We start from the raw sequence: 87,382 nt of genomic DNA, 5'->3' as shown, positions 1-87,382 counted from the left end.
TGCGAGCCAGGGGCGACGCCGTTACTCCTATGAATGACGAGGTCTGCCTGCCTCAAGGTGCGGTTCCTCTATTGCCCCCGGCCAGCGCGACGGTTCTCAATCTGTTTTGGAAGTCCAACTGTAGTAAATGGCTCCGGCACATGTATTGTCACGGCCATGAGTTGCAACAGCCCGCCGAGCCAGTGCCACCAGTCCACCGGCACATGCAGCAATGGAACGTGTAGCCACTCCCTCAAACCCGCGGGCAGTTCCTGCAATGACGGGAACGCCTGCACTACCAACGACGTGTGTAGCAGCTCCGGCACCTGCAACGGCACATCCTGTAGCACCCCGCCGGGCCAGTGCCACCAGTCCACCGGCACATGCAGCAATGGCAGCTGCAGCTACTCCCTCAAATCTGCAGGCAGCACCTGCGATGATGGCGACGCCTGCACCATTGGGGATGCGTGCAGCAGTTCCGGCACCTGCGGCGGCACCACGGTGACTTGTCCAAATAGGAACTTGGAATGCCTGAGCAGCAGAGGCTGTTCTCCGACGACAGGCTGCACCTATTTGAACAGGTGCTCCGAGGACCAAGTCTGCTATAAAGGAGAATGCTTTTACGCGTTCCTGGGTGGTCAGACCAAGGGTGGTCAGACCAAGTGAAAGAAAGCGCCCTGGTTTCGGGTGCTTACAAATTTCTCATGGCATCCGTACGCGCGCAAGAGAGTGAATCAGTCAATCATGCCTCCGTCATGTCCGTTGTATTGTTTGCAAGCCAGTGCGTCAGGCGGGCGTAGCACCCGGATTTGGCTTGGGTTTGTACAGAGTCGGTCCGAAGCAGAAGCGCCCACCCGCCTGACTCGGCCAGGACACGACCAGCACGCGGTGGACGCACGGGGGCCGTACGGGATGTCTGACACCTTGACTGGTAGCCTTTGACGCAAGAGGCGCACGGTCTCGGAAGACGCGCGTCCGTGCGCCTCAGTCTTGATTCTTGGTCACGCAATAGGAGAAGGCTTCGCTACGCATCGGCAAGTACCAGCTCGTCAACAAGCTCGCCACCGGAGGCATGCCCGAGGTGTACCTCGCCAAGTCAGCCAGCCCCAGGGGGTTCGAGAAGCCCCTCGTGCTCAAGCGGATTCTTCCCCATCTGGCCGAGGACCCCCAATTCGTGGAGATGTTCCTGGGCGAGGCGACGCTGGCCGCGCAGCTCGAGCACCCCAACATCGTGCAGATCTTCGATTTCGGTGAGTCCGACGGGCCCTACTATCTGACCATGGAGTACATCGACGGACCCAACCTGCGCACGCTCTCCAAGCGCGCGCGGGTCGCGGGGGGGGGCGCTGCCGCCCGCCTGCTGTGCCAGAATCATCGCCTCGGCCTGCGAAGGGCTGGCCTACGCCCATGACTTCGCGGACTCGAAGACCTGCGAGCCGCTGGGCCTCATCCACCGCGACATCAGCCCGGACAACATCCTGCTGTCGCGCCAGGGCGCGGTGAAGGTGGTGGACTTCGGCATCGCCAAGGCCGTCAACCAGAGCCACAGGACTCAGACCGGCCTCGTCAAGGGAAAGATTGCCTACATGGCCCCGGAGCAGCTCAAGGCCCGGCCGCTCGACCGGCGCGTGGACGTGTACGCGCTCGGCATCGTCCTCTACGAGTCTACGAGCTGCTCACCGGCCAGAAGCCCTTCGATGCCACCACCGACGTGAGCATGATGCAGGCCATTATGTCCGAGCCGCTCGTGCCCGCGGTATCGCGCCGGCCGGACCTGCCTCGTGCTCTGGGGGACATCCTCGACAAGGCGCTCTCCAGGATGCGCGAGCAGCGCTACCCGGATTGCCGCACCTTCCAGGCGGAGTTGGAGCACTTCATCCTCTCCAGCGGCGAGCCGGTGGGCGCCTACCAACTGTCGTGGCTCGTGGTCCAGGTCTGCGGGGAGAACGGCGGGCAGGTGCTCATTCCTCGTACCAGCAGCGGCACGCCCTACCCCAGCGACGTGACGCGCCTTGCCAGGGCGCGCTGCTCGGCCTGGGCGGCTCCTTCTGACTGGAAGCGCCCCCCGCCTTTCACGAGTCGTCTGGCACCTTTCCTGACGGAGAATGATTTACTTGCAAGAATAGCGAGGTATTCCGGCAAATGGCATCCACCTCCGCCTTACCTCTTCCAGCTTCGTTTACACGATAGCCTTTGATCGGTTAGCCTGCTCATCCTCCCAGTGCGTTCATTTTTCACTGGGAAGCGAGGAGGGGGAAAAGCATGGGTCGTACGTGGCGGAAGCTAGGTGCCCTGTGGTTGGGCGTGGTGGTGGCTGGGTGTGAGCCGCAGCAGGAGGACGTGGAGGAGATGTCGCTGGAGGCGACCGCGGAAGTGGGGCCCACCAGTGTGGAGTTGGAGTCCAACACCTTGCAGGTGAACTACCGCTTCACCAACCCCGCGGGCTCGCCGGTACTGGCCCTCATGGATGGCTTCTCGCAGCGCTATGGATTGGTGACGGCCACCAGCACCCGGCCGGCGGGCTACTCGGGCAGGGCCCTCACGGCGGTGGCCCAAGGCGCGAGCCCGCTGAGCACCGAGCTCTCGGTGGAAGCGGGGGCGGGAGGGACGGCGGGGGTCACCTATACCGTGAACGGATTGTGGAGCTATCATTCGATGCGGCTCGGTGGCTACCACGCCGTCTACAACTTCCAGTCCGTGACAGGCGTGCAGGTACGCCCCCGAAGCCAGCAATCCGAGCCCACACAGGTGGAGGTGAGCGAGTGCGCGGGCGCGGTGCGGTTCGTCTTCGGGACGGACGAGACGTGCGCGGCGCCCGTGACGGTGTCTTCCGTCAACTTTGGTGGCCGGCAGCTGCCCATCCAGTCGAACGGAATCCATGCCTTCTTTCGAGGAGGCTCGGGAGGGACATCACGCCTGCAATACATCGTGGGGGCGTCTTTGCACGAGCGCGACGTGAGCTGGAGTGTGGGTTGCGATGAGCTCGTCACGGTGTGCACGGCGGTGCCAACGCCCCAGGTAGGGACTGTCACGGGCCCCTGGGACGTGGTGGGCGAGGAGCCCGTCAGGGAGCGTTACATCCCCGTCTATACCGGCTCTCTGTCGAACGGCCAGGGCCACTCCAGTGGCAGGGCCCCGATATCCGAGCCGGAGAAGTGGTGGAAGGTGACGAACCTGCTGCCTGGCGACTACCAGTCGTTCGGGCGCGGCCACATCCGGCGCGGTCGCGAGCTCACCTGGTTCCGGACGGAATTGCTGCGCCCGGTGACGGTGACGGCGGGGCAGACGACGGCGGTGTCCCGGCTGGTGGAGGGACAGGTGCGCTACCCCTATGTCATGAGACCCGCCTTCCTGGAAGGCTCGGTGCGCCTGGCGGACCCGTACGTGCCGGCGAATCCGGGTGCCAGCAGCTCGCTGCAGGGGCTCTTCTTCGAGGCGGACGCTGACGCCAACCGGGATGGCATCGCGGACTACCCCTTCTTCAACGAAGGGATGGGTCTGGCGACCCCCAGGCTGAGCACGTCCCTGCTTGCGTCCTCGGGGGTTGCATACGCCTATACATCCTTCCCGGGAGCCTTCAACGCCGCCACGGGCGAGCTCTCCTCCGGCTACGAGCAGCCGCTCCTCAACAAGTATGATGAGCCCCTGGCCTGGTGGCAGGACTACCTGCAACTGGGCTTCTGGTCCTTCGGCCCTCGAACGGTGTTGCGGCCGACCGACGCGGAGCATGATCCACTGAAGCTCCGGTATGGGTGGTTGAGGCTGCGACCGCAACATGCCCGCCAGCCCATTCCGTCTGGCCAGAGGAGGCGGTTGGACCACGAGTACTGCTTCAATGAGGTGCAGTTGCAGTACACCAGCCCGGAGACAGGCTTCTACAACCCGTTCGTGAACGTGAGCGGCGGCTTCCAGGGGACGGACTGGCGTGGAATGGCGGTGGACTACACCGCCACGGGCACGTCCTATGGGGTGCCGGCGGTCTGGGGCGTGCCGGAGGCTGAGGCGCGAGGGTACGCGCAGAAGAGCGGCTCCATCCGCTTCGCCCTGCCACAGGGCAGCTACACGCTGACGCCGGGGGCCCGCATGGTCAATGTGGATGGCAGCACCAACGAGGCCACCTTCCAGCGCATCCCCCTGACAGTGGGCTGTGGGCAGCGAGTGAAGCTGGTGCCCCCGCTGACGGTGGTGTTGAACCCGCAGTCGGAGTGCGCAACGGGCCCGCAGGCCCAGGTGACGGGGAGGGTGCGGAGCAGCCCGGCGGAAGTGGATCGGGTGTGGTACCGGGTGGACGAGGGACCGGAGGTGGAGGTGTGCCGCAACTGCGGGGTGGACCCGAGCTTCTCCATGACGGTGCCGCTGAAGGCATGTGGGAACACGGTGAAGGTATATGCCTATACGGCGGGCATGCCGGAGGCGGCGACGGGGCAGCAGCAACTGGTCTGGGATGATCCGGCGGACGGGCCGAGCTGCCCGGGCACCACGTGCGTGAACAAGCCTCCGGTGGCGAGGTGCGGCAACGTGGCGGCGCCGGCGGACAACGCATGCCGGGGACAGGCGAGTGTGAATGTGGGCTCGTACGATCCCGAGGGAGAGGCGCTGGAGTGCGAGCAGACGCCGGGTGGGCCGTATGCGCTGGGCCGCCAGCGGGTGACGCTGACGTGCCGGGACCCCGAGGGGCTGGAGGCCTCGTGCGAGGCGACGGTGACGGTGGTGGATGACCGGGCGCCGGAGCTGGTGTGCCCGGCCCAGGAGGAGGTGGAGTGCCGGGAGGGCAGTGGGGTGGCCAGCTATGCGCCCGTGGCGAGCGACGCGTGCGGTGGGACGAGGGTGAGCTGCACGCCGGCTTCGGGGACGAGCTTCCCGTTGGGGACGACGGGCGTGGTGTGCGCGGCGGTGGATGCCGCGGGCAATCAGGCGACGTGCGGTTTCCCGGTGAGGGTGGCGGATACGCAGGCGCCGAGCATGGCCTGCCCCGAGCCGGTGAGGGCGGAGTGTACTGGAGAGGGGGGAGCGAAGGTGGTGCTGGGCGAGGCAACGGCCAGCGACACGTGCACGGAGGCGACGGTGAGCGGGCCGAGTGGAGACACGTACCCGGTGGGAGAGACGCTGGTGGGGTACACGGCGAGGGACACCAGCGGCAATGAGGCGCAGTGCACCACGACGGTGACGGTGGTGGACACGGCGCCGCCGGAGGTGACGGTGAAGGGGCTGGGAGGCAGCTGGCCGCCCAATCACCAGTACCGCACGGTGCGGCTGGAAGAGTGCGGCATCGAGGTGAGGGACGTGTGCGGCGGGACGCGGGGCGAGGTGGAGAGTGCCTCCATCACCTGCGTGACGTCGGACGAGGTGGAGGACGGCAGGGGGGATGGGCACACGGGAGCGGACGTGGTGCTGGTGGATGAACGGACTGTGAAGTTGAGGGCGGAGCGAAGTGGCAAGGGGGATGGGCGGGTGTACCGCATCCATTTCCTGGCGAGGGACGGAGCGGGGAACGAGACGGCCGGAGTGTGCGTGGCGGCAGTGCCGCATGACGGCAGAGGGGGAGCCCTCGGTGTGGACAGCGGCGAGGCCTGGCGCGTGTGCCGGCCGTGAGGTGCGCTGCCGTGCTCCCGGCCGGGTGATGCCTCCGGCCTCGAACCGAGCCCTGTTCTAATCCCCCTCGGGTAATTCAGTTAAGGGTGAGCCCTACGTGGCGGAAGAAGCCGCGCAGGGCCACCTTGTCACGCGCCAGACGTCGAAAGCTGGCGCGGACTGCGCGGCGCATCCCTTCCACCGAATCGGCTTCGAGGTTCTTCAGCGACTCCTTGGCGGCGCTATTGCAGCCCTCTTCGGGGTTCAGGTCGGGCGATAGGGCGGCAACAGGTGCAGTTGGAAGTCTCGGGGGTGGGCATCTACGAAGCGTTTCACTTCGGCGGAACGGTGGGCCTGCAACCTGTCCCACACCACCAGGAGCGGCCGTCCGATGCGGCGGCGGAAAGAGCGCAAGGACTGCACTACCTGGCGGGCGTGGATGGAACCGACGAAGTGGCGCGCATAGAGCCGTGGACCGCGGCGCCCCACAGGAGCCACCAGCGCCACGCACGAGGACACCTCTCTCTTCATTCGGCCCACCCGTCTCACGGTGGCCGGGTGTCCCACGGGAGCCCAGCTGCGGGCCGCCCTCGCCCAGAAGGAATGCCCCGTCTCGTCAATAAAGACGGCCGCCCGCCCGCTGCGCGCAGCCCTTTTTTAAGCGCCGGCCAGTCTCGCAGCAGAAAGGCACGTACCAGCTCCTCCGCGCCAGCTGCCTCCACTGGGACGGCTCCAGGTACGGTGGCCGCCCTGGCCGAAGCCGTCGGCGCAGCGCGCGCACGCTGCCTCCCTCCCGCAGTTGCCGCGCCCAGTGGCTCACCGCCGCCTCGCTGACGCCCAGGCGGCGCGCTACCTCCGCCTGACTGTGGTGACCGCCGCGCAGCAGTCGGACTGCCTCCCTCCGGCGCTCCTCCAGTTGCTCGGCCGTCAACCGCCTCGGCAGCCATCCCATCGCGTTGCCCTCCATTCAGGACAACGCCGCTCCTCTTAACTCAATTACCCGAGGGGAATTAGATTCCGCCCCACCATGACCGTCGAAGACTGCCTGCCCGCGAACCTCCGAGGGCCCACCACCACTGTCACCCGGATCGCCGCGGGCATGTCCGGCGCTGGCGTCTACCGCGTCGAGGCCGCTGGCCAGTCGTTCGTGCTCAAGATCGCCGGCGAGGCCGAGAACGGCACCGACTGGCGCCACGCGCTCCACGTCCAGCGGCTCGCCGCCGACGCGGGCCTCGCGCCACGCATCCTCCACGTCGACGAGGCGCGGCGCGCGGTGCTGACCGCCTTCGTCGCCGACCGCTCGTTCATGGCCTTCTCGAGGAACCCGAGCACCCGCGACGCCGCGCTCACCCAGCTCGGCCGCACCGTGCGCCGCATCCACGCGCTCCCCTTCCCCGCCGACACGCGCATGCGCGATCCCCGCGAGATGCTCGCCCAGGTGTGGAATGGCTCCCTGGCAGGCTTCGCCCTCCCAGGCTTCGCCAGCGACGCGGTCCAGCGCGTGCTCGCCGAGGAGCCACCCGCCAGGGACCGCGCCCTGGTGCTCGGCCACAACGACCTCAACCCCACCAACCTCATCTACGACGGCGAGTCGCTCCTCCTCCTCGACTGGGCCACCGCCGCGCCGATCGACGCCTTCTATGACCTCGCGGTGCTCTCCGTCTTCCTGCGCATGGACGAGGGCACCAGCCTGCGCCTGCTCTCGGCCTACGAGGACAGGCCGTGCACCGGGCTTCCTCGCGGCTTCCTCTACCACCGCCGGCTGGCGGCGGCGCTCGCCGGCGCGTTCCAGCTGTCCCTCGCCCGCCAGATGAAGCACGCGGGGGCCACCGGCGCGGAGACGCTCGAGACCACGCCCTCGCTCGGCGAGTTCTATCAACGGATGATGAGTGGCGCGCTCAAGCTCGGCACGGCGGAGGGCCAATGGGCGTTCGGTCTCGCCCTGCTCGAGGAGAGCCTCTCACTGTGAGCGGGGGTCCGCCCGCCGGGAAGCTCGGAGAGGAGCCAGGAGCGAGGCGCGAAACGCGCGGCGGCGCCAGGGAGTGCCCCGTATACTCGCGACCGTTCGGAAGGTCGGGTTTCGTCTCATGAATAGCCGTCGCGTCCTCTCTCCAGTCCTCCTCGTCGGCGCCGGAACCGGCGAGGCCACCTGTGGAATCCTCTACCTCGCGGGCTACCTGCGGCGCGCGGGGATCGAGGCCTTCGTCCGGCTCTACGATGGGGATCAGACCGAGGATGAGGTGGCCCGCTCGCTCGAAGCCCTGGTGGCCCGGGTGCGTCCCCGGCTCGTGGGCATCAGCCTCAAGTGGTTCCACCATGTCCACCGCGCGCTGCTCCTGGCCCGGACGCTGCGGGAGATCGACCCTGAAATCAGGATCATCGTGGGCGGCAACACGGCGTCCTACTGGTGGCGGGAGCTGAAGGAGCTCGACTGCATCGATCACATCGTCCTGGGCGACGGCGAGCGGCCGCTGCTGGCGCTCTGCCAGGGCGACCCCTCCCCGCCCAACTGCGTCACCCGGGCTCCGGATGGCACCCCGCGGCGCTTGCCCCTGGAGTACGTGCAAGGCGCCACGAACAGCGACGATGTCTATTACTCGCACTTCGACGACATCTTCCTGAGCCAACAGGATCGCCATGCCTTCTCGGGGTGGGTCGCGCCGGGCAAGGGGTGCGGCGAGAACTGTCTCTATTGCGGAGGGGCCCGCGGCAACCAGAAGGCGGCCTTCGGACGCGCGAAGCCGTTCCTGCGTGCCGAGGAGAGCGTGCGCCGGGACCACCAGGAGATCGCCCCCCGGACGTGGCAGCTCCGCTACGACTTCTCGGGAAGCTCGGCGGCGTTCCTGCAGGGCACCTGGGCGGGGGTCGATCTCTCCCGCCACTCCTGCATGTATTTCCTGTGGGGCGTGGCCCGGATGGAGCTCATCGACGCGCTGGCCGGCACCTTCGAGCACGTGCACATGGTGCTCGACATCGGCTGCTTCTCGGAACAGCAGCGGCAGGAGCAGATGCGCCGGGGCCTGCTCAAGCCCTGTGCCTCGGACCCGCAGTTGCTCGAGATCATCGACCACTGCCGCCGCCACGAGAACCTGGACGTCGAGGTCTCGGGCATCGCGGGCCTGCCCTTCGCCAGTGCCGACACGCTGAAGGAGGAGGTCCGCCTGGTGGAGCGCATCATCGGCCTCGACTGCCTGGTGGGCTATCAGCGGCTGGAGGCACAGCCGGGGGCGCTCGCCACCGAGCACCCCGCGCGGTTCGACATGGTGAGCGAGGCGCGGACGTTCACGGAGTTCCTCGAGTACTTCGAGCAGCGTGAGCCCGGCGACGTGTCGGTGCCGATGCTGCGCTTCCGGGACGCGGCGCTCGAGCGGGCGGTGCAGCGCACGTCGGAGCACGTGGATGCGCTCGCGAGGAAGCACGAGGAGAAGAAGCGGCGGGTGGCCATCCACGGAGGCACGCGGCTGAAGAACACCGCGCCCGCGACGCTCCGGTTCAAGCTGGGGGACTGGTTGGGAGCGCACCAGGTTCCCGCGAAGGTGGCGCAGGAGCAGGTGACGGTGGTGCGCTCGGTGGAGGGAACGCAACTGGCCTGTGCGCCGTCGGTCAGCCCCCGAAAGTTCTCCGACCCGACGTTGGATCTAGGCGAGGACGGCCGGATCCTCCTGGCCGCCCTGGCCACCTTCGAGCGTCCGACGACGGTCGCCAGCGCGGTGACACAGCTGGGAGCGAAGGCGAGGCTCGATCCGCACTCGGCGCGCGAAGTCATCGAGCATCTGGTGAACGGCCGCTTCCTGCAGCCGGCGTGAGCCGGGACTCCCGCCACCAACGGACGAATGCCCCGTTCTTCCGGGTAGGTGGCTTTCCCAGGTTCTCAGGGAGAGCTTCGGGTGGGGGGCTCCGTCATGCTCGTTCCACTGTTGGCATTCGTCCTGGCCCAGGCGCCGGGACCCTGTCTGGTGCGCTACCAGACCCTTCACCCCGAATGTGCTGGGGGCGCGAGCTGTCCTTCCACCGAGCAGGAAGCCTGTTCCCTCCTGGTCAGTACCCTTCCGGTGGAGGAATCGCGCCTCGGGCAGCGCGTCCGGGAGGATGAGGCCGTCGAGGTCATCCAACGCGACGCGGTCCAGCCCATGCTGGGGGTGGGAGTGGGCGGCACGCCCGGGCAGATCGATGCCACGGTGTCCGTCCAGCCGGTGGGGCTCGTGGGGGCCTCCCTGGGCATCGTGTCCAGCGAGTACGGCCGCGCCAGTCTCCTCACGTTCTCCGCCAACCCGCTCGCCATCTCGGGCAGGAGCCCGGGAGCCCGTGCGTGGCTGTCGCGTCTGCTCGATGTCAGCCTCGTGCTGCCCGCGCCCCTCCTGGGTACGCCCCCGGTCGAAGCCTTCGGCGTGAGGAGCAACATCGACTTCGTCGGTGCCGCGGTGGCCCGCCGCGAGCTCGACCTCCTGTCCGCCGCGTTCCTTGATGCCCAACGCCAGGAGCTCACCACGGGGAGCGGGTTGCGCGAGGAGCTGAGGCACGCGCTCGACACGCTGCCCCCCGCGCAGAGGACCCGGTGTCTCGACACCCTCTTCAATCCAGCCAGCCCGCTCGAGGACATCGCCGCCGCGTGCTCCCACGGACTTCCCGAGCGGCTCCGGGCCGCGGCGCTCGCGAGCTCCCGGTTCCAACAGGCCCTCGACGACTTCGAGGATGCGGTCGACACCGCGCATGGAGGGCTCCAGGTGCAGGTGGACGTTCCGGCGACCCGGTTGAGTCCCGCGCCCTTCCACGCGGCGCTGCTGGGCGCTGGGACGTACAGCCTCACCCGGGACATCCGCGCTCCGTGGCGGGTCGATCTCTCGGCCTCGCTCGGACCGGACTACCTGCTCCGGTCCGGAGAGGGGGCGCTGGGCGGGACCCTGGCCGTCGCGCTGGGCGTGAAGGCACGGCTGCTCCATGGCATGCCCAGGCTGCATTCGAGCCTCGGACTGAGGGGTCACCTCGGTCAGCCCACGGAGTCGCGGCCCCTCAGCGTCCCGAGCTGGCCCGGGAACTACCTGCAGGTCCAGCTGGGCCTCGGCCTTCCCATCGGGCGCACGGGAGTGGCCGTGACCGGCGGCATGAACTGGTCCGTGGTGGGCGAGCACTCCGGGCACACCGCCTACTCCGCGAATCTCACCTACTCGCTGCCGGGCCGGGCGCGATGACCCCCCGGGGAGCGGGCAGGCCCCGGGCGTTCAGGTGGACGCACGGCCATGGGCGAGCTCGCAGCCGGCGTACCGTCCGCGAGCCCGCGCCCGGCTCTCGTAGAGATAGGTCTCGCGCAGGTCCGGCGTCAGGCAGTCCTTGTTGTCCTCCCGCAGGTGCCGCTGGAGCTCGGGGATGGAGAGCAGGTGCCAGTTCCTCGCCGTCCCGTCATTGCCGGCGGTGACGAGGTGCTGGCCGTCCGGGCTGAAGGCCGCGGATTGGACCGGCCCGGTGTGTCCCTGCAATACGAGGGGCTCGCCCGTTCCATCGGCTCGCCACACCCAGGCGGTTCCGTCATCTCCCGAGGTGACGAGGCGCTGGCCGTCCGGGCTGAAGGCCGCGGACCGGATGGGCCCGGTGTGTCCCCGCAGCACGAGGGGCGCGCCCGTCCCATCCGCCCGCCACACGCGTGCCGTCCCATCCGTACCCGCGGTGACGAGGCGCTGGCCGTCCGGGCTGAAGGCGGCGGACGTCACCACGCCCGCGTGCCCCCGCAGCACGAGGGGCTCGCCCGTTCCATCCGCCCGCCACACGCGCGCCGTCCCATCCCACGAGGCGGTGACGACGCGCCGCCCATCCGGGCTGAAGGCGGCGGACTGCACCTGCGCCGTGTGTCCCCGGAGCACCACGGGCTCACCCGTTCCATCCGCCCGCCACACGCGCGCCGTCCCGTCGGTGCTGGCGGTGACGATGGATTGGCCAGCCGGGCTGTAGGCGGCGGACGTCACCACGCCCGCGTGCCCCCGCAGCACGAGGGGCTCGCCCGTTCCATCCGCCCGCCACACGCGCGCCGTGCCGTCCCACGAGGCAGTGACGATGCGCCGCCCATCCGGGCTGAAGGCCGCGGACTGCACCTGCGCCGTGTGTCCACGGAGCACCACGGGCTCGTCCGTTCCATCCGCTCGCCATACACGCGCCGTCCCATCCCACGAGGCGGTGACGAGGTGCTCGCCGTCCGGGCTGAAGGCCGCGGACGTGACGGGTCCCGCGTGTCCCCGGAACACCACGGGCTCCGCCGGGCCCTCCGCCCGCCACACGCGCGCCGTCCCATCCCACGAGGCGGTGACGATGCGCCGCCCATCCGGGCTGAAGGTGGCGGACATGAGCAACCCCTTGTGACCTTCCAGCTCCAGGGGCTGGCCCGCTCCATCGGCCCGCCAGACGCGCGCCGTGCCGTCCCAGGAGGCGGTGACGACATACCGCCCATCCGGGCTGAAGGCCGCGGACTGCACCTGCGCCTTGTGCCCCTTCAGCACCCGGGGCTCGCCCGTTCCATCCGCCCGCCACACGCGCGCCGTCCCATCCCACGAGGCGGTGACGACGGACTGGCCATCCGGGCTGAAGGCCACGGACACGATCGCGGCCGTGTGCCCCTTCAGCACCCGGGGCTCTCCCCCGCCATCGGCTCGCCACACGCGGGCCGTGCCATCCTCGCTGGCGGTGACGACGGACTGGCCATCCGGGCTGAAGGCGGCGGACATGACCGCTCCCGCGTGTCCCTTCAGCACCCGGGGCTCGCCCGTTCCATCCGCCCGCCACACGCGCGCCGTCCCATCCGAGCTGGCGGTGACGACGTACCGGCCATCCGGGCTGAAGGCCGCGGTCTGCACCTGGCCCGCGTGCCCCCGGAGCACCACGGGCTCGCCCGTTCCATCCGCCCGCCACACGCGCGCCGTCCCATCATGGGAGGCGGTGACGACGAACCGTCCATCCGGGCTGAAGCTGGCGGACACGACCGGCCCCGTGTGCCCCTCCAACTTCACGGGCTCGCCCGAGCCATCGGCTCGCCACACGCGGGCCGTCCCGTCCCAGGAGGCGGTAACAACGTGCTGGCCATCCGGGCTGAAGGCCGCGGAGGTGAGCAGCCCCTCGTGTCCCTTCAACGCCACCGGGGAGCCCGTCCCGCCCGTCCGCCACACCTGGGCCGTTCCATCCTCGCTGGCGGTGACGACGTGCTGGCCATCCGGGCTGAAGCGGGCGGCGTAGACCGCGCCCGGAGTGCGAAACGTCACCTCCGGAGCACTGCGTGCGAGGGCGCCGTACGCGAGTGTCGTCCACCCGCGAATCCGCTCCGGCCGGTGGATTTCGAGCAACAGCTTCATCGCCATCGCGGACTGGCCGCGCTCCAGCAACTCCCGAGCCCCCGACATCAAGGACTGGCTCCGGGCCCGCTCCGTCTGTGTCAGTGCCCACAAGAACAGTCCCCCCATCGCCACCGCCACCATCAGGGCCACCCCGAGGAGGAGCCGCAACCTGCGCCAGCGGGCGCGCTCCCGCTCCAGCCGCCGCTGTGCCTCGTCCTGCCGCAACCGCTCCTGCCGCAGCTCGAAGACCTTCCTCGCCAGCCAGTCGTGACCCAGCTCGAAGTAACGGCTGCCGTGGTGCTCTCCCGCCAGCAGCACCGAGGATCTCTCCAGGGTGGTCAACACCCGGTCCGCCTGTCCCGGCGGGAGCGCGGCGAGTGCCTGACGCTCCGTCAGCAGCGTCCGGCTGCCATCGCTGGCCACCAGGTACTCCTCCAGCAACCGCCGGGCATCCGCCGCCAGGGGCCCCAGTTCCTCCAGGGTGACATCCAGGTAGCGGTGCAGGATGGGCTCGGCCTCCACCCGCTCGTCCACCGCCCTCCCGGCGGCGCGCTCGTCCCAGAGCGCACGGCAGACGATCTGCGCGAAGGCGGCCTGGACCTCCGCGTCGCCCGTGGCGTCCTGGCCCGGCGTGCGGACCTGCAGCATCAGCTCCCACAGCTCGTGCTCGGACCAGTCCTGGGAGGGCTCGCCGGAGGCCGCCAGCCTGCGCGCCACCTCCTCCATCTCCCGCACCGTCAGCGGGCCGAGCCGGAAGCCATGCTCCAGCAGCTCCCTCGCGCCGTACAACCGCGCCCGGAAGCGCCCCAGGTAGTCCTCTCGCAGCAGCAATACGAGCTGGAGTCCCCGGAAGGAGCCGCGCACCAGCCGCGTCAGGCCCTCGAGCAGCGCGTCCGTTTGCGCGGGGTCACGCCCTGGCAGCAGGAGCTGCTCCATCTGATCCAGATAGAAGCAGCACCGGCCTGTCCGAACGCCGCTTCGCCTGCCGCACCGCTTCGTCGAGCGCCTCGTGTGCGCTCACGCCCCGGGGGACCGGGCCGAGCGCCAGGTCCTCGTACATCGCGTGCACGAGCCACTCGAGGGGTGCGTCGCCCGACAACCAGGCCCCGACGCGGACCAGGCGGAAGCCGTGCTTCTCCTCCAACAGGGGCATCACCCCGGCCTGCATGAGCGAGGACTTGCCGGCTCCCGAGGGGCCGAAGAGCAGGAGACAGGGCCAGGCGAGGATGCCTTGCACCACCTTGCGCGTGGAGTCCTCCCGGCCGAAGAACCGGCTCCGATCGCTCGCGCGGTAGGGCTGGGGCCCCAGGAAGGGGTTGGCGGGGCCGCTCATTGATTCCCTCCTTCCCGCCTCCCGGCCGCCAGCGCCTCGAGCCATGCCCTCAGCTCCTCGTCCGCCGCTTCGAACGCCCTCACCCCGGTATGTCCCGGCAGCCCCCTGCCTTCCTCCCACACCTCCCGCTCGTGGGCCCTGGGCTCGAGGACGGCCACGCTGTCGCGCATCAACGCGCGCCCGCCAAAGAGCTGGTAGAGCAGCATCCGGTGGCACCAGTTCAACTGGGACAACCCGATGCACAGGAGCGGGCGCAGGCTCAGGACGCTCTGGATGGGGTCGGCGAGCACGGAGGGCAGCAGGCTCGCCAGGCCGCGAATGCCCAGCAGGTAATCATCCTCGGTGAGCAGCGGCCGGCTGAAGTGGTGGGGGGGCAGGTAGCCGGAGCAGAGCCGGAGCACCACCACCTCCCTCCCGGTGTCCAGTGAGGCCGGGGGCTCGCGCAAACGCTCCCAGCGGCTTCCGCCCGCCCGGCGTTGCATCATCAACGCATGCCCGTCCACGCGCCCGGAGGGTTGGATGACGTGGACCGTGAGCTCCGGATGCAGCGCGGCGATGGCCTGCTCCAGCAGGGGCAACCGCAGGAGCGTGATGTGGACGCCGGCCCCGAGCCAGCGCGCCAACGGGTGCACCAGCGGCGGCACGAAGTCCGTCTGGCCGAACACGTCCTGGAACTCGTAGTCCAGTGCCTCCTCGCCGATCCGCAGCGCGAAGTGCTCCGCCAGGGTGATGAGGGAGAGCGTGGGTGGCACGGCGCCCATCTTCTGGGTGAGCTCGGAATGCAGCCGTTCATGGAGGTGGCGGAGGGTGGGCTCCTCCTCCTCCCAGCGGTCTCCCAGCAACAGCGTGAAGGGCCGCGCCAGGAGGTTGACCAGGGCCGGAGGCGGAGACGAGGTCCCCGGACGCGTGGCCGGGGGCGCCGGGGGGAGGATCCTCCGCGCCTTGAAGTCGAAGAGGACCGGGTCGCGGCCGCGCAGGTACAACACGGGCGAGAACGCCTCGGCACTGCCCTCCAGCTCCGCCAGCACGCTGCGCCGGGCCTCGTTGAGGCTGAGCGCCACGTTCCCCTCCTGCTGGGACGCACGGGTGAGCGCGCGGTAGAAGGCACGCGAGCACCGCATGGCCACATCCGTCCGCACCGGCCAGAGGTAGGCGACGACGGCATCCGCCGCGGTGCGAGCCAGCACCTCGGCCGCGCTCACCAGGGTGCCCGGGCTCGCGCCCTCACAGGCATCGAGGACGATGAGCCGCAGGGGCCCCTTGCTCCAGGCCCGGTGGAGCTGCTGCGCCAGCAACTCCACGGGGAGCCAGCTCTCCTCGCCCTCCTCGTCCGCCAGCCGGAGGACGGGCCACCCCTCGTGCAGGCCCGCATGGCTGATGAGGTGGAGGATGTGGGGCTCGGGCTGGCGCCTCAGGCGCTCGAAGAGGGGGGCTCTCCGGGCGTGGGGTCCGGTGAGGGGCTCGAGCCATTCGATCTCCCCCGCGGCGAGGCTCTCGTGGAGCGAGCCCTGCAACTGCGAGAGGGCATGCGGGTGCAGCGGAGCGACGGCGAGCAGCCGCACCGCGCCTGACACCTCGCGCGTCTGCCAGGGCTCGGGCGAGCGCACGCCGCGGACCGGCAGGACGCTCGCCGAGTTGCCGAGGAACTCGAAGTCCTTGCCAGGCTCGCAGAGGGCCTCCCAGGGGAAGCCCTGGAGGCCGGTCTCCTGGAGCATGAGCCGGAGCAGGACGGGTCCGCCGGCGGAGGCCTCGCGCAGCCGCGCGAGCACGCCCTGGATGTCTCCCTGGAAGAGGGCGCCATGGAGGGCCTGGACCTGCCGTGCCAGCTGGGGGTCCAGGCGCCTGCCGCTCTCGGCCGCTGCCTTCACACGGCCGCCCAGGGTCTGTAGGGAGTCCGCCGTGAGCTCGGGCCCCAGGGGGTGCACGCCGGGCTGCTCCTGGCGGCTGCCCAGGGCACGCGCTCGCAGCTCCGCACCACTCCGCTCGACGTCGATCTCCAGCCAGCCCCCGGCAGACATGGCGGCCTCCTTGGTGGGCTCTCTGGGAGAACACACGGGGCCTGCCGGTTTCGCGGAGGCCCCTGGAAGCAGCGCGGTGTCGAAGGGCTCGCCCGGATGTCAGAGCAGCTTCGACATGATCTCCTGCTCGCGCTGGTCGAGCTTGATCGAGTCGAGCGCCCAGTTGATGAGCTCGTCGGCGATGGCCGCGTCGAACCCGAAGGCCTTGGCGGCCTCCTTCACCGAGGCGCGCTCCTCGTTGGCGATCTCGCCGTCGGCGCACGACACCTCGACGATCATGCGCAGGAGGGCGGCGCGCATCTCGCGGCTCTGGATCTTGCCGACGATGTCGGTGAGGCGGCCGGGCTTCTGGAATTCCCGCTCGATGAGCGCGGAGACCTCGGGGTCACGGGGCGACAGCCCGACGCCGGCCACCACGTTGTCGAGGTGCTGACGCTCGTCCTCGGTGACGCGGCCGTCACTCGCCACGACGTTGGCCATGGCCTGAACGAACGCCATCAACTGTTCCTGGGGGTACTCGCGCGTCATGTCGTCTCCTGGGCGAGCGGCAGGCGAGTGGCTCGCGGGCAGATGGGGAGGCTGCTCGGCGCGGGAGGATAGTCGGCGTCTACGAGGACCGGAAACGGTTTTCGCCCGGGCGCGAGAGGCCACGCCTCCCATGGCGAGCGTCTCGCGACAGAAGGCAGCCCTCCGCACTTCGCCATCCAGGAGGCGCTGTTGCAGGCCGTGCTCCATCAACATGCGGGAGGAGTCCGCCGCGAACGACGCGTCCCCCCGCCCCGCCAGCCGATGACCACGGCCAGCGCCTGCCGCGGCACCGGCTCGAACGCGCTCCGGCCTCGCGGCTTCAACGCAATCAACCCCTTGCCCGGAAAACCTGGGCCAGTTACGACCCTGCTCATGAAACCGTCTGCCTGGCCGTCCGTCGACAAAGTGATGCGTGTCTTGTGTGGCGCTGTCCTCCTCGGGGCGCTCGGGGGCTGCGACCGCACCGGCGGCACAGTCCGCGATGACGCTGGGGCGACCGAGGGTGTCTCCAGCTCGGCGGTGCCTTCGGTCCGCCGCAACGCGACCTACCCCGTCCTCTCCTCGACCCACGTTTACGGCAAGGGTCTGCAACACAGCACGTGGGGCGGCGGGACGACCACCCCTGTCGATCTGCTGCTGGATCTCTTCGAGCCGCAGGGCGCGCCGGCGGGCCGGCCGGCGCTCGTCATCATCCACGGGGGTGGCTTCAGCAGCGGCTCGCGTACGCAAGCCGAACTGCGCTCCTTCGCGAAATACTTCGCCTCGCGCGGCTGGGTGAGCATCTCGATCGACTACAGGCTCGCCGGACACCGCGGCACCCTCCCTTCCCAGTGGGTGCAATACATACAGAACGAGGTCCCGGCAGCGCGCCAGGGGCAGACGGCCGCGCTCTACCCCGCCGCGCGCGACGCCAAGGCCGCCGTGCGCTGGCTCTATGCGAACGCCGCGACCTACCAGATCAACACCGACTATGTGACGGCGATGGGCGGCTCCGCGGGCGCCTACCTCGCGATCGTGCTCGGAGTGACCGACCCGCGGGACTTCCGTGACGAGGTGCCGGCGAGCGCCGATCCGACCCTCGCCACCACCCACCTGGACCAACCCTCCCGCGTCCGGACCGTCATCGACCACTGGGGCGGCCTCGAGCACCTACGGATCCTGGAAGCCCTGGATGGCCGGTCCCGCTTCGACTCGAGCGATCCACCGGTGAGCATCGTGCACGGCACCGCTGACGCCACGGTTCCCTTCTCCGAGGCCGAGGCGCTTCGGGATGCATACGTCTCGACCGGCGTCGCCTTTGACTTTCATCCCCTGGAGGGCGTCGGCCATGGCCCCTGGACGGCCACGGTCGGGGGGCTGACGCTGGAGGAGCTGGCGATGGCCTTCGTCATCGAACAGCAAGCGTTGACCGTGTCGGAGTAGGGTGAACCGGGTCGAGCTGGGCGCGCCGCTTCTCCGCGTCCTCGGCAGGAGTACCTCTGGAGTGGCTGGCTCGCTCCTATTCCCGCCGCCGCCACCCCCTACCGGCGCGGGGACCGGCGCAGCACGAGGCTGCGCAGCGAGCCCATGAACACGCCCACCACCACCGCGAGCAGGAAGATGATGACGATGGTGGTGACGCCGAACACGAGCCGCACCACGGACTCGCGGATCTGCCCGGCGAAATAGGCCTCGCGCAGCGGCCGCATCAACCCCACCAGCTCCAGCGCCCTGGCCGGCAGCGAGTCGAGCGACAAGGAGAGCCGCTGCAGGAAGATGGACGGCCACAGGCGCCGCGCACCCTCCACGCCGATGCCCACCAGCAGGTAGAGCACGGACAGCAGGAAGGCATTGCCTCCCATGATGCGCATCAGCGGCAGCGGGGGCGGCGGATGGGACTGTTGCACGCTATCTGCCTCCCAACTTCTTCTGGAGGGGCTTGAGCATCTTCCTCACACGCGCCGCCTCGGGCGAGCCGCCCGCGAGCTTCAGGAACGTCCCATAGGCCTGCACGGCCTTCTCCGTCTCGGCGGGGTTGCGCACCAGCGCGTCCGCCAGCGCCAGCCACGCCAGTCCGTCCACCGGCTCCAGCTCCACCGCGCGGTTCAGTTCCTTCATGGCCGTGGCCTCGTCGCGCTGCTTCAGCGCCACCTGCCCCAGCACCAGGTGGTTGCGTCCGGCGAAGGGCTCCAGCCGCACCGCCTCGTCCGCGGCCGTGCGCGCGTCCTTCACCGCTCCGGCGGCCAGCAGCACCCGGGCCATGGCCGCCTGGGCGAACGCCTTGTCCCACGTGGTGGCCGCCTTGTCGGCAACCGTCTGCAGCGCCTTCGCCGCGGCCTTGCCGCCCGAGTCCTCCACCCAGTGCTCGCCCGCGAGGCCGCACGGCGTGTCCGGCCCCTCGCGCCGCGCCGCCTCGTAGGCCTTGCCCGCGTTGGCCACCAGGCCCTGCCGCATGAACGCCCGGGCGATGCCGCAGAAGGTCTCCGCCGACTTGCTGTCCAGCTTGTTGGCGCTCTCCAGGGCGCTGAAGCCGCCCTTGGTGTCGCCCAGCGCGAAGAGGATCTCCGCGCGCACCCGGTGCGCCTCGGGATCGTTCGCCACCAGCTTCACCGCGCGCCCCGAGGCCGCCTCGGCGTCCTTCGTCTTGCCCGTCTGGTAGAGCGCCATCGCGAAGCCCTTGTGGGCCCCCGCGGCGCCCGGGTTGTCCAGCTGCCACTCCTCGAACTGCTTGAGCGCCTCGGGGGTGCGGCCCAGCGCCAGCAGCGCCCGGCCGAGCGCCTCGCGCGCCTCGCCGTGCGAGCCATTGCGCTCCACCGCCTGCGTCAGCGGCTTCATCGCCAGGTCCGGTAGCCCTCGGGCGATGAGCAGCCGGCCCAGGGCGCACGAGGCCTCGTAGTCCCGCGCGCCCTCCGCCACGGCCGCCTCCAGCAGGGTGCTCGCCTTGTCCAGCGCCTTGTCCTGCCAGTGCAGCTGCCCCAGCGCCGTGCGCACCTGCGTCTTGGCCGTCTTCGTCGCCGCGAGCGTCTTCTCCAGCGCCTCCCGCGCCCGGTCGCGCTCGCCCTCGGCGGCGTCGGCCTGGGCCAGGTAGATGATGGCCTCGGCGGGGTAGCGGTCCTCCACGCGCGTGCGGGCCAGCTCCACCCGGGCGCGCTTATGGTCTCCCAGCTTCGTGTACGCTGCGGCCCGCACCAGCGCCACCTCGCGGCCCTCCCCTTCCACCCGGGAGAGCACCTCGGACGCGCGATCGCGGTCCAGCAGCGCCCGGCCCAGGCCCGCCGCGGCCTCCTCGCTGCTGGGCCGCAACGTCAGGGCCTGCTCGAAGGCCCGCTGGGCGGCGGCCATGTCCCCGGCCGCGCGGTTCGCCTCGCCGAGCGCCAGGAGGGTCTCATAGGCCAGCGCGCCCTTCGTGCCCTCGGCCAGCAGCGTCCGCGCCTCGCCGGCCTTGCCCAGGGCCGTCATCAACCGGCCCTGCACCAGCCGCTGACGATCGCGCAGGGACACGGGCAGCACATCCCCCGTCAGCGCCTGCACGTCCGAGAGGGCCTGCTCCAGCTCCTGGCCGAGCTCCAGCCGGCTCTCCGCGACACCGAGGCGCGCCACCGGGTGCTCGGGGGCCAGCTTCGTGGCGGCCGAGTACATCTTCAGGGCATTCACCGGATCGCCCGCGTCCCGGTACCAGGCACCGAGCGACACCAGGGCGCGCACGTTGCGCGGCGACAACTTCAGCGCGCGCTCGAGGCGCTCCAGGCCCTCCTTGGCACTGCCCTGCTCCAGCAGGACGCTCCCGGCCATCGCCAGGGCCTCGGTGCTCTCCAGCTTCGCGTTCAGCAGGGCGCGGCGGGCGGCGTCACGGCCCTGGGCATCGGCCACCAGCACGTCCACGAGCACGGCGCTGGTGGGGTGCTCCGTGCGCACGTTGGGGCGGCCGAGCGCGTCGAGCGCCTGGGCCCGCTCCTCGGCGGAGCCCGTGTCGGCGTACCGCAGGGCGTGGGCGTAGGCCGAGAGGGCCCAGGCCCGGGTGTTCTCGTCCTGCAACCGCACCACGTGGGAGAGCAGCGCGAGCGACTCCTGCCGGGAGGACTCCGTGTCGTGCTCCAGCTGCCGGGAGACGCGATCCAACGCCGCGGCGAGCGCCTGGCCGCCCTGCTTCGCCCGAACGACGAGGAACACGCCGCACAGCAACACCAGCACGGCCGCCGCCACCACGGCCTTCAGCGCACGGGGCGAGAGGAAGGAGGCCGCGTCCTTGGGAATCAGCTTCTCGCGCAGCTCGCGCTCGTAGGCCGCCGTGAGGGCCGCCACGTCCTGCACGGCGGGCTTCGCCACGGGAGCGGCGGCGGCGGGCGCGGGGACCACCGGGGAGGGCGCGGTCGCCTCGGGCAGCTCCGCGAGCAACCCGCGCCGCGAGCCCGTTCCACCGGAAGACGCGGTGGGGACGGAGTGCAGGGCCGGGGCCTCCGGCTCCTCGGGAGCGGCGGGCTCGGACTCCAGCGGCGGCAGGTCCGCGAGCAGCCCGCCCTCGTCCTCGGCGGCGGCCTCGACCGGAGCCGTCTCCAGCGCCTCCTCGCCGACGGCGGCTTCCGCCGTCACCGCCGGTGGCTCCTCGTCGACGGTGAGCGACGCTTCGGGGCCCTCTTCGGAGCCCTCGGCCGGGGCGGCTTCGGACGGCGCGCCTCCATGCTCGATGTCACTGGCCTCCAGCGACAGCTCGACGGGGGCCTCGGGCGGGGCGGCCTCCACGCCTTCCAGCACCGGCTCCGAGGAAGCCTCCGGGGGCACCTCCGTCTCGACGGTCACCGGTTCGGCGCCTGGCTCCGGGGCGGCCGCAGCCGCGAGGGCCTCGGCGGGAGCGGACGCCTCCGCCTGCGCGGCGGGCTGCTCCTCCGCGGCCGTGGGCTCGAGGGCGTTCAGGTCTCCGAAGGCCGGAGCCGGCCCACCCGCGAGCGCCGCCTGCGCCTGCTCCATCCAGCCGCGCACGCGGGCATCATTCGGCTGCAGCGTCAGCGCCTTGCGCAGGATGGGCAGGGCCGAGCGGTACAGGCCCCGCTGTAGCAGCACCTCGGAGATGAGGTTGTAGGCGTGCGGGTTTTCCTTGTCGATCGACACCGCCTGATCGAACTGCGCCATCGCCTCGGCGGGGCGCCCCATGAGGATGAGGGCCTTGCCCCACAACACCCGCCCCGTCACCGAGTTGGGATGGTGGGAAATGCCCTGCTCGCACACGGCGATGGCGCGGGCATGCTCGCCCTTGGCGACCAGCGCCTTGGCCAGCTCGACGAACACCGATGATGCAGGATCCTGGGCGAGGAGCTGCTCGTAGCGCTCCACCAACGATTTGGCCATGCGGCCCGCGACCATAGCACCGGGGCACCTTCCGTTTCGCCCCCTCCGCAATGGGTGCTAGCGTCCTCCGGGTGATTCGCCTGCTTGCTGTCCTGCTCGTTTTCGCCCTCGGTACGGGCTGCGCCCACACCAAGAAGAAGACCGACCTGGAGACCCTTCGCCCCGTGGTGGAAAGTTTCCACCAGCGCGTGCGCTGGAAGGACTACCGCATCGCCGCCCGCTTCATCGTCCCCGAGCGCCGTCAGGATTTCGAGAGGGCCCGCCGGGAGAAGCAGGACGAGCGGGACCTGTCCATCACCGACTACGAGATCGAGGACGTCGAGATCGTCGAGGAGGGCCAGCGGGCCATCGTCACCAGCCGCATCAAGTGGATGCGCCTGCCCTCGGTCTCCGAGCAGAGCGACACCGTCACCTCGGAGTTCGTCTACCGGGACGGCAAGTGGATGCTGGAGAAGCAGTCCGGGGGACCGTTCGACGGAGAGCTCCCCTGAAAAAAACCGCCCACCACCCCGGGGCCGGCCGAGATGGTGGGCGTCGGAGGCTCCCCCATGGAACCTCCCTGAACAGGTCACGGGGTGGGGAGCATCGAGGGCCCATCCCCACCGCGTTTCATGTCCTGTCCCTAGAGCAATGCGGGTGCCAGTCCCCCGGCCGCCCGCCCCCCACCTGAAATCAAGGGGTTGCGGACCCGCCCCGGGGAAAAGCCCGTACTGGAAAAACCAGGGGGCCTGACAGCGGTGTCACACTCCCCTCGGGGCCTCGTTTTTCGAGACCCTGACAACACGGCCAGGGGAACCCCTGACGGGGCCGCCTACTCGCCGATGACGGAGCGGATGGTGTCGCGCATGGAGAAGCGCGGCTTCCAGTCCACGTCCTTCTGCCAGCGCGAGCCGTCCACGTTGCAGAGGAACTGGATGTGGTCGAGCTCGGGCGGGGGGAAGTTGGCGAGCCGGTACTTGAAGAGGAGGCCGAGCAGGGGCCGGGCCACGGGGTGGGGCACGGGGACGGCGCTGTGGCCCAGCTCGCGGTGGATGGAGGAGAGGGGCACCTCGCCGGGGCCCACCACGTTGTAGACGCCCTTGGGCTCGGGGCGCAGGGCGGCGTCCACCATGGCGCGCGCCACGTCCTCCACGTGGATGAGCTGCACCATCGGATCGAACCCCGCCAGCACCCAGGGGCGGCGCAGGCGCAGGTAGTTGCTGGGAGCGTTCTTGATGGTGGGCCCCACGATGTGGACGGGCCGGAGGATGACCGTCTGGATGTGGGGGTGCTTCCAGAAGAAGCTGTGCGCGAGCATGTCCACTTCGATGAGATCGCGCACGCCCGAGAAGCGGCTGGCCGCCATGAGCGGCGCGTCCTCGGTGAGGAAGTTGGAGTTGTCCGGGCTGGGGCCGTAGACGTTGGCGGAGGAGAGGACCACCACCTTGGGCACCTTGTAGCGGGCGCAGTACTCGAGCAGGCGCGTGGTGCCCACCACGTTGAAGGAGTGGTGCTCCTCCTCGCTCATGCGCGGATCATGCATGATGCCCATGTGGATGACGGCGCGGATGTCGTTCTTGCGGAAGACGTCCTCGGCCTTCTTCTTGCGCAGATCCAACTGGTGCATCTCGATGTCCTTCGGCCGGCCCACGAAGGGACGCCGATCGATACCGATGATGCGCTCGTGCTTGTGCAGCACCTTGGCGAGGGCCCGGCCCAGGTTGCCACTGATGCCGGTGATGACGACGGCCGGTCTCTTGGAAGGATCCTGATTCATGGCGAGGGTGCCGGGCGCGTCACCAGAAGACGCCCTGACGCTCCTTGAGTCCCTGGTTGAGCATGCCCTGGATGGCGGTCTTCACGGTGCGGACCTTCTTGTCCAGCTCGCTGTCCTCGTCGTCGGCGCGGCCGGTGAAGCGCAGCGGCTCTCCGAAGTAGATGCGGTACTTGGTGGGCAGGGGCAGGGGCATCCCCGTGACGGTGAGCGGGAAGGAGGGGAAGCCGAGCAGCCGGGCCAGGGGCTTGATGTCCACCAGCGCGGGGGACTGCTCCTCGGCGCCCACCACGGCGATGGGGACGATGGGGGTGTCCGTCTCCAGGGCCAGGCGCATGAAGCCCAGGCCGAAGTCCTGCAGCTGGTAGCGCTGGGGCCAGAGCTTGCCCAGGCCGCGCACGCCCTCGGGGAAGACGAGGATGGCCTCGTCGGCCTCCAGCAGGCGGCGGCAGTTCTCCGGGGTGCCGACGATCTGCCCCACCCGGGCCATGAAGGTGGAGACGTAGGGCAGCGAGGGCACCCACTTCTCCACCATGCTGCGGATGGCGCGCGGAGGATCCGCCTCCAGCAGCAGGGCCACACCAATCATCGCCCCGTCCATGGGCAGCTGGCCGGAGTGGTTGGAGATGAGGAGGACACGGCCCTGGGGGACCTTCTCGATGCCGAAGGTCTCCACCCGGTGGTAGTGGCGGTAGAGCCAGAAGAAGGGGGCGAGCGCCGACAGGCTGTAGTCGAGGTTGAAGCCGAACGGGTCCACCCCGTACTCGTTACCGGTGCGGGCGAGCGCCTGCAGGCGCTCCTTGCGCTCCGGCCCCACCATGCGCTCCGTCCAATCCCGGAGCTCCTGCTTCACCTTGTCGGAGAGCTGCTCGAGCATGGGGGCGTGTCTACACCATCGTCCCCCGCGCTGGGAGGGAAACGGGGACGGGGTGCCTCCGGGGACCGTCCATCCGTGCACGCCCGTGCAAGTCCCGGACGCTGGCCAGGTCCAAGGCCCTGTCGCTGGCCCTCGTGAAGTACGACAAGCAGGTGGAGCGGTTCTACGAGAAGCGCGACGAGCTGGCGGGCCTGAGCGGCCGCGAGTTCGACAAGGCCTTCCTCGAGCAGGTGTCGGACGACCAGGACCGGGGCAAGGAGCTCATCGAGGAGGGTCTGGACGAGTACCGCGACGACACGACGCTGGCCGTGTTCCTCGGGAGGACGGCCCCGGTGCTCAGCGGCCACCTGCGGCGGGTGAAAAGCCCGGCCCTACCTCCAAGGACCCACACACGGCCGCTACTCCCCCTCCCCGGGTTCAAGATATGACTGTCCCATTGGTGACAGTTACTCCCGGGGAGGAGCGCACATGAGCGAGAACGGGCCACGGGACAAAGGGGACTCGGGCACCGGCATCCCGGGAGAGGACGCCACGGTGGTGCGCTCCCTGTCCTCACCGCCGGCCCGGACGCTGCTGTACGCGGACTCGCTGGGAGAGGCCGCCACCCAGGTGCGCAGCCTCGCCACGCCGCTGTTCCCTCCGGACGCGTCCACCCCCGGGTCGCCGCGGAGTGGGCCCGTCTCCACCGCGCCGGGACAGACGCTGGCCGGCCGCTACACGGTGCTCAACCGGCTCGGCCAGGGCGGCATGGGCGAGGTGGTGGCCGTCTATGACTCGCGGCTCGACCGGCGCGTGGCCCTCAAGCTGCTGCGCCGGGATTGGGACCCCGGCCTGTCCCAGCACGACCTGGAGACGCGCATGCTGCGCGAGGCCCAGGCCATGGCGCGCCTCTCGCACCCCAACGTGGTGGCCATCTACGACGTGGGAACCCTCGAGGACGGCGCCATCTTCATCGCCATGGAGATGGTGGAGGGGCAGACGCTGCGGCGCTGGAGCGACCAGGCCCCGCGCACCTGGCGGGAGACGCTGGACGTGTACCTGGAGGCGGGACGCGGGCTGGCGGCCGCGCACGAGGCTGGCCTCGTCCACCGCGACTTCAAGCCCGAGAACGTCCTGGTGGGCAAGGACGGGCGGGTGCGGGTGACGGACTTCGGCCTGGCGCGTGCCGGTGCCGCCTCACCGGTGGTGCCCTCGGACACGCCCCTGCCCCTGCCGCCGGGGGCCCTGGACAGTCCCCTCACCCTGCAGGGCACGCTGCTGGGCACGCCCCGCTACATGGCGCCCGAGCTGCTGCGGGCCGGCCCGGCCGATGCGCGCAGCGACCTGTTCGCCTTCTGCGTGGCCCTCTACGAGGCCCTCTACCGGCAGCACCCCTTCTCCGGCGCCAACCAGGCCGAGTCCACCCAGGCCCAGCTCGAGGGCCGGGTGAAGCCACCTCCCGCCAACACGGACGTGCCCGCGTGGGTGGAGCGCACGCTGGTGCAGGGCCTGCGGGCGGACCCGGCGCAGCGCCCCGCGTCCATGCAGAAGCTGGTGGCGGCGCTGGAGGTGGACCTCGACGCGCGGCGGCGGTCCCGGCGGCGCAAGCTCGGCCTGGTGGCCCTGGTGGCGGGCATGGCGGGCCTGACGCTCTGGAGCGCGCTGCTGCACCCGGACACGGAGGCGGGGTGCACGGGCCTGGAGCGCAGGCTCACCGGCACCTGGGACGCCACGGTGAAGGCGAGGATGAAGCGGGCCTTCCTGGGCACCCGGCTGCCGTATGCCCAGGACACCTTCAAGCGCACGGCCTCGCTGCTCGACGGGTACACGGGGACATGGGTGCGCATGCGGACCGAGGCGTGCGAGGCCATGCGGCAGCCCTCGCCCGGGAAGCTCGACGTGCTGAAGGTGGACTGCCTGGAGCGGCGGCGCGCCCAGCTGCGGGAGCTGACGGAGCTGTTCTCCCGCGCGCCCGACCGGGACAACCTCTCCAAGGCCGTGCAGGTGGTGCAGTCGCTGCCGCCGCTGAGCGCCTGCGCGGACGCCAAGGCCCTGACGGCCACGGTGCCCCTCCCGGAGGAGCCCTCGCTGCGCGCCCCGGTGGAGGAGCTGCGGGCACAGGTGGACCGGCTGGAGACGCTGCGGCTGGCGGGCCGGTACCGCGAAGCGCTGGCCCCCGGAGAGGAGCTGCTGCCGCGGGTGGAGCAGGTGGGCTACGGGCCCCTCGTGGCCCAGACCCTGTACGAGGTCGCCTCGCTGAAGGACCTGAACGGGGATTACGCCGGCGCCGAGGCCCTGGCGCGGCGAGCCATCTCCGTGGCCGCCCGGAGCAAGGCCGTGGTGATGGTGGCCAAGGCCTGGACGCTGCTCTTCCGGGAGGTGGGGTGGAGGCAGGCGCGCTACCCGGAGGCGCAGGGGCTGACGCTGGCCACGGAGTCGGCCGTGGAGATCGCGGATGACGACGAGACGCGCTCGGACTCGCTCAACGACCAGGCCATCGTGTTCCAGGAGATGGGCCGCTACGAGGAGGCCCGGGCCGCGTACGAGCGGGTGTTGGAGATCCGCAACAAGGTGCTGGGGGCCGACCATCCGAAGACGATCGCCGCGCACAACAACCTGGGCGTCGCGCTCGGGGCGCTGGGGAAGTACGAGGAGGCGCGGGCCGAGTACGAACAGGCGCTGGACCTCCGGAAGAAGACACTGGGGCCGGACAACCCGCTCGTCGCCAACTCCTACAGCAACCTGGGCACGGCGTTCGGACAGCTGGGCAAGCACGAAAAGGCCCGGGACCTGTACGAGCACGCGCTGGCCATCCGCAAGAACGCCCTGGGGCTCGAGCACCCCGACGTGGCCACCTCCCTCAACAACCTGGCCGTCGCGTACGACGCCCTGGGCCGCTACGAGGAGGCGCGGAGGCTGCTCGAGGACGCGCTGGTCCTGAGGGAGAAGCTCCTGAAGCCAGGCCATCCCGACATCGCCAACACCCTCAACAACCTGGGCAACGCGCTGCGGGGACTGGGCCGGTACGAGGAGGCGCGGCGGCGGCTCGAGCGTGCGCTGGCCCTGCGCGAGAAGGTGTTGGGAGCGGACCATCCCGACGTGGCCACCACGCTCAACGACCTGGGCGAGGTGTTGCGGCTCATGAAGAAGCCCGCGGAAGCGCGGGCGCGCCACCAACGCGCGCTCGCCATCCAGGAGAAGTCGCTGGAGCCCGGGCACCCGGACCTCGCCCTGTCACTCATCGGACTGGGCAACGTGGCGCGGGACCTGGGGAAGCACGACGAGGCGCGGGTGAAGTATGAGCGGGCACTGGCCCTGCGCGAGAAGGCGCTGGGACCCGAGCACCCCCTGGTGGCGGAGTCGCGCGACACCCTGGCCCGGACCCTGGAGCGGACACGCACGGGTGGCACTGGGAAGCGGAACGAGAAGACGATCCTGGCGGTCCCCATCCCCTGACAGGGTTTCACTTCGCCACGTCCAGACGTCCGCCAACACGGGCAGCCAAACACCACTCGTAGTCGACTACGAGCGATGTATGTCTTTCACCCACCCCACTCGTAGTCGACTACGAGTGAAGCGCGGCGTCTACACGGTGAGGGCGAGGTGGGAGGCCGCGTCGCGCAGCGTCACCACGTCGTAGTCGGACTTCAGCCAGCCGAAGAGGGTCCTCAACCGCTCCAGCTTGTGCGTGACGGGCACCCGCAGGTCCCTCTGCTGGCGCACCAGCTCGGACGGGATGCCGTCCTGGGCGTCCAGCACGTCCGCCGCGTGCAGCTCGAGATTGAAGAACGCGTCGCCCTGGAGCGAGCGGTACGCGGCCCGGATGATCGGCAGGGGCAGCGTGAGGGCGAAGGTGCCGATGAACGGGAAGCGCACGCCGGGCGTCACCGCCATGGGCAGCTCCAGCACGGCCCCCGAGCCCCGCTGGTAGGGCCGGGCCGGATCCGGCCGGTACGGCATCCGGGGCGCGAGCAGCACCCGGGGCGAGTCCAGCACCGCCCGCGAGGGACGTCCCAGCAGGGCCAGCGAGCCCATCACCGCCGCCTTGGCGGTGTAGTACGGCACGGCGGGAAAGGAGGAGGAGCCGTAGCGATAACCGCGCTCCACCGTCGCCGCGTACAGGGCGGCGTTGAGCGTATAGCCCGGCGCGCGGAAGCCCACGGGACGCACGCCCGTGGCCGCCTCGAGCACCTCGTCCGCGCGCCGCAGGTCCTCGCGGATGCTCTCGGGCGGGCGCCGCGTCAGTGCGTAGTCGTGCGAGAAGCTGTGGCTCGCCACCTCCACGCCCGCCTCGTGCGCCGAGCGCAAGGCCGCCGCGGCCCCCGCGTCCGCCGCCACGTCCTCGCCGATGGCGAAGAACGTCCCCGGCACGCCCACCTCCGCCAGCAGTTGCCTCAACCGGGGCACCGCCGCGGTGTAGACGAGCCCCCGGGCCCGAGCGTCCAGCAGGGACTCGGGCAGCCCGTGGATGCGGCAGTAGTGCGGCAGCGAGTCCAGGTCGACGGAGATGGATGCGAGCCGCCGCGCCACCCGCGCCTCCTCAGGTCCCGCGGATGCGGATGACGTAGACCAGCTTGCCCACGTTCCTCAGCACGTTGGGCACGCGCTTGAAGAGGTGGATGGAGGGCTGGCGCTTCTCGTGGAGCTGGATGGGGATTTCGACCACCCGCAGGCCCTCGCGCCAGGCGCGGATGACGAACTCGCTGGCGAACACGTCCATGTCCACCACGCATTTGGCCACCACGGGCATCAGGGCCTCGCGCCGGAAGGCCTTCAGCCCATGCGTGTCCGTGCCCTGGAAGTCCAGCGCCACGCGCAGCAGCTTGTTGTGCACCCGCGTGGCCAGGCGCCGCACGAGCGGCCGCTGATCACTCGCGCCCTTGGCCGCCTTCGAGCCCACCACCATGTCCACCCCACCCTTCTCCAGCAGGGGCAGCGCGGTGTCGTAGAAGCTCAGGTCGCACAGGTCGATCTCATCGCAGAAGACGTAGGTGCCCCGGGCCTTCTCGATGCCCGCCTTCAGCGCCACCCCGTAGTTGGGCCGCTCCGAGTGGAACCAGCGCAGGCGCGGGTTCTTCGCGCACATGTCCTCGAGGATTCGCGGAGTGGCGTCGCGCGAGCCGTTCTCCGCGAAGAGGATCTCGTAGTCCCAGCCGCGCGCATCCAGGCCCTGGGAGAGCTCCGCCGCGGCGGAGGCGACGATGGACGCCTCGTTGTAGACCGGGATGACGATGGAGAGGTACGGGGGGGCCATGGACGGACGTGCGACCTAGCACGCCCCCGCGGGCCCCGTCGATGCACAACTACCGCCCGTCCCCGCTCATCGTCAGCCGTTCAACCGGCGCGCGCAGGCCCGCCCACCCAGGATGGCGTCCTCCATGGACGAGTACTCCCACTGCCCGTATCGCCCCGCGGTGAGGATGCCCGCGTGCTCCAGGAAGCGGAGGATCTCCGCCTTCGCCGGCCCATAGGCGTTGTCGTAGAGGACATACGCATGGGGAATCTCGCGCGCCCGGGCGAAGAAGATGTCCTCCGCGGCGTTCACCATCCGCGAGCGCACCAGGTCCTCCACCGCGTACGACTCGGCCTGGGCCATGGAGAGCTCACCGTGGTGGCTGTACTCCACGTAGAAGGTGGAGGTGTCCGGAGGCGCCAGGGGCGCGTACACCGCCGAGGGCGAGCCGATGCGGTACGTCTTGAACTCGGGCTCGGGCAGGTAGATCCAATGCCACGGCTGCGGATTCTTCCCGCGGGCGGCCACGCACACGTACGTCACCGTGGTGGCGCGCAGACGTCCGGCGGCGGCGAGCACCTCGTCGGGCACACCCGAGGCCCCCTTGGCCACCAGCCGCACCAGCCCCGGTAGAGACATGGTGGAGAGCAGCTCCGAGTAGCCGAGCGTGCGCCCGTCCGACAGCGTCACCTTCCGGGTCTTCCAGTCGATGGCGGTGGGCTCGGTGTTGACGCTCAGCTCCCCGCCCTTCAGGTGGGCGAGGATGCCCCGGGCGAGGCTCTCGATGCCGCCCTCGCGCGGATAGACGAACGAGGCGTTGTAGCCCAGCGCATCGCTGCCCACGCCCAGCGCCCCGTCCACCACCTCCTTCAAGGTGGGACGAGGCACGAAACGGCCCACCCAGGCGGCGGACAGCTCGGACGGGTCCACCGTCCACAGCTTCTTGTTGTAGGGGAACATGAAGTTCTTCGCGAACCCCTCCCCCATGTAGCGCAGGATGAACTCGGCGAAGTCGCGCGGCTCGCGCTCGCGCAGCTCCCGGCCCTTCTCCCCGTAGACGGCCTCCACGTAGCCGATGAGGTTCTCCGCCACCACCTCGGCGGGCAGCCCGTGTGTATTCACCTGATACGGAAAGCGCGTGAAGACGCCCCGCGAGTAGATGGCCGCCTTGCGTTGAATGGTGACCAGCTGCCCCGGCAGCCAGCGGGTGTTCACCAGTTCCTTGATCTCCGGGTCTCTCAGGTGCAACCAGTGGCCGGTGGGATCGAAGGCACACCCCTCGATGACCTCGGTCTTGATGAGGCCGCCGACCCGCTCGGACTTCTCGATGAGGCGCCAGGGGCGCTGCAGGAAATGAGCGGCGGACAGCCCCGCGAGGCCCGCGCCGAGGATGACGATGGGATCCATGGAAAAACCGGGTCTACCATCTTCGAAGCCACCCCGGGCAACAGCAGCGTCACCGGGAGTACCCGGGAGGGGGTCCCCTGCCCGCCTGCCCTGCCGCCGGGGCGATGCGCCCGAGGAGGCGTCTCGTTCTTTGCCGCCTGGAAAATGCCTCTGATAACCTTCGCCCGCCGCGGGAGCGCGGCCGCTCGCGACCGTCCAGCCCCCGCTGAAGGAAACCCATGAAAGTCTCCTGCCCGTCTTGCCAGACGAATTACAACATCGATGACAAGCGGATCCCGCCGGGCGGCGCGAAGCTCAAGTGCGCCCGGTGCCAGAACACCTTCCCCATCAAGGCCGAGGAGCCGGTCAGCGCGCCTCCTCCCGCCCCCGCCGCCATCCCGCTGCCCGGCCCCGCCGCGCCCCAAGCGGATCCCTACGCGGGCTACGATGACTTCCAGCGGCCCGTCGAGTCCGAGACCACGCGCGTCGTCTCGATGCCCGTGCCGAGCGCGGCCTACCGCGACACCACCGCGCCGCAGGCCATCCCGCTGCCCGGTGCCTCCATGCCCTCCGCGGACTATGGCAACGCCCCGTCCCAACCGTCGCTCGCCTATGACGTGAGCGCGTCCTCGGGTGGCGCCATCCCGCTGCCCGGCGCGAGCGATCCGTACGCGAACCCGTACGGGAATGATCCATACGCGGGCGGCGCGCAGCAGGGCGACGCCGTGCCCCTGCCCGGTGCCTCCGATGGCTACGCGGACAACTCGGGTGGCTTCGACTACGCCGAGGATCCGTACGCCGCCGCGCCTCCGCAGGGCGACGCCATCGCGCTGCCGCCTCCTCCCGCCGGCAACCCGTACGGCGATCCATATGCCGAGGATCCGTACGCCGCCGCGCCGCAGGCGGACGCCATCGCGCTGCCGCCTCCGCCCTCCGCCGAGGAGCCCTACCCGTACGCCGCCACGCCCGCGGGCGCCATCGCGCTGCCGCCTCCCCCGGCTGACAATCCGTACGCCACCGCCGACGACTCGTTCATGGCGACGCACCCGCCGAACACGTCCGAGGTGGACACGTTCGCGCTGCCGCCTCCGCCCGCCGCCGACCCGTACGCCGCCGGTGGCGCCGACGATCCCTTCGGCCTGCCTCCCGCCGAGGTCATGCCCGAGGAGGCCGATCCGTTCGGCCTGCCGCCCGCTCCCGCCGCGGATCCGTTCACCGCGGACTCCGGTGCGGATGATCCCTTCGGCCTGCCGCCCGCGCCCGCCGCGCCCGAGGCCGATCCCTTCGCCCTGCCACCCGCGCCGGCTCCGTCGGCGGATCCCTTCGCCGACGAGGACCCGTTCGCCCTGCCGCCCGCGCCGGCCGCGCAGGCGTCGGACCTGGACTTCTCGGAGCCCGCGCCCTCCACGGTGGACGTGGGCATGGACTTCTCGGAGCCTCCGCCCGCGGCGCCCATGGCGTCCGCCGACGCCTCCATCCCCGACGCGCTCGAGTTCGATCCCTCCGCGCCCATGGCCGCGGGAGATGACCTCGAGGCCGATCTCTCCGCGCCGCTGCCGCCGCCCACCCACCCGGGCACGGCGGACGGCCTGGAGATGCTGAGCTTCATCGACGACGCGGCCAAGGACAGCGGGGCCAACAAGGCGAAGTCCAACGTGCGCCGCTTCCACGTGCGCCGCCGCTCCGGCAAGGTGTTCGGCCCGTTCGAGGAGGGCGTCGTCGTCAAGATGCTCGAGGACGGCCAGCTCCTGGGCAACGAGGACGTCTCCAACGACGGAGACTCCTGGACGCCCATCGGCACGGTGCCCACCTTCGCCGCGGCCATCCAGAAGCTGATGGAGGGGCCGGGGACTCCCGCCGTCGCCGCCGTCCCGCCGCCCACGGCCTCCGCCGAGCCCGGCTCCAAGGCCAACCTCAACTCCGCCGCCAACATGGAGAAGCTGCAGCAGATGTACGGCGGCCGCATGGCGCCGGTGGCGGTGACGGACAGCACCACCAAGCTGGAGATCTTCCTCGGCAAGGTGAAGCAGCGCCTCAAGCTGGTCGTCTCCGTCGCGGCGGTGCTGCTGGTGCTCATCGTGGGCTTCAGCTTCAGCGCCACGCGCTACGGCGCCTTCGGGTTGAAGAAGTTCCTCCCCGCCAAGGTGAAGCCGGGCACCTCGCAGCACGCGGACGTCGAGGCCGCGCGCAAGGCGATGCTCAAGGACGCCTTCGAGGGTTACAAGCAGGCCCAGACGCTGACGGCGAAGGTGCTGGCCGGGGACGAGTACCCGGAGGTGCGCGCCATCTGGTGCCAGGCCGTCTTCCACCTCCAACGCCGCTACTCGGCCGCCAGCGGCGGCGATCTGTCCCGCTGCCGCTCCGAGGACGAGGCCGCGAGCCTGGAGCTGCTGGGGGAGAAGAACGTCGAGTACACCAAGTACCTGGTGGGCAAGGCGCTCGTCGCGGGTGAGGCCGGCACGGCCCTGCAGCTGGCCAAGGACGCCTGGAGCCGCGACGGCAACCAGGGCGATGCCGAGCTGGGCCTGCTGCTCGCCGAGGCCCAGACGGCCAGGAAGAAGGACAGCCCCGAGGCCATCGACACCCTCAACAAGGTGCTCAAGGCGCAGCCGGACCTGACCCGGGCCCACCACGCGCTCGGCAACGTGTACCAGGCCGCCGGCAAGGCGGACGAGGCCGCCAAGGCCTACGAGGCCGCGCTCAAGGCGGATGAGACCCACCTCGGCTCCGCGGTGGAGCTGGCCTCGGTGGAGCTGATGCTGCGCAAGGACGCGCAGAAGGGCCTCGAGGCCGCCGAGCGCGCGCTCGACGAGAAGGGCCAGGAGAAGGCGAAGATGAGCCCGGCGGAGCTGTCGCGCGCCCGCACCTTCAAGGGCATCGCCCTCTACCAGCTCGGCAAGCTCGAGGACGCCGAGAAGGAGATGCGCGCGGCCCTGGAGAAGGACTCCAAGTCCCTGCTCCTCAAGAGCTACCTGGCGCGCGTGCTGCAAACCCAGCGCAAGTACCAGGACGCCCTGCCCTTCTTCCAGGAGGTGGCCAAGGCCGAGCCGCAGAACCTCGAGGCCACGGATGGCTACCTCTCCACCCTGGTGGCGCTCGGCAAGGCGCAGGACGCGCAGAAGCAGGTGGAAGACGCCCTCAAGCGCTTCAAGAACAACGCCCGCCTCGAGTACCTCAGCGGCCGCGTCGACGAGGCGCGTGACAGCAACACCACCGCCGAGGAGCACTACAACCGCGCCATCAAGGCGGACGAGAAGCTCGTCGAGGCCCATGTGGCCCTGGGCCGCTTCCACCTGCGCCTGCGCCACAACGACCAGGCCAGGGCCCGCTTCGAGGCGGCCGCCGCCCTGGCGCCCGACAACGCCTGGGTGCAGCTGGGCCTGGGTGAGCTGGCGCTCGCCGAGGACGACACCGCCCGCGCCCAGGAGTCCCTCGAGCGTGCCGTCTCGCTGGATGCCAACCTCGCGGATGCGCACCTCGGGCTGTCGCGCCTGGCGCTGCGCGCCGGGGACCTGGACAAGGCCCAGAAGGAGGCCGACACCGCGCTGGAGCTGGATCCCCACACGCTCCGGGGTGGCCGCCTGCACCGCGGCATCGTGCTGTGGCGTCAGGGCAAGCTGGACGAGGCCCTCACCGAGTTGGATCAGGCCAAGAAGGCGGAGCCGCGCGCGGTGGGCACGCTCATCACCCTGGCCGCCGTGCAGCTCGACAAGGGCAAGGCCGCCCCCGAGGGCCAGGAGACGGAGGCCAGCAACAGCTTCAAGGAGGCCGAGGTCAACCTGACGATGGCCCTCAAGAGCGAGCCGTCCAACCCCGAGGCCAACTTCTACATGGCCCAGGTGAAGGTGGCCCAGTTGAAGAACACGGTCCGCGCCAAGGCCCTCAAGGACAAGGTGGATCCGGCGGCGGTGCCGGCCGGCGACTACACCCCGGCCATCGAGAGCATGAGGGCCGCGGTGGAGCGCGCGCCCAAGCGGGCCGACTACCACTACGCCTTCGGTGTCCTCTACCGGGACGCCAAGCAGGTGCCCGATGCCATCAAGGAATGGCAGGAGGCCGTGACGCTCGAGCCGAAGATGGCCGATGCCCACGAGGCCCTCGGTCTGGCCCACCTGGAGCGCAACGAGTTCGACGAGGCCCTCGACGCCTTCCAGGCCACGCTCAAGGCGGACCCCAAGCGCACCCGCGTGCTCGCCTCCATCGGCAACACGCACTTCGCCGCCACGCGCTGGCGCGAGGCCATCCGCTCCTACGAGCTGGCCCTCAAGGCCGACCCCGGCCTGACCGAGGTCTTCTACAGGATGGGCCGCGCCTGGAGTGAGCAGAACCAGTACGCCAAGGCCATCGACTGGTACGTGAAGGCCACCAAGACCGAGAAGGTCGAGCCCGAGACCTGGTACCACCTGGGCTTCGCCTACAAGGAGAAGGGCAAGAAGAAGGACGCCGTCAAGGCCTTCCAGGAGTACCTGGGACGCAAGCCGGACGCGGTGGACCGCAAGGAAGTCGAGGACGAGATCAGCTTCCTCGAGTAGTCCGCCGGACTCCCCGGGCGTCCGTTTCCGGGCGCCCGGGTACTTCCTGCCTTGCCCGGCCCGCGCGGGGTGACTACAACCCGCCCCGCCATGTTGGATCTCAAGTACGTCGCGCAGAACTTCGATGCGGTGGTCGCCCGGCTGCAGTCCCGGGGCGGCAGCCTGGACCTCGGCCCCTTCAAGAGCCTCGTGTCGGAACGGCGCGACCTCTACGTGGCCATGGAGTCACTCTCCGCGCGCCGCAACACGGCCAACGAGGAGATGAAGCGCAAGGCCAAGGAGGATCCGGCCGCGCTCGAGGCGTTGCGCGGGGAGATGCGCACCGTCTCGCAGACCATCAAGGAGAAGGAGGCCCGCCTCAAGGAAGTGGAGGAGGAGCTCAGCCGCATCCTGCTGGTCATCCCCAACATCCCCCACGAGTCCGTGCCCGTGGGCGGCGGCGCCGAGGACAACGTCCAGACGCGCATCTGGGGCGAGAAGCCCAACCTCCCCTTCACGCCCAAGCAGCACTTCGAGCTGGGTGAGAAGCTCGGCATGCTGGACTTCGAGCGCGCCGCCAAGGTGTCCGGCTCGCGCTTCGCCTTCTACAAGGGAGCGCTCGCCCGGATGGAGCGCGCCCTGGTGAGCTTCATGATCGACGTGCACACCTCCAAGGGGTACGTCGAGATGCTGCCGCCCTACCTGGTGCTGCGCGAGACGATGATGGGCACCGGCCAGTTGCCCAAGTTCGAGGAGGACGCATTCAAGACGGTGGGCGAGCCCGAGCGCTTCCTCATCCCAACCTCCGAGGTGCCCGTCACCAACTACCACGCGGATGAAATCCTCGATGGGGACCAGCTGCCCCTGAAGTACTGCGCCTTCAGCCCATGCTTCCGCGCCGAGGCGGGCTCGGCGGGCAAGGACACCCGCGGCCTCATCCGCCAGCACCAGTTCCACAAGGTGGAGCTGGTGAAGTTCGCCACGCCGGAGACCAGCCTCGACGAGCTGGAGAAGATGACGGACGACGCGTGCGACATCCTCCGGCGTCTGGGGCTGCACCACCGGGTGATGCTGCTGTGCACCGGGGACATGGGTTTCGGTGCCCGGAAGACCTACGACATCGAGGTCTGGCTGCCCGGCCAGGGGACGTACCGGGAGATTTCCTCCTGCTCGGACTGCGGTGACTTCCAGGCGCGCCGGGCCAAAATCCGCTACCGGGCCCAGAAGGGGGACAAGCCCCACCTCCTCCACACGCTCAATGGCAGTGGCCTGGCCGTGGGGCGGACGACCATCGCCATCCTCGAGAACTACCAGCGCGAGGACGGAAGCATCGCCATCCCCGAGGCGTTGGTGCCCTACATGGGAGGGCTCAAGGAACTCCGGCCGCTGTAAGACTCAGCGTGCTGTCAGCATCCGGGGCCCGATAACGTTGTTGCAATGGGCCCCGGATGATGTAGAAGGGCGGCCCACGCAGTTCGGTGGTCCGCGCGGCTCCAAGAAGTGGAGGAGTGGCCGAGCGGCTGAAGGCAGCGGTCTTGAAAACCGCAGGTGGCGCAAGCTTCCCGTAGGTTCGAATCCTACCTCCTCCGTTTTTGTTGTTGCTGTGTGCGGTTCTTTGACAGTAAAGGCAGTGGAGAGATGGCCGAGAGGCTGAAGGCACAGGTTTGCTAAACCTGCATACTCGAAAGGGTATCGAGGGTTCGAATCCCTCTCTCTCCGCCACTCATCTTGGTTGTGGTAGCGCGAAAGTGGTTGTGGTACAGAGGTCGCGGTTGTGGTAGATGCGGTGAAGGAAACGGCAAGCTCCCTTAGCTCAGCTGGATAGAGCGTCGGACTACGAATCCGAAGGCCGGAGGTTCGAATCCTCCAGGGAGCGCCACCTTTCTCCTCATCTCATTCCCTCATGAGTCTGGACGAAGCTTTCATGCAGCAGGCGCTCGCGCTCGCGCGGGAAGCCGCTGGACTCGGGGAAGTCCCTGTCGGTGCGGTAGCCGTACACGATGGCAAGGTCATCGGCGTCGGCTTCAATCGCAGGGAAATCGACCGGAATCCCCTGGCCCACGCGGAGATCTTCGCGCTGGACGCAGCAGCCAAGGCGCTAGGAGCATGGCGGCTCACGGGTGTCACCCTGTATGTGACGCTGGAGCCGTGTGCGATGTGCGCCGGAGCGCTGGTCCAGTCGAGGGTCACGCGGCTGGTTTTCGGAACGATGGACCCGAAAGCCGGAGCCGTTGGTTCGCTCTACAACCTCGCCGAGGAGCCCCGGCACAACCACCGGCTCCAGGTGATGAGTGGAATATTGGCGGACGAGAGCCGCCAGATGCTGAAGGATTTCTTCGAGCGACTGCGCGAGAAGAAACGCGACAAGTGAATATTGGAGAGCTGGCCGAGTGGTCGAAGGCACCTGACTCGAAATCAGGCATACCGGGAACGGTATCGTAGGTTCGAATCCTACGCTCTCCGCAGAGTGTCTCATGGAGAGGTGGCCGAGCGGTTGAAGGCGCACGCCTGGAACGCGTGTATATCTGAAAGGGTATCGTGGGTTCGAATCCCACCCTCTCCGTAGTTTGTTTTTCAGTAGCAAGAGCTTGTGGTCGGGACAACGTGGGGACGTGAACCCCGCCAGGTCCGGAAGGAAGCAACGGTAGCGCACCTCCGCGTGTGTCCCGGCCGTTCTTGTGAAGGGGCTGAATCTTCGAAAGAGGATTCGGCCCCTTCTTTTTTTGCCCTTCAGTCCCGCGCGAGCACCGTCTCGCGGCCCACCTGGCCCACCACGTGGAAGCCGGCCGACTGGAGCTCCGCCAGGGCCCGGCCCTCGAAGGTGACGGCGCGGTTGAAGCGCCTGTCCCGCATGGCCGCCTGGAAGTTGGCGTCGTGGGGCCAGTCACAGGTGGACCAGGGGATGTTCTTGCCGATGTAGAAGAAGCCCCCCGCTCCCCACAGGCCCTCGTTGACGATGAGCAGTCCGCTCGCGCCCTCCCCTCGCGTGGCCTTCACGATGGCGCGGAACTGGTCTCCCCGCAGGTCCACCGGTGGGAAGAAGTGCCCGGCCAGCAGCGTGGTGGCCAGGGCCACCGCTCCCAGTCCCCACCTCGAGCGGGCACTCTCACGGCCCAGGACGAGAGCGGCCAGGGCCGGAGCCGCGGCCAGCGTCAGGAGCACCAGCGCCGGGTAGAGGAAGCGCTCCTCCTTGTGGGCCGTGGTGGTGATGGCGAGGAGGTAGGCCACCGCGCAGAAGAGCGGGAGGGGAATGGCGAGCCGCTGGCGCAGCGAGGAGAGCCCCCGGGGCAGCACGGCCCAGAGCCAGAGGGGCAGCCCGGAGAGGAAGGGCCACAGGTAGAAGCCCGGCGGTGAAGCGCCGAACTGCCTCGCGGCCTGCCCGGAGAGGACGTTGAAGTCCACGTAGGCGAAGAAGGAGTGGAAGGGCTTGCCCCACGTCGCCCAATCGAGGGCGCCCAGGCCCAGGGCGACGGCCAGTCCCCCGAGACACGCGAAGGCGAGCACCCGCCAGCGCCAGGCCGCCGCCAGCCAGACGAGCGCCGCCAGCACCACCACCGCCGAGCCATACCGCGCCACCACCGCCAGTCCCAGCGCCAGTCCACCCACCAGGCCCGCGCGCACCGGACGCCCGGTCCGGTCCAGTGCCTCCAAGGCCACCACGAGGAAGGCGGTGGAGAGGGACTCGCCCAGTGTGCGGCCCGCGAAGATGAGCACCGGCCCATAGAGGCCCACGGCGAGCAGGGCGAAGAGGCCCCCCGAGCGTCCCGCACGGCGCTCGGCGTAACGGTACGTGGCCCACAACATCCACCCGTGCAGCGCCACCTGCGGCACGGCGATCAACGTCCGGTACGCCACCGGGTGTGTGAGTCCCAGCACGTCCGCCAGCCGCAACAGCCACGCGGCCAGTCCGGGCATCGCCCAGTTGCGCAGGCCCGTACGCCATTCCCAGGCCAGCACCCCATAGCCGTGGGCACGGAACCAGGCCGGCTCGAGCAGCTGGTACACCTCGTCCGGGTGGATGCGCCCGAGCTGCACCACCGCGATGAGCGCGGGCAACAGCCCGACCCCGGCCAGTAGCACCCCGAGCGGCCACCGCGGACGCGACCCGGAGCGTGGCACCTCGGAGGCCGGGAGGGCGGAGGGCGGAGGAGCGGAGACGGGCGCGGAAGCGGTCATGAGAAGGGCCTCGCGACTCTCCCCGCCCTCTCGGGGAAGCGCAAGCCGGGAGGCGAGAAGGCCCCTGGACGCGGAGTGAACAGCATCCGACCTCATGCGTCCTATTCGTGGACTTCCGGGCAGGACTGGAAAAGTAGAGCGGCCGGTGCATGGAAGTCGTGCGCTGGAGTGTTCTCCGTGTTTAGATTCGCCGCCCCCATGAGCTACCTCGTCCTCGCCCGTAAATGGCGCCCGCAGACCTTCGACGACATGACCGGCCAGGAGCACGTGGTCCGGACGGTCGCCAACGCCATCAAGATGAACCGGGTGGCGCACGCCTACCTGTTCTGCGGCCCACGAGGCGTGGGCAAGACGACCGCCGCCCGCCTGCTCGCCAAGGCCCTCAACTGTGAGAAGGGCCCCACCCCCGAGCCCTGTGGCAAGTGCCAGGCGTGCACGGAGATCGCCGCGGGCACGTCCGTGGACGTGGCGGAGATCGACGGTGCCTCCAACAACGGCGTGGAGAACGTCCGGGAGATCCGCGAGAACGCCAAGTACCTGCCGCAGCGCGACCGGCACAAGATCTACATCATCGACGAGGTCCACATGCTCTCGGGAGCCGCGTTCAACGCGCTCCTGAAGACGCTCGAGGAGCCGCCCGGGCACGTGAAGTTCATCTTCGCGACCACCGAGGCCCACAAGCTCCCGGACACCATCCTCTCGCGCTGCCAGCGCCACAACTTCCGCCGCATCTCCGCGGCCGTGATGCTCCAGCGGCTCAAGTACATCTGCGAGCAGGAGAAGGTCGCCATCTCCGAGCGGGCGCTCTCCATGGTGGTGCGCCAGTCCGAGGGCGGCATGCGCGACGCGCTCAGCCTCCTGGATCAGATCTTCTCCGCCTGCGGCCCCGAGCCCAAGGACGAGGACATCGCCGACGCGCTGGGTACCATCGATCGCACGGTGGTGCAGGACTTCGCCGAGGCGCTGGTGCGCAAGGACGCCAGGCGCGTGCTCGAGCGCGTGGAGGAGGTCTTCAACCGCGGCACGGACCTCAAGCGCCTCACCGAGGAGCTCGCGCTGCAGCTGCGCCACCTCTTCGTCGCCAAGACGCTGGGCGAGGCCCCCGCGGAGCTCGCCGAGTCCGAGCGCAACGCGCTCACCGCCCTGGCCAAGGACGCGGACCCGGCGCAGATCTCCCGCCTCTTCGACGTGGTGCACGGGTGCGTGTGGGAGGTGTCTCGCGCGGCCCATCCCCGGCTCGCGCTGGAGATGGCGCTGCTCAAGGCCATCCAGCTCTCGCCGGTCGGCTCCATCCCGGAGCTGCTCGCCCGCGTGGATCGTCTCGCTTCCGGCCTCGGTCCCACCGAGGACGCGCGCAAGGTAGCTGCTGGGGCGCCCGGAGGTCGCTCCAGTCCCGCCAACTTTCGCTCCCACTGAGCGTCCCCCGGAGCCCGCCCGGGCCCCTGCCCCACCGCCTCGCGCGCCCGAGCCCGCCGCACCTCCCGCGGCGGCCATGGCCCCGTCGCGTCCGATGGAGGCCCCCCGGGGTCCGGCTCCGGCCTCGTCGCCCTTCGGCATGTCTCGCGGCGGCCCCGTGCCCGTCGCACGCGCGCCCGAGGCCCCCGCGCCCACGCAGCCCGTGGTGCGCGTGACGAACGTGCGTCTGCCTCCGCAGCCGCCGCAGCCCCCTCCTCCCGTCGACGACGAGCGCTATTTCCCCGAGGAGGCCTCCCCCGAGGGCTGTGCCTCCGGTGAGTGCCTGCCGGACGCGCCGCCCGTACCTCCCGCCGAGCCTGAACCGGAGGCCGAGTCCGTCCGGCCCTTCGACGTCCACCACGCGGGGCGCGCCGCGGTCCCCATGGCCGCCTCGGGCCGCGACAACCCCCGGAAGCCACTCCAGGACCGGTGGCGCGCCGCGGTGGACACCGTGCGCGATGCCTCCGGCCGGCACGCCAAGTCGCTCGCCTGTGGCCGCCTGCTGTGGATCCGCGAGGGCGAGGTGGCCATCGGCTACGTCCCCAAGGACGGCTTCCACAAGACGACCGTGGCCGGAGCCGCCGGGCGCACCATCGTGGAGAAGGCCCTCTCCGAGCACTTCGGCCGCCCCACGAAGCTCGTGGTGCAGGACGCCTCCGAGAACGACGCCCCGGGTCCTGGCGCGGGCCTCATCAGCATCGCCCAGGAGGACGCCCAGGAGCGCGCCGCCTACGAGAAGAGCACCGAGGGCCGTGTGCGCACCCACCCCGCCATCCGCGCCACCCTGAAGTTCCTCGGGGGCGAAATCGAACACATCCAGGTGTACGACCAGCCCGCGCGCCCGGTGGCCGCCCCGACGAACGACCTCCCCGACGAGAGCCCCTGACAATCGGCTCGCCCGACGCTAGGGTGCGCGTTTCGCACGACACCGAGCGGTCTTCCGATGCCCGCTCGCACGCCCTACGAGGAAGCTCATGCCCGGCATCGACTTGAACTACTTCATCCGTCAGGCCAACAAGCTCACGGAGAAGATCGAACAGCGCAAGAAGGAGCTGGCCGAAGAGACCGTCGAGGCCAAGGCCGGCGACGGCCGCGTCACCGTGGTCGCCAACTGCGTGCAGGAGATCAGGAGCATCAAGATCGACAAGTCCCTCGTGGACCCCAACGACCTGGGCATGCTCGAGGACCTGGTCACCGCCGGCGTCAACGCCGCCCTGGCGAGCAGCCGTGAGAAGATGCAGCGCGAGCTCGGAAAGATCTCGGGCGGCGTGAAGATCCCCGGCATTACTTGATAGCGAATGACTCCTGATCCGCTCAACCGGCTGGTCGCCCAGCTCGCGAAGCTTCCCGGTATCGGGGAGAAGACCGCGCAGCGGCTGGCGTTCCACATCCTCCGCGCCCCGGGCGAGTACGCCCAGGAGCTGTCCCAGGCCATCCGCGAGGTGAAGGAGAAGGTGCACCTGTGCGCCCGCTGCTTCTCCCTCACGGACTCGGAGCTGTGCGGCTTCTGCCGGGACAACCGGCGCGACGAGCGCACCCTGTGCGTCGTGGAGACGTTCGCGGACCTGATGGCCCTGGAGCGCACCCGCGAGTTCAAGGGGCGCTACCACGTGCTGCACGGCGTGCTCTCGCCGCTGGACGGCGTGGGCCCCGAGCAGCTGCGCATCAAGGAGCTGCTCACGCGTCTGGGGGACGGGCATGTCGAGGAGATCATCCTCGCCACCAACCCGGACGTGGAGGGCGAGGCCACCGCGCTCTACCTCACGCGGCTGCTCAAGCCGATGGGCATCCGGGTGAGCCGCATCGCCCAGGGCCTGCCCATGGGCGGCGACCTCGAGTACGCCGACCAGGCCACGCTGGCCAAGGCGCTCAGCGCCCGGCGCGAGCTGTGAGCCATCCCGGCTAACGCGTCACGCGGTAGCCGAAGGGCAGCACCACCGTCACTTCCTTGTCCCGGTGCGCCGGGAAGCGCAGGCGCTCCACCTGCTTCTCCAGGCACTTGCCCACGGGCCGCGCCGCCAGCGGTCCCTGCGTGGCCGCGTCCGCCTTGCCCGAGGAGTAGATGGTGAAGCGCACCTGCACGTTGCCCTCGTCCGAGGGCAGGTCGCGCTTGAACTGCTCGAAGCACGACATGATGCGCGCCCGGTTGCGCGACACCACCCGCTGGATGTCCGCGGCCTCCAGCGTCACGCGCTTCTGCGTACGCACCGTGCTCTTCGTCGCGGGGGGCTCGGCCTGCTCGGCGGGCGGAGCCTCGGTGGACTCCGGCGCCGCGGCCAGCGCCGCCTGCGCGGGCGGAACCTGAGCCGAAGGCGCGGCCTCGGCGACAGCGGTTCCAGCGCTCCCCGGTGAAGCGGCTGCCGGTGCCACAGGAGCGGTCTCCGTGGGGGCCGGCGGAGGCTCCGAGAGCGGAGCGGCCTGGACCACGGGCCGCGGCGCCGGCTGAGTCACCGGCTCCGCGGGAGCCGTTCCGAAGTGGCGTCCCACCACGAACGCCCCACCCGCCAGCAGCAGGCAGCCCGCCACGACCCCCAGGACGATTCCACGCCAGCGCGAGGAGCCGGCCCTCGCGCCGTTCGTGGCGGGCTGGGGGGAAGCGGCGCCCGTCCGCGTCTCGGAGGCGATGCCAGGCATGGAGCCCGACAGCCGCATCGAGGACCCGGTGACCGTCTCCGGCACGGAGTGCCCGGACTGCTTCAGCGTCGTGAGGGTCGGGATGCGCGTCTTCTCCCCGTAGCGCTCCTCGCCGAAGCTGCCGCGCAGGTACGCGGCCAGTTGGGAGCCCGTCGTCCGCTGGGGCTCCTTCGACAGGAGGTGCTCCAGGTCATCCGCGAACTCCGCGGCGGTGGGGTAGCGCTCCTCGGGGTCGTAGGCCATCGCCCGGAGCACCACCATCTCCAGCTCCGGCGACAGGTCGGGCCGCAGCTCGCGAGGCGGCCGGAAGTCTCCCTCCAGCAGCGCGCTGAGCACCGCCAGGTCGTTGTCCCGGGCGAAGGGCCGCACATGGGTGAGCGCCTCGTAGAGGCTCACGCCCAGCGCGAAGACGTCCGCGCGCCGGTCCACCTGGCCCCCCCGCGCCTGCTCCGGCGCCATGTAGATGTACTTGCCCTTCACCACGCCGGTGCGCGTGTGGGCCTGGCGCGACTCGTACTTGGAGATGCCGAAGTCCAGCACCTTCACCTGGCCCTCGTACGTCACGTACAGGTTCGAGGGCGAGATGTCCCGGTGGACGATGTTCAGCCGCCGGCCCGTCTCGTCGGCGAACTCGTGGGCGTAGTGCAGGCCCCGCGCCGCCTCCACGAGCACGCGCATCACCAGCGGCACCGGGACGTACTCGCCCCGGAAGCTCGCCGTGCGCACCGTGGTGGAGAAGTCCTCCCCCGGCAGGTACTCCATGCAGATGTAGTAGCAGCCGTCCGTGAAGCCCAGGTCCTGGATCTGCACGATGTTCGGATGCGACAGCTTCGCCGCCAGCCGGGCCTCGTCGCGGAACATCTCCACGAACTCGGGCATGCCCGAGAGATGGGCCAGCATCCGCTTGATGACGACGTTGCGCTCGAAGCCGTCCGCGCCCACCCGCTTGGCGAGGAAGATCTCCGCCATGCCACCCTCGGCCAGCTTGCGCACCAGCACGTACTGGCCATAGGCCCGGAGCTGAGCGTCGGGGCTGCCTCCAGCGGCATTTCCGGTGTCGGGCGTCGTCATGCGGGCCTCACTTCAGGGTGCGCACCGTATACACATCCGGTGCACCGGGGCGTGACAGCTTGAATACAACGAGGGGTGGCCGTCCCTCCGGCACCACCCAGGTATTGAACCGGTGCTTCGAGTCGAGGTTCACCGGCCGCCCGTTCACGAAGAGCTTCGAGTCCACCGGAGCCACGCCCGTCACGCGCACGCGAGGGCCGGCGCGCACGCCTTCCCGGGGTGCGTTGATGACGAGCGTGGGCACCGAGTTGTCGAAGACGAGCTCCAGCTTGTTCATCCGCCCGCCGCGAATCGGCTGGCCACTCGAGGCCACCGGGGTGACGGACCAGAGGAAGCTGCCCTCGTTCAGCACACCGGCCTCGAGCGGCACCGCGGGCGCGGAGGCGGACCGCTCCGCCACGGGCTTGCGAAGCTCGCCGGTCCGGTACACCGCCACCTTGTAGGACGCCGCGCCCTGCACCGCCTCACAGGTGAAGGTGACGGCCGGGGGCTTGTCCTGGAAGAAGATGGTCGTCTTCTCCGGCCCTTCCGGTACCCGGTTGCGCAGCCGGTCCAGCTCGCCCTTCGTGGAGCGCTCCGGCCCGAAGGACGCATGGCCCCGCGCCACCGCCGAGCCGTCCGGCCGCCGCACCCGCCAATACAGCGAGCCCCGCGCCGGAGGCGTCACGTTGACGAAGCCATTCCGCGCCGCGCCCGCCAGCACCGGCTTCTTGAAGTCCGCATCCGAGGCCACCTCCACCCGCACCTCGCCCGCCTCCTCCCACGTGAGGGCCACTTCCGACAGGCGCCGCTGGAACACCTGCTGGCCCTCGGCCGAGGGCAGTGCGAGCTGCGCCCGCTCCAGGGCCTCCACCTTCGCGGAGTCCTCGCCCGCCACGGTGGCCCGCTCGCCCGCGTGCAGCGGCTCGCGCGCCCCACCGCGCACCAGCGTCACGTCACCCGCGCGCGTGTCCACGGTGAAGCCATCCCCCGTGCGCCGCACGTCGAGCCGGGCCTCCCCGCTGCTCTCCAGCGAGAGCCCCGGCAGCACCACCCGGCTGGCCCTCCCGGGAGCCAGCATCAGCCCCAGCTCGCCCTTGCGCAGGTCCAACCGCGCCTCGTCCGTCGAGCCCGCCCGGGACACGTCCTCCACCACCAGCTCGCCCCCCGTGCCCAGCGAGAGCGTGGACTCCGAGCCCTCCAGCTTCAGCAGCGCCGTGCCCTGACGCACGCGCACGCTGTCACCGGCCTTGAGCGCCTCGCCATTCCGGTCCACCCCGCGCCACCGCGCACTGCCCTTCTGGCGCCACTCGGCGCGGCCCGTCCCGGCATGCACCGTCACCTCGACGGGCGCCAGCTCCAGCACGCGCGCCGTCACCCCCTCCGCCTTCACGGAAGCCACCTGGCCCTGCTCGGCCTTCAGCGTCTGCCCGTTCTTCGCCACCACCTCCACGGTGCCCAGCAGCACCTCCACGCGGCCCTCCTCCGGGCCCACGTCCACCTTCACCGCGCTGCCATCCGCCCCCACGCGCGTGAGGCCGAACGGGGTGAGCAGGGTGAGCTGCACTCTCGGGCCAGAGGGCGGGCCCGCGGACCCCTTCGGCGGGTCCGCCGGCACCCGCGACAGCACGAAGCCGCGCGACACCGCCATCACCACGCCGCTCGAGTCCTCCTCCAGCACGAAACGCGCGTCCGGCCCCACCTCCACCGTGCGCCCGTCGGCGAAGCGCACCGTGACGCCTCCGTCCGCGCCCGTCTCCACCGCGTCACCGCGCGACAGCGGGCCCCGCACCGCCGGAGACTGCTTGCCCCCGCGCTCCAGCCGCGCCTCGCCCGTCACGCTCACCAGCCGCGCGAGCTCCACGGCCTTCTTCTCAGGCACCGCCACCGGATTCTTCTGCTCCACGGCGGCGGGAGGAGGCGGCGCGGGCGCGGGCTCTTCGTCCCCGCAGGCGGCGGCCAGCAGCAGACACAGCGCGGACACGAGACGAGGACGGAGGGAGCTCACCGGGATTTGGGGAAGAGATCGACGTTGAAGATGGCTTGTTCGCCGTCGCGGACGGTGACGACCTTGGTCTGGGGCAGATGCCCGGGAGCCGAGAAGACGAGACGATACCTACCTTGCTTGAGTTGGACCTGGAAAGTCCCCCGGGCGTCCGTGCGGCGGCGGATCCTCGCCTCGGGGATGACCAGCAGGGCTTGCAGGGGCTTGCCCCTCCGCACGCTGCGCACCTGCCCGGACAGGGTGGCGAGCGCTCCCTGCCGCCCGAACACCAACGAGACGGGCAGCTCCGTCTCCGTCCCCGCCGCGATCGCCACCGCCTCCTGCGCCGTCCGGAAGCCCTCGGCCGACACTTTCACCTCCAAGGGGCCAGGCCCCAGCCCCTCCACGCGAACCTGACCCGTCGCGTCGGTGAGAAGCTCGCGGGTGCCTACCGCCACGGCCGCGCCCGGCAGCGGCTTGCCACTGCGCGCATCCACCACTGACACCCGCAGTGCGCCCACGCGCGGCTCCGGACGCGCCCGCACCACCCACTCCGCGCGCTCGCCCGCCGTCACGGTGACGCGCTCCTCCGCGGGCAGATACCCCCCCGCGCTCACCCGCGCGAGCACCTCGCCCGGCGGCAGCGGCACGTCCGTCAACCGCCCGTCCGCGCCGGCCACCCGCGGCGCCTGCTCCACGCCGCCCGCCGTCAGCACCACCCGGGCCTCGGGCAGCGGCTGGCCGGTGTCCGCGTCCACCACCGTCAGCACGAGCTCGCCCGTCTCCGGCCTCGCGCCGTCCGCGCCTCCCAGGGAGAGCTCGAAGGCCACGCCCGCGCGGCTGATGGACTGGCGCGACACCCCACCGTCCGCCGTCGTCAGCGCGTCGCGCACGTACTGGTAATCCAGCACCAGCGCCCCACCCCACTCGCCCCGCCGCAGCACCGGGACGAGCAGCGCCCCTCCGGCCGCGAAGCCATTCGACGCGGAGCCGATGGCCACCGGCAGCTCTCCGCGCACCTCCGCGCGCAGGCGCCAGGGCAGCGGCACCAGCACCCGGGCTCCCACCAGCGCGGCATGTCGCGCCGTGGGCACGAGTTGCACCTGTCCCGTGCTGGAGGAGAAGACCGGCAGCTGCGCGAAGCCGTAACCGGCACTCAGCTCTGCGCGCACCGGCCCCAGGAAGACGCGCGCCGCCGGCCCCACCGAGGCCCTCACCAGTGCGCCCCCCGTCACGGCATCCGGGCCCAACGAGAGGCTGAAGCCCTCGCGCTGCACGCTGACCCACGCGCCCAGCCAGCCCTCGCCGAAGGCCGAGAGCCCCAGCGCCACGTCATTGGGCGTCATGCCCGAGTACGACACCACCGGCCCCGCCTCCTGGGCCCCCTCCCGGAAGGCCAGCCCGTAGCGCAACCGCACCGACGCCCGCTCCGCGGACACTCCCTGGGCCCACGCGCTGATCGGCACCCCCAGGGTGAGCGCAAGTAGGAGAACGGCGAAAAAGGGACGGGAACGGAACGGCACGGCCGGAGTATAGTGAAGACTCGACAGGTCCCCTCGAAACTGGAAGCGACCGGGTTTCCAGTCCCCTTCCTACCTCGGAAGATGCCCCCGCATGAGCCCCTCTCCCCTCCCGCCAACCCCGAGCAGGCAACCTCTGTGGGCACGTGCCTGCACGCCAGCCCCGGGAGCACCTGGTTCCAGGGAAAGAGGTGGCTTCTTGCCGGGTTGGAAGGGCTTTGCTAAAGCTCCCCCGGTCGGGAGCGCCGCACCTAACCTCCGAAATTCATTCCGGAAACCTTCGGGGGCCGCGGGAGTCAAGGTCGAGCGAGACGCTTAGGAGCGTAAACGCCCATGGGCACGCAACTGGTGATGTACGAAGAGGAGTTCACCAAGATCAACGCGGTTTGCGACCGGCTGACCAAGGACGCGAACGCGAAGGTGGTGTTCCTCGTCGACAAGAACGGGCAACTCATCTCTTCCGCGGGACAGACGCAGAACATCGACACCACCTCACTGGCCTCGCTGACGGCCGGTAACGTGGCGGCGATGGGCGGTCTCGCGAAGCTGATTGGCGAAAACGAGTTCCCCCATCAATTCCATGAAGGGGCCAAGGACTCGTTGTACATGACCATCGTCGGGAGCCGGGTGGTGCTGGTCGTCATCTTCGACAACCGGACCAGCCTCGGCCTGGTGCGCCTGCGCATCAAGAAGGCCAGTGACGAGCTGACCAAGATCTTCGAGAGCCTCGTGAAGAAGACGGATGGTCCCGGGGCCGGCTCTCCGTTCGCCGAGATTTCCGACGACGATATCGACAACCTCTTCAGCGAGTAACCCGGGAAGCCATGTCCTTCATCAACTACTCGTCTCGCGAAATCAACTGCAAGATCGTCTACTACGGTCCCGGGTTGTGCGGGAAGACGACGAACCTGCAGTACATCTACAACAAGACCGCCGCGGAGACGAAGGGCAAGCTCATCTCGCTCTCCACCGAGACGGATCGCACGCTCTTCTTCGACTTCCTCCCGCTGTCGCTGGGTGAGATCCGCGGCTTCAAGACGCGCTTCCACCTGTACACGGTGCCGGGCCAGGTCTTCTACGACGCCAGCCGCAAGCTCATCCTCAAGGGCGTGGACGGTGTGGTGTTCGTGGCCGACAGCCAGGTCGAGCGCATGGAGGCCAACATGGAGTCGTTGGAGAACCTCCGCATCAACCTGGCCGAGCAGGGCTACGACCTGAACAAGATCCCGTCCGTGATGCAGTACAACAAGCGGGACCTGCCCAACGCCGTGACGGTCGAGGAGATGCACAAGTCGCTCAACCAGCGCAACATCCCCGAGTACCAGGCGGTGGCGCCCACCGGCGTCGGCGTGTTCGACACGCTCAAGGCGGTGGCCAAGCTGGTGCTGACGGAGCTGAAGAAGGGCGGCTAGGCCGTGGGGCGGGCCGCTTCCAGGTCCGCCCACAGACGAGGTCGCTCCTTCGTGCGCTCCACCTCCACCACCCTCCGAGTGCTGGCCGTGGCGTGCACGGCCATGTGGGCCCCTGCCTTCGGGCAGCAGGGCCCTTCTGTCGTTTCCACGCCGGCCCCCACCCAGGCTCCCGCCGCCTCGCAGGCGCGCACGGCGGACGAGGCCTTCAACACCCGGGTGAAGACGCTGGAGGAGCAGGTCGTCGACCTGAAGGAGAAGATCTACCGCTCCAAGGCGCGCCTGCAGCTGTTGCAGGAGACGGTGCTCGGAGGAGACCTCTCCACGGGAGCGCGCGCGGTGCTCGTGCACCGCAACGAGATGGGTGACTCGTTCGTGCTGGAATCGGTGGCGTACGCGCTGGACGGCGCGCCCGTCTACACCCGCACGGACGAGACCGAGGAGCTGTCCAAGAGCAAGGAGTTGGAGATCTTCACCGGCCGCATCGTGCCGGGCCAGCACCAGGTGGCCGTGCGGCTCGTCTACCGCGGCCATGGCTTCGGCGTGTTCAGCTACCTCGAGGGCTACCGCTTCAAGGTGCAATCCAGCTACACCTTCAACGCCGAGCCGGGGAAGGTGACGACGGTGCGCGTGGTGGGCTTCGAGAAGGGAGGAGTGACCACGGACCTGCAGGACCGGCCGGCGGTGCGCTACGACATCGAGTCGTCGCGCGACTCCGGAAAGCCGAAGCCGGCCCCGGACGCCGCTCCGCCGCCTCCCGCCGCGGCCTCCGAAACGAAGTAGAGGGCCGGCCTTGAGCACGTCGCGCCTCCACGCCCTGCTGCTCACGGCGGCCACGCTCGTGGCTCCCGGCTCCACGCGCGCCGCGGAGGCCCCTGCCCCGCCCCCGCCTTCCGCCCAGGAGCTGACCTCGCGGCTGGAGCAGGTGTCCGGACAGCTGAAGACCGCCGAGGAGAACCTCCGCTTCGTCGAGACGCAGTTCACCCAGCGCCCCGAGCCCGGTGAGGACGAGCTGCTGCTGCGGCGCTTCTCGGACGGGGAGATTCAGTACCAGCTGGAGGACTGGGCCGCCGCGTCGGTGCTCTTCTACGACCTGGTGGGCGACCCGAAGTTCCGCGCCCAGGGGCGCTACCCGGACGCGCTCTTCTACCTGGGGGACTCGCTCTACCGGCAGCAGAACTACGTCGGCGCGCGCATCTACCTGCGCGAGCTGCTCACCCAGAGCAGCACGAAGCACTACCGGGATGCGCTCGTGCGCTACGTGGAGATCGCCGGCCGGCTCAACCAGTTCACCGGCATCGACGAGTACATCGAGCGGGCGCGGCGCCTGTCGAGTGGCCAGCTGCCCCCGGAGCTCGAGTACGTCTACGCCAAGTGGCTCTTCAAGCGGACGGACCTGCCCGAAACGGAACGGCGCCAGCGCGCCCGCGCGGCCTTCCAGCCCCTGGCCAGCACCGCGGGCGGACGCTTCCAGAAGCAGAGCGCGTACTTCCTCGGCGTGCTGTCCGTGCAGGAGGGGAACTACGCGGGCGCCGTGGAGCAGTTCCGCCCCCTGGCCACCGAGGCGGTGCAGGAGCCGGAGCTGCGGCGGCTCCAGGAGCTGGCGAGCCTGTCACTGGGACGGCTGCTCTACGAGCTGGGACGCCTGGATGAGGCGCTCGACCGGTACGCGGAGGTTCCGCGCGAGAGCGAGGCCTTCGTGGATTCGCTCTACGAGATGGCATGGGTGCACGTGAAGAAGGGGGACTACGAGAAGGCGAAGAACGCCACGGACATCCTCCTGCTCGTGGGGCCCGAGTCCCCCGTCGCCCCCGATGCCCGCATCCTCCAGGGGCACCTGCTGCTCAAGCTGCACAAGTACGACGAGGCCACCGCCACGTACGAGGAGGTCATCGGAACCTACAAGCCGGTGCGGGACCAGGTGGACGCGCTGCTGAAGGCGAACCAGGACCCCGTCGCGTATTTCGACAGGCTGCTGGCGCGCAACGAGCGCACCCTGGACGTCACCACGCTGCTGCCGCCGATGGCGCTCCAGTTCGCCACCACCCAGGAAGAGGTGGCGAAGGCGGTGGCGATGCAGAAGGACATCGACAGCAGCAGCGAGAGCGTGGACGACTCGAAGGCCATCGCCACCCGCATCCTCCGGGCCCTGGACGAGCGCGGCCTCCAGGTGTTCCCCGAGCTGCAGGAGGGCTACCAGCGGGCGGACGCGGTGGACAGCGCGCTGGTGCGCACGGAGCAGCACCTGGTGCAGGTGGAGGGGGACGTGCTGCGGGGACGGCTGCGCCCCGAGGAGCTCACCGCGCTGGAGACGGTGCGCCGTGAGCGCGAGGCCCTGGGCGCTCGGCTGGCGACCCTGCCCACCACGCCCCAGGAACTGGAGACACGGCGGGAGCGGATGCAGTCCAAGGTGGACGAGCTGGACCGCGACGCCTTCCAGCTGGGCTTCGAAATCCAAAGCATGGAGGCCATCTCCATCGCGGTGCGCAAGTTGTTGGAGGACACGCGCGCCGAGCGCACCAGCACGCCCGAGGAGGAGCAGGAGTTCCTCGACCAGCTGCGCAACGAGGAGCAGGCGGTGGAGACGCGCAAGGCCGAGCTCAAGCTGCTCCGCTCGCGCCTGGCGGATGAGCGTGCGTCCGCGAGTGCCTTCGTGTCGGGTGAGGACGTCCTGCGCGTGCAGTACCGCGAGCTTCTCCAGCGCGAGCACGCCCTGCTGACCGCCGCCGAGCAGCGGCTGTCCGGAGAGGACGCGGCGCTGGTGGCCCGGACGCACGAGACGCGCCAGCGCTCGGAGGCCCTGCGCGCCCGGGTGGACACGGCCCGGCAGGTGCTGCGCGCCCAGGTGGAGCAGCGCGGCGCGGTCATCAAGGGCAAGGTGCTGGCCGAGCAGCGGTTGCTCCAGGACTACCACCAGGAAGTCGTCAGCGTGTCCGGCGACGCGCGCAACCTGGTGGGCCGCATCGCCTTCGAGAGCATCCAGAAGGTGCGCAAGCAGTTCTATGACCTCGTCCTCAAGGCGGACGTGGGCCTGGTGGACGTGGCCTTCACCCGCAAGCAGGACAAGACGTCGGAGATCCAGAAGCTCTCCGCGCAGAAGGACAAGGATCTGCACGACCTCGAGAAGGAGTTCGAGGAAGTCCTCAAGGACGAGAAGTAGAGAGCGTCCTCAGCGCATCCCCAAGGATTGCAGACGGTTGGCGAGCCTCCCCCAGGAGCCACGCGACTCTACACTCGCGTCACATCACATGACTTTTGAAGTAGTGTCCGGTAGAATCCCAGGCCGGAGATTGCGCCATGCGCGCAGGCACTGGTACGCTCTCCCCGGGTATAGGGGTTTCCATGCTTTGACTGGAGATTCCTGGTACGCTTTTTTTGGGGCTGGATGGGGAGGACGAGCGAGAACAAGAGCGAACAGGCACCGGGAGCGAATCCTGGCCACTGGAAGGGAGCCATGGCTTACGAGAATGCACGCAGATGGTTGCCAGGAGCCCTGCTGGCTTCGACTCTGATGGTCTCGGGATGTTCGTCTTCTCAAGCCATTGAAGGGGTCGTACGACCCAAGCCAGGAGAGCCGCTCCTGGAGAGTCTCCCCGGACCGATGCCGGGCTTTGGACCCTTCGACTCCTATTCGGATGCTCTGCTCTCAGCCTGCTCGCTCATTCTTTCAAAACCGAATGCGAACGCTGGACGAGTTGGAGACCAGGACTTCCAACTTCGCTGGCGGATTTCAAATGAGTACTGCGCATGGCTCTACTACACGCCTGAGCGCAAGTATGAAATGAGCATGCTGACGGATCAGCACAAGCTGGATGACCTGAATGGAAGAAGGAGTTGCCTGCTTCCATCGTCCGTGGATGACTCGCGCTATCCGCAAGACAGCCTCAAATACATCTTCGCACTGCACAATCATCCCTACGGCAGCACGATCTCCAGGGACGACATCCGTCTCATCGTCGCAGAAGGAGCGCAGCACGGCCTTGAAATCCACACGAAGGATGGAGTTTCGCAACTCTCCATCGTGGCCTTCTTCTCGAATCGAGCCACTGAGCCTTCGTGTGACGGCTTTCATCAATACATCCCCTCCACCCATCAAATCTTGAGGTGGACCAAGACAGAAAACCAATGGCGTTGCAAACAAACGGGGCGCGTTGATTGGCATGCTGATGGGAAGCGCTTCTCCATCACGGAAACAAACGCCGCATGCTTCAGCAAGGGGGAGCCATGAAATATCCACTCATTTTGACCACCCTGCTGACCTCGAGCTGCGTGCTCTTTCCGAAGCCGCCTCCGGAAGACCTGTCCATCCGGTTTCCGGACTTCTACAAAAGCTTCCCGACCCTCGTTGGACAACAGGGTCAACCGTATGAATTGGACGGTGTGACACTCAGGGCTATCGGTATCGCCGCCAATGATTTCATCCCTCCGGGATACAAGGGCCGGACGTGCTGGGATAGGCAAGAGGCGCATCTCTACCGAGTCATCCGCCAGGGCGACATCATCTTCGTGGATATCTCCACGAACCCAGCGGCCTGCGAACAAAGCGCCATCCCAATGGACGGCGGAGCGAAGTACGCCATCAGCACCGATGGCCGCATCCTCCGTCGCTTGTTCGACGGTGAGCCCGAGGATTTGAGCCCGGCTTCCGGGACCGCGGAGCAGGAGTCGCAGGGCACTCCTTTTCCCGATTCACAAGTTGGCGGCGTCTGGGGCAAGCCAGACCCAAACCTCCCTTCGTCATGGTTCGACGGAGGCACCCGCAGTCCGCCCCCGGAATCACCATCCGCGCCACCTCCCGCCGCAGCCTCGCCCGACGCCGGCTCCCTTGTTCCGGACGGCGGCGTTCAGACTCCGGATGGTGGTTCACCGGGAGCTCCGTCCCCGCCGCTCCCTCCCGACGCGGGATGAGCGGAGGGGGTCGGCTGAAGCCTCTTGCATGGCTGCTCGCCTGCCTGCCCCCACCCGACAGTCCTTGGGAGCCATCCACCGCGTTGGCTAGGATGCGGCGGATTCGATGCGCCGCCCCCTGCTGCTCGCCCTCCTGACGCTGGCCTCCGCGCACGCCGCCGCGCAGGACGAGGCACGTCCGGCGCCAGCCGCCTCGCGCTTCTCGGGACTCGGCCGCACGCCCGAGCAGGAGAAGCTCCTCGAGGAGCTGAGCGAGGCCGTCCAGCGCTACGAGGAGGAGTCCCGCGAGTACAAGCAGGAGATCCAGCGCCTCATCCAGAAGAAGTACCAGGAGAAGCGCGGCCAGCTGGCGGACGCGTACGAGAAGGCCATCTCCAGCATGGAGAGCCAGGAGCGCCAGGAGCGGCTGGAGGCCATCGCCCGCTTCGAGGAGTTCCTCCGGCGCTACCCCGAGGAGCCCCGCTACACCCCGGACGTCATGTTCCGTCTGGCGGAGCTGTACTACGAGCGCTCCAGCGACACGCACCTCGTGGCCATGCGCGAGCAGGAGGAGACACTGCGCTCCCTCCCCGAGGGCGCCGAGCCCCCGCCCGAGCCACAGCCGGATTTCGAGCCGTCCATCTCGCTCTACCGGCAGCTGCTGTCGCGCTTCCCGGACTACCGGCTCAACGACGGCGCGCTGTACCTGCTCGGCTACTGCCTGGAGAAGCAGAACGCCTTCGAGGAGGGCCTCGCCTCCTACCAGCGGCTCATCACCCGCTACCCCACCAGCCGCTTCGCCACCGAGGCCTGGGTGCGTATCGGCGAGTACTACTTCGACGCGTACAGCGATCCCGACGCCCTCACCAAGGCCGCCCAGGCCTACGAGGCCGCCATCCGCGACACGTCGCATCCGCTCTACGACAAGGCCCTCTACAAGCTCGGGTGGACGTACTACCGCATGGACCGCTTCGACGAGGCCGTCGACCGGTTCATCACCCTCGTGGACCTCTACGAGGCCCAGCGCGCCACCCAGGGCGACGAGTCCGGCGGCGGCGACCTGCGCAACGAGGCCCTCCAGTACACCGCCATCTCCTTCGCCGATGACACCTGGGGCGGCCTCGCCAAGGCCCAGGCCTACTTCGCGAAGATCGGCCCCCGCCCCTACGAGCCCGAGGTGTACCGCCGCCTCGGCGATGTCTTCTTCGACCAGACCCACCACGAGGCGGCCATCGCCGCCTATACGCTCGTGCTCCAGAAGGATCCGCTCTCACCGGACGCCCCGCTGCTCCAGCAGAAGCTCGTCCAGGCGTACGAGCGGGACCGCAAGCTGACCGAGTCCTCCGCCGAGGCCCAGAAGCTCTCCGAGCTCTACTCGCCCGGCGCTCAGTGGTACCAGGCGCACCAGCGCGACCCCGACGTACTGGCCACCGCCGACGACCTCACCGAGAAGAGCCTCTACTCCAGCGCCATCTACCACCACCAGCAGGCCCTGGTGTTCAAGCAGGAGGGCAAGTTCGACCAGGCCAAGGCCAGCTTCGAGCTCGCCGCCTCCGGCTACTCCAAGTACCTCGAGCGCTTCCCGCGCAGCAAGAACGCCTACGAGCTCGAGTTCTACGCCGCCGAGTGTCTCTACAACTCGCTCCAGTTCGGCGAGGCCGCCAGGCACTACGAGGCGGTGCGCGACTCCACCCTGGGCAGCAAGTACTTCGCCGAGTCCGCCTTCAGCGCCGTGCTCTCCTGGCAGAAGCAGCTCGAGGTGGACATCAAGGCCGGCAAGCAGCCCGCTCCCACCCCGCTGCGCTCCAGCGAGCGCCCCGAGGGAATGCCCATCCAGCCCTCGCCCCTCACCGCGCTGGAGGCGAAGCTCGTGGCCGTCTCGGACATCCACGTGGCGAAGCTCCCCCAGAGCGAGCGCTCCCCGAGCATCGCCTACAAGGCCGCCGAGCTGTACTACGCCCACGACGACTTCCCCGAGGCGCGCCGCCGCTTCGAGGCCATCGTCAAGGCGTACCCCCAGCACGAGGTGGCCCGCTTCTCCACCAACCTCATCGTGGAGACCTTCCTCATCGGCCAGGACTGGAAGAGCGTCGAGGAGGTCAGCGGTCAGCTCGCCGCCAACAAGGACGTCATCGACCCCAGGAGCGACCTCCACAAGGACCTGGTCCGCTTCAAGCTCGCCGGCCGCTTCAAGCTCGCCGACCAGCTCCTCGCTGAAGGCAAGTACGACGAGGCCGCCGCCAAGTACATCGAGCTCGTCAACGAGGCCCCCCGCCACGAGTTCGCCGACAAGGCCCTCAACAACGCCGCCGTGGCCTACGAGAAGACGCAGCGCTTCGACTCGGCCCTCAAGCTCTACGAGCGCATCTTCCGCGAGTACCCCTCCTCGCCCCTCGCCGATGGCGCCCTCTTCCGCGTGGCCGTCAACGCGCAGAACTCCTACGACTTCGACAAGGCCGTGGAGAGCTACCAGAAGCTGGTGAAGGAGTACCCCGCTTCCAAGGACCGCGAGGCCGCCCTCTTCAACGCCGCCACCCTGCTCGAGGGCCAGCAGCGCTACGCCGAGGCCGCCGCCGCCTTCCAGCGCTACGCCGAGCTCTTCCCCACCGCCGAGGACGCGCCTCGCAACCAGTTCCGCGCCGCCCTCATCCTCGAGAAGCGCGAGGACTGGAAGGGCGAAATCCGCGCCCTGGAGTCCTTCGTGCGCAAATTCTCCTCCCAGCCCGCCCAGGTGGAGCTCGTGGTGGAGGCGAAGCGCCGCATCGGTGATGCGTGGGCCAAGCTGAAGAACGAGAAGGAGGCCCTGCGCGCCTACACGGCCGCCGCCGACGAGTTCGACCGCCGCAAGCTCCAGCCCGAGGTCCAGCCCCGCGCCGCCGATGCCGCCGCCTTCAGCCGCTTCCAGCTCGCCGAGGCCGAGTTCCGGGGCTTCGACAAGCTCAAGATTGGCGGCAAGGGCAAGGCGCTCGAGCGCAGCTTCACCTCCAAGCGCAACGGCGTGAAGTCCGTCAACGACGCCTACGCCCGTGTATTCCCCTACAAGCGCCTGGAGTGGACGCTCGCCGCCCTCTACCGCCGCGGCTATGCCCTGGAGCGCTTCGCCAACACCATCATCGAGACGCCCGTCCCCCCCGACGTGAAGCGGCTCGGCGAGGAGGCCGTGGTGGCCTACCAGGACCTGCTCGCCCAGCAGACCGCCACCCTCGAGGACGCCGCCGTCGAGAGCTACGCCGCCACCCTCCAGGAGGCGCGCAAGAACCGCATCTCCAACGAGTGGACCAAGAAGACCCTCGAGTCGCTCCACCGCTTCCGGCCCAAGGAGTACCCGGTGCTCAAGGAGCCCAAGGACGCCATCGCCTCGGAGCAGCTCTACCCCGAGGGCCTCGTCGGAGGTGGCAGGTGAGCCCTCGCCGTCTGCTCGTCCCGGCCCTGCTGCTGCTCGCCTCCGCTTGCGCCACCACGCCCAAGCCGGCGCCCCAGGCCTCCTCCGCCGCGGCTGTCTCCGCCATGCCGGACGCGGGCACTCCGGACACCGCCGCGAAGAAGGCCGCTCCCCAGGAGGCCACGACCGAGCGCCGCCCCAAGGATGACGCGGCGTGGACGAACCTCGGCATCACCCAGGAGCGGCTGGGCAAGCACGACGAAGCCGAGCGCTCCTACCGTCAGGCCCTGGAGCTCGCGCCGGACTCGCAGGCCGCCTGGGACAACCTCACCCGCCTCCAGTGCCGCACCGGCAAGGCCTCCCAGGCCGAGTCCTCGCTGCGCGAGCTGCTCCAGGCGAAGCCGGACGCCCTCGCTCCCCGCCTCGCACTCGTGCAGGCGCTGCTGTGCCAGAAGAAGCTCGACGCGGCCGCCACCGAGGCCAAGCGCGTCCTCAAGGCCGAGGAACGCAACGTGCGCGCCATGCAGCTGCTCGCCCAGGTGTACTACCGCGAGCGCAAGTACGAGCTGGCCCGCATGGTGCTGGAGAACGCCCGCACCATCTCCCCCGACGAGGCCGCCACCCACAACGCCCTCGGGCTGGTGCTGCTCGCGCTCGGGACGAAGCCCACCGCCCTCGAGTCCTTCAAGAAGGCCTCCGAGCTCAAGCCGGACTTCGCCGAGGCCCGCAACAATTTCGGCGCCCTCCTCAACGAGGCCCAGGACTTCCCCGCCGCCGCCCGCGAGCTGGAGGCCGCCGTCCAGGCCGCTCCCGACTTCGTCTCCGCCCGCCTCAACCTCGGCAACGCGTACCGCGGCCAGGGGGACTTCGCCCGCGCCCTCGCCGAGTACCAGCAGGTGCTCCGCCTCGCCCCCGCCCTGCCCGACACCTACTTCAACCTCGCCATCCTCCACCTCGACGCCGAGCCCAAGGAGCTGGACACGCTCGAACGGCTGCGGGCCTGCCTGTCCTTCTTCGAGCAGTACCGCGCCCGGGGCGGCCGCGACGAGCGCGTGGACGACTACGTCAAGGACGCCCGGAAGGGCATCGAGAAGGAGGAGCGCCGCCGCGAGCGCGAGAAACGCGAGCAGTTGCGCAAGGCCCAACAGGCCGAGCCCCCTGCTTCCGGCGAGTCTCCCACCTCGGATAGAGTCGCCGAGGAGAAGAAGTGAGCCCGCCCATGCGCCCTGCCCTCGCCCTCGTGCTGCTGCTCGCCGCCGCGCCCGCGTCCGCCCAGGACACCGCCGCGTCCAGCGCCCCCCCCCAGCAGACGACCTCCCAGAAGGAGAAGGACGGCAAGAAGCGCAAGGTCATCCGCCTGGACGCCATCACCGTCGAGGGCAACATCCAGAAGCCCCAGGCCTTCTACATCCTCCAGCGCTCCAACCTGAATTTCGACGAGCTCAACAAGGCCGAGAGCTTCACGCCCAAGGTCGTCAAGAGCGTGGAGAAGGAACCCTTCTAGGGTAGGAAGGGTTCCGAGCAGACCATGGCTTCCCCCTCGCCGAACAACCGCATCCTCCGCGTGGGCCTCCTCCAGGGCACCCGCATCCTCGAGGAGCGCCACCTCCACAAGCCCGGTGACTTCACCGTCGGCCAGGATCCGAAGAACTCCCTCGTGCTGCCGCTGCCGGAGCTCCCGGCCAGCTTCCCCGTCTTCGAGTACCGCGCCAGCCAGTACAACCTCGTCTTCACGGACGACATGCGGGGCCGGGTGAACCTCGGCTCCTCGGACGTGGACTTCCAGACGCTGCGCACCCAGGGCATGGCCATGGAGCGGGGCATGCAGTACGTCCTGCCCCTGCAGGAGAGCGCCCGCGGCGTGGTGGAGCTCGACGAGGATCTCCGCCTCTTCTTCCAGTTCATCCAGCCCCTGCCCGCCTCCGAGGCCCCCCGGCTCCCGCCGGATCTCCAGGGCGGCTCGTGGCGGAGCATGGACCGGTTGTTCTTCGGCATCCTCGCCGCCTCGCTGCTGCTCCACTTCTCCGGCGCGGCCCTCATCATCTCCTCCGACCCTCCCCCCGAGCCCGAGCTGGAGCTGGACCAGCTGGATGACCGCTTCGCCCGGGTGCTCATGCCCCCCAAGGTGGAGGAGCCCAAGAAGCAGGCCACCGACACGGCCCAGGCCGCCGCCGACACCGAGAAGGACAAGCCCCAGGCGAACGACTCGGACGACAAGCCCGCCTCGGACACCGCCTCCCGGCCCTCCACCCCCGAGGAGGCCGCCGCCCGGCGCGCCGAGGTGGCCAAGAAGGTCGCCGGCAAGGGCCTGTTGAAGATCCTCGGCTCCTCGGGCGGGGGCGGCGGCGCGTTCTCGGACGTGCTCGGCGGCAGCACCGGCGGCGGGGACATCGCCCAGGCGCTGGCCGGCGCGGGCGGCGTGGGCATCGCCACCGAGGCCTCCGTGGGCGCCAATGGCCCTCGCGGCGGTGGCGAGGGCAAGGTGGCCGGCATCGGCGACCTCGGCACCAGCGGCGGCGGCAAGGTGGACCTCGGCTCCAAGAAGGAGGTGGAGATCTCCGGCCGCGTCTCCGCCGCCACCCCCGAGGTGGACAGCTCCGATGTGGACCGCGAGGCGCTCGCCCGCTACATCAAGACCCGCCTCAAGGCCATCCAGGGCTGCTACGAGAAGGAGCTCAAGCGCAACCCCAGCCTCAAGGGCAAGGTCATGGTGCGCTTCAACATCCTCCCCTCCGGCCGCACCGGGGACATCGAAATCGAGGAAAACACCCTGGGCAGCGACGCCGTGGCCAGCTGCATCCGCACGGTGGTGCGCGGCTGGGTGTTCCCCTTCAAACCAGATGACGAAGTCCCGGTGGCCTACCCGTTCGTCTTCACCCCGGCGGGGTAGACTGGAGCCAGCAACCTGCATCCCGGGGGGTTGGGGTCATGGAGAAGCTGGCCGTCATTTCATCCTCGCCGCTGTTCGAGATGCTCTCCAGCACGGAGCTGGCCTACCTGGCAGAGCTGGCCGAGCAACATCGCTATGAGGCCGGGGAGCCCGTCTTCGAGGAGGGCGAGCCAGGCGACAGCCTCTATGTCATCGTCCGCGGGGAGGTGGAGGTGGTGCGGCGCGACAGCGGCGGAGCCCCCCGGCCCCTCACGGTGCTCACCGCCCCGGACTTCTTCGGGGAGATGAGCCTCATCGACAAGGAGTACCGCTCGGCCACGGTGCGGGCGCGCACGGAGGCGGTGCTGCTGCGGCTCACCACCCAGCACCTGTCCACCTTCCGCCAGACGCACCGCGACGGCTTCACCTTCGTCGTCATCAACATCGCGCGCATCCTGTCGGCCCGGGTGCGCGAGGCCAACGCCCGGCTCACGGCCAGGCAGGCATGAGTGGCCCCGCGCGTTGACACCCCCCGTCCGCCTCTCTAGCGTCGGGGGCATGCACCGCGGGCCTGGAGTCGAGGACATGCGCTACATCGGAGTGCTGGGGATGGTGCTCGCGAGTGGGCTCGCCCTGGCCCAAGCGGCCCCCCGTCCGCCCCCGGCCCCCGTGGCCCTGACGGCGGAGAAGGCCAGCGACGTGCCGGACGCGCAGAAGCTCGAGCGCAGCACCAAGGCGCTCGGCGGCATGCGCGAGGTGCTCCGGGACGTGCTCGCCAAGCTGGAGGAGGCCCGGCGCGCCAAGGACGTGGTGAAGCTCAACTGCGTCAACGAGAAGCTCACGCAGATCAAGGGCCTGCTGCGCATCTCCGAGCAGTCGGACGTGGCGCTCCAGGAGGCCGTGTCCACCCGGGACTCCACCTCCAGTGCGCACGAGTACACCAAGGTGATGATCGCCCAGCAGAAGGTGGCCCAGCTGCGCACCGAGGCGGAGAAGTGCATCGGGCAGCTGGCGTTCCAGGCGGACGAGAACATGTCGGTGGAGGTGGAGGAGCCCACCAATCTGCCCGGGGGAGATCCCACCCAGCCGGCCCCCGTGGACGGGGTCGTCGTCCGCCCGCCGCCCGCCAGCGCCGTGCAGTGAACACATCCGGGTTGCCCCCCCGCCCTCCGGACAGCCGTGGCCGTTGAGGGAAAAGCCAAGTCGTTTCGAGCACAGACGAAGCGCGTGCTATGACCGGGAGCCCGGGGTCTTGACCGTTTCATGACGCAGCCTGCCAACAAGTGGAGGGCCTGGTGCCTGCTGGCCATGGTGGCGTCATGGCCCGCGCTCGGCCAGGCCCCGGGCGGCAACGGCATCAAGGTGGGCGATGGCAGGCTCCACGCCACCTTCGACTTCGAGACGCGCTACGACAGCGCCGCCGGCTACTTCCCGCCCCCGGGTAACACGGACCCCACCGTGGTGTCGGACCAGCTGTCCGGCGAGGCCCTGCTGCACATCCGGCCCGGGCTGCGGCTGGAGCTGCCCGGCAAGCGGGTGGACCTGGAGCTGAAGGGCTACGCCGACTACGTCCACTACACCGGCCTCTTCACCCCCGGCTCCACCAACACCTCGCACCTGCAGGCGCTGGCGGACCTGAATGTCGCCTTCAACAAGGAGGGACAGGTCGGGGTGGAGCTGGTGGATACCCTCCAGCGCTCGGACCGGACGCGCAGCGCGGCGATCGGCGCGGGCGTGCTGTCGCTCTACAACGAGCTGAAGCTGCGCGTGCCGCTGCGGCCCGGAGGTGGAGCCCTCGAGGTGATTCCCCAGGTGGGGTGGGCGCTGGAGCGCTTCCAGCCCATGGGCGCCCTGGCCCCGGTGGGCTGCGGCGGCCCCGAGTGCGACCCGGCCCAGGTGAACCGCTTCGACTACGACGACCTGCGCGCGGGCTTCGAGGGCCGCTGGCGCTTCCTGCCGAAGACGGCCCTGGTGGCGGACGTGGACCTGAACCTGCGCGACTACAGCCGCGGCGGCACCCCGAGTGCGCTGATTCTGAGGGGGAAGGCGGGCCTGGCGGGCCTGGTGACGCCGAAGATCGCCGTCACGGCCACGCTGGGTTGGGGCCAGGACTTCCGCGGCGCCGCGGGGGGTACCTTGATTGCCCAGGTGGAGGGCAGCTACCTGGTGAGCCCGACCACGACCGTGAAGGCCGGCTACGCGCGGACCCTGGAGCCCGTGGCGGCCTTCGGCCAGTTCCGGGATGACCGCGGGTACCTGGAGGGACAGGCCCTGCTCGGCGGCCGGCTCACCCTGCGGGCCACCAGCGCCATGGACTTCCTGAGCTTCGAGGGCGGCCGGCGCGACACCCTCTTCAAGCTGGACGTGGGCCCCCAGTACCAGTTCGAGAAGTGGCTCGTCGGTGGGGCTGGCTACCTGCTCAATACACGGACGTCGACGACCCCGGGCACGGGCATCAACTACTCGCGCCACGAAGGGTATGTTCGGATGACCGTGACGTACTGAGACGGCCTTCCGTGATGCGCTCCTTCCTTCTCTTCGTGCTGCTGCTCGGTGCGGTGACCGCCTGCCGCACCACCCCGCCCACCCAGGCGATCGACGCCTCGGCGCTCCCCGCTTCCCCTGCCTCCGAGATCGCCGAGACCCGGCGGACACTCGGCCCGGGAGACCTGGTGGACGTGCGCGTCTTCCAGGAGCCGGACCACTCGGGCGTGTGGGCCGTGTCTCCCGAGGGCACCATCGACTACCCGCTGTGCGGGAAGGTGCATCTTGCGGGCAGGACCTCGGGCACCGCCGCGGACGCGCTGCGCGAGTGCCTCACCCGCTACCTGCGCCACCCCGAGGTGTCCGTCGCCATCCGCGAGTACAACTCGAAGAAGGTCTTCGTCTTCGGCGAGGTGCAGAAGCCGGGCACGTTCTCCTACGAGGAGGGCATGACCATCATCGAGGCGGTGACGCTGGCTGGTGGCTTCACGAAGCTGGCCTCGCCCAACGGCACCCAGGTGGCCAGGCAGGACGCGGGCCAGCAGTTGAAGATCCGCGTGCCGGTGAAGGACATCCGTGACGGCGCGGAGAAGAACTTCGCCCTGCGGCCGGGTGACATCGTCTACGTGCCGGAGAGCTTCTTCTAGCCATTTAGCCGCGCGGAGGTGTGTGAAAGCGCGCCAGGCCACATCGAACACCTTTGTAGCCATTACGAGTGGAGAGCTACCCGTCACCTGGAAGCGGCAGGTGGTCGCGGAAAATAGCCACAATCACCTTCCCTCCCGATGCATTGACAGGAGGATGGATGTGGACGCGATTGGTATGACTCTCGAGTTTGTAGTGCCACTCGCAGTATAGCGTCTGCCCCTCGAGTTCTCTCTCCCTCGCACGCCGACATATTCCGTCGGTACGGACGTTGGGCTTCTCGGGCGCCACATCAAATCCCCAGCGGATGAATCGCTGTTGGATGATCTGATTCGTAACCGGTTTGCGGCCCCCGACGCTCGGCATGGGCTCTTCGGGCGAAAGCCGCCCGGTCTCGTCAGTGAAGACCCAGGCTCCGTGTTCGTCGAGCACGGCGAGGAATCGGTGAAGGGATTGCCTGACGCGCGCATAGCCCCCCTCGAAGTGGCCAAGCTCGCTCCATACCCCATTCAGAAACAGCAGGTCGGGGAAGGCATGAGGAGCGAGTACTTCCAGCCCCGCCTCGTCCACGCGCTCAACCTCCAGTGCGTCGCGGAAGAAGGCGCGATGCGATAGCTCGTCTACGACAAAGTGAACATGCTCCTTGACTCCATTGACGATAACCTCACATGGACCACGCCAAGGTCCTGGCAGGGGGAGACATGCAGTGGCCTGGCGCTCTCTGACCCGTGCATGCCCAAGCGCTGCAGAGGGTGACAGCACGTCGCGTCCCGCGATGTTCACGTCAATGGCGGGCCAAGCCGTCTCTTCGTCCCAGTACCGCATCATGTTGAGATGGCCGACAACCCGTTGACGCACCTCAAACGGAAGGTCTAGCGGAGAATCCGGGTTCCACAAGAGATCGTTCAACGTGTATGAGCCCAGAACCTGCTGTTGGAGCCACTCTCTGCTCGCCGCACAGGGCTCCTCCCGCTCGTAGGCGATATCCAATCGATCCAAGAGTTGTTCGAACCGCTCGATGAACGCCTCCCGGTTGTTGCCATCCCAGGCCCAACTTGACTCCTCCAGGACGAAACGCATTGGTTACCTCGGGGGGCCGCGCCGCACCCGCGCCAGCGCGGCCACATCGAGCTGATACTGGTCGAAGAACTTGCGCGGCCAGTCACTCAAGCCACCAGCCGCAGTAAAGCGAAGGGTGGATAGCTCTGGTTGTCCATCAGCCCGCACGTCGAAGAAGTGGACGAGTGCTCGGTCTGCCCCCAAAAGCCGATGCTCGCCGATGGCACGGCGGATGCCATTGAGCACATGGTCGCTGTGCGTCTCCACCAACACCTGGACCCCGTCACTTGCCAGGGTGGCAAGGAAGGTCCCCATGCGAGACTGTCCTGCGGGGTGCAAGTGAGCCTCAGGGTTCTCGACAATCAACAGCCCACCTGCGGGCGTGAACAGCCCGGCGAGTACAATAGGGAGGCTGTAGCTCACGCCGAAACCCATGTTGGGCGCGCGCACCCACTCGCCGCCTGGGGAACGAAAACGCAATGCGGTAACCGAAGTATTCGGGAACCAATCCGTGTTGATCTCCGTGGGGCGAGCGATATCGGAAAGCCACGCCTCGACTTGATACTTGAGGAAGGCGTTGACGTCCTCTTGACGCTCGGGGTGTATCCGGCCCGGTGAGACCTTTTCCTTCAGCCCATGGAGAGCCAATACCTGAGCGCAGAATTCACCCTGAACGCCGACACCTAAATCGTCTGCGGGCCGGGCGCTGGCACCCAGGACGTCCCGCGGGCCGAGTCGTTCGGCAGAAAGATAGGTGAACGCACGGTGTGGGCCACCCAATGATTGAGGAACAAGTTTCGGGGATTCCTTGATGGGCAGGTGAAGGAGAGTCTCGTCACGCGCGTCCAGGATGAAACGCACTTCCGTCCCATCATCCAGGAGCGCGGACAGTACGATCTCCGAGGCATCCACAGCCGTATGGAGGTTGAGTACGTCCTGGGCACTGCCCAATTCCAACCCAAAGGGCCCATTGAGAGGCACAGAGTTCGCACCAGAGGTGCTGGCCTCCCGGGCCAGGAGCAAAGCCTGGATGATCGTGGTTTTTCCCGCCCCGTTCAGGCCAGTAAGGACCGTGAGGGGCGCCAGATCAAGAGAGCAGGAGGAAAAGCGTTTGAACCCGGTGAGCCGGAGCTTCGTAATCATCCGGCGGCATCCTTGAGAATGTCTCGCGCCACCTGGAAACGGAGCTTGACCTTGGAAATATCCCCAGTCCCCTGGCTGACCGCGGCGTTGTAGTCGTAATCACCCATCCGCTTGCGCGCGGCGTTGACGATAGCATCCCTGTTCTGCATTAGCTTCTCGGGCTCATAATCGGCCAGCGCGACCGCCCAGCTCTCGAACAAGGCCCGGTTGATGGGGCCACGCTGGCGCGCCCCCAAGCGGTACTTGCGGAACGCGGTGTTACCGAAGACCGCAACCGCAGTGCGCATCGCGCGGTCAAAGTCCGCGGAGAGCTGCGTAATGACGGCATCGGAGAGGCCTTGCCCTGAGGGGTGGACTCCATCCACCTGGCGGGTGAAGTCGAGCAAGAAGGAGTCCAAGCTGTTGAAACTACGGTAATCATTCAGGTCTGGCAGTAATCGGAAGGCACAGAACCGAAGGGCGAGTTCCCGGTCCGCCATGCGCCGCTCATGACGGAAAGCCTCATCGGTTGCTTGGTGGAATGAGGGCAGGGCCGTCAGCGTCTTGAGCAAATCCCGCGAGCGCTTCCGGCTCATGCAATGCCGGATCTCCTGGGCAGTGAGAGGACTACCTCCCGTGTTGATTCGCCGGAAAACATCAAACTTGACGTCGTCAGGCGTCTGCGGCTCGATGACGTTGACGAAGATCTGCGTCTGCTGGAAGCGTCGTCGCAGGACCACATCGAGCTTATTGAAAGTCTGTCCCTCCAAGTCCTTGAGGTACTCAAGCTCGGAGAGCGCTTCTCCACCGGCGGCGAATCGGTTGATTGTCGTGAGGCGCTGCACGCCATCCACCACCTGCATTGCCCCCTGAAAGTCCTGGTTGAAGTAGAAAGCAGGCAACGGGATACCGAGCAGTACTGACTCGATCAGCCGCGACCTCTGAGCTTGCTTCCAGACGTAGAGGCGCTGGAAGTCAGGCGCCAAGTCAATATCTCCGTCCTTGATCATGTCCACGACCTGTCGGAGGGAGAAGGGTTTCGTGCTGATCCGAATCCTGGAAGGATCCCAAGGCTTCAGCTCCGCCGAACCCTCGCCGACCTCCTCCACCTCGACACCGGTGGCGTCGTTCTCGAAGAACTCCTGCTTGGGCTCCTCAGGGCTCTCCTTCGGCTTCTCATCGGCCATGGGTTCCTCTCTTTCCGTGCGCTTCGCGACCAACGGAGATAACAGCGTCGGCCATACAGTGTCGACATCATCACGCGCTCAGGCGCGCGGAGCCGGAGGTGTCCAGCCGAGGTCGGCGAGGAAGCCCTTGCTCTCGGCGATGAGCGCGGAAGCCAGGCCGGGCGCGCACGCGAGCACATCCCCCACTCCCACCTGGAACGGGGCCCCGTCGATGCACACCATCGCCCCTCCCGCCTCCTGCACCAGCAGCGAGCCCGCCGCCACGTCCCAGGGCTTGAGGCCGAACTCGAAGAACCCATCGAAGCGGCCGGCCGCCACGTAGGCCAGATCCAGCGCGGCACTGCCCGTGCGGCGGATGCCCTGCGCCCGGACGATGAAGCGCCGCAACAGCCCCATGGGGCCCTCGGGCTTCTGGTGCACGTCATACGGAAAGCCCGTGCACAGCAGCGCGTGCGACAGCTCCGTGCACCCCGAGGCCTTCAAGGACCGCCCGTTGAGCGTGGCCCCCTCCCCTCGCGCCGCGGAGAAGAGCTCGTCCAGCATGGGGTTGTAGATGGCGCCGGCCAGCACCCCACCCGGCCCCTCCACGCCCACGCTCACACAGAAGTGCGGCACCCGGTGCGCGTAGTTGGTCGTCCCATCCAGCGGATCCACCACCCACCGCAGCCCCGAGCCCTGCGACGCCCCACTCTCCTCGGCCAGAATCGCGTGGCCCGGGTAGCGCTGGCGGATGAAGCCGAGCACCGCCGCCTCGGCCGCCCGGTCCGCGTCCGTGACCAGGTCGATGCCGCCCTTGTACTCGATGGTGCGCTCGCCCAGGAAACGCTCGGAGAGCACCTTGCCGGCGAGCCGGGCTCCCTCCTCGGCGATACGGCGCAGCGTGGCGGGCGACTCATCGGACATGGCGGCTCCTCCTTCGTCTACTTCGCGGGCTCGGCGAGCAACTCCTCGATCTCCGCCTGGTACTTGCTCAGGTACTCCTCGGCGAAGCCCTCGTGCACGTAACGCACCCGGCCCTGCCTATCCAGCAGCACCGTGGTGGGCATGCCGCGCACGCGCAGCACCTTCTCCGACACCGCGGCGTTGGCATCCAGAAGCACGGGCAGCGTCACCTTCGTCTCCTCGAGGAACGGAGGAATGGCACGCGTGTCCTCGTCCACGTTGAGCGCGTACACCTTCAGGCCTCGCGCGGCGTAGTGCTTCGCGAGGTCCTGGTACATCGGCAGCGCGTCCTTGCAGGGCTCGCACCAGGTGGCCCACACGTCGAGCAGCACCACGCTGCCCCGGTCGCTGGCGATGGCGTGGGGCTCTCCCCCCGGGTAGCGCTTGACGGTGAAGTCCAGCGGCGAGGGCTCGGAGGACTCGAGGGCCGCCGAGCTGGTGGCCATCGCGGGAGCGGTGAGGGACGGCATCTTCTGCGCGCACCCGGACAGGGCGAGCGCGGCGAGGGCGAGGCGGAAGGAGCGCATGGGGCTCATTTTTCCCCGAAGCGGGCCCGGAGCGCGACGAGCAACTTCTCGATGAACCCTCCAAAGGCGCCATTGCTCATGATGAGCAACACGTCCCCGGGCTGGGACTCGCGCGCCACGCGCTCGACGAGCGAGGGCACGTCCGTGGCCGAGTCCGCGTCAATCCCCTGGGACTTCAGCGCCTCGGTGACGCGGGGCACGTTCAGCTCCTCGTCCACGGGCACCTTGTCGTGACGCTCGGGCACCTTGAGGCTGGCCCGGTGGGCTCCCGTGAAGGCGTGGGCGTAGTCCTCCTGGTGGATGTTGCGGCGGCTGGTGTTCGAGCGCGGCTCGAAGATGGCCCACAGCCGGCGCTCCGGGTAGCGGTGACGGATGGCGGCGATCGTCTCCCGCACCGCCGTGGGGTGGTGCGCGAAGTCGTCCACCACCAGGATGCCGCCCATCTCCGCCCGCACCTCCTGGCGCCGCTTCACCCCCTGGAAGGTGGCCAGGCCCTGGGCGATCTCCTCGAAGGACAAGCCCAGCCCGCGCGCCGCGGCGATGACGCTCAGCGCGTTCTCCACGTTGTGCATGCCCGAGAGCGGCAGCAGCACGCTCCCCAGCACCGTGCCGCGCTCCACCACCTCGAAGCGCGCGCCCTCGGGGCCGAAGCGCACGTTGCGCGGGGTGAAGTCCGCCTGCGCGCCCTCCTTCGCCACGTACGTCACCACCTGGCCCGGGCACGCCCGCGCCAGCTTCACCGCGTTCGGGTACGCCGCGCACACCACCAGCCGCCCGTCCTTCGGAATCAGCCGGACGAACTTGTCGAACGTGGACTCGTAGTGCGGCAAGTCCCGGAAGATGTCCGCGTGGTCGAACTCCACGCTGGTGAGAATGGCCGTCTTCGGCCGGTAGTGCAGGAACTTGGAGCCCTTGTCCCAGTAGGCCGTGTCGTACTCGTCACCCTCGACGACGAAGTGCGGCCCCTTCCCCACCCGGTAGTTGCCCGAGTAGTTCTGCGTGACGCCCCCCACCAGGAAGGATGGATCCTTCCCCGCCGCCACGAGCACGTGGGCCATCATCGAGGACGTGGTCGTCTTGCCGTGCGTGCCGGCCACCACGACGGAGTGCGCCCGGTCCAGGAAGAGCGAGCCCAGCGCGGCCGGGAAGCTCATCTGCGGAACGCGGCGCTCGCGCACGGCGGTGGCCTCGGGGTTCACCCGGCGGATGACGTTGCCGATGATGACGAGGTCCGGCTTCGCCGTGTCGAGGTTGCCCGGGCTGTAGGGCGTGAGCGCCTGGATGCCCCATGCGCGGAGCATGTCGCTCATGGGCGGGTAGACGTTCTCGTCGCTGCCGGTGACGTCGTAGCCCGCGGCCTTGAGCATGCCGGCGAACGAGCCCATGCCGGTGCCGGCCACGCCGACGAGGTGGATGCGGCGCACCGCGCCGGGGGTGATGGTTTCGAGGACGTTGCCGTTGTCGTCAGCCATGTGCTTTCGGGGTCAGGTCGTTGAGGCCGAGGGCTTCCACGACGAGGTCGTGGAAGACGGGACGGAATTCACGGATGCGGACTTCCTTGCGGCCATGGGCCACGCGGTTGGTGACGAGCGCCACCACGAGCGAGCGGCGCAGATCCACCCAGAGGCTGGTGCCGGTGAAGCCGAGGTGGCCCACCGCGCCCGGAGGCGTATCGCCGATGTAGTGGCCCGCGCTGGACAGCCCCTGGGAGGGCGTGTCGAAGCCCATGGAGCGCGTGCTGCCCTGCACGAGCGGATCATTCGCCAGCGCGCGGTACAGGAGGGGCGCGGGCACGAACGAGGGCGCCCCCGCGCACCCGGAGAGGATGGCCTGGCCGAAACGGGCCACGTCCACCGCGGTGCCGAAGAGGCCCGCGTGGCCACTGACGCCATCCATCACCCAGGCGTTGTCATCGTCCACCTCGCCGGGCACCGAGGGACGCGAGGGAAGCTCGCCCCACATGCCCTCCTGGCCGGGAGCGGGCTCGCGCGGGCGGGTGGCTCCGGTGGGCGCGACCCGGCCATCCGCGGGGAAGTCGGTGAGCCGGTGGAAGCGCGCGGAGAGGCCCATGGGCTCGGCGACGTGGCGCGAGAAGAGGACGTCCAGGGACGCGCCACCCACGCGGGCCAGGATCTCCCCCAGGAGGATGAAACCCACGTCACTGTAGGCGGTGGCGGTGCGCAGCGGGGCCACCAGCGCCGTGCTCGCGGCGGCCTGGATGACCTCGTCGCGGACCCGGGCCCGGGTGGCCGAGGGGCAGGACGGCTCGAGGAGCTCGGGATGGGCGGTGAGCGCCTGGGCGAAGAAGGGCACGAAGGGCGGCAGGCCCGAGCGGTGGTAGAGCAGGTCCGCCACCGTGGCGCCCGCGTCCCCCACGGGCGAGCCCGGGAAGAAGCGGGCCACGGGCGTCTCGGGACCGACCTTACCCTCGGTCCAGAAGCGCAGGAAGAGCGCGGTGGTGCAGAGCACCTTGGTGACGGAGGCCAGGTCGAAGCGGGTGTCTCCCGTGACGTTGCCCGCCACCCCGCCGAAAACCTGGACGCCCCGGTGCATCACCACGGCCTGGGCGGCCGGGAAGATGCCGAAGGTGACGGACTCATCCAGGAGTGCCTGGAGGTTGGCGATGGGGTGGCTGCTCATGCCTGCACCGCTCCTTCCAGGAAGGTGAGGCGGGCCACGCCGGCATCCAACCGCACCTGGGTGCCGAGGGCGACGGGGTAGTTGGGGATGCCGTGACCGATGGGGAAGCCGGCGGCGCACGGCAGGCCCGTCTCCTCGGCGAGCGAGCGGAGGACGTCCGCGGCGGTGTAGGGGGCGTTCTTCAGCTCGCACTCGGTGAAGTCGCCGAGCACGATGCCGCGGACCTGATTGAACACGCCCGCCAGCCGCAGGTGCGTCCAGATGCGGTCCAGCCGGTAGGGCGCCTCGCCCACGTCCTCGAGCAGGAGGATGGCCCCCTCGAGCGGCGGCATGTACGGGGTGCCCAGCAGCCGGGAGAGCACCGAGAGGTTTCCACCGAGCAGCGGGCCCTCGACGACGCCAGGGACGTAGGAGGCCTTGCCCTCGAGGGCCGGCGGGGGCTCGGGGGACTCGAGCAGCCGGAAGAGGTACTCCTGGACCTCGGGAGGCTGCTTGCCCAGGTGGGTGACGACGGGCCCGTGGATGGTGACGCGGCCGAGCCCCTGGAGGGGCAGGTGCAGGGCGGTGAGGTCGGAGAAGCCGACGAACGCCGTGGGAGCCATGTCCGCGAGCGGGAGCGAGGGCAACAGGCGCATGACGCCGTAGCCACCCCGGGCGCAGAAGATGGCACGGGCGTTGGAGTCGGTGAGGGCCCGGGTGAGCTCCTCGGCCCGGCGCGAATCAGGACCGGCGAGGTAGCGCCACGCCTCGTACAGGTCCGGCTGGTAGACCGGGCTGTAGCGCTGGGCGATGACGCCGAGACCGACCTCGAAGGTAGGCGGGTCGAAGGGACCAGCGGGCGCGACGATGTGGACGGTGTCGCGAGGACGCAGCAGGGGGGGCTTGAGCCAACGCACGGGCGCCTTCATAGCACCCGGTGCGCGCATGTCTCGGGCTTCGAACACGCCCTGTCCGAGGGAGAACCTCCCCCCTCCCTATGGGAGAAGACCAGGACGCCCCCTCTCCCTCTGGGAGAGGGCCGGGGTGAGGGTCTACCGCTCCCCTACCCGTTCCCCCGCTCGAGCACCGCGGCGAAGAACCCATCCGTCCCGTGCGAATGGGGAGCACAGAACAGGAAGCCCTCGCGGACACAGGACGGGTCCAACCCCCCCACCCCGGGAGGCACGAGCCGGAACCCGGGGGACTCGCGCAGGAACCCGAGGACCACCTCCTCGTTCTCCGCGCGATTCACGGTGCAGGTGGCGTAGACCACCCGGCCCCCCGGACGCACCAGCCGTCCCGCGCGCGCGAGGAGGTCGCGTTGCACCCGAGGCAGCTCGGACAGGGACGAGGGCTCGAGACGGAAGCGCGCATCGGGCCCCCGGCGCAGGGAGCCCAGCTCCGAGCACGGGGCATCCACGAGCACCCGGTCCACGAGCAGCCCCTCCGGGGGCGCGCGGAGCACCTGGACGTTCGAGACACCGGCCCGGGAACAGCGCTGCAGGAGCCGGTCGAGCCGCCCGGCATCCGGGTCGTACGCGAGGAGCCTGCCCCGGTTCTCCATAGCGGCGGCGAGCTGGAGCGTCTTGCCTCCGGCGCCGGCACACAGGTCGAGCACGCTCTCCCCGGGCCGCGCCTCGAGGAGCAGGCCGAGCAGCTGACTGCCCTCGTCCTGGACCTCGAAGAGGCCCTCGCGGAGCGAGTCGAGCCCATAGAGGTTGGGCCTGGGGCCCACGACGTGGAGCGCGAGGGGGCTGAGGGCACCGGGCCGGGTCTCGACGCCCTCGGAGCGCAGCCGTTCCGCCAGGGCTTCACGAGAGGTACGCAGTGGATTCACCCGGAGCGTGATGGGGCCGGGGACATTGAGGTGGGCGCAGAAGTCGTCGGCGGCGGGGCCGAGCTCGCGGGAGAAGTGCTCGGCGAGCCAGTCGGGCAACGAGTACCGGAGGGCGAGGGACGGGGGCTCCTCGGAGGACAGGGGCAGCGGCGTTCCGAGTCCGGAGAGCCGGGCGGCCTCCGCTGGGGGCACACCGGCGAGCCCCTGGAGGAAGGCGAAGAGGAGCGCGGAGGGGGGGGCGTCCGGGTTTCCGAGGAGGAAGCCGAGCCGGCGGCGCCAGAGGCCGACGTTGAAGAGGGACTCGGCGAGGGCCTGGCGCTGTTCACGGAAGAGGTCCCGGTGGGAGCGGAGGGTGCGGTCGAGCACCCGTTCCGCGGGGCTGCCCGAGAGGATGAGGGAGAGGGCCTCGGCGGCGATGGGGGCGATTCCATCGAGCGCCGGCCAGGGAATCGAGCGAAGCCGGGAGAGTGGGTCGAAACGGGTTGTTGACAGGACGGACTCCGTTCTTTAGAAAGCACCTCGTTGTCGCGGCGGTCCACACCGGCCAACGCGCAGCGGACATATTCCCCGATAGCTCAGCCGGTAGAGCGGGTGACTGTTAATCACTAGGTCCGTGGTTCGAGTCCACGTCGGGGAGCTGAAAGAGGGCGTCAGACACAAGTCTGGCGCCCTTTTTCTTTTGCCCTCCCCTGCCCGCGGGCACAACACAAGCAACTCCCCAAGCGGTTCGAGGCCGACCCGGAGCACTACAACCCGGCAGGCTCACCCCACGAACAGCCCATCTAGAAGGCCCGAGGGTAGTGGAGCGTGGTCCTCAAGCGCGTCTACTCCTGGTTGCGCAAGCTGAAGCACGTCCTGCCGGTGGCCGAGGACCCGACCTTCGGACGGCTCACGGTACCCCAGGCCCGGCCCGAGCAGTGGAAGCGGGACAAGGTGATTCCCCGGGAGCACTACCTCCTCACCCACGAGTACCTTGCACCGCACTGGCGCGACGGGATGGACGTGCAGGCGGGCACCGGCTGGCACGTCTCGGAGCTGGTGCGCTTCGCCAAGATGGGCAACGTGGAACCATACCGGGGCGAGGCCGAGGGGATCGCGGGCGTGCTGGTGTGCCCGCAGACCAAGAGCGGCGAGCCCTTGCGTACCGCCGTGTCCGCCGAGGTGTTGGAGGCTGGAAAGCGGCTGCTGGAGCGGGGCTCCTTCAGCTTCGAGAAGTACACCCTCGCTATCAAGGCGGCCTGCAAGGCGGCGGGCATCCCGCCCTTCACCCCGGGACGGTTCCGGCACTCCGTCGCTACCTGGGCCATCGAGAAGGGCGCGGACCCGGCTTCGGTGGCGGCCTTCCTCAACCACAAGAGTCCAACCACCACGCGGCGCTTCTACGCGACGCATGCCGTCCCGACGAAAGTTCCCACTCTGCGGTGAGCGGCGGCTACCCTTCGTCGTCGCTCGGCAGGTCTCCTGCTTCGTCCTTCAGGTTCTTGACCTCGTCATTCAGGTTCTTGAGGAGCGTCTCCACGTCGTTAGGGTTCGGCGCGACGGCGTGTTTGAGGGCCTGCCTCAGCCTCTCAAGCGGGTTGATGATGCTGTTGAGTTCGCCCAGCCGCGCAACGTCATCCTTGGAGTACGGGAGCCCCTGCGCATGCTGCGCTGCCAGCCGCTTCTTCACGTCGCCGTGCTGGCGCCGGAACTCGCGAAACATCTCATCCACAAGCGCCTTCAGGCTTTTCTCGCTCATTGGCGCAACGTAGCACCACCACGAAGGTCTCCGGGACAACTCGGGGCCCTTCGTGGTCTTGTGGCAGCCGAGCGGGGCACGCATCATCAGCATAGCTCGCATCATCAGCATAGCTTTAGCTACTACCCACGCGGTGAGGGACGACATGGCACAAGGCCGGTTTCAGGTTGGCGACGTCGTGAAGCTCAAGAGCGGCGGCCCGGAGATGACGGTGGAGGCGTCATTGGAGGAGTACGAGTCGTACCGTTGCCAATGGTTTGCCGGCAAAAAGCTGGAGAGCGGTGTGTTTCCGGACGCCGGGCTGGAACCCGCCTCGGTGAAGCCGCCGATCCCGGCACCCGGCGCTGGCAGGGCGGGCAAGTGACCCCCGTCGAGGTGGCCGACTGGATGCTGGCCCATCTCCACCGCGACGGCTGCATCTACCAAGACGACGTCGTCGACATGCTCACGAAACACGGCGCAGACGCATTGCTGCGCGAGAATGCCGACGGCCGCCTGGTCCTCGGCAAGCCGGTCCTCGACGCTTTCATGAAGGTCTCGACCGAGACGGTTGTGTGGGTCAAGCCGGAGCGCTACTGGCGGTGGCGTGTTGCCGAAGATGAACCTGGTCGCGAACAACGCGGCTGAGGAGCGAGTGAGTACGGAGAGCCTCAGCGCAACCCGGGCTCACTCCCCCAGCCAATAGAGGCCGCGCCGGGTGCGTAGCACCTGCTCCAGGAACTCCGAGAAGGAGCTGGCGACTGGCCCGCAGTACTTCGGGTTGGGCCACGCCTCGTGGTAGCCGTCCGTCAGGGGATAGCGGTCGTTCTCCTGGCGGGCCACGTCCACCAGCACGTAGTTGCCGTCCTGCACGTCGCAGATGGCCCACATCGAGGCGGGCCCATGCGCGTCATCGTCGTTCTTCTTCCCGAAGATGGCCACCCGCGCTCGGACTATCTCCGAGAGAGGAAGTATCTGGTAGGGCGAGTCGGGTAGCCGTTCAATCAACTCGGCGCCGTTGCAATACAGGTAGAAGGCGCGCAGTTCCGGGTCCAACTGCCATCCCACTCGCTGCTCGAACTCTTCGATCTCCTCGGGTGTGGCTGGGGGATAGGGGAAGTGCTCGCGGGAAATCTCTTCGAGCAGGCTGCTCATGGCGGTGGCCACGGTCTCATTCCCCCAGCCAGTAGAGGCTACGCCGGGTGCGTAGCACCTGCTCCAGGAACTCCGAGAAGGAGCTGGCGATCTGCGTGCAGTATTCCGGGTTGGGCCAGGTCTCTCGGTCCCCATCAATGAGCGGATACCGCCCATCTACCTGTCGGCTCACGTCCAGGACGACATAGTTGCTGTCGCGCACGTAGCAGAAGGCGTACATCGAGGCCGGGCCCCACCTGTCGTCATCCTCACCGCAGATGGCCACCCGTGCCCGGACGATCTTCGACAGAGGCAGGATTTCATAGGGCGAATCCGGCCATCGAAGCAGAGCGGCCCCATTGCAATGCAGGTAGAAGGCCCGGAGGTCCGGGTCCAGCTTCCAGCCCACCCGCCGCTCGAACTCCTCAATTTCCTCGGGCGTGGCGGGGGGATGCGGCAAGGGCTCGCGGGAGACCTCTTCGAGCAGGACGCTCATGGGCGTGGCCATCGTCAGTTGTCCGAGTAAGGCAGGTCGGGTCCCACCGTATTCCAGGGCGCTTGTCCAGCGTAGCAGGCAGGGTAGGCCCTGGTGAATTCGTCATGGATGCTGGGCTGTACGGGGATGATGTTGTTGGGATCCACCGGGTCGCCACCGTGCCAGAGGTCCCGGATGTGATGGCCCGGCCAGGAGATGCCTCCGTCAACGGGCCACTCTCCGAACTTCTTGCTCCAGTCGTCCCGGAAGGAGTCTCGGATCTTTTCCCACCGCTTGCGCTCAACCTCCTTCACCGCCTTCGGCAGAGTCGGGTAGTTGCAGCAGCAGTGGTAGATGCCGTAGCGGCTCCCGGCTTTCACGGGAACGGGTAGGACGACGAGGCTTCCCACCCAATCCAGCTTGATGTCCGCCAACCATATGCACCCCATGAGCGTGTGGCGCTCCTGCGCGCACTCCATCTGGCACTGGTTCACGAACTGACGGCGGCACTGCCAGGGGCCGTAGAAAAGCGTCGTCTTCATCTGCCCGCCCGGCACGTTCAACCAGGGCAGTTCCGTCTTCCTCGCGGGTTGAACTCCTGGAGAGGGCGAAGGGCCAGAGCCTCCCGTCCCCTGGGGTGTCGCGCATCCGGTGAGGAGAACCAACAGCACCACCGCTCCGGCCAGCTTCATGGAAGTCCCCGTGGTGATGGTTACCCCCTGAGGGGTAGCCAATCTGAAGGAATACCCGATGGGGCTGACAACTCCCGGGGCCCACCGTCCTCAGCGGCATCATTCGAGGGGATCACCAAGAGCGCCCGTGCTTCGGCATAAGGACCTTGGCGGTCATTCCCGCTGATGTTCTGGCTGGTCGGCCAGAGCGTCTTCATCCAATCCACCCGAGGAGGAATCCAGATGGAACACGTCAGCCTCTCCGCTGAACTGGGGGAAATTTGTTATGCCATCGAGGGCGCCCACTGGATCGCGGACAGCGTCGCCCTGGGCGCGGTGCCCGACCCGGATCAGAAGCAAAGCGCGCCCGTCATCATCAGCGCCATCCTGGTGACCATCAACAGCCCACCCCACTATTTCTGCGTGGGCCCCTTCTGGCTCATCGTGATGTCCTCGACCCGCTGGTGAAACTTCTGATGTGCGGGTGGCTGCATGGTGTTACCGCGCACGCTTGTTGATGGAGATTTGGACCGGCTGGTTGATGGGCATCAGCGAGGACGCGCGGGCGCGCATCACACTCGTTGATGGAGCCCTCGCCGGACGTGAGCGGTGGGCGCGCACGTCCGGCGAGGGCTGGCCGGGGTGAGGTTCAGCTGGGGGAGAGCTCGGAGGCAGGGGCGACACGCGCCCACTCCTCGCGCATGACGACGAGGGTGCGGTAGCGGCGCAGCGAGTGCTGGAGCGCCTCCACCTGGGTGAGGAGGGCGCCGGCCAGACACGCCTGTGCGGAGGGGGGATGAGGAGAGGCGGCGAAGTCCTCGGCCTCCAGTTCCGCGTGCGCGGCGGTGAGGGCCGCGGCCGAGGCGTGGAGGCGGTGCGCCGGTTCGAGTAGAGCTATCCGAGCGGTTCGAGAGCAGGGGCTTGGAATCGCTCGTGCCCTACCGGGCGAGAAGGTGTGGTAGAGGCCAACGTCTCCGGTCTCTACCCCATCTGCTGGAGGTCCCCGCTCCGTGCGCACCTCGTCCCCCCCCGTGCTCTTGCTCCTGGCGCTCCTCGCGGATGCCAGCGCCACCGCACAGCCATCTCTCCCGAGCTGTGAGGCGTCGCCACACCGGCTCGAGCTGTTGGCGGCTCCCACCGGCAAGGCGCCAGAGGTGTGCATCAGCCCCGGCCTTCCCACCACCTTCCGGTTCGACTCGCCGCTGCCTCCGGGTGCGGTGGAGTTGCAAGAGCGCGAGCGTTTCGAGGACGTGTCCACCGGGACGCGCAGCATCACCGTCATCCCCCCGAAAGAGGTCAAGGAGAAGGAGGCCCGAATCCAACAGCTTCAAACGGAGTTGGTGCGAACGCAGGCGGAAGGAAGCGGGCTGGGCATCACGGGGCTGATCGCCAGCGAGCTGTTGAAGGTGGACGTGAGGAACGTGCAAGGCGTCCTGGCCAAGAACCTCACGAGCACCATCACCCAACCCTCGGCCAACGCGCTCCTCACACAAACGGCCATCAGCTACCGCACCACCACCAAGCGCAGGGAAAATGACGAAGACGTGATGCGGGTGGCCGTGGCAATGGTCATGGACAACCCCGGCACGGCCCCCTGGACGGCCAGGGATGCGGCCCTGCTGGTGGGAAAGGGCCAGGACGTGAAGCAGGTGAAGGTGTGGCAGCTCGCGCCCATTCCGCCGGGAGGGTCGGACCTCGTGATGGTGGAGACGGAGCTGCTGGCTCACGAGGCGCGGGGCACCTTCACCCTCAAGTTGTGGGACGAGAACGGAGGTCGGCCTGTCACCCTCGGCGGCGTGACCTTTCCGTGAACCCCGCTCCGGGTTGTGTCGCACCCATTGGGTATTCTCCTGGATTGGCTACCCGTGGAGGGGTGGCCAGGGCCAGGAGAAATTCCCATGAAGCTGTGCTGCACGGCCGTGTTGCTGGTACTCCTCGTCGGGTGTGGTACTGCCTCTCGGGTCGTGCGCCTGGACACGGGCCAGACCGGAGCCATCGTCTTCACCCCTCGTTCCGGCGCCGAGCCGGTGGCACTGGGCAACGGCGAGTTCCAGGAGGCCGTGTCGGCGATGGCTCGGGATGTGCGGCCCCCCCGCTCAGCCCCAGGAAGCCGCCCGGCGTCTGTTCGAGGTAGAGGCGCGGAGCGGTTCGTACACGTACGAGACACGCAGCCGCCGCATCACCCCGCACGAGCCGGGCGCCCACCTGGAGGGAGAATCAGCAGAGGAGGCGGCGGAGGTGGAGTTGACGCGCGCCTACCTGCGCTGGTGCGAGCGCACTGGCAGGCCCGGGGACTGTCTCCGCCTGCTGACGGAGAGCCCCACCGTCAACGGGGATGGGCGGTTCGCACTGGCCCTGGCCCTGGCCAAGGGCGCCGTGCTGGACGAGATGCTGGAGGCGTTCAAGGACATGGCCGACCCACACGCCATGGTGGCCGCCGTGCTCTGGACCTGGACCACGTACATGGTTCTCGTCTCCATCCCCGACGTGACGATCTCCAAGGGCCTCGCGGCCGTGATGACCGCCACCCTCATCTCCTACGTGGGCGTCGATACCTTCTGGGGCCTCGTCGTGGGCTTCAAACGGCTGATGGACGAGGCGGACCGGGCCACCACGTTCAACGGGCTGCGCGAGGCGGGCGAGCGCTACGGCAAGCGCATGGGCCGCAACGCGGCGCGAGCCTTCGCCATGCTGGCCATGGCGGCCATCGGCAACACGGCGCCGGGGCTGGCCGCACAGGTGCCGAAGCTGCCCGGCTCGATGCAGGCGGCCGTGCAGGCGGAGACGCAGGTGGGTATCCGTCTCGCGGCGGTGGGGCACGTGGAGACAGTCGCCGTGAACGCCGAGTCCGTCACCATCGCCCTTGCTCCTGGTGCTGTCGCCATGACGGCTCGGGCCATGAGTGGCGCCGCTGCCAAGACTCCTCCCAACGGCTTCAGGGCGTGGGGCTCGTACAAGAGCTTCAAGCGGGCCATGGGCTCGGCAGGCCCCGGGAAGGAGTGGCACCACATCGTCGAGCAGACGCCGGGCAACGAGAAACGGTTCGGGGCTCAGGCCGTTCAAAATACCGAGAACATCGTCCCGTTGGACAAGGGCATCCACACCCGCATCAGCTCGCTCTACTCGTCCATTCAGCGGGATATCACCGGCTCGGACACCTTGACCGTCCGGCAGTGGTTGAGCACGCAGTCGTACGAGGCCCAACGCGAGTTCGGGCTGATGGCCATCGAAAGAGTAACGAAGGGGTTCTGGTGATGAAGCTGGAGGAACTTGTCGAACAGTTCGCGCAGAACGTGGCCGAGCAGACCGACGCCATCTGGAGGGGAGACGCCAAGACCGGGAACAAGCACGCCAAGAAGTACGGCGCCGCGTTCGACAAGCTCCGGGCCCACGGTGATGCTGGACGCGACGCACTGGCCGTGCTGTTCAAGCACCCACGCCCGGACGTACGAGTCATGGCCGCCGCGCACCTGCTCCGCTATCGGACGGCCGAGGCCAAAGCGGTCTTGGAGGAGGTCGCCAAGGGCGAGGGGCTGGTCTCATTCAAAGCAGGGCAGGCACTGAAGCGGTGGGAGGAAGGAACCTGGGCCCTTGACCCGGGGTAGCCCCGCACGGCTCGGGCGGCACAGGCTCACATCGAGGGAGATGGTCCGCCAGCCTCGGGCGCTGTGCCCCACTCATGCCCCACTCCGCCAACCACCAACGGCCAACCCTGGCCACTCTTCCCTCGGGGCCGACTCCCCTGCTCCAGCCCCGGACGTGACTGTTAATCACCAGGTCCGTGGTTCGAGTCCACGTCGGGGAGCTGAAAGAGGGCGTCAGACGCAAGTCTGGCGCCCTTTTTCTTTTGCCCTCCCCTGCCTCACGGGCAAGTTCGAAACGGCTCCGGAGCACGACAACCCGGCGGGCTCACCCCACGAGCAGCCCATCTACCTGGACGCGCCGCTCGCGGCTGAATTCCTCGCCTCCTCGCGCGACGTGGACAAGAACAGTTCCACCTGGGTGAAGAAGCAGCAGGGTTATCTCGCGTGGTGGGCCGACCAGCTCAAGGGCCGGGACCTGCGGAAGCTCACGCTCCTCGATGACATCCTCCCTGCCCTGGAGGGAGCGAAGGCCCGGGGTCATCGGATCGCGGTCCTCAAGCGCGTCTACTCCTGGTTGCGCAAGGTGAAGCACGTCCTCTCGGTGGCCGAGGACCCGACCTTCGGGCGGCTCACCGTGCCCCAGGCCCGGCCCGAGCAGTGGAAGCGAACCAAGGTGATTCCCCGGGAGCACTACCTGCTCGCCCACGAGTACCTTGCGCCTCACTGGCGTGACGGCATGAACGTGCAGGCGGGCACCGGCTGGCACGTCTCGGAGCTGGTGCGCTTCGCCAGGATGGGCAGCGTGGAGCAGTACCGGAGCGAGGCCGAGGGGATCGCGGGCATGCTGGTGTGTCCCCAGACCAAGAGCGGCGAGCCCTTGCGCACCGCCGTGTCCGCCGAGGTGATGGAGGCCGGGAAGCGGCTGCTGGAGCGGGGCTCGCTCAGCTCCGAGAAGTACGCCTTGGCCATCAAGGGGGCCTGCACGGCGGCGGGCATTCCGCCCTTCACCCCGGGACGGTTCCGGCACTCCGTCGCCACCTGGGCTATCGAGAAGGGCGCGGACCCGGCTTCCGTGGCGGCCTTCCTCAACCACAAGAGCCCGACCACCACGCGGCGCTTCTACGCGACGCACGCCGTCCCCACGAAGGTTCCCACCCTCCGGTGAAGCTCAGCGGCAGCAGGGCCGCTCACTTCTCGTGCCGGTCCAACCAGAACTGGCGTCCGTTGCTCCGCAGCGCCTCGGCCAGGAACTCGGAGAAGGAGGAGGCGAGCGGCCAAGTGTATTCCTTGTTACGCCATGCCTCCTTCCAGCCGTCCAGGAGGGGGTAACGACCATCAACCTGTCGGCTCACGTCCACCATGACGTAATCGCCATCTTGCACGTAGCAGATCGCGTAGATGGATTCAGGGCCCCACTGGTCTTCATCCGCACCGAAGATCGCCGCCCTTCCTCTCTCGATTTCGGACAGCGGGAGGATTCTGAATGGGGCGAATGGAGGTGGCTCGAACAACCGTGCCCCATTGCAATGCAGGTAGAAGGCCCGCAGATCCGGGTCCAGCTTCCAGCCTACCCCTCGCTCGAACTCCTCGATCTCCTCGGGAGTGGCAGGAGGATGCGGGAAGTGGTCGCGGGAGACCTCTTCGAGCAGGCTGCTCATGGCGGTGGCCACGATCTCATTCCCCCAGCCAGTAGAGGCTACGCCGGGTGCGCAGCACCTGCTCCAAGAACTCCGAGAACGAGCTGGCGATCTGCGTGCAGTATTCCGGGTTGGGCCAGGTCTCTCGGTCCCCATCAATGAGCGGGTACCGCCCGTCTACCTGTCGGCCCACGTCCAAGACGACATAGTTGCCATCGCGCACATAGCAGAGGGCGTACATCGAGGCCGGGCCCCACCTGTCGTCATCCTCACCGCAGATGGCCACCCGTGCCCGGACGATCTTCGACAGAGGCAGGATTTCATAGGGTGAATCCGGCCATCGAAGCAGAGCGGCCCCATTGCAATGCAGGTAGAAGGCCCGGAGGTCCGGGTCCAACTTCCAGCCCACCCGCCGCTCGAACTCCTCGATTTCCTCGGGCGTGGCGGGGGGATGCGGGAAGGGCTCGCGGGAAACCTCTTCGAGCAGGTCGCTCATGGGCGTAGCCATCGTCAGTTGTCCGAGTAGGGCAAGTCGGGTCCCACCGTATTCCAGGGCGCTTGTCCAGCGTAGCAGGCAGGGTAGGCCCTGGTGAATTCGTCATGAATGCTGGGCTGTACGGGGATGATGTTGTTGGGATCCACCGGGTTTCCACCGTGCCAGAGGTCCCGGATGTGGTGACCCGGCCAGGAGATGCCTCCGTCGACGGGCCACTCTCCGAACTTCTTGCTCCAGTCGTCCCGGAAGGAGTCTCGGATCTTTTCCCACCGCTTGCGCTCAACCTCCTTCACCGCCTTCGGCAGACTGGGGTAGTTGCAGCAGCAGTGATAGATGCCGTAGCGGCTCCCGGCTTTCACGGGAACGGGTAGGACGACGAGGCTTCCCACCCAGTCCAGCTTGATGTCCGCCAACCATATGCACCCCATGAGCGTGTGGCGCTCCTGGGCGCACTCCATCTGGCACTGGTTCACGAACTGACGGCGGCACTGCCAGGGGCCGTAGAAGAGCGTCGTCTTCATCTGCCCACCCGGCACGTTCAACCAGGGTAGCTCCTTCTTCCTCGCGGGTTGGACTCCTGGAGACGGCGAAGGGCCAGAGCCTCCCGTCCCCTGGGTCGTCGCGCATCCGGTGAGGAGCACCAACAGCACCACCGCTCCGGCCAGCTTCATGGGAAGTCCCCGTGGTGATGGCCACCCCCTGATGGGTTGCCAGTTCGCGGGAATACCCGGTGGGTCTGACACACGCCTGAGCGTCAGGACTCAGGGGAAGGTCACGTTGCCGATGGTGACGAGCCGCGTCCCGCTCTCGTCCCGTATCCACTCGGCGGAGCGGTGCAGCGTGGCGACGGAGATGTGGTAACGAGCGCGCCGCCCCGCTTGACGGGAAGGGGCGGCGCTCAGGTCACCGCGGGTGAGGTGGAGGAAGTCAGCACGGCGGCCTTACGCACGGCCTTCCACATGGGCGGCAGCAACTCCTCGAGCCGGCACTGCGGCCAGCCCCCGGCGAGCTTCTCCAGCACGTCGGTCAGGTACGCCCACGGGTCCACGCCAGCCAGCACGCAGGTGGCCACCAGCGTGTACACGCACGCGGCGCGCTCGGCTCCCGCGTCGCTGCCAGCGAAGAGGTAGTTCTTCCTGCCGACGGCAATCTCCCGCAGCCGCAGGCGCGAGGCGTTGTTGTGCAGGGGCAGGCGTGCGTCCTCCAAGAAGCGCAGCAGCGCCGTCCACTGGTTGATGGAGTAGAGACACGCGCGAGCCAGCGGACTCTTCGGGGGCTCGCGGTTGTAGGTGTCGGCCACCTGGCGGCCCAGTTGCTCGGTGACGGGACGCGAGAGCGTGTCGCGCCTGCGCGGCCTCTCGGCCTCGTCCACCTGCTGCTCGCTGGCCTCGCGCTCCACCTCGAAGAGCCGGCCGATGAGCGAGAGCGGCAGCGCCGCCCGCGTGTCTCCGGCCTCCAGCGCGTCGACGAAGTAGCGCCGGGCAGTATCCGCTCGGCGGCATGGCGACGGAGATGTGGTAGAGGGCGCGCCGCCCCGCTCGACCGGGAGGGGATGGGCTCAGGTCGCCGCGGGCGAGGTAGCGGGAGTCGTCCGCGCGGCGGCCTCGCGCGCGGCCTTCCACATGGGCGGCAGCAGTTGCTCGAGCTGGCGCTGCGGCCAGCCCCGGGCGAGCTTGTCCAGCACGTCAGCCAGGTACGCCCAGGGGTCCACGCCCGCCAGCACGCAGGTGGCCACCAGCGTGTAGACGCACGCGGCACGCTCGGCTCCCGCGTCGCTGCCGGCGAACAGGTAGTTCTTCCTGCCGACGGCGATTTCCCTCAGCCGCAGCTCCGAGGCGTTGTTGTGCAGGGGCAGGCGCGCGTCTTCCAGGAATCGCAGCAGCGACGTCCACTGGTTGATGGCATAGCGACACGCTTGCGCCAGCGGGCTCTTGGGTCGCTCCCTGCCGTAGATGTCGGCCATCCAGCGCGCCAGTTGCTCGGTGACGGGGCGCGAGAGGGCATTGCGCCTGCGCAGCCGCTCGGCCTCGTCCACCTGTTGCTCGTCGGCTTCGCGCTCCACCGCGAAGAGCCGGCCAATGAGCGAGAGCGGCAGCGCCGCCCGTGTGTCGCCGGCGTCCAGTGCGTCGACGAAGTAGCGCCGGGCATGGCTCCAGCACCCTACCTCCACCGCCGTGGCGCCCGGGCGGGTAAACAGCTTGTCGTAGCCCTTGTACCCGTCCACCAGCAGCCAGCCCTCGCGCCCCTCCAGGAAGGACAGCGGCCCCTCCTGCTTCCAGTCCGGCGTGTACACGAAGGCCGCCCAGGTGCTGTCGCCGAGGTACACCCACATGTGCCCGCGTTTGAGGCCGTTGGGGTGCTCCCTGTCGAGCACCTTCAGGTGTGTGTCGTCGCTCTGCAATACGTGCGAGGCCAGGGCCCGCTGGCCCACCTCCCTGGCCAGCGGTTGCAGGAGGTCGGCGCCCGCGGCCACCCAGTCCGAGAGCGTCGAGGTGCGTAGCTCCACGCCGTGACGGGCGTAGATTCCACTCAGCCGGTGCAGTGGCAGGTGGTCCTTGTACTTGGACACCAGCACGTGGGCCACCAGGCCCGGCCCGGGCAGCCCGCCTTCAATCACCCTGTCGGCGGGGGGCGCCACCACCAGCCCGTCGCCGCACGGCCGGCAGGCGTACTTGGGCCTCACCTCCTCAATCACCTTGAAGTGGCCGGGCACCCACTCCAGGGTTTCGCTCTTCTCCTCGCCACAGCGCGACTTGTCCCGCCCGCACGCCTCGCACCGCAGCGCCTCGGGCGGGGGCTGTTGGACGCGCTGCTCGCGCGGCAGGTGCGCGGGCAGCGGGCGCCGCCCGTGCCCCGTGCGCTCCTTCTTTCGCGGCTCCTGGTGTGGTGGCGGCGTGGAGCCCGCCGCGACGCCAGCCTCCCCGGCACTCGGCTGCGCCGCGTCTTGGACCCCGGCCTCTTCCTGGCCCAACCGCGCCAGGAAGAGCGACAGCTGCTCGGCCGACAGCTTCTCGCTGCGGCGGCCGAAGTGCTGGCGCAGCGCCTTGCGCAGCCGCAGCTCCAACTCGGTGTTCTTCTCCACCAACTGCATGAGCAGGCCCACCACCAGCTCAATGGCCTGCTCGTCCTGGTCCTCGGCCAGCAGCGCGCGCAGCAGCGCCGCCACGCCGTGCACGTCCATGGTTTTCTTGTCGGGGGCCGCGCCGCTCATGTACCGGCACATGAGCCATGACCCGGCCTCACGACGCAAGAGGTATTCTCAGGCAGCCGACTTCAAAAGTGGGGGCTGCCAGCGTGGCCGCCGGACGCTGGCCTTCAAATCAATCCCCTCCAGCAGCAGCGTGAGCTCCACTGCCTCCAGCGTGAGGGCGGAGCCGTCCTCGGGCAGCGGACGCGGCAGGCGGAAGCTGCCCTTCTCCAGGCGCTTGGAGAAGAGGCAGAAGCCACCGGAGTGCCACCACAGCACCTTCACCATGTCGCGCGTGCGGTTGAAGAAGACGAAGAGGTGTCCACTCAAGGGGTCCTCTCGCAGTACCTCTCGCGCCAGCAAGCAGAGCCCGTCGAAGGACTTGCGCATGTCCACCGGCTGGCTCGCCAGGTGGATGCGCACCGAGGAGGGCAGTGTCAGCATGCTTCCTCCAGCGCCCTCACCAGCCGCCCCAGCGCGTCCGCGTCGAAGCCGGGCTCCACCCGGATGCGCCGCCCCCTGGCCAGCAGCACCTCCATGCTGACCGTGCCCGCTGCCCGCTGTGCTTCTGGCGACGGCGGCGCCGCGACGTGCACCGGGATGAACGAGAGCGCCGGGCCCGCCTCCTCGGCTCGCCGCTTCTTCCACCACCTCAGCCGCTGCGGCCCAAGCCCATGGCGGCGGGCGAACTCCGCCACCGACAACCCGCTCGCCTCATAGGCCTCCAGCACCGCCTGCGCCTCGGCCTCCGTCCAGTAGTTGCTTGCCGCGGCCCTCGCCAGCGTTGCGTCCACTTTTTCCGTGTTGCGTCCCATGTCTACACCTCCTGGAACGCGACGCTGAACGGCTCCTCCCTCATGCGGAAGGTGTGGTCCGCCGAGCGCTTACCT

At 68.9% G+C, this 87,382-nt stretch carries 74 protein-coding genes, 6 tRNA genes, 1 other RNA gene and 3 pseudogenes; 46 read left to right on the top strand and 38 right to left on the bottom strand.

Annotated elements, in window-relative coordinates; translation table 11 throughout:
- Window positions 1-1,051: 1,051 nt before the first annotated feature.
- Window positions 1,052-1,895, top strand: a pseudogene (locus AC16DP_RS46795) (serine/threonine protein kinase); the annotation flags it as partial.
- Window positions 1,896-2,241: 346 nt separating this feature from the next.
- Entirely contained in the window at window positions 2,242-5,571 is a 3,330-nt protein-coding gene (locus tag AC16DP_RS46790) for an HYR domain-containing protein (protein WP_329732843.1), read from the top strand.
- A 243-nt stretch (window positions 5,572-5,814) separates the two neighbouring features.
- Here AC16DP_RS46790 and AC16DP_RS46785 read toward each other — a convergent pair whose 3' ends face one another.
- Entirely contained in the window at window positions 5,815-6,171 is a 357-nt protein-coding gene (locus AC16DP_RS46785) for a transposase (RefSeq protein ID WP_414640791.1), read from the bottom strand.
- The gene (locus tag AC16DP_RS46780) at window positions 6,167-6,502 is read right to left on the bottom strand and encodes a transposase (RefSeq protein WP_483957095.1); all 336 of its coding nucleotides are present in this window, start codon (window positions 6,500-6,502) and stop codon (window positions 6,167-6,169) included. The genes AC16DP_RS46785 and AC16DP_RS46780 overlap by 5 nt, the downstream gene beginning before the upstream one ends.
- Before the next feature lie 75 nt (window positions 6,503-6,577).
- Here AC16DP_RS46780 and AC16DP_RS46775 point away from each other — a divergent pair, with 75 nt between their 5' ends.
- The 3 genes from AC16DP_RS46775 to AC16DP_RS46765 all read left to right on the top strand — a co-directional run bounded on the left by AC16DP_RS46775 (window position 6,578) and on the right by AC16DP_RS46765 (window position 10,739).
- Entirely contained in the window at window positions 6,578-7,519 is a 942-nt protein-coding gene (locus tag AC16DP_RS46775) for a phosphotransferase (RefSeq protein ID WP_329732844.1), read from the top strand.
- A 118-nt stretch (window positions 7,520-7,637) separates the two neighbouring features.
- Window positions 7,638-9,356, top strand: coding sequence for a B12-binding domain-containing radical SAM protein (locus tag AC16DP_RS46770; protein ID WP_329732845.1), 1,719 nt, complete (start codon window positions 7,638-7,640; stop codon window positions 9,354-9,356).
- Between the two features lie 246 nt (window positions 9,357-9,602).
- Window positions 9,603-10,739 carry a hypothetical protein gene (locus tag AC16DP_RS46765; protein ID WP_329732846.1) on the top strand — a complete coding sequence of 379 codons (1,137 nt, stop codon included), beginning with the start codon at window positions 9,603-9,605 and terminating at the stop codon, window positions 10,737-10,739.
- Window positions 10,740-10,769: 30 nt separating this feature from the next.
- On the opposite strand, the gene AC16DP_RS46760 is transcribed toward AC16DP_RS46765, so the two are convergent.
- From AC16DP_RS46760 to AC16DP_RS46745, 4 genes are all read right to left on the bottom strand, one after another.
- Entirely contained in the window at window positions 10,770-13,799 is a 3,030-nt protein-coding gene (locus AC16DP_RS46760; RefSeq protein ID WP_483957091.1) for a WD40 repeat domain-containing protein, read from the bottom strand.
- The gene (locus AC16DP_RS46755; protein ID WP_329732848.1) at window positions 13,771-14,196 is read right to left on the bottom strand and encodes an nSTAND1 domain-containing NTPase; all 426 of its coding nucleotides are present in this window, start codon (window positions 14,194-14,196) and stop codon (window positions 13,771-13,773) included. Before AC16DP_RS46755 ends, AC16DP_RS46760 begins: the two co-directional genes overlap by 29 nt.
- Window positions 14,193-16,214, bottom strand: coding sequence for a CHAT domain-containing protein (locus AC16DP_RS46750; protein WP_329732849.1), 2,022 nt, complete (start codon window positions 16,212-16,214; stop codon window positions 14,193-14,195). The genes AC16DP_RS46755 and AC16DP_RS46750 overlap by 4 nt, the downstream gene beginning before the upstream one ends.
- A gap of 99 nt (window positions 16,215-16,313) precedes the next feature.
- Window positions 16,314-16,874 (bottom strand): DUF533 domain-containing protein, encoded by a 561-nt coding sequence (locus AC16DP_RS46745; protein ID WP_483957094.1) that lies wholly within the window; start codon window positions 16,872-16,874, stop codon window positions 16,314-16,316.
- Window positions 16,875-17,114: 240 nt separating this feature from the next.
- Here AC16DP_RS46745 and AC16DP_RS46740 point away from each other — a divergent pair, with 240 nt between their 5' ends.
- Window positions 17,115-18,164 (top strand): alpha/beta hydrolase, encoded by a 1,050-nt coding sequence (locus AC16DP_RS46740; RefSeq protein ID WP_329732851.1) that lies wholly within the window; start codon window positions 17,115-17,117, stop codon window positions 18,162-18,164.
- A gap of 98 nt (window positions 18,165-18,262) precedes the next feature.
- Here the strand turns inward: AC16DP_RS46740 and AC16DP_RS46735 are convergent, their stop codons facing one another.
- Both AC16DP_RS46735 and AC16DP_RS46730 read right to left on the bottom strand, forming a co-directional pair.
- Window positions 18,263-18,583: a hypothetical protein gene (locus AC16DP_RS46735; protein ID WP_329732907.1), complete on the bottom strand. Its 321-nt coding sequence runs from the start codon at window positions 18,581-18,583 to the stop codon at window positions 18,263-18,265.
- A 46-nt stretch (window positions 18,584-18,629) separates the two neighbouring features.
- Complete coding sequence (locus AC16DP_RS46730) at window positions 18,630-22,064, bottom strand: tetratricopeptide repeat protein (protein ID WP_329732852.1); 3,435 nt, start codon at window positions 22,062-22,064, stop codon at window positions 18,630-18,632.
- A gap of 71 nt (window positions 22,065-22,135) precedes the next feature.
- On the opposite strand from AC16DP_RS46730, the gene AC16DP_RS46725 reads away from it, so the two are divergent.
- Complete coding sequence (locus AC16DP_RS46725; RefSeq protein WP_483957090.1) at window positions 22,136-22,555, top strand: hypothetical protein; 420 nt, start codon at window positions 22,136-22,138, stop codon at window positions 22,553-22,555.
- A gap of 320 nt (window positions 22,556-22,875) precedes the next feature.
- Here AC16DP_RS46725 and AC16DP_RS46720 read toward each other — a convergent pair whose 3' ends face one another.
- Window positions 22,876-23,820: an SDR family oxidoreductase gene (locus AC16DP_RS46720; RefSeq protein ID WP_329732854.1), complete on the bottom strand. Its 945-nt coding sequence runs from the start codon at window positions 23,818-23,820 to the stop codon at window positions 22,876-22,878.
- A 19-nt stretch (window positions 23,821-23,839) separates the two neighbouring features.
- Window positions 23,840-24,694, bottom strand: coding sequence for a lysophospholipid acyltransferase family protein (locus AC16DP_RS46715; protein WP_329732855.1), 855 nt, complete (start codon window positions 24,692-24,694; stop codon window positions 23,840-23,842).
- Between the two features lie 17 nt (window positions 24,695-24,711).
- Between AC16DP_RS46715 and AC16DP_RS46710 the strand changes: the two genes are divergently transcribed.
- Window positions 24,712-25,122 carry a DUF4142 domain-containing protein gene (locus tag AC16DP_RS46710; protein WP_483957093.1) on the top strand — a complete coding sequence of 137 codons (411 nt, stop codon included), beginning with the start codon at window positions 24,712-24,714 and terminating at the stop codon, window positions 25,120-25,122.
- Window positions 25,123-25,162: 40 nt separating this feature from the next.
- Window positions 25,163-28,129, top strand: a complete 2,967-nt coding sequence (locus AC16DP_RS46705) for a serine/threonine-protein kinase (protein WP_329732856.1) — start codon at window positions 25,163-25,165, stop codon at window positions 28,127-28,129.
- Between the two features lie 129 nt (window positions 28,130-28,258).
- On the opposite strand, the gene AC16DP_RS46700 is transcribed toward AC16DP_RS46705, so the two are convergent.
- The 3 genes from AC16DP_RS46700 to AC16DP_RS46690 form a co-directional block, all read right to left on the bottom strand.
- On the bottom strand, window positions 28,259-29,203 hold the full coding sequence (locus tag AC16DP_RS46700; RefSeq protein WP_329732857.1) for a polysaccharide deacetylase family protein: 945 nt from the start codon (window positions 29,201-29,203) through the stop codon (window positions 28,259-28,261).
- 10 nt (window positions 29,204-29,213) lie between these two features.
- Window positions 29,214-29,927 carry a glycosyltransferase family 2 protein gene (locus AC16DP_RS46695; RefSeq protein WP_329732858.1) on the bottom strand — a complete coding sequence of 238 codons (714 nt, stop codon included), beginning with the start codon at window positions 29,925-29,927 and terminating at the stop codon, window positions 29,214-29,216.
- 72 nt (window positions 29,928-29,999) lie between these two features.
- The gene (locus AC16DP_RS46690) at window positions 30,000-31,313 is read right to left on the bottom strand and encodes a protoporphyrinogen/coproporphyrinogen oxidase (protein ID WP_329732859.1); all 1,314 of its coding nucleotides are present in this window, start codon (window positions 31,311-31,313) and stop codon (window positions 30,000-30,002) included.
- A 218-nt stretch (window positions 31,314-31,531) separates the two neighbouring features.
- On the opposite strand from AC16DP_RS46690, the gene AC16DP_RS46685 reads away from it, so the two are divergent.
- The 9 genes from AC16DP_RS46685 (at window position 31,532) to ffs (ending at window position 38,483) form a co-directional block, all read left to right on the top strand.
- A complete protein-coding gene (locus tag AC16DP_RS46685; protein ID WP_329732860.1) occupies window positions 31,532-35,824 on the top strand; it encodes a tetratricopeptide repeat protein in 4,293 nt (1,430 codons plus the stop codon).
- A 90-nt stretch (window positions 35,825-35,914) separates the two neighbouring features.
- Window positions 35,915-37,195 carry a serine--tRNA ligase gene (gene serS / locus AC16DP_RS46680; protein WP_329732861.1) on the top strand — a complete coding sequence of 427 codons (1,281 nt, stop codon included), beginning with the start codon at window positions 35,915-35,917 and terminating at the stop codon, window positions 37,193-37,195.
- Window positions 37,196-37,305: 110 nt separating this feature from the next.
- Window positions 37,306-37,392 (top strand) — tRNA-Ser (locus AC16DP_RS46675).
- A 43-nt stretch (window positions 37,393-37,435) separates the two neighbouring features.
- Window positions 37,436-37,525: transfer RNA gene (locus tag AC16DP_RS46670), tRNA-Ser, on the top strand.
- A gap of 80 nt (window positions 37,526-37,605) precedes the next feature.
- Window positions 37,606-37,682, top strand: a tRNA-Arg gene (locus AC16DP_RS46665).
- Window positions 37,683-37,706: 24 nt separating this feature from the next.
- The gene (tadA, locus tag AC16DP_RS46660; protein WP_043399052.1) at window positions 37,707-38,174 is read left to right on the top strand and encodes a tRNA adenosine(34) deaminase TadA; all 468 of its coding nucleotides are present in this window, start codon (window positions 37,707-37,709) and stop codon (window positions 38,172-38,174) included.
- 5 nt (window positions 38,175-38,179) lie between these two features.
- A tRNA-Ser gene (locus tag AC16DP_RS46655) sits at window positions 38,180-38,266 on the top strand.
- 13 nt (window positions 38,267-38,279) lie between these two features.
- Window positions 38,280-38,366, top strand: a tRNA-Ser gene (locus AC16DP_RS46650).
- 24 nt (window positions 38,367-38,390) lie between these two features.
- Window positions 38,391-38,483: signal recognition particle sRNA small type (gene ffs, locus AC16DP_RS46645), an RNA gene on the top strand.
- Between the two features lie 50 nt (window positions 38,484-38,533).
- On the opposite strand, the gene AC16DP_RS46640 is transcribed toward ffs, so the two are convergent.
- Complete coding sequence (locus AC16DP_RS46640) at window positions 38,534-39,979, bottom strand: glycosyltransferase family protein (protein WP_329732862.1); 1,446 nt, start codon at window positions 39,977-39,979, stop codon at window positions 38,534-38,536.
- Window positions 39,980-40,177: 198 nt separating this feature from the next.
- Between AC16DP_RS46640 and dnaX the strand changes: the two genes are divergently transcribed.
- From dnaX to recR, 4 genes are all read left to right on the top strand, one after another.
- Window positions 40,178-41,395: a DNA polymerase III subunit gamma/tau gene (gene dnaX / locus AC16DP_RS46635; RefSeq protein ID WP_329732863.1), complete on the top strand. Its 1,218-nt coding sequence runs from the start codon at window positions 40,178-40,180 to the stop codon at window positions 41,393-41,395.
- A gap of 76 nt (window positions 41,396-41,471) precedes the next feature.
- A complete protein-coding gene (locus tag AC16DP_RS46630; protein ID WP_329732864.1) occupies window positions 41,472-42,320 on the top strand; it encodes a DNA polymerase III subunit gamma/tau in 849 nt (282 codons plus the stop codon).
- A gap of 88 nt (window positions 42,321-42,408) precedes the next feature.
- Entirely contained in the window at window positions 42,409-42,726 is a 318-nt protein-coding gene (locus tag AC16DP_RS46625; protein WP_329732865.1) for a YbaB/EbfC family nucleoid-associated protein, read from the top strand.
- A gap of 6 nt (window positions 42,727-42,732) precedes the next feature.
- Window positions 42,733-43,326 carry a recombination mediator RecR gene (recR, locus tag AC16DP_RS46620; RefSeq protein WP_043399060.1) on the top strand — a complete coding sequence of 198 codons (594 nt, stop codon included), beginning with the start codon at window positions 42,733-42,735 and terminating at the stop codon, window positions 43,324-43,326.
- Between the two features lie 10 nt (window positions 43,327-43,336).
- Here recR and AC16DP_RS46615 read toward each other — a convergent pair whose 3' ends face one another.
- Genes AC16DP_RS46615 through AC16DP_RS46605 form a run of 3 tightly spaced genes read right to left on the bottom strand, consistent with a single transcriptional unit; the run spans window position 43,337 to window position 48,541 of the window.
- Window positions 43,337-45,139 (bottom strand): protein kinase domain-containing protein, encoded by a 1,803-nt coding sequence (locus tag AC16DP_RS46615; protein ID WP_329732866.1) that lies wholly within the window; start codon window positions 45,137-45,139, stop codon window positions 43,337-43,339.
- 7 nt (window positions 45,140-45,146) lie between these two features.
- A complete protein-coding gene (locus AC16DP_RS46610; protein WP_329732867.1) occupies window positions 45,147-47,126 on the bottom strand; it encodes a FecR family protein in 1,980 nt (659 codons plus the stop codon).
- Window positions 47,123-48,541, bottom strand: coding sequence for an MSCRAMM family protein (locus AC16DP_RS46605; RefSeq protein WP_329732868.1), 1,419 nt, complete (start codon window positions 48,539-48,541; stop codon window positions 47,123-47,125). The genes AC16DP_RS46610 and AC16DP_RS46605 overlap by 4 nt, the downstream gene beginning before the upstream one ends.
- Before the next feature lie 414 nt (window positions 48,542-48,955).
- Here AC16DP_RS46605 and mglB point away from each other — a divergent pair, with 414 nt between their 5' ends.
- The 14 genes from mglB to AC16DP_RS46535 all read left to right on the top strand — a co-directional run bounded on the left by mglB (window position 48,956) and on the right by AC16DP_RS46535 (window position 64,300).
- Window positions 48,956-49,435 (top strand): gliding-motility regulator GTPase-activating protein MglB, encoded by a 480-nt coding sequence (gene mglB, locus AC16DP_RS46600; protein ID WP_047856129.1) that lies wholly within the window; start codon window positions 48,956-48,958, stop codon window positions 49,433-49,435.
- Window positions 49,436-49,446: 11 nt separating this feature from the next.
- Entirely contained in the window at window positions 49,447-50,034 is a 588-nt protein-coding gene (gene mglA, locus AC16DP_RS46595; protein WP_047856128.1) for a gliding-motility regulator Ras-like GTPase MglA, read from the top strand.
- Between the two features lie 51 nt (window positions 50,035-50,085).
- Complete coding sequence (locus AC16DP_RS46590) at window positions 50,086-50,814, top strand: dihydrolipoamide acetyltransferase (RefSeq protein WP_329732869.1); 729 nt, start codon at window positions 50,086-50,088, stop codon at window positions 50,812-50,814.
- 10 nt (window positions 50,815-50,824) lie between these two features.
- The gene (locus tag AC16DP_RS46585; RefSeq protein WP_329732870.1) at window positions 50,825-53,191 is read left to right on the top strand and encodes a tetratricopeptide repeat protein; all 2,367 of its coding nucleotides are present in this window, start codon (window positions 50,825-50,827) and stop codon (window positions 53,189-53,191) included.
- A 294-nt stretch (window positions 53,192-53,485) separates the two neighbouring features.
- A complete protein-coding gene (locus AC16DP_RS46580) occupies window positions 53,486-54,259 on the top strand; it encodes a hypothetical protein (RefSeq protein WP_329732871.1) in 774 nt (257 codons plus the stop codon).
- Window positions 54,256-54,939 carry a hypothetical protein gene (locus AC16DP_RS46575; RefSeq protein WP_329732872.1) on the top strand — a complete coding sequence of 228 codons (684 nt, stop codon included), beginning with the start codon at window positions 54,256-54,258 and terminating at the stop codon, window positions 54,937-54,939. Before AC16DP_RS46580 ends, AC16DP_RS46575 begins: the two co-directional genes overlap by 4 nt.
- 106 nt (window positions 54,940-55,045) lie before the next feature.
- The gene (locus tag AC16DP_RS46570; RefSeq protein ID WP_329732873.1) at window positions 55,046-58,321 is read left to right on the top strand and encodes a tetratricopeptide repeat protein; all 3,276 of its coding nucleotides are present in this window, start codon (window positions 55,046-55,048) and stop codon (window positions 58,319-58,321) included.
- Window positions 58,318-59,511 (top strand): tetratricopeptide repeat protein, encoded by a 1,194-nt coding sequence (locus tag AC16DP_RS46565; protein ID WP_329732874.1) that lies wholly within the window; start codon window positions 58,318-58,320, stop codon window positions 59,509-59,511. Before AC16DP_RS46570 ends, AC16DP_RS46565 begins: the two co-directional genes overlap by 4 nt.
- An 8-nt stretch (window positions 59,512-59,519) precedes the next feature.
- The gene (locus AC16DP_RS46560; RefSeq protein ID WP_329732875.1) at window positions 59,520-59,804 is read left to right on the top strand and encodes a hypothetical protein; all 285 of its coding nucleotides are present in this window, start codon (window positions 59,520-59,522) and stop codon (window positions 59,802-59,804) included.
- A 24-nt stretch (window positions 59,805-59,828) separates the two neighbouring features.
- Complete coding sequence (locus AC16DP_RS46555; protein WP_329732876.1) at window positions 59,829-61,190, top strand: AgmX/PglI C-terminal domain-containing protein; 1,362 nt, start codon at window positions 59,829-59,831, stop codon at window positions 61,188-61,190.
- A 38-nt stretch (window positions 61,191-61,228) separates the two neighbouring features.
- Window positions 61,229-61,678, top strand: coding sequence for a cyclic nucleotide-binding domain-containing protein (locus AC16DP_RS46550; RefSeq protein WP_329732877.1), 450 nt, complete (start codon window positions 61,229-61,231; stop codon window positions 61,676-61,678).
- A 76-nt stretch (window positions 61,679-61,754) separates the two neighbouring features.
- Complete coding sequence (locus AC16DP_RS46545) at window positions 61,755-62,312, top strand: hypothetical protein (protein WP_329732878.1); 558 nt, start codon at window positions 61,755-61,757, stop codon at window positions 62,310-62,312.
- A 120-nt stretch (window positions 62,313-62,432) separates the two neighbouring features.
- Window positions 62,433-63,674, top strand: a complete 1,242-nt coding sequence (locus AC16DP_RS46540) for a hypothetical protein (RefSeq protein ID WP_329732879.1) — start codon at window positions 62,433-62,435, stop codon at window positions 63,672-63,674.
- Between the two features lie 14 nt (window positions 63,675-63,688).
- Entirely contained in the window at window positions 63,689-64,300 is a 612-nt protein-coding gene (locus AC16DP_RS46535; protein ID WP_329732880.1) for a polysaccharide biosynthesis/export family protein, read from the top strand.
- Window positions 64,301-64,376: 76 nt separating this feature from the next.
- On the opposite strand, the gene AC16DP_RS46530 is transcribed toward AC16DP_RS46535, so the two are convergent.
- The 9 genes from AC16DP_RS46530 to AC16DP_RS46490 all read right to left on the bottom strand — a co-directional run bounded on the left by AC16DP_RS46530 (window position 64,377) and on the right by AC16DP_RS46490 (window position 74,041).
- Window positions 64,377-65,378 (bottom strand): hypothetical protein, encoded by a 1,002-nt coding sequence (locus AC16DP_RS46530; RefSeq protein ID WP_329732881.1) that lies wholly within the window; start codon window positions 65,376-65,378, stop codon window positions 64,377-64,379.
- Window positions 65,379-65,381: 3 nt separating this feature from the next.
- The gene (locus tag AC16DP_RS46525) at window positions 65,382-66,500 is read right to left on the bottom strand and encodes an AAA family ATPase (protein ID WP_329732882.1); all 1,119 of its coding nucleotides are present in this window, start codon (window positions 66,498-66,500) and stop codon (window positions 65,382-65,384) included.
- Window positions 66,497-67,666, bottom strand: a complete 1,170-nt coding sequence (locus AC16DP_RS46520) for a DUF262 domain-containing protein (RefSeq protein ID WP_329732883.1) — start codon at window positions 67,664-67,666, stop codon at window positions 66,497-66,499. The genes AC16DP_RS46525 and AC16DP_RS46520 overlap by 4 nt, the downstream gene beginning before the upstream one ends.
- A gap of 78 nt (window positions 67,667-67,744) precedes the next feature.
- Window positions 67,745-68,569 (bottom strand): inositol monophosphatase family protein, encoded by an 825-nt coding sequence (locus tag AC16DP_RS46515; RefSeq protein ID WP_329732884.1) that lies wholly within the window; start codon window positions 68,567-68,569, stop codon window positions 67,745-67,747.
- Window positions 68,570-68,586: 17 nt separating this feature from the next.
- The gene (locus AC16DP_RS46510; protein ID WP_329732885.1) at window positions 68,587-69,135 is read right to left on the bottom strand and encodes a TlpA family protein disulfide reductase; all 549 of its coding nucleotides are present in this window, start codon (window positions 69,133-69,135) and stop codon (window positions 68,587-68,589) included.
- A gap of 5 nt (window positions 69,136-69,140) precedes the next feature.
- Window positions 69,141-70,607 (bottom strand): UDP-N-acetylmuramate:L-alanyl-gamma-D-glutamyl-meso-diaminopimelate ligase, encoded by a 1,467-nt coding sequence (gene mpl / locus AC16DP_RS46505; protein ID WP_329732886.1) that lies wholly within the window; start codon window positions 70,605-70,607, stop codon window positions 69,141-69,143.
- Window positions 70,600-71,775, bottom strand: a complete 1,176-nt coding sequence (locus AC16DP_RS46500; protein WP_329732887.1) for a serine hydrolase domain-containing protein — start codon at window positions 71,773-71,775, stop codon at window positions 70,600-70,602. The genes mpl and AC16DP_RS46500 overlap by 8 nt, the downstream gene beginning before the upstream one ends.
- Window positions 71,772-72,683 (bottom strand): S66 peptidase family protein, encoded by a 912-nt coding sequence (locus AC16DP_RS46495; protein ID WP_329732909.1) that lies wholly within the window; start codon window positions 72,681-72,683, stop codon window positions 71,772-71,774. Before AC16DP_RS46495 ends, AC16DP_RS46500 begins: the two co-directional genes overlap by 4 nt.
- Before the next feature lie 134 nt (window positions 72,684-72,817).
- Window positions 72,818-74,041: an RsmB/NOP family class I SAM-dependent RNA methyltransferase gene (locus AC16DP_RS46490; protein ID WP_414640792.1), complete on the bottom strand. Its 1,224-nt coding sequence runs from the start codon at window positions 74,039-74,041 to the stop codon at window positions 72,818-72,820.
- A 114-nt stretch (window positions 74,042-74,155) separates the two neighbouring features.
- Between AC16DP_RS46490 and AC16DP_RS46485 the strand changes: the two genes are divergently transcribed.
- Window positions 74,156-74,228: transfer RNA gene (locus AC16DP_RS46485), tRNA-Asn, on the top strand.
- Between the two features lie 170 nt (window positions 74,229-74,398).
- Window positions 74,399-75,016, top strand: a complete 618-nt coding sequence (locus tag AC16DP_RS46480) for a tyrosine-type recombinase/integrase (RefSeq protein ID WP_329732888.1) — start codon at window positions 74,399-74,401, stop codon at window positions 75,014-75,016.
- 7 nt (window positions 75,017-75,023) lie between these two features.
- Here the strand turns inward: AC16DP_RS46480 and AC16DP_RS46475 are convergent, their stop codons facing one another.
- A complete protein-coding gene (locus AC16DP_RS46475; RefSeq protein ID WP_329732889.1) occupies window positions 75,024-75,329 on the bottom strand; it encodes a hypothetical protein in 306 nt (101 codons plus the stop codon).
- A gap of 145 nt (window positions 75,330-75,474) precedes the next feature.
- On the opposite strand from AC16DP_RS46475, the gene AC16DP_RS46470 reads away from it, so the two are divergent.
- Both AC16DP_RS46470 and AC16DP_RS46465 read left to right on the top strand, forming a co-directional pair.
- The gene (locus AC16DP_RS46470) at window positions 75,475-75,693 is read left to right on the top strand and encodes a YodC family protein (RefSeq protein WP_329732890.1); all 219 of its coding nucleotides are present in this window, start codon (window positions 75,475-75,477) and stop codon (window positions 75,691-75,693) included.
- On the top strand, window positions 75,690-75,956 hold the full coding sequence (locus tag AC16DP_RS46465; RefSeq protein ID WP_329732891.1) for a DUF6953 family protein: 267 nt from the start codon (window positions 75,690-75,692) through the stop codon (window positions 75,954-75,956). Before AC16DP_RS46470 ends, AC16DP_RS46465 begins: the two co-directional genes overlap by 4 nt.
- Window positions 75,957-75,995: 39 nt before the next feature.
- Here AC16DP_RS46465 and AC16DP_RS46460 read toward each other — a convergent pair whose 3' ends face one another.
- From AC16DP_RS46460 to AC16DP_RS46450, 3 genes are read right to left on the bottom strand one after another with little or no spacing between them, the layout of a single operon-like run.
- The gene (locus tag AC16DP_RS46460) at window positions 75,996-76,463 is read right to left on the bottom strand and encodes an SMI1/KNR4 family protein (RefSeq protein WP_329732892.1); all 468 of its coding nucleotides are present in this window, start codon (window positions 76,461-76,463) and stop codon (window positions 75,996-75,998) included.
- A 16-nt stretch (window positions 76,464-76,479) separates the two neighbouring features.
- Entirely contained in the window at window positions 76,480-76,950 is a 471-nt protein-coding gene (locus tag AC16DP_RS46455; protein ID WP_329732893.1) for an SMI1/KNR4 family protein, read from the bottom strand.
- Window positions 76,951-76,952: 2 nt separating this feature from the next.
- Complete coding sequence (locus AC16DP_RS46450) at window positions 76,953-77,459, bottom strand: hypothetical protein (protein ID WP_483957089.1); 507 nt, start codon at window positions 77,457-77,459, stop codon at window positions 76,953-76,955.
- A gap of 315 nt (window positions 77,460-77,774) precedes the next feature.
- Here AC16DP_RS46450 and AC16DP_RS46445 point away from each other — a divergent pair, with 315 nt between their 5' ends.
- The 6 genes and pseudogenes from AC16DP_RS46445 to AC16DP_RS46420 all read left to right on the top strand — a co-directional run bounded on the left by AC16DP_RS46445 (window position 77,775) and on the right by AC16DP_RS46420 (window position 82,337).
- Window positions 77,775-78,056, top strand: a complete 282-nt coding sequence (locus tag AC16DP_RS46445) for a hypothetical protein (protein WP_329732895.1) — start codon at window positions 77,775-77,777, stop codon at window positions 78,054-78,056.
- Window positions 78,057-78,099: 43 nt separating this feature from the next.
- Window positions 78,100-78,234, top strand: a complete 135-nt coding sequence (locus AC16DP_RS46440) for a hypothetical protein (protein ID WP_329732896.1) — start codon at window positions 78,100-78,102, stop codon at window positions 78,232-78,234.
- Between the two features lie 364 nt (window positions 78,235-78,598).
- Window positions 78,599-79,399, top strand: coding sequence for a DUF2381 family protein (locus AC16DP_RS46435; RefSeq protein WP_329732898.1), 801 nt, complete (start codon window positions 78,599-78,601; stop codon window positions 79,397-79,399).
- A gap of 87 nt (window positions 79,400-79,486) precedes the next feature.
- Window positions 79,487-80,496: pseudogene (gene sitA5 / locus AC16DP_RS46430) on the top strand (SitA5 family polymorphic toxin); the annotation flags it as partial.
- Window positions 80,497-80,842: 346 nt separating this feature from the next.
- A complete protein-coding gene (locus tag AC16DP_RS46425) occupies window positions 80,843-81,193 on the top strand; it encodes a DUF2019 domain-containing protein (RefSeq protein WP_329732911.1) in 351 nt (116 codons plus the stop codon).
- A gap of 373 nt (window positions 81,194-81,566) precedes the next feature.
- Window positions 81,567-82,337 carry a tyrosine-type recombinase/integrase gene (locus tag AC16DP_RS46420; protein WP_329732900.1) on the top strand — a complete coding sequence of 257 codons (771 nt, stop codon included), beginning with the start codon at window positions 81,567-81,569 and terminating at the stop codon, window positions 82,335-82,337.
- A gap of 22 nt (window positions 82,338-82,359) precedes the next feature.
- On the opposite strand, the gene AC16DP_RS46415 is transcribed toward AC16DP_RS46420, so the two are convergent.
- From AC16DP_RS46415 to tnpA, 8 genes and pseudogenes are all read right to left on the bottom strand, one after another.
- Window positions 82,360-82,830 carry an SMI1/KNR4 family protein gene (locus AC16DP_RS46415; protein WP_329732901.1) on the bottom strand — a complete coding sequence of 157 codons (471 nt, stop codon included), beginning with the start codon at window positions 82,828-82,830 and terminating at the stop codon, window positions 82,360-82,362.
- A 16-nt stretch (window positions 82,831-82,846) separates the two neighbouring features.
- Window positions 82,847-83,317, bottom strand: coding sequence for an SMI1/KNR4 family protein (locus tag AC16DP_RS46410; RefSeq protein ID WP_329732902.1), 471 nt, complete (start codon window positions 83,315-83,317; stop codon window positions 82,847-82,849).
- 2 nt (window positions 83,318-83,319) lie between these two features.
- A complete protein-coding gene (locus tag AC16DP_RS46405) occupies window positions 83,320-83,976 on the bottom strand; it encodes a hypothetical protein (protein ID WP_329732903.1) in 657 nt (218 codons plus the stop codon).
- Between the two features lie 227 nt (window positions 83,977-84,203).
- Window positions 84,204-84,377 carry a transposase domain-containing protein gene (locus AC16DP_RS46400; protein WP_483957092.1) on the bottom strand — a complete coding sequence of 58 codons (174 nt, stop codon included), beginning with the start codon at window positions 84,375-84,377 and terminating at the stop codon, window positions 84,204-84,206.
- Between the two features lie 36 nt (window positions 84,378-84,413).
- A pseudogene (locus tag AC16DP_RS46395) lies at window positions 84,414-84,776 on the bottom strand (IS66 family transposase); the annotation flags it as partial.
- Window positions 84,777-84,863: 87 nt separating this feature from the next.
- Window positions 84,864-86,516 carry an IS66 family transposase gene (gene tnpC, locus AC16DP_RS46390; protein ID WP_329732904.1) on the bottom strand — a complete coding sequence of 551 codons (1,653 nt, stop codon included), beginning with the start codon at window positions 86,514-86,516 and terminating at the stop codon, window positions 84,864-84,866.
- A gap of 48 nt (window positions 86,517-86,564) precedes the next feature.
- Window positions 86,565-86,936: an IS66 family insertion sequence element accessory protein TnpB gene (gene tnpB, locus AC16DP_RS46385; protein ID WP_329732905.1), complete on the bottom strand. Its 372-nt coding sequence runs from the start codon at window positions 86,934-86,936 to the stop codon at window positions 86,565-86,567.
- Window positions 86,930-87,307, bottom strand: coding sequence for an IS66 family insertion sequence element accessory protein TnpA (tnpA, locus tag AC16DP_RS46380; RefSeq protein WP_329732906.1), 378 nt, complete (start codon window positions 87,305-87,307; stop codon window positions 86,930-86,932). The genes tnpB and tnpA overlap by 7 nt, the downstream gene beginning before the upstream one ends.
- Window positions 87,308-87,382: the final 75 nt, after the last annotated feature.

The sequence above is a fragment of the Archangium sp. genome (assembly GCF_057119385.1).
Note: the sequence above shows the minus strand (reverse complement) of the source record. Positions and strands in the feature narration are given on the sequence as shown.

Bases quoted from the DNA above. Each gene is read 5' to 3' on its own strand.
- tnpC (WP_329732904.1), bottom strand. From the start codon at position 86,516: ATGAGCGGCGCGGCCCCCGACAAGAAAACCATGGACGTGCACGGCGTG.
- tadA (WP_043399052.1), top strand. From the start codon at position 37,707: ATGAGTCTGGACGAAGCTTTCATGCAGCAGGCGCTCGCGCTCGCGCGG.
- AC16DP_RS46615 (WP_329732866.1), bottom strand. From the start codon at position 45,139: ATGACGACGCCCGACACCGGAAATGCCGCTGGAGGCAGCCCCGACGCT.
- tnpA (WP_329732906.1), bottom strand. From the start codon at position 87,307: ATGGGACGCAACACGGAAAAAGTGGACGCAACGCTGGCGAGGGCCGCG.
- tnpB (WP_329732905.1), bottom strand. From the start codon at position 86,936: ATGCTGACACTGCCCTCCTCGGTGCGCATCCACCTGGCGAGCCAGCCG.
- AC16DP_RS46550 (WP_329732877.1), top strand. From the start codon at position 61,229: ATGGAGAAGCTGGCCGTCATTTCATCCTCGCCGCTGTTCGAGATGCTC.
- AC16DP_RS46530 (WP_329732881.1), bottom strand. From the start codon at position 65,378: ATGCGTTTCGTCCTGGAGGAGTCAAGTTGGGCCTGGGATGGCAACAAC.
- recR (WP_043399060.1), top strand. From the start codon at position 42,733: ATGACTCCTGATCCGCTCAACCGGCTGGTCGCCCAGCTCGCGAAGCTT.
- AC16DP_RS46715 (WP_329732855.1), bottom strand. From the start codon at position 24,694: ATGCTCGAGCAGCTCTCCGACAAGGTGAAGCAGGAGCTCCGGGATTGG.
- AC16DP_RS46405 (WP_329732903.1), bottom strand. From the start codon at position 83,976: ATGAAGCTGGCCGGAGCGGTGGTGCTGTTGGTGCTCCTCACCGGATGC.
- AC16DP_RS46695 (WP_329732858.1), bottom strand. From the start codon at position 29,927: ATGGCCCCCCCGTACCTCTCCATCGTCATCCCGGTCTACAACGAGGCG.
- AC16DP_RS46500 (WP_329732887.1), bottom strand. From the start codon at position 71,775: ATGAGCAGCCACCCCATCGCCAACCTCCAGGCACTCCTGGATGAGTCC.
- mglA (WP_047856128.1), top strand. From the start codon at position 49,447: ATGTCCTTCATCAACTACTCGTCTCGCGAAATCAACTGCAAGATCGTC.
- AC16DP_RS46520 (WP_329732883.1), bottom strand. From the start codon at position 67,666: ATGGCCGATGAGAAGCCGAAGGAGAGCCCTGAGGAGCCCAAGCAGGAG.
- AC16DP_RS46475 (WP_329732889.1), bottom strand. From the start codon at position 75,329: ATGAGCGAGAAAAGCCTGAAGGCGCTTGTGGATGAGATGTTTCGCGAG.
- AC16DP_RS46580 (WP_329732871.1), top strand. From the start codon at position 53,486: ATGGCTTACGAGAATGCACGCAGATGGTTGCCAGGAGCCCTGCTGGCT.
- AC16DP_RS46460 (WP_329732892.1), bottom strand. From the start codon at position 76,463: ATGAGCAGCCTGCTCGAAGAGATTTCCCGCGAGCACTTCCCCTATCCC.
- AC16DP_RS46630 (WP_329732864.1), top strand. From the start codon at position 41,472: ATGGCCCCGTCGCGTCCGATGGAGGCCCCCCGGGGTCCGGCTCCGGCC.
- AC16DP_RS46445 (WP_329732895.1), top strand. From the start codon at position 77,775: ATGTTCTGGCTGGTCGGCCAGAGCGTCTTCATCCAATCCACCCGAGGA.
- AC16DP_RS46720 (WP_329732854.1), bottom strand. From the start codon at position 23,820: ATGAATCAGGATCCTTCCAAGAGACCGGCCGTCGTCATCACCGGCATC.
- AC16DP_RS46730 (WP_329732852.1), bottom strand. From the start codon at position 22,064: ATGGCCAAATCGTTGGTGGAGCGCTACGAGCAGCTCCTCGCCCAGGAT.
- AC16DP_RS46740 (WP_329732851.1), top strand. From the start codon at position 17,115: ATGAAACCGTCTGCCTGGCCGTCCGTCGACAAAGTGATGCGTGTCTTG.
- AC16DP_RS46750 (WP_329732849.1), bottom strand. From the start codon at position 16,214: ATGTCTGCCGGGGGCTGGCTGGAGATCGACGTCGAGCGGAGTGGTGCG.
- AC16DP_RS46415 (WP_329732901.1), bottom strand. From the start codon at position 82,830: ATGAGCAGCCTGCTCGAAGAGGTCTCCCGCGACCACTTCCCGCATCCT.
- AC16DP_RS46760 (WP_483957091.1), bottom strand. From the start codon at position 13,799: ATGGAGCAGCTCCTGCTGCCAGGGCGTGACCCCGCGCAAACGGACGCG.
- AC16DP_RS46425 (WP_329732911.1), top strand. From the start codon at position 80,843: ATGAAGCTGGAGGAACTTGTCGAACAGTTCGCGCAGAACGTGGCCGAG.
- AC16DP_RS46735 (WP_329732907.1), bottom strand. From the start codon at position 18,583: ATGGGAGGCAATGCCTTCCTGCTGTCCGTGCTCTACCTGCTGGTGGGC.
- AC16DP_RS46455 (WP_329732893.1), bottom strand. From the start codon at position 76,950: ATGGCCACGCCCATGAGCGTCCTGCTCGAAGAGGTCTCCCGCGAGCCC.
- dnaX (WP_329732863.1), top strand. From the start codon at position 40,178: ATGAGCTACCTCGTCCTCGCCCGTAAATGGCGCCCGCAGACCTTCGAC.
- AC16DP_RS46755 (WP_329732848.1), bottom strand. From the start codon at position 14,196: ATGAGCGGCCCCGCCAACCCCTTCCTGGGGCCCCAGCCCTACCGCGCG.
- AC16DP_RS46570 (WP_329732873.1), top strand. From the start codon at position 55,046: ATGCGCCGCCCCCTGCTGCTCGCCCTCCTGACGCTGGCCTCCGCGCAC.
- AC16DP_RS46575 (WP_329732872.1), top strand. From the start codon at position 54,256: ATGAAATATCCACTCATTTTGACCACCCTGCTGACCTCGAGCTGCGTG.
- AC16DP_RS46790 (WP_329732843.1), top strand. From the start codon at position 2,242: ATGGGTCGTACGTGGCGGAAGCTAGGTGCCCTGTGGTTGGGCGTGGTG.
- AC16DP_RS46640 (WP_329732862.1), bottom strand. From the start codon at position 39,979: ATGACCGCTTCCGCGCCCGTCTCCGCTCCTCCGCCCTCCGCCCTCCCG.
- mglB (WP_047856129.1), top strand. From the start codon at position 48,956: ATGGGCACGCAACTGGTGATGTACGAAGAGGAGTTCACCAAGATCAAC.
- AC16DP_RS46745 (WP_483957094.1), bottom strand. From the start codon at position 16,874: ATGGGAGGCGTGGCCTCTCGCGCCCGGGCGAAAACCGTTTCCGGTCCT.
- AC16DP_RS46525 (WP_329732882.1), bottom strand. From the start codon at position 66,500: ATGATTACGAAGCTCCGGCTCACCGGGTTCAAACGCTTTTCCTCCTGC.
- AC16DP_RS46515 (WP_329732884.1), bottom strand. From the start codon at position 68,569: ATGTCCGATGAGTCGCCCGCCACGCTGCGCCGTATCGCCGAGGAGGGA.
- AC16DP_RS46450 (WP_483957089.1), bottom strand. From the start codon at position 77,459: ATGAAGACGACGCTTTTCTACGGCCCCTGGCAGTGCCGCCGTCAGTTC.
- AC16DP_RS46770 (WP_329732845.1), top strand. From the start codon at position 7,638: ATGAATAGCCGTCGCGTCCTCTCTCCAGTCCTCCTCGTCGGCGCCGGA.
- AC16DP_RS46625 (WP_329732865.1), top strand. From the start codon at position 42,409: ATGCCCGGCATCGACTTGAACTACTTCATCCGTCAGGCCAACAAGCTC.
- AC16DP_RS46495 (WP_329732909.1), bottom strand. From the start codon at position 72,683: ATGAAGGCGCCCGTGCGTTGGCTCAAGCCCCCCCTGCTGCGTCCTCGC.
- AC16DP_RS46690 (WP_329732859.1), bottom strand. From the start codon at position 31,313: ATGGATCCCATCGTCATCCTCGGCGCGGGCCTCGCGGGGCTGTCCGCC.
- AC16DP_RS46555 (WP_329732876.1), top strand. From the start codon at position 59,829: ATGGCTTCCCCCTCGCCGAACAACCGCATCCTCCGCGTGGGCCTCCTC.
- AC16DP_RS46470 (WP_329732890.1), top strand. From the start codon at position 75,475: ATGGCACAAGGCCGGTTTCAGGTTGGCGACGTCGTGAAGCTCAAGAGC.
- AC16DP_RS46705 (WP_329732856.1), top strand. From the start codon at position 25,163: ATGAGCGAGAACGGGCCACGGGACAAAGGGGACTCGGGCACCGGCATC.
- AC16DP_RS46410 (WP_329732902.1), bottom strand. From the start codon at position 83,317: ATGGCTACGCCCATGAGCGACCTGCTCGAAGAGGTTTCCCGCGAGCCC.
- AC16DP_RS46775 (WP_329732844.1), top strand. From the start codon at position 6,578: ATGACCGTCGAAGACTGCCTGCCCGCGAACCTCCGAGGGCCCACCACC.
- AC16DP_RS46780 (WP_483957095.1), bottom strand. From the start codon at position 6,502: ATGGGATGGCTGCCGAGGCGGTTGACGGCCGAGCAACTGGAGGAGCGC.
- AC16DP_RS46545 (WP_329732878.1), top strand. From the start codon at position 61,755: ATGCGCTACATCGGAGTGCTGGGGATGGTGCTCGCGAGTGGGCTCGCC.
- AC16DP_RS46540 (WP_329732879.1), top strand. From the start codon at position 62,433: ATGACGCAGCCTGCCAACAAGTGGAGGGCCTGGTGCCTGCTGGCCATG.
- AC16DP_RS46685 (WP_329732860.1), top strand. From the start codon at position 31,532: ATGAAAGTCTCCTGCCCGTCTTGCCAGACGAATTACAACATCGATGAC.
- AC16DP_RS46560 (WP_329732875.1), top strand. From the start codon at position 59,520: ATGCGCCCTGCCCTCGCCCTCGTGCTGCTGCTCGCCGCCGCGCCCGCG.
- AC16DP_RS46535 (WP_329732880.1), top strand. From the start codon at position 63,689: ATGCGCTCCTTCCTTCTCTTCGTGCTGCTGCTCGGTGCGGTGACCGCC.
- AC16DP_RS46510 (WP_329732885.1), bottom strand. From the start codon at position 69,135: ATGCGCTCCTTCCGCCTCGCCCTCGCCGCGCTCGCCCTGTCCGGGTGC.
- serS (WP_329732861.1), top strand. From the start codon at position 35,915: ATGTTGGATCTCAAGTACGTCGCGCAGAACTTCGATGCGGTGGTCGCC.
- mpl (WP_329732886.1), bottom strand. From the start codon at position 70,607: ATGGCTGACGACAACGGCAACGTCCTCGAAACCATCACCCCCGGCGCG.